The 115,343-nt window shown below is 45.9% G+C and carries 93 protein-coding genes (2 of these 93 running past the window's edge); 48 read left to right on the forward strand and 45 right to left on the reverse strand.

The annotated features are described in order from the left end of the window. From MKY35_RS01075 to MKY35_RS01090, 4 genes are all read left to right on the forward strand, one after another. On the forward strand, nucleotides 1-441 hold the 3' portion of the coding sequence (locus MKY35_RS01075; protein ID WP_342445340.1) for a TFIIB-type zinc ribbon-containing protein. The gene continues 594 nt to the left of window position 1, outside the view; 441 of the gene's 1,035 nt are visible here — the last part of the coding sequence; its start codon lies off the left edge, out of view; it ends in the stop codon at nucleotides 439-441. Beyond that, entirely contained in the window at nucleotides 438-1,232 is a 795-nt protein-coding gene (locus MKY35_RS01080; RefSeq protein WP_342445341.1) for a TPM domain-containing protein, read from the forward strand. The genes MKY35_RS01075 and MKY35_RS01080 overlap by 4 nt, the downstream gene beginning before the upstream one ends. A gap of 44 nt (nucleotides 1,233-1,276) precedes the next feature. Then, nucleotides 1,277-2,269 (forward strand): SPFH domain-containing protein, encoded by a 993-nt coding sequence (locus MKY35_RS01085; protein WP_342445342.1) that lies wholly within the window; start codon nucleotides 1,277-1,279, stop codon nucleotides 2,267-2,269. Nucleotides 2,270-2,492: 223 nt separating this feature from the next. Next, nucleotides 2,493-6,242, forward strand: a complete 3,750-nt coding sequence (locus MKY35_RS01090) for an alpha-L-arabinofuranosidase C-terminal domain-containing protein (protein ID WP_342445343.1) — start codon at nucleotides 2,493-2,495, stop codon at nucleotides 6,240-6,242. Between the two features lie 100 nt (nucleotides 6,243-6,342). On the opposite strand, the gene MKY35_RS01095 is transcribed toward MKY35_RS01090, so the two are convergent. Both MKY35_RS01095 and MKY35_RS01100 read right to left on the reverse strand, forming a co-directional pair. Further along, the gene (locus tag MKY35_RS01095) at nucleotides 6,343-7,740 is read right to left on the reverse strand and encodes a phytase (protein ID WP_342445344.1); all 1,398 of its coding nucleotides are present in this window, start codon (nucleotides 7,738-7,740) and stop codon (nucleotides 6,343-6,345) included. A gap of 110 nt (nucleotides 7,741-7,850) precedes the next feature. Continuing rightward, nucleotides 7,851-8,726: a helix-turn-helix transcriptional regulator gene (locus tag MKY35_RS01100; protein ID WP_209949919.1), complete on the reverse strand. Its 876-nt coding sequence runs from the start codon at nucleotides 8,724-8,726 to the stop codon at nucleotides 7,851-7,853. Between the two features lie 193 nt (nucleotides 8,727-8,919). Between MKY35_RS01100 and MKY35_RS01105 the strand changes: the two genes are divergently transcribed. From MKY35_RS01105 to MKY35_RS01115, 3 genes are all read left to right on the forward strand, one after another. Then, on the forward strand, nucleotides 8,920-10,863 hold the full coding sequence (locus tag MKY35_RS01105; protein WP_342445345.1) for a beta-L-arabinofuranosidase domain-containing protein: 1,944 nt from the start codon (nucleotides 8,920-8,922) through the stop codon (nucleotides 10,861-10,863). A gap of 27 nt (nucleotides 10,864-10,890) precedes the next feature. Continuing rightward, nucleotides 10,891-12,261 carry an MFS transporter gene (locus MKY35_RS01110; protein WP_322252767.1) on the forward strand — a complete coding sequence of 457 codons (1,371 nt, stop codon included), beginning with the start codon at nucleotides 10,891-10,893 and terminating at the stop codon, nucleotides 12,259-12,261. A 275-nt stretch (nucleotides 12,262-12,536) separates the two neighbouring features. Continuing rightward, on the forward strand, nucleotides 12,537-13,928 hold the full coding sequence (locus MKY35_RS01115; protein ID WP_103048395.1) for an MATE family efflux transporter: 1,392 nt from the start codon (nucleotides 12,537-12,539) through the stop codon (nucleotides 13,926-13,928). Between the two features lie 88 nt (nucleotides 13,929-14,016). On the opposite strand, the gene MKY35_RS01120 is transcribed toward MKY35_RS01115, so the two are convergent. Then, nucleotides 14,017-15,006, reverse strand: coding sequence for a zinc-binding dehydrogenase (locus MKY35_RS01120; RefSeq protein ID WP_342445346.1), 990 nt, complete (start codon nucleotides 15,004-15,006; stop codon nucleotides 14,017-14,019). A gap of 135 nt (nucleotides 15,007-15,141) precedes the next feature. Here MKY35_RS01120 and MKY35_RS01125 point away from each other — a divergent pair, with 135 nt between their 5' ends. Both MKY35_RS01125 and MKY35_RS01130 read left to right on the forward strand, forming a co-directional pair. Further along, the gene (locus tag MKY35_RS01125) at nucleotides 15,142-16,008 is read left to right on the forward strand and encodes a LysR family transcriptional regulator (RefSeq protein WP_342445347.1); all 867 of its coding nucleotides are present in this window, start codon (nucleotides 15,142-15,144) and stop codon (nucleotides 16,006-16,008) included. Further along, nucleotides 15,992-17,140 (forward strand): RDD family protein, encoded by a 1,149-nt coding sequence (locus MKY35_RS01130; protein ID WP_342445348.1) that lies wholly within the window; start codon nucleotides 15,992-15,994, stop codon nucleotides 17,138-17,140. Before MKY35_RS01125 ends, MKY35_RS01130 begins: the two co-directional genes overlap by 17 nt. A 141-nt stretch (nucleotides 17,141-17,281) precedes the next feature. On the opposite strand, the gene MKY35_RS01135 is transcribed toward MKY35_RS01130, so the two are convergent. Further along, entirely contained in the window at nucleotides 17,282-19,537 is a 2,256-nt protein-coding gene (locus MKY35_RS01135) for a beta-L-arabinofuranosidase domain-containing protein (RefSeq protein WP_342445349.1), read from the reverse strand. 130 nt (nucleotides 19,538-19,667) lie between these two features. Between MKY35_RS01135 and MKY35_RS01140 the strand changes: the two genes are divergently transcribed. From MKY35_RS01140 to MKY35_RS01150, 3 genes are all read left to right on the forward strand, one after another. Then, the gene (locus MKY35_RS01140) at nucleotides 19,668-20,561 is read left to right on the forward strand and encodes an AraC family transcriptional regulator (RefSeq protein ID WP_342445350.1); all 894 of its coding nucleotides are present in this window, start codon (nucleotides 19,668-19,670) and stop codon (nucleotides 20,559-20,561) included. Between the two features lie 120 nt (nucleotides 20,562-20,681). Continuing rightward, nucleotides 20,682-21,653: a YwqG family protein gene (locus MKY35_RS01145; protein WP_342445351.1), complete on the forward strand. Its 972-nt coding sequence runs from the start codon at nucleotides 20,682-20,684 to the stop codon at nucleotides 21,651-21,653. A gap of 230 nt (nucleotides 21,654-21,883) precedes the next feature. Next, nucleotides 21,884-22,702, forward strand: coding sequence for an alpha/beta hydrolase (locus MKY35_RS01150; RefSeq protein ID WP_254327292.1), 819 nt, complete (start codon nucleotides 21,884-21,886; stop codon nucleotides 22,700-22,702). 181 nt (nucleotides 22,703-22,883) lie between these two features. Here MKY35_RS01150 and MKY35_RS01155 read toward each other — a convergent pair whose 3' ends face one another. From MKY35_RS01155 to MKY35_RS01190, 8 genes are all read right to left on the reverse strand, one after another. Continuing rightward, on the reverse strand, nucleotides 22,884-25,928 hold the full coding sequence (locus MKY35_RS01155) for a glycoside hydrolase family 2 TIM barrel-domain containing protein (protein WP_342445352.1): 3,045 nt from the start codon (nucleotides 25,926-25,928) through the stop codon (nucleotides 22,884-22,886). A gap of 53 nt (nucleotides 25,929-25,981) precedes the next feature. Further along, complete coding sequence (locus MKY35_RS01160) at nucleotides 25,982-26,806, reverse strand: carbohydrate ABC transporter permease (protein ID WP_013308300.1); 825 nt, start codon at nucleotides 26,804-26,806, stop codon at nucleotides 25,982-25,984. Next, nucleotides 26,803-27,699 (reverse strand): sugar ABC transporter permease, encoded by an 897-nt coding sequence (locus MKY35_RS01165; protein WP_013308301.1) that lies wholly within the window; start codon nucleotides 27,697-27,699, stop codon nucleotides 26,803-26,805. Before MKY35_RS01165 ends, MKY35_RS01160 begins: the two co-directional genes overlap by 4 nt. A gap of 101 nt (nucleotides 27,700-27,800) precedes the next feature. Next, entirely contained in the window at nucleotides 27,801-29,090 is a 1,290-nt protein-coding gene (locus MKY35_RS01170; RefSeq protein WP_039274127.1) for an extracellular solute-binding protein, read from the reverse strand. Between the two features lie 350 nt (nucleotides 29,091-29,440). Next, nucleotides 29,441-31,255: a sensor histidine kinase gene (locus tag MKY35_RS01175; RefSeq protein ID WP_342445353.1), complete on the reverse strand. Its 1,815-nt coding sequence runs from the start codon at nucleotides 31,253-31,255 to the stop codon at nucleotides 29,441-29,443. A gap of 38 nt (nucleotides 31,256-31,293) precedes the next feature. Then, a complete protein-coding gene (locus MKY35_RS01180) occupies nucleotides 31,294-32,853 on the reverse strand; it encodes a response regulator transcription factor (RefSeq protein ID WP_342445354.1) in 1,560 nt (519 codons plus the stop codon). 261 nt (nucleotides 32,854-33,114) lie between these two features. After that, entirely contained in the window at nucleotides 33,115-33,750 is a 636-nt protein-coding gene (gene udk / locus MKY35_RS01185) for a uridine kinase (protein WP_013308305.1), read from the reverse strand. 75 nt (nucleotides 33,751-33,825) lie between these two features. Then, the gene (locus MKY35_RS01190) at nucleotides 33,826-34,347 is read right to left on the reverse strand and encodes a ClbS/DfsB family four-helix bundle protein (RefSeq protein WP_029516908.1); all 522 of its coding nucleotides are present in this window, start codon (nucleotides 34,345-34,347) and stop codon (nucleotides 33,826-33,828) included. 375 nt (nucleotides 34,348-34,722) lie between these two features. Here MKY35_RS01190 and MKY35_RS01195 point away from each other — a divergent pair, with 375 nt between their 5' ends. Beyond that, on the forward strand, nucleotides 34,723-36,816 hold the full coding sequence (locus MKY35_RS01195; protein WP_342445355.1) for a family 16 glycoside hydrolase: 2,094 nt from the start codon (nucleotides 34,723-34,725) through the stop codon (nucleotides 36,814-36,816). 90 nt (nucleotides 36,817-36,906) lie between these two features. On the opposite strand, the gene MKY35_RS01200 is transcribed toward MKY35_RS01195, so the two are convergent. The 9 genes from MKY35_RS01200 to MKY35_RS01240 form a co-directional block, all read right to left on the reverse strand. Continuing rightward, nucleotides 36,907-37,251 (reverse strand): hypothetical protein, encoded by a 345-nt coding sequence (locus MKY35_RS01200; RefSeq protein ID WP_016820169.1) that lies wholly within the window; start codon nucleotides 37,249-37,251, stop codon nucleotides 36,907-36,909. Between the two features lie 113 nt (nucleotides 37,252-37,364). Then, nucleotides 37,365-40,328 (reverse strand): DEAD/DEAH box helicase, encoded by a 2,964-nt coding sequence (locus tag MKY35_RS01205; protein WP_342445356.1) that lies wholly within the window; start codon nucleotides 40,326-40,328, stop codon nucleotides 37,365-37,367. Then, nucleotides 40,325-41,980 carry an SWIM zinc finger family protein gene (locus tag MKY35_RS01210; RefSeq protein WP_342445357.1) on the reverse strand — a complete coding sequence of 552 codons (1,656 nt, stop codon included), beginning with the start codon at nucleotides 41,978-41,980 and terminating at the stop codon, nucleotides 40,325-40,327. Before MKY35_RS01210 ends, MKY35_RS01205 begins: the two co-directional genes overlap by 4 nt. Nucleotides 41,981-42,175: 195 nt before the next feature. Next, complete coding sequence (locus tag MKY35_RS01215) at nucleotides 42,176-43,297, reverse strand: GerAB/ArcD/ProY family transporter (RefSeq protein WP_342445358.1); 1,122 nt, start codon at nucleotides 43,295-43,297, stop codon at nucleotides 42,176-42,178. Further along, a complete protein-coding gene (locus tag MKY35_RS01220) occupies nucleotides 43,297-44,454 on the reverse strand; it encodes a Ger(x)C family spore germination protein (protein ID WP_342445359.1) in 1,158 nt (385 codons plus the stop codon). Before MKY35_RS01220 ends, MKY35_RS01215 begins: the two co-directional genes overlap by 1 nt. Nucleotides 44,455-44,458: 4 nt before the next feature. Next, nucleotides 44,459-45,937 (reverse strand): spore germination protein, encoded by a 1,479-nt coding sequence (locus MKY35_RS01225; protein WP_342445360.1) that lies wholly within the window; start codon nucleotides 45,935-45,937, stop codon nucleotides 44,459-44,461. Between the two features lie 240 nt (nucleotides 45,938-46,177). Further along, the gene (gene pgmB / locus MKY35_RS01230; protein WP_342445361.1) at nucleotides 46,178-46,843 is read right to left on the reverse strand and encodes a beta-phosphoglucomutase; all 666 of its coding nucleotides are present in this window, start codon (nucleotides 46,841-46,843) and stop codon (nucleotides 46,178-46,180) included. Nucleotides 46,844-46,868: 25 nt separating this feature from the next. Then, nucleotides 46,869-49,151 (reverse strand): glycoside hydrolase family 65 protein, encoded by a 2,283-nt coding sequence (locus MKY35_RS01235; protein ID WP_342445362.1) that lies wholly within the window; start codon nucleotides 49,149-49,151, stop codon nucleotides 46,869-46,871. Between the two features lie 154 nt (nucleotides 49,152-49,305). Then, nucleotides 49,306-50,313 (reverse strand): LacI family DNA-binding transcriptional regulator, encoded by a 1,008-nt coding sequence (locus tag MKY35_RS01240; protein ID WP_069010150.1) that lies wholly within the window; start codon nucleotides 50,311-50,313, stop codon nucleotides 49,306-49,308. 241 nt (nucleotides 50,314-50,554) lie between these two features. On the opposite strand from MKY35_RS01240, the gene MKY35_RS01245 reads away from it, so the two are divergent. Together MKY35_RS01245 and MKY35_RS01250 are read left to right on the forward strand one after the other, a co-directional pair. Then, nucleotides 50,555-52,219, forward strand: a complete 1,665-nt coding sequence (locus tag MKY35_RS01245) for a PTS transporter subunit IIBC (protein ID WP_029516898.1) — start codon at nucleotides 50,555-50,557, stop codon at nucleotides 52,217-52,219. Nucleotides 52,220-52,224: 5 nt separating this feature from the next. Next, complete coding sequence (locus MKY35_RS01250; protein WP_322252788.1) at nucleotides 52,225-53,046, forward strand: endonuclease/exonuclease/phosphatase family protein; 822 nt, start codon at nucleotides 52,225-52,227, stop codon at nucleotides 53,044-53,046. A 20-nt stretch (nucleotides 53,047-53,066) separates the two neighbouring features. On the opposite strand, the gene MKY35_RS01255 is transcribed toward MKY35_RS01250, so the two are convergent. Together MKY35_RS01255 and MKY35_RS01260 are read right to left on the reverse strand one after the other, a co-directional pair. Continuing rightward, nucleotides 53,067-54,266: an MFS transporter gene (locus MKY35_RS01255; protein ID WP_342445363.1), complete on the reverse strand. Its 1,200-nt coding sequence runs from the start codon at nucleotides 54,264-54,266 to the stop codon at nucleotides 53,067-53,069. 199 nt (nucleotides 54,267-54,465) lie between these two features. Beyond that, on the reverse strand, nucleotides 54,466-54,963 hold the full coding sequence (locus tag MKY35_RS01260) for a DinB family protein (RefSeq protein WP_342445364.1): 498 nt from the start codon (nucleotides 54,961-54,963) through the stop codon (nucleotides 54,466-54,468). A 307-nt stretch (nucleotides 54,964-55,270) separates the two neighbouring features. On the opposite strand from MKY35_RS01260, the gene MKY35_RS01265 reads away from it, so the two are divergent. Together MKY35_RS01265 and MKY35_RS01270 are read left to right on the forward strand one after the other, a co-directional pair. After that, a complete protein-coding gene (locus MKY35_RS01265; protein ID WP_342445365.1) occupies nucleotides 55,271-56,770 on the forward strand; it encodes a monooxygenase in 1,500 nt (499 codons plus the stop codon). Between the two features lie 103 nt (nucleotides 56,771-56,873). Further along, a complete protein-coding gene (locus MKY35_RS01270; protein ID WP_039274092.1) occupies nucleotides 56,874-57,377 on the forward strand; it encodes a MarR family transcriptional regulator in 504 nt (167 codons plus the stop codon). Between the two features lie 80 nt (nucleotides 57,378-57,457). Here MKY35_RS01270 and MKY35_RS01275 read toward each other — a convergent pair whose 3' ends face one another. Further along, entirely contained in the window at nucleotides 57,458-58,387 is a 930-nt protein-coding gene (locus MKY35_RS01275; RefSeq protein ID WP_013308322.1) for a response regulator, read from the reverse strand. Between the two features lie 5 nt (nucleotides 58,388-58,392). Beyond that, on the reverse strand, nucleotides 58,393-59,697 hold the full coding sequence (locus tag MKY35_RS01280; protein WP_342445366.1) for a sensor histidine kinase: 1,305 nt from the start codon (nucleotides 59,695-59,697) through the stop codon (nucleotides 58,393-58,395). Between the two features lie 211 nt (nucleotides 59,698-59,908). Here MKY35_RS01280 and MKY35_RS01285 point away from each other — a divergent pair, with 211 nt between their 5' ends. The 9 genes from MKY35_RS01285 to MKY35_RS01325 all read left to right on the forward strand — a co-directional run bounded on the left by MKY35_RS01285 (nucleotide 59,909) and on the right by MKY35_RS01325 (nucleotide 69,648). Beyond that, on the forward strand, nucleotides 59,909-61,162 hold the full coding sequence (locus MKY35_RS01285; protein ID WP_029516893.1) for a cation:dicarboxylase symporter family transporter: 1,254 nt from the start codon (nucleotides 59,909-59,911) through the stop codon (nucleotides 61,160-61,162). A 258-nt stretch (nucleotides 61,163-61,420) separates the two neighbouring features. After that, on the forward strand, nucleotides 61,421-62,932 hold the full coding sequence (locus MKY35_RS01290; RefSeq protein WP_342445367.1) for a PAS domain-containing protein: 1,512 nt from the start codon (nucleotides 61,421-61,423) through the stop codon (nucleotides 62,930-62,932). A 130-nt stretch (nucleotides 62,933-63,062) separates the two neighbouring features. Next, nucleotides 63,063-63,425, forward strand: a complete 363-nt coding sequence (locus tag MKY35_RS01295; RefSeq protein WP_029516891.1) for a DUF1304 domain-containing protein — start codon at nucleotides 63,063-63,065, stop codon at nucleotides 63,423-63,425. A 157-nt stretch (nucleotides 63,426-63,582) separates the two neighbouring features. Further along, nucleotides 63,583-65,202, forward strand: a complete 1,620-nt coding sequence (locus tag MKY35_RS01300) for an ABC transporter substrate-binding protein (protein WP_342445368.1) — start codon at nucleotides 63,583-63,585, stop codon at nucleotides 65,200-65,202. A 72-nt stretch (nucleotides 65,203-65,274) separates the two neighbouring features. Then, entirely contained in the window at nucleotides 65,275-66,225 is a 951-nt protein-coding gene (locus MKY35_RS01305) for an ABC transporter permease (protein ID WP_342445369.1), read from the forward strand. 4 nt (nucleotides 66,226-66,229) lie between these two features. Further along, nucleotides 66,230-67,075 (forward strand): ABC transporter permease, encoded by an 846-nt coding sequence (locus MKY35_RS01310; protein WP_013308329.1) that lies wholly within the window; start codon nucleotides 66,230-66,232, stop codon nucleotides 67,073-67,075. Nucleotides 67,076-67,150: 75 nt separating this feature from the next. Beyond that, on the forward strand, nucleotides 67,151-68,188 hold the full coding sequence (locus MKY35_RS01315) for an ABC transporter ATP-binding protein (RefSeq protein ID WP_342445370.1): 1,038 nt from the start codon (nucleotides 67,151-67,153) through the stop codon (nucleotides 68,186-68,188). Beyond that, nucleotides 68,175-69,143: an ATP-binding cassette domain-containing protein gene (locus tag MKY35_RS01320; RefSeq protein ID WP_342445371.1), complete on the forward strand. Its 969-nt coding sequence runs from the start codon at nucleotides 68,175-68,177 to the stop codon at nucleotides 69,141-69,143. Before MKY35_RS01315 ends, MKY35_RS01320 begins: the two co-directional genes overlap by 14 nt. Before the next feature lie 49 nt (nucleotides 69,144-69,192). Continuing rightward, on the forward strand, nucleotides 69,193-69,648 hold the full coding sequence (locus MKY35_RS01325) for a hypothetical protein (protein WP_342445372.1): 456 nt from the start codon (nucleotides 69,193-69,195) through the stop codon (nucleotides 69,646-69,648). Nucleotides 69,649-69,714: 66 nt separating this feature from the next. Here the strand turns inward: MKY35_RS01325 and MKY35_RS01330 are convergent, their stop codons facing one another. Together MKY35_RS01330 and MKY35_RS01335 are read right to left on the reverse strand one after the other, a co-directional pair. Continuing rightward, the gene (locus tag MKY35_RS01330) at nucleotides 69,715-70,329 is read right to left on the reverse strand and encodes a hypothetical protein (RefSeq protein ID WP_342445373.1); all 615 of its coding nucleotides are present in this window, start codon (nucleotides 70,327-70,329) and stop codon (nucleotides 69,715-69,717) included. Beyond that, on the reverse strand, nucleotides 70,322-71,197 hold the full coding sequence (locus MKY35_RS01335; RefSeq protein ID WP_029516883.1) for a S16 family serine protease: 876 nt from the start codon (nucleotides 71,195-71,197) through the stop codon (nucleotides 70,322-70,324). The genes MKY35_RS01330 and MKY35_RS01335 overlap by 8 nt, the downstream gene beginning before the upstream one ends. A 164-nt stretch (nucleotides 71,198-71,361) precedes the next feature. Here MKY35_RS01335 and MKY35_RS01340 point away from each other — a divergent pair, with 164 nt between their 5' ends. Both MKY35_RS01340 and MKY35_RS01345 read left to right on the forward strand, forming a co-directional pair. After that, nucleotides 71,362-71,919, forward strand: coding sequence for a GNAT family N-acetyltransferase (locus tag MKY35_RS01340; RefSeq protein WP_342445374.1), 558 nt, complete (start codon nucleotides 71,362-71,364; stop codon nucleotides 71,917-71,919). Between the two features lie 249 nt (nucleotides 71,920-72,168). Beyond that, nucleotides 72,169-73,467 carry a sugar ABC transporter substrate-binding protein gene (locus MKY35_RS01345; RefSeq protein ID WP_342445375.1) on the forward strand — a complete coding sequence of 433 codons (1,299 nt, stop codon included), beginning with the start codon at nucleotides 72,169-72,171 and terminating at the stop codon, nucleotides 73,465-73,467. Nucleotides 73,468-74,029: 562 nt separating this feature from the next. On the opposite strand, the gene MKY35_RS01350 is transcribed toward MKY35_RS01345, so the two are convergent. From MKY35_RS01350 to MKY35_RS01365, 4 genes are all read right to left on the reverse strand, one after another. Then, on the reverse strand, nucleotides 74,030-75,190 hold the full coding sequence (locus MKY35_RS01350) for an alpha/beta hydrolase (RefSeq protein ID WP_342445376.1): 1,161 nt from the start codon (nucleotides 75,188-75,190) through the stop codon (nucleotides 74,030-74,032). A 221-nt stretch (nucleotides 75,191-75,411) separates the two neighbouring features. Then, on the reverse strand, nucleotides 75,412-76,467 hold the full coding sequence (locus MKY35_RS01355) for a HAMP domain-containing sensor histidine kinase (RefSeq protein ID WP_342445377.1): 1,056 nt from the start codon (nucleotides 76,465-76,467) through the stop codon (nucleotides 75,412-75,414). A gap of 2 nt (nucleotides 76,468-76,469) precedes the next feature. Then, nucleotides 76,470-77,165, reverse strand: a complete 696-nt coding sequence (locus MKY35_RS01360; RefSeq protein WP_342445378.1) for a response regulator transcription factor — start codon at nucleotides 77,163-77,165, stop codon at nucleotides 76,470-76,472. A gap of 523 nt (nucleotides 77,166-77,688) precedes the next feature. After that, on the reverse strand, nucleotides 77,689-78,525 hold the full coding sequence (locus MKY35_RS01365; RefSeq protein WP_342445379.1) for an AraC family transcriptional regulator: 837 nt from the start codon (nucleotides 78,523-78,525) through the stop codon (nucleotides 77,689-77,691). A 138-nt stretch (nucleotides 78,526-78,663) separates the two neighbouring features. On the opposite strand from MKY35_RS01365, the gene MKY35_RS01370 reads away from it, so the two are divergent. Beyond that, entirely contained in the window at nucleotides 78,664-79,950 is a 1,287-nt protein-coding gene (locus MKY35_RS01370) for a Gfo/Idh/MocA family oxidoreductase (protein WP_342445380.1), read from the forward strand. 111 nt (nucleotides 79,951-80,061) lie between these two features. Here the strand turns inward: MKY35_RS01370 and MKY35_RS01375 are convergent, their stop codons facing one another. Then, nucleotides 80,062-80,901 (reverse strand): carbonic anhydrase family protein, encoded by an 840-nt coding sequence (locus tag MKY35_RS01375; RefSeq protein WP_342445381.1) that lies wholly within the window; start codon nucleotides 80,899-80,901, stop codon nucleotides 80,062-80,064. A 217-nt stretch (nucleotides 80,902-81,118) separates the two neighbouring features. Between MKY35_RS01375 and adhP the strand changes: the two genes are divergently transcribed. Continuing rightward, nucleotides 81,119-82,135 (forward strand): alcohol dehydrogenase AdhP, encoded by a 1,017-nt coding sequence (gene adhP / locus MKY35_RS01380; protein WP_165149234.1) that lies wholly within the window; start codon nucleotides 81,119-81,121, stop codon nucleotides 82,133-82,135. A gap of 78 nt (nucleotides 82,136-82,213) precedes the next feature. Here adhP and MKY35_RS01385 read toward each other — a convergent pair whose 3' ends face one another. After that, nucleotides 82,214-82,579, reverse strand: coding sequence for a helix-turn-helix domain-containing protein (locus tag MKY35_RS01385; RefSeq protein ID WP_013368959.1), 366 nt, complete (start codon nucleotides 82,577-82,579; stop codon nucleotides 82,214-82,216). 188 nt (nucleotides 82,580-82,767) lie between these two features. Between MKY35_RS01385 and MKY35_RS01390 the strand changes: the two genes are divergently transcribed. The 7 genes from MKY35_RS01390 to MKY35_RS01420 all read left to right on the forward strand — a co-directional run bounded on the left by MKY35_RS01390 (nucleotide 82,768) and on the right by MKY35_RS01420 (nucleotide 90,699). Continuing rightward, nucleotides 82,768-83,964: an MFS transporter gene (locus tag MKY35_RS01390; protein WP_029516873.1), complete on the forward strand. Its 1,197-nt coding sequence runs from the start codon at nucleotides 82,768-82,770 to the stop codon at nucleotides 83,962-83,964. A 31-nt stretch (nucleotides 83,965-83,995) separates the two neighbouring features. Beyond that, nucleotides 83,996-84,838: an aldo/keto reductase gene (locus tag MKY35_RS01395; RefSeq protein ID WP_342445382.1), complete on the forward strand. Its 843-nt coding sequence runs from the start codon at nucleotides 83,996-83,998 to the stop codon at nucleotides 84,836-84,838. A gap of 168 nt (nucleotides 84,839-85,006) precedes the next feature. Next, nucleotides 85,007-86,029 carry a LacI family DNA-binding transcriptional regulator gene (locus MKY35_RS01400; protein ID WP_165149230.1) on the forward strand — a complete coding sequence of 341 codons (1,023 nt, stop codon included), beginning with the start codon at nucleotides 85,007-85,009 and terminating at the stop codon, nucleotides 86,027-86,029. 180 nt (nucleotides 86,030-86,209) lie between these two features. Further along, the gene (locus MKY35_RS01405) at nucleotides 86,210-87,685 is read left to right on the forward strand and encodes a sucrose-6-phosphate hydrolase (RefSeq protein WP_342445383.1); all 1,476 of its coding nucleotides are present in this window, start codon (nucleotides 86,210-86,212) and stop codon (nucleotides 87,683-87,685) included. A 67-nt stretch (nucleotides 87,686-87,752) separates the two neighbouring features. Continuing rightward, nucleotides 87,753-89,171 (forward strand): sucrose-specific PTS transporter subunit IIBC, encoded by a 1,419-nt coding sequence (locus MKY35_RS01410; protein ID WP_023986594.1) that lies wholly within the window; start codon nucleotides 87,753-87,755, stop codon nucleotides 89,169-89,171. A 433-nt stretch (nucleotides 89,172-89,604) separates the two neighbouring features. Continuing rightward, nucleotides 89,605-90,192 (forward strand): hypothetical protein, encoded by a 588-nt coding sequence (locus MKY35_RS01415; RefSeq protein WP_341071524.1) that lies wholly within the window; start codon nucleotides 89,605-89,607, stop codon nucleotides 90,190-90,192. Between the two features lie 102 nt (nucleotides 90,193-90,294). Next, complete coding sequence (locus MKY35_RS01420; protein WP_069010127.1) at nucleotides 90,295-90,699, forward strand: hypothetical protein; 405 nt, start codon at nucleotides 90,295-90,297, stop codon at nucleotides 90,697-90,699. Nucleotides 90,700-90,796: 97 nt separating this feature from the next. On the opposite strand, the gene MKY35_RS01425 is transcribed toward MKY35_RS01420, so the two are convergent. Then, nucleotides 90,797-91,585 carry an AraC family transcriptional regulator gene (locus MKY35_RS01425; RefSeq protein WP_029516864.1) on the reverse strand — a complete coding sequence of 263 codons (789 nt, stop codon included), beginning with the start codon at nucleotides 91,583-91,585 and terminating at the stop codon, nucleotides 90,797-90,799. 179 nt (nucleotides 91,586-91,764) lie between these two features. Here MKY35_RS01425 and pyk point away from each other — a divergent pair, with 179 nt between their 5' ends. Further along, on the forward strand, nucleotides 91,765-93,180 hold the full coding sequence (gene pyk / locus MKY35_RS01430; RefSeq protein WP_029516863.1) for a pyruvate kinase: 1,416 nt from the start codon (nucleotides 91,765-91,767) through the stop codon (nucleotides 93,178-93,180). 128 nt (nucleotides 93,181-93,308) lie between these two features. Here the strand turns inward: pyk and MKY35_RS01435 are convergent, their stop codons facing one another. From MKY35_RS01435 to MKY35_RS01455, 5 genes are all read right to left on the reverse strand, one after another. Continuing rightward, on the reverse strand, nucleotides 93,309-93,707 hold the full coding sequence (locus MKY35_RS01435) for a hypothetical protein (protein ID WP_029516862.1): 399 nt from the start codon (nucleotides 93,705-93,707) through the stop codon (nucleotides 93,309-93,311). A gap of 241 nt (nucleotides 93,708-93,948) precedes the next feature. Beyond that, nucleotides 93,949-95,070 (reverse strand): endospore germination permease, encoded by a 1,122-nt coding sequence (locus MKY35_RS01440; RefSeq protein WP_342445384.1) that lies wholly within the window; start codon nucleotides 95,068-95,070, stop codon nucleotides 93,949-93,951. Nucleotides 95,071-95,373: 303 nt separating this feature from the next. Then, nucleotides 95,374-96,579 (reverse strand): Ger(x)C family spore germination protein, encoded by a 1,206-nt coding sequence (locus MKY35_RS01445; RefSeq protein WP_342445385.1) that lies wholly within the window; start codon nucleotides 96,577-96,579, stop codon nucleotides 95,374-95,376. 36 nt (nucleotides 96,580-96,615) lie between these two features. Beyond that, a complete protein-coding gene (locus tag MKY35_RS01450; RefSeq protein WP_342445386.1) occupies nucleotides 96,616-98,211 on the reverse strand; it encodes a spore germination protein in 1,596 nt (531 codons plus the stop codon). Between the two features lie 151 nt (nucleotides 98,212-98,362). Beyond that, nucleotides 98,363-98,707 (reverse strand): DUF805 domain-containing protein, encoded by a 345-nt coding sequence (locus MKY35_RS01455; protein WP_342445387.1) that lies wholly within the window; start codon nucleotides 98,705-98,707, stop codon nucleotides 98,363-98,365. A 431-nt stretch (nucleotides 98,708-99,138) separates the two neighbouring features. Between MKY35_RS01455 and MKY35_RS01460 the strand changes: the two genes are divergently transcribed. From MKY35_RS01460 to MKY35_RS01470, 3 genes are all read left to right on the forward strand, one after another. Beyond that, a complete protein-coding gene (locus tag MKY35_RS01460) occupies nucleotides 99,139-101,574 on the forward strand; it encodes a LamG-like jellyroll fold domain-containing protein (protein WP_342445388.1) in 2,436 nt (811 codons plus the stop codon). Between the two features lie 384 nt (nucleotides 101,575-101,958). Further along, entirely contained in the window at nucleotides 101,959-102,159 is a 201-nt protein-coding gene (locus MKY35_RS01465) for a cold-shock protein (protein WP_007428290.1), read from the forward strand. 131 nt (nucleotides 102,160-102,290) lie between these two features. Further along, entirely contained in the window at nucleotides 102,291-102,506 is a 216-nt protein-coding gene (locus MKY35_RS01470; protein WP_013308357.1) for a cold-shock protein, read from the forward strand. Between the two features lie 105 nt (nucleotides 102,507-102,611). Here MKY35_RS01470 and MKY35_RS01475 read toward each other — a convergent pair whose 3' ends face one another. After that, a complete protein-coding gene (locus MKY35_RS01475) occupies nucleotides 102,612-103,433 on the reverse strand; it encodes an alpha/beta hydrolase (protein ID WP_342445389.1) in 822 nt (273 codons plus the stop codon). 187 nt (nucleotides 103,434-103,620) lie between these two features. On the opposite strand from MKY35_RS01475, the gene MKY35_RS01480 reads away from it, so the two are divergent. Continuing rightward, nucleotides 103,621-103,953, forward strand: coding sequence for a hypothetical protein (locus tag MKY35_RS01480; RefSeq protein ID WP_029516858.1), 333 nt, complete (start codon nucleotides 103,621-103,623; stop codon nucleotides 103,951-103,953). Between the two features lie 50 nt (nucleotides 103,954-104,003). Here MKY35_RS01480 and MKY35_RS01485 read toward each other — a convergent pair whose 3' ends face one another. Continuing rightward, nucleotides 104,004-104,549 carry a GNAT family N-acetyltransferase gene (locus tag MKY35_RS01485; RefSeq protein ID WP_342445390.1) on the reverse strand — a complete coding sequence of 182 codons (546 nt, stop codon included), beginning with the start codon at nucleotides 104,547-104,549 and terminating at the stop codon, nucleotides 104,004-104,006. A gap of 205 nt (nucleotides 104,550-104,754) precedes the next feature. Then, nucleotides 104,755-105,324, reverse strand: coding sequence for a hypothetical protein (locus tag MKY35_RS01490; RefSeq protein WP_029516856.1), 570 nt, complete (start codon nucleotides 105,322-105,324; stop codon nucleotides 104,755-104,757). A gap of 217 nt (nucleotides 105,325-105,541) precedes the next feature. On the opposite strand from MKY35_RS01490, the gene MKY35_RS01495 reads away from it, so the two are divergent. The 6 genes from MKY35_RS01495 (at nucleotide 105,542) to MKY35_RS01520 (ending at nucleotide 110,281) form a co-directional block, all read left to right on the forward strand. Then, a complete protein-coding gene (locus tag MKY35_RS01495; protein ID WP_029516855.1) occupies nucleotides 105,542-105,955 on the forward strand; it encodes a GntR family transcriptional regulator in 414 nt (137 codons plus the stop codon). Next, a complete protein-coding gene (locus MKY35_RS01500) occupies nucleotides 105,952-106,665 on the forward strand; it encodes an ABC transporter ATP-binding protein (RefSeq protein ID WP_069010117.1) in 714 nt (237 codons plus the stop codon). The genes MKY35_RS01495 and MKY35_RS01500 overlap by 4 nt, the downstream gene beginning before the upstream one ends. Beyond that, nucleotides 106,662-107,429, forward strand: a complete 768-nt coding sequence (locus MKY35_RS01505) for an ABC-2 transporter permease (protein ID WP_342445391.1) — start codon at nucleotides 106,662-106,664, stop codon at nucleotides 107,427-107,429. Before MKY35_RS01500 ends, MKY35_RS01505 begins: the two co-directional genes overlap by 4 nt. Nucleotides 107,430-107,469: 40 nt before the next feature. Beyond that, nucleotides 107,470-107,955, forward strand: coding sequence for a CcdC protein domain-containing protein (locus MKY35_RS01510; protein WP_342425536.1), 486 nt, complete (start codon nucleotides 107,470-107,472; stop codon nucleotides 107,953-107,955). A gap of 334 nt (nucleotides 107,956-108,289) precedes the next feature. After that, nucleotides 108,290-109,510 carry a nuclear transport factor 2 family protein gene (locus MKY35_RS01515; protein ID WP_342445392.1) on the forward strand — a complete coding sequence of 407 codons (1,221 nt, stop codon included), beginning with the start codon at nucleotides 108,290-108,292 and terminating at the stop codon, nucleotides 109,508-109,510. A gap of 93 nt (nucleotides 109,511-109,603) precedes the next feature. After that, nucleotides 109,604-110,281 carry a hypothetical protein gene (locus tag MKY35_RS01520; protein ID WP_342445393.1) on the forward strand — a complete coding sequence of 226 codons (678 nt, stop codon included), beginning with the start codon at nucleotides 109,604-109,606 and terminating at the stop codon, nucleotides 110,279-110,281. Between the two features lie 93 nt (nucleotides 110,282-110,374). Here the strand turns inward: MKY35_RS01520 and MKY35_RS01525 are convergent, their stop codons facing one another. From MKY35_RS01525 to MKY35_RS01535, 3 genes are all read right to left on the reverse strand, one after another. Beyond that, the gene (locus tag MKY35_RS01525; protein WP_342445394.1) at nucleotides 110,375-111,379 is read right to left on the reverse strand and encodes a LacI family DNA-binding transcriptional regulator; all 1,005 of its coding nucleotides are present in this window, start codon (nucleotides 111,377-111,379) and stop codon (nucleotides 110,375-110,377) included. 162 nt (nucleotides 111,380-111,541) lie between these two features. Then, entirely contained in the window at nucleotides 111,542-114,982 is a 3,441-nt protein-coding gene (locus tag MKY35_RS01530; RefSeq protein ID WP_342445395.1) for a cellobiose phosphorylase, read from the reverse strand. A 25-nt stretch (nucleotides 114,983-115,007) separates the two neighbouring features. After that, nucleotides 115,008-115,343, reverse strand: the 3' portion of a protein-coding gene (locus MKY35_RS01535) for a glycoside hydrolase family 3 N-terminal domain-containing protein (RefSeq protein ID WP_342446579.1). It continues 1,827 nt past the right edge of the window; 336 of the gene's 2,163 nt are visible here — the last part of the coding sequence; its start codon lies off the right edge, out of view; it ends in the stop codon at nucleotides 115,008-115,010.

The raw sequence follows: 115,343 nt of genomic DNA on the forward strand, positions 1-115,343 counted from the left end.
GAGCTGATGGATAAATTGGAGCCATTTCCATACGATCAGCTAAAACCCTTTAAAACGCCATATCTAGCAGGTTATATTGCAGAGAAATACAGTTATAACGAAGAAGAGCTTTTCCCGCGAGTTAAAGAAAAAGTGAAGGAATATATTGATGCTTATATTCATTCTACGGTGTCAGAGTATACGGCCGTAAGTTATACGGAAAAGCAAATTGATACTACATTAAAACAAGCGGATTATGTCCTGCTCCCCGTGTGGGTCATACACTATGACTATAATCAATTGGAGCATACGTTTGCTATGAACGGACAGACGGGCAAGGTAGTCGGTAAGCCTCCGATTAGCAAGTTCAAGGTGACGGCTTGGTTTGCAGGCATTTTCGGCATGACTCTCTTTTCATTAAGGTTAATCACTTGGTTGATGATGGGAGGAGAATTCTATTGAAAAGACATAGAGCCATTGTAGCCGTTTTGTTGTTCTTTGCTGTTTTTCTGGCGCTTCCTATGGAAATGAAGGGCGAACCAGCAACGACAGAAATGAAGCCATTAATTTATGATGAAGCGGGTCTGCTCAATCAGGAAGAGTATAATGTGTTGAACACGATGGCTAATCAATACGGAGCGGAAAGAGAAACGGATATTATCATTTATACTACCCTTAATCCCGACAATATGGATGTTATGAAAATGACGCAGGACTTTTATGATGACCATGGCCCTGGGTATGACAGATCTCATGGGAACGCGGTCATTTTAACGATGGATATGAGAAATAGAGAGGTGTACTTGGCTGGATTTTATAAGGCAGAACGGTATCTGGATGATGACAGGCTTACTAAAATACGCCATGAGATTAGCCCGGATCTGACGAACGGCAACTATGGGCTGGCATTTCAAAAGTATATTCTAAGTGCACACAAATATTTGGCCATCCGTCCAGGGGTGAATCCAGACAGTATATTTTTTAAAGGCTGGCTTCATTTGGCGGTTGCACTGGGATTGGCAGCGATGATCGTGGGTAAAATGGTTTCCAATTCTGGCGGTCGGGTTACGGTAAATCGGCAAACCTACGAGGATGCGAACGCTTCAGGAGTTCTGGAGCATCGAGATCAGTATCTTCACACAACGACAACGAGACGGAAGATTGAAAAGAGCAGCAGTAGCAGCAGCTCAGGCGGTGGTGGCGGAACTACCAGCGGCGGTCATTCGCATAGCGGCAGCAGAGGATCATTTTAACTGAGGATTTTGCAAAAATCCTAAACGGAAAGGATGGATACAGTATGGGATTCTTCAGAAATCAATTTGCAAATGTTGTAGAATGGGAAGAATTTAGAGATGATATGATTTTCTGGAAGTGGAGTAATCGTGAAATTAAAAAAGGCAGTAAATTAATCATCCGCTCCGGTCAAGACGCGATTTTTGTAAATAACGGCAAAATAGAGGGCATTTTTGAGAATGAAGGGTCATATAACATGGACTCGGATATTATTCCATTTCTATCTACATTAAAAGGATTTAAATTTGGTTTTAACAGCGGCATGAGGGTAGAGGTCTTATTCGTTAATACGAAGGAGTTTACTGTCAAATGGGGGACGCAGAATCCAGTGCTGATCCCGACCCCCCAGCTGCCAGGCGGTATGCCGATCCGTGCCAATGGCACATTTAATTTTAAAGTGAACGATTATGTTACGCTCATCGATAAGATTGCCGGAGTGAAGGACAGTTATCTCGTTGAGGATGTGAAAATACGCATTACTTCGGTGTTGGATCAGTTATTGATGAAGTGGATCAGCAGAGAAGGAAAGGACATGTTCAATCTGCAGGCGAATGCTTCTGACATTTCAAAAGGTATTCAAGAAGATCTGGATATGCAAGTGATGGACAACGGTATGACGATTACTGGCTTTCATGTGATGAGCTTCAATTATCCTCAAGAAATCCAAGATATGATTACGAAGACAGCCTCTCATGAAATGATCGGTAATCTGCAAAAGTACCAACAAGTGACGATGACGGACGGGATTGCATCGGGTAATGTAAAAGGCGGCGGTGCAGCTTCGGATATGGCGAGTATGATGATGGGGATGAATATAGCAAATGAAATGATGAAAAATTTGAACCCGAACCCAAAGCCTTCGGCTGAGACTCAGCCTACACCTGCTGTTCCCCCTTCATCTGGAGACGGGAATAAGCCCAATTTTTGTCCGAATTGCGGTACAAAAAACGAAGGAGCTAACTTCTGTCCGAATTGTGGACAAAAATTGAACGGATAACATAGCTATGGCCAAGCTTCTTTACAAGTCAAAAGGCAGTTATCGCAGAGTATCTTCTGTGATAGCTGCTTTTTTATGTAGTTCGTTCAAGTATTTTCTTTATAAATCTGATTTATTGGATTGAAAAAGGTACTCAGGATAAGGTACTATAGCTGTATAGTATGTATTTATATTAACTAATTAGTTATTACATTAATAAACTATAGGTATAGGAGCAACGAAGATGACCAAATTCCAAGATCAAATCATTGCGCGTTACAAGTTTGATGATGCAGAGAACGTCGGCAAAGATAGCTCAGGGCAAGGTAACGATGGGGTTGCTTCAGGCACAGTAACACCTACAATTTCCCATGCTACCGGTAGAGCGGCTTTGACGCTTGAGGGAGGCCCCAACGGTACCTCGTATATCCAGCTTCCTTCCGATCTATTCAAAGATGTAAGCGATAACACCGGTGTGACGGTTACTGCTTGGGTCAACTTCGGCAGATTCACAGATATGTGGGAACGTGTTTTTGATTTTGGTAAAGCCCATACAGGGCCATATATGTTCATGACACGGAATCTGCGCGGAACCCTTTTCACCGAGGCAGATTTGTCCGTAGACCCGGGAAGAGGTTTTGTCAGGGATGAGTGGATGCACATAGCCTTGTCCGTAATCGGTACAGAAGGCGGCACATTAAGCAGTGCGGGTCCGGTGGTATATGTCAATGGTGAGGTGGTAGCGGACGGTTCCATTAGTCAAACTTCCAGTGGTAACTATGCCAAGTTGCGTAAATGGTTTGAAACGTTTACAGACTCGTCCAACTACAGCAACAATTTTATCGGTCGCTCCCAGCATGCGGCGGATGTAGACTTTGCCGGCTCCGTTTCAGACTTTCGAATTTATAAAGCAGGCTTGTCGGCAGATGAAGTCATTGAGGTCATGTGCGATTCGTTGACAGATGAAGAGATCGTGAAGCTTGCCAGAGATAAATATTTGTCCTTTCCGACGACGATTGTAACCAAGGACATAACTCTGCCAACCGTTCTGATGGGTGGAAGAGTAGAAGTAACCTGGAAATCCAGCCAGCCTGGTATACTCTCTGACGATGGTCATGTGCAGGCGATTACCTCCGCACAAGGGGTTACCGTCACGGCTCTATTGACGAAGGGCTTAAGTAAGATTGAAGAGAGTTTTGAGGTATCCGTTCTTCCTGAACAGCTACCTCCGTACACGCTGACCATTCATGGAAATAAGGAAGTAGTGGATGTCAGCGAAGTGATGTACGGCTTGTTCTATGAAGATATCAATAACGCGGCAGATGGCGGGATTTATGCAGAACTCGTTCAGAATCGATCCTTCGAATCTTTCGAGTTCGATACGTATTCCCATGCTTCCGGTGAATGCGGCTGCTCTACAGGACGGAACCGCAACCCGTTGTTCGCCTGGTCTGGTGATACGGACAAGATGACTCCACAACATAGCGGTGGATTAAATGAGTTCTTAGGTGCAAAAGACAAAGAAGTGAACTCCTATTATGTGACGGTAGCGGATGGTGCAACGATTCGGAACAAGGGCTTTTCGGATTCTAATCAGAATTGTGCCATGTCCATCCAAGAGGGTGCCAAATATGAGTTTACTATCTGGGCGAAGGCCGATTCAGCGGGCACAATCACATTGCAACTGCAAGACACGAATGAAAAGGCTATTAGTGATTCGGTTACGATACAGGTGGAAGGCGGCAACACGTGGAAGAAGTACGGCATCGATTCCAAGCTTGTGCTGACAGGCTCAGCTACGGTTTTTGGACAGCTGGCGCTTACATTTGAAGGGGACATTTCGGTTGATATGATTTCTTTATTCCCACAAGATGTATGGGGTGCAGGAGAGGAAGAGCAATCTCCATCGGCACACGCCAACTATCAGGGTAATCCTAACTACCGATTGAGAAAAGATCTGGTGAACGCGCTGGTCGGCATGCATCCGAAGTTTTTGCGTTTTCCGGGTGGTTGCATTTCCGAGGGTTCATTTATATGGGAAAACGTATACGATTGGAAGGAATCGATTGGGGATATCGAGCTGCGCAAGGAAAACTTTAATGTATGGGGCTATATGATGACCATGGGCCTTGGTTATATGGAATATTTCCAGTTGGCAGAGGACCTGAATGCAGCTCCGCTTCCGGTTATGGCCTGTGGCGTGCTCTGTCAAGCCCGTTCCGATTACGCTCATCCGGCTGGTGGCGCATTAAGAGAATACTATATTAAGAACTTTACGGATCTGATCGACTTTGCGATTAGTGTGGATTTTGAACATAATGAATGGGCTGCTATGCGTAAAAAAATGGGCCATGAAGCACCGTTCGATCTGCGTTATTTGGGTGTGGGTAACGAGAACTGGGGCACAGAGTTCTTTGCCAACTTTGAAGTGTTCAAGACATCGATTGATGAGTACATGGAGAAAAACTATCCGGGTTATGAGCTGCATATCATCTCTACGGTTGGCGCTCAAGCGGACGACGATGCCTATCAGCAGGGCTGGAAGTTCCTGAGTGGTAATATGAAGGGCTCGGCTAAGGTTGCTTTTGCTGATGGTAACCAGGTGACGGAAGAGACTGTTACCTGGTATGAGAAGCAAAAGGACTATATGGACACCATTGCAGACGAGCACTACTATCGTTCTAACGAGTACCTGCTGAATAACGTGGACCGCTATAACTACTACTACAGAGCTTATAACGCGGACGGTAGTATCAATTGGAAAGCGACATCAAAGGTTTTTGTCGGGGAGTACGCCTCAACCGATAAAAATACATTGGCAGGCGCTGTAGCAGAGGCAGCGGTGATGACGGGCTTCGAAAATAATGCCGATGTCGTTCGGTTGGCTGCCTATGCACCGCTGTTTAACAAGGTGCTGACAGATGGAACCTACAGATGGACGCCAGACTGCATCTGGTTCGATGACGAAACAGTGTGGTTTACGCCGAACTACTATGTACAGCAAATGTATGCTAAATATTTGGGAAATAAAGTATTGCGCACTTCTTTCTCTACTTACAAAAATGGCAAGCCAACGGATCTCATTCCTCAGGGTGGCATTGAAATCGCGACAGGCAACGCCGAAGTTATGATTAAGCGTGTGACCGTTACTTCCAATCAGGATGGCAGTGTGCTGCTGAATCAAGATTTTACCCAGGAATTGAATTCAGCATGGCAAGTCATTCCCGGTTCCGTGGGCTCTACAGTGGAGGAAGGCAAGGGGCTTGTCCTCAAAGCCCAGGATAGCGGTCTGAATGGTCTGTACATCTTGAACGATAGCTGGAGCAATTACAAGGTAGAGGTGGTCGCTTCCCGCATTTCCGGCACGGACGGTTTTTATGTGGGTGCGGGTCTCACGGATATTTCTGCGGAGAAAAGGAACGTCGTCGAATACGCGATCGGCTATGGCGGCAAGGCTACCGGCGTGAAGGTTTACAAGCAAGGCATAGAAGGCTACACATTGGGTGACTACTCTTCGAGTACAGCGGCAGGTAACTTGAGAGCAGCTAGCTATGAAGAGTTGGCTGACAACACGGACTACACCATAACAGTGAACTACGGCGGTGAAACGGGCAGTAATCTGATTTGCTCATACACCGACGGCGAGACAACCAGCAAGGTGCTGGACTACAAGCTGGAGGCTTACAACAGAGACGTGTTCAACTCGGTAACTCAAGATGCTGAGCATGTATACGTGAAGCTGGTGAATGCCGACAACGTGGATAAGGTAATACAGCTGAATCTACAAGATTTGAGTGTTGAGTCCATCGCTAAGCTGGTTACACTAACCGGCGATTCCTCGCTTGTTCATGTACCTAACGTGAACAAGAAGAATGATGAGAAGGTAGTGCCTACCGAACAGCAGATCACGCTTCATACGGATTCTGTTCTCTTAGACTTACCGGCCAACTCGGTAAATGTGCTGGTGCTGGATCTTAAACCTTTTTCTGCTTAAAAACAAAAAGGGGTGTCCCAAGTAGCCGTTTTATGGCTTTTGGAACACCTCTTTTTTTATGAATAGAGTCGGAATGTTGAGTTGATTTCCCCGACAGGCATTACTGCGTGCTTCTGTTTACCAGTTCACGTGGGTTAATGCCATCGTCTATCGTTAGCGGGGTAGGGGCTCCCGTAGCGATTCGCTCCCAAGGTACCATTTTAAAATTCTGATTTAACTTTTTGCCGTTTTGAAGATTTTCGTCATCTTGTGCAACGAAGATACCATGCGGGAAATTCTTGCCTAATCCGTAGCCAAGAACATCAATACCGTCTGTGACAGACGTACCGTCAACGGTTGGGCTTGCGATGATCGTAAAGTTGCTTATATATGCATTGTCGCCTTGTCGTTCATAGATCGCATAGCTACTGTTTCCTTGGCTGGAGGCCATGAGATATCCTTTGCCATCTTTACCGTAATACAATGTAAGTCCTTCTATGTCATCGTGAAGTCTGCGCCCATCTGCAATATCCACACGTCGCAGCGGCTCGGTTGAACCGTCTGGCTCGGCACTATACTTCCAAATAGCGTAATCCTCTTCAGCGATGTAGACCGTGCCATATTCATCATCAGCAACCATGCCCTCGGATTGCGTACTCAGCTTGAACTGGCGGACAAGCTTACCTGCAATTTTGCCGCTTCCGTCATCAGTCAGCTCATATTGTTCAAATTCACCCTCTTTGCCCAACACGAGCGCGTAAAATTTATTTGTCTTGAGGCTATGGTATAGGCTGAATCCGTATACTTCTTTCATAGATGCTTTAATAGGTTTGCCAACCACGTTGGTCAGCTTTCCTGATGCACCGTCAATGGCAAAGATATCGATCGTGTTGTTGGTTCGATTGGTCGCCCCTGCGATATCTATTTTTTTTCCGCCCAAGGTGAAACCGTAACGAAGATCCACGTTATTCATTTTTCCGACCTTCATGTTTTGCAGTTGCTTGCCTTCCAGATCATAGACTAAAATCCCGCCGCCTTTATTGGTTGCTAAAATTCTACTTTTCTCTGGATCGGCCGGGTTGAGCCAGATGGCAGGGTCGTCGGCTGCGTCTTCTCCATCCTCCACAGCTTCTGTTTCAGCAGAAGGGATCACTTTATAGGTGGGGACTGCGTCCTTAGGATCTGCATATTTGCTGTTCTCTGCTTCAAGCGCTGTAAGAAGTTTTGTAGGAAGATATACATTTCCATGCATCATCTTAATTTCCCGGTCCGCTTTTCCGCTTAGTCCGGCTAGACGATATTGCTTCTCACCCACTGTAAAGGTCCCGACAATGCCATTTTTCAGCTTGACCAAAACAGACTGGTCATCACTGTCCCATGTAATAGTCGCCCCCATTTTATCTGCCTGTGTCCGTAGTGATGCATACCCGGATGGCTGAATGTCTGCCGCATGGGTCAGTTCTGGTGATACCAGAACCCCTGTTAGCATGGCTAATAATGCGAGTTTAGTTGACTTCATATGTATGCCCCTTTTCTGAAGTGCAAATGATATAACCGACTCAGTATAAAGCGAGAATATCAAAAGGATACAATGAAAATGTAAAGAGAGTGTAAAGGAGGTGTAAGCATTCAATGGACTGGTTTCCAGTATTGTTGTCTGTAATTCTTTGGAGACATTCCGAACTTTTCTTTAAAGCATTTGGAGAAATAGCTTGCTTGGGAGAATCCCGTTTCCTCCGTAATTTGTTGGACAGACCAGTCAGTTTGCAGCAAAAGACTGCGTCCTTGATCCAGGCGATAATCCATTAAATACTCAAGCGGTGTGCGCTGGAAGGCGACTTTCATACATCTAGCAAGATAATTCTGATGTACGTGAAAATGGGCTTCCAAATCCTTATTGGTGATCGTATTCTTGTAATTCTGTTTTAGGTATATTTCGATCTGTTCCGCCAACTTAGAGGAGCTGTCTTTATTATTCTGATCATACTCCAAACTCTGGAAAACATTCACAAACGTCTGTTGGGCCTCCCATAGTGCCAGTTTTCTAGGTTTTAAAGTAGAGGCTAGTAAATAGTCTAATTTCGAAAATAGCTCATGTGGATTCACCACTTTTTGAATTTTAGGCAAATGAATGGTCGTATGTTCTGAATGAAAATGCAGCTCGGGAATGGGAGTGCTGGGTATAATAGGATTGGACGAGGATTGTGCGCACCACATGCTATTGGTTTGAAAATGGAACCAGTAAAAGGAGGTTTGTTCTGTACATGCCTCAATGGGAAAATGATGTTTATCCGGTTCAAGAATGAGAGCGTAATTTTCAGTTACCTTCCACACTTCGTCCTCTTCGCCAATGTGCAGCAACCCTTCTTTAATGATTATTACGTCAAAATAACCCAGATTATACCTATTTGGATGCCAATCCCCTTTTTGATATGTAGTAAAATTCCCCTCAATGAAATAAGGCAGCGGAGGGACAAGGAATGATAGAAAGTCTGTTTTGCTCATGGAAGCCAGCTCCTTTGTGTGTGAAATCGTATAAGTTTTAGTTAAAGATCGCGATTTTTTTTATAAATTCAGGTTGATAAAATAAGGACTGTAGCAAGGGAAGCTCAGGTTAACTTGTACGATATTATCATTACTTTATCCTTATTTTTTCAAAAATGAAAGCGTTCTATTTTCAGGAAGGGATGTTTATCCAATGAAAACGGCAAAGCCAGTTAAGCATGTCACCGTTGATGATTTATTTTGGAAAAAGTATAAGCAGGTTGTGGCGGAAGAGGTTATTCCCTATCAGTGGAAAGCATTAAATGATGAATTACCAGATACAGAACCCAGTCATGCGATTGAAAACTTTAGGATTGCAGCCGGGGAATCCAGTGGGGAGTATTATGGAACCGTTTTCCAGGACAGTGATCTTGCCAAATGGCTGGAGACGGTTGCCTTTAGCTTAAGGGATCATCCGAATCCCGCGCTTGAAGAGCGGGCTGATGAAGTGATTGAATTGTTGGGCAGATCTCAAGCTGAGGATGGGTATTTGAATACGTACTATCTGCTTAAGGAACCCAATAATCGCTGGACGAACCTAAGAGACAATCATGAGCTGTATTGTGCAGGGCATTTTATAGAAGCGGCTGTTGCTTATTATGAAACGACGGGCAAAACGAAGTTTCTTCACATTATGGAGAAATACGTAGACCTGATTCAGCAGATTTTTGGTACGGAAGAAGGGAAACGGAAAGGCTACCCGGGACATGAAGAAATTGAGTTGGCCTTGATCAAATTATACGACGTAACGGCAAAGGATCAATATCTCAAATTAGCGCAATATTTTATTGAACAGCGGGGACAGCATCCTATTTACTTTGCAGAGGAACAAGAAAAGAGAAAACATATTCAAACAGAGCCCACCTGGAATGATGAGAACAACATTAATTTTGGTTTAGGCTTCGAATACCAGCAAGCACACCAACCTGTGCGGGAACAAAAAGAGGCAGTCGGCCATGCAGTAAGAGCGGTGTACCTGTATATTGCGATGGCGGACTTGGCCGCGAAAACAGGGGATGCTTCCCTGTTACAAACCTGTGAAACGCTGTGGGATGATGTCACGAATCACAAAATGTACATCACCGCCGGCATCGGTTCTACTGTAAACGCGGAAGCGTTCACTTGCCATCACGATCTTCCTAATGACAGCATGTACTGTGAGACTTGCGCCTCTGTAGGGCTGGCCTTTTGGGCCAATCGTATGTTGCGCTTAGCGCCGAACCGGAAATATGCCGATGTTCTGGAGCGTGCGCTATACAACGGGACGATTAGTGGGATGGACCTGGACGGGAAACGATTTTTCTACGTGAATCCGTTGGAGGTTAATCCCTTTCAAAAATCCAGAAAAGATCAAGAGCATGTAAAAACAGAACGGCAAAAATGGTTTTTCTGCGCCTGCTGTCCGCCCAATTTGGCACGAATGATTGCATCAGTTGAGGACAATATGTACACCCAAACGGACGATACGTTGTATACGCATCTGTACATTGCCAGCAAGGTGAACATGACTTTATCTGGTCATGAGGTTGAAATTACACAAACTCATCATTATCCATGGGATGCGGATCTAACCTTTTCGATCCAAGTAACAGAGTCGACTTCCTTCAAATGGGCATTTCGGATTCCGGGTTGGTGCAAGCAGGCAGAGGTAAAGGTGAATGGGGAAGCCATATCATTAGACCATTTGGAAAAAGGCTATATTGAGATTCAGCGTACTTGGAAGGACGGAGATGTGGTAACTCTGCATTTGGCTATGCCAGTTGAGCGCATTCGGAGCAATCCGCTGGTCTCCATGAACCAGCAGCAAATTGCTCTCCAACGCGGACCAGTCGTGTTTTGCCTGGAAGAAGTGGATAATGGAGCGAATTTGGCAGGATTAAGATTGGCGAAGGATAGCCCCATTACGGAAGAGTTCAGCGAAAACCTGCTGGGTGGCATTGTAAAGCTGACCATAGAGGGATACCGGGTAAAAAGTTCGAATGCATTATATAGCTCGGAGCCTCCTGAATTTGTTCCTCAACAAATTACCGCCATTCCTTACTACGCCTGGTGCAATCGGGCTAAAGGGGAAATGCGTGTATGGGTTTATGAATCATAATTCATTCGCATGGGGAGAGGAAAGATCATGAGTACGAGAATTGTGAGTACGGAACCACCAGAAAAGGCAGCAAGTACCGTTCCTTTTCATCGTAAAATCAGCTATTCATTAACGGATACGGCAGGCAATTTACTATACTGTGTCATTTCCAGTTATCTATTATATTTTTATACAGATGTATTCGGTCTTTCTATTGGAATTGCCGGGACATTACTGTTTATCACCCGTTTTATCGATGCCATTGATGCCCCAATTTGGGGCATCCTGATTGACCGGACCAAGTCAAAATACGGCCAGAGCAGACCCTATTTTCTATGGTTAGCGATCCCGTTCGCTGTGTTCATGGTCCTTACGTTTACGACACCCAATTGGAGTGAGTCGGGCAAAATTGTATATGCCGCCATCACGTATATCATAGCCGGCATCCTGTACACAGGGATCAGTACGCCGATTACGTCTATTCTGCCTAACCTGAGCACCAACTCTAATGAACGTGTAGTCTTGAACTCCTTCCGCATGGTCGGGGGGAACGTAGGTTTCTTCATCGCCACGACATTTACGTTACCTTTGGTCGCTTTCTTTGGACAGGGGAATGATCAAAAAGGATTTTCCTTAACGCTCGTTTTATTTGGAATTATGGCGATTATTATGTTTTTCATAGCGTTTGCCGATTTGCGAGAAAATGCAGCAGTGAAAACGAAATCCGTCCCCATTGCTAAAAGCTTTACAGCCATCAAACGAAACTGGCCTTGGATGCTCGTTGTAGCTGCCAACTTGTGTTACTGGATTGGTTTGAATATTCGTTCAGCAACGCTCATCTTTTATCTGCAATACAATCTGGACAGTAAGGACTTAGTACCTTTAATCAATGGACTGACCTCCTTACAGTTAATCTCGATGGTTCTGATTCCGTTTTTCGCCAGAAAATTAAGCAAAAATGCGATTATGATTATCGGATTGATATTAGCTGCGCTGGGTCAAGTCGTGATTTTAATGGGAAGTACAGACTTAACCCTCATTATTATCGGCTGGATTATTGGTGCATTAGGGTCAGGCTTTGCGTGTTCTATGCCGTTTGCAATGTTGTCAGATACAGTCGATTATGGGGAATGGAAAAACGGTATTCGGGCAAGTGGCTTCCTGACCTCTATTGGAAGCGCATTCTGTATTAAAGCGGGTAGCGGAATAGGCGGATTATTGCCAGCATGGATCATGGGCAGCACCGGTTACATCGCTGGGCAAGTTCAAACCCCTACGGCGTTGTCTGGCATTCAGTTCAGCTTTATCTGGCTGCCGTTTATCATCTTCTTGATCGGGATCATTCCTATGTTTTTTTATAAAAAATTCGAAAAGAATGAAGCTTCTATTCAACAAGATTTGATTGCGAGAAGATCATAGACATTCTTTTAACAAGGTTTTAATGACATATTAAGGCATTATAATACTGCTCCAAAACCTGTTCACTGAGCTGAGCAGGTTTTTCTGTTATTTTCTATTCAAATGTGAGCAAGACCATTGACAGGATTTTCTTTTGGAGCAATACTTCTATGTAGAGAAAAGTGTACAGAATCAAGAACTAGACACATCTAGCCTTGCAACTTTATACATTTTTTCGCCATGAAGGCTCTTCTGTTGAAGGGTTTTTTTCAATTTGAGAAAAAGAATGTGATGATATGAGTCAACTGAGTGTAAGGATGAGAACACATGGCTTTCTGAATAAGCATTTTTCAGGAGAGTCTATTGATTATCGACAGATTATTGCGCTGTTTATCCCGCTTCTGATTGATCAGGCTTTTATTGTGGGTCTTAATTTGGTGAACACGGCAATGATTAGCTCGTCAGGGATGGCGGCAGTCAGTGCTGTAAATATGATCGATTCTTTGAATATTTTTCTGATTAATGTGTTTGTCGCAGTGTCTACCGGGGGAACGGTTGTCGTGGCACAGTATAAGGGGAGCGGTAACGACCTTATGGTTTCTAAAGCCGCATCCGGCACCATTTCCTCTGTTTCCTTGCTGGCTTTATGTATCAGTTTGTTTATGATCGTGTTGTACAATCCGATTTTAAGTGTTCTGTTTGGTTCCGCCTCGCCTGATGTATTAGCTAACGGTAAGGTATATCTACTGGGAAGTTGTATGTCTTTTGTGGGGATTGCAATCGTTGAGGCAGTGTGTGGAGCGCTGAGGGGGATCGGGAAGACGAGGGCATCGCTGGCTCTTTCGCTCATCATGAACCTCTCGTACGTGCTCCTCAATGTGGTATTCATTAATGTATTGGATATGGGTGTGCTGGGCATGACGATTGCCGTCAATGTGTCCAGATATGCAGGAGCAGTGTGCGCGCTGATCTATTTGGTCAGGGTAGATGATGACTTGCGTGTTCAGCTTAGAGATATGCTTTATTTTAATTTGGCTATGCTTAAAAAGATTCTGTTTATCGGGCTTCCCTTTGCAGCGGAACAGATGTTTTTCAATGGGGGCAAAATTTTAACCCAAATTTTCATTGTGAGCCTGGGGACCAATGCGTTGGCGACGAATGCCATTTGCTCATCCCTAGCTAACGTGTTCCAAATCCCTGCGAATGCTTTGGCTCTTACGATTGTAACCGTGGTCGGTCAATGCATGGGACGTCGAAATGTCGAGGATGCCCGCAAGTTTACCAAATCGTTTATTTGGCTGTCGTCTTGTTCGTTTATTGTCATGGGTCTCATTCTGATGCCTTTGTTTGAGCCGATGGTGGGGCTGTTCCATCCGCCTGCCGAAATTGTAGATGACATTTTTGTTGTCATACTGATTAATACGTTGGCCCAGATTCCGCTCTGGTCCATTGCCTTTATTACACCCTCTGCGCTAAGGGCAGCAGGTGATTCCAAATTTACGTCCCTCACCTCAATGCTGTCTATGTGGTTGTGCCGGGTGGTGCTTGGGTACATTTTGGGCATTGTGTTCAACCTGGGGATTGTTGGTGTCTGGTTGGCTATGGATATTGAATGGGGCGTGCGGGGACTCGTTTTCCTTTGGCGCTTCCGCGGCAACAAATGGGTCCAGCATCGTTTGATCGACTGAATAGGTCCACTACTATAAAATTGACTTCTGGATGAAGGCATTTTACGGTAGTGGATTTTTTTCCATTCCTATACTTCGTTCAGACTCCTTACTCTATCCTGATTCCTATATTGCCTAACTGCGCTCCCTGCTGCATACGGTGGAAGGCTTTTGCTGTGTCTTGTAGAGGAAATATGCTATCTATAATCGGATGGAGTGCATGGCGCTCCATGAACTGAAGCATAGCTGCGAATTCCTCGCCACTGCCCATAGAGGTGCCGATGATGCTGATTTGAGGAAAAAATATAGACCGCAGTGGAATCTCTACTTGATCTCCTGAGCTTGCGCCAAATGTAACAATCCGACCGTTTGGCTTGAGGACATCCAAATATTTATCGAACGTAGCAGGACCGATACTGTCAAGGACCAGATCCACGGTGTCTCCGTTCATATTTTCTTTCCATCCGCTATGGCTGTCGAATGCATGATTAGCGCCATGGGCGAGGGCAGCCTGCCTCTTTGCTTCGCTGCGTGATGTGACGCTGACCCGTGCACCTGCCGCTAAAGCCATAAGCATGGCATACGTGGCTACACCACCACCAATACCGGGAATGAGGACGTGCTCACCCTCCTGCAATTGGCCTCTTGTGAAGAGCGCGCGGTAAGCGGTCAAAGCAGACAAAGGCAGTACCCCTGCTTCTTCCCATGAAAGGTATGCTGGCTTGCTGACGGCATTTTGGACGGGGATGATAACCGATTCAGCGAATGTCCCGTCCGAAGGTCCGCCCAGAATGGCTGGAACTAAGGGAACATGATGCGTATTCTCCCATCCGATACATGGATTGATCATTACATCGGTGCCTACCAGCGAGGTTGGGACGCCAGCACCCACAGCCTCGATCACACCTGCTCCATCGGATCCGAGAATGAGTGGAGCATCGTTGGCAGCTCGATCTGCCATGAGGAATAAGTCCCGATGGTTCAAGCCTGCGGCTTTGAGTTTTACCCTCACCTCATCGTTCCCTGGCTGTCTGTCCGTAACGTCTGTATACATCAGACCCTCAGGGCCGTTTTTGCTGGCATGTATCACGGCTTTCATTTTAAAACCTCCCGTGGTGCGAATTTAGATGCAATTGCATATATATTGAATTGTACAGAGCGGCAAGCATCCGGTAAAATGAACAAAATCGAACGTGAGTATCACAAATGATCATACCAAGCAGGTGACGTATACATGGAAAGCAGTGATTTGAAAATTTTTCGGGCCGTCGCTCGCGAGGGCAGTATCACGAAGGCTGCGCAAGTTTTGAATTATGTACAGTCCAATGTGACCTCGCGGATTCAGCAGCTTGAGGCACAATTGAACGTACCGCTATTTCGCCGATCTAACCGGGGAATGACGTTAACGCCAGCAGGAGAGAATCTGCTGAAATATGCGGATACCATACTGACCTTGCTGGACGAGGCTGTAAAGTCCACTCAATATTCAGACCAGCCCGCGGGACCTTTGCGACTGGGCTCGATTGAGACGGCGGCGGTTACGCATCTGACCTCTTTATTGATGGAATATTACGCTCAATATCCTGATGTCCATCTATCGCTTATGACAGGCAGCACCCATGATCTCGTACAAAAGGTATTAAATTACCAATTAGATGGAGCGTTCGTCTATGGCCCCGTTGATGATCCGCATATAGAGCATATCGCGGCTTTTGAGGAGGAACTGGTACTCATCTCGGAACCGGGAGAAAGTGATATGAGCAAGTTGCTTGCCAAGCCTATGCTGTTCTTCGACGTAGGCTGCACGCATCGTACAAGAGCAGAAAGCTTTCTGAGCGAAGCAGGTGTGGATGCCTTTCAGGTTATGGAGTTCGGAACCTTGGAAGTCATTTTGGGTGGAGTAGCCTCTGGTTTGGGAGTGTCCATGTTGCCACAATCGTCGATTGCAAAGGCAGAGGAGGCGGGAAGTATTGCTTCTCATCGTTTACCTGAGGAATATCGTAAATTAGAGGTGTGGTTTGTTCATCGGCGGGATTCGGTTTACTCCAGTGCACTGTCAGGCTTGCTCCATTGGATGAAAAAGGATGCTATACTTAACTAGGATTAAATTGACATCAGGGGTGTATCATTTGGAAGAACCTAATTTATTGAAAAATCCATCTACAGTAGCTCCGGGAGAATTTGTGAGGAATGGCGGTTATCAGCGACGAGAACCGGATAAGATGGCAGTATTATCAGAAACATACGGTGCCTCTATTTTTTTCAGAAGATGGGCGGCTTGGATGATTGACTTCATTCTTATCGTCTTTGGGTATGGAGGGCTGGTATATTTTACAGCGGAAAAAGTAGCTGAAGCGGAAACCCCAAATATGGGTATGGTAGTGATGCTCTTCCTGATCGGCTCCTTCTGCTATTATCTGTTACTGGAAGGACTTACAGGCTATACGCTGGGCAAGTTTGTACTTCGTATTCAGGTTGTGAATGGAGAAGGAAGGCCGCCAGGCATGGTTAAATCCTTGATCCGCACTCTCATACATCTGGTGGATACGAATCCGCTGCTTTTCATGGGACTGCCCGCCTGTATATGTGTGCTGGTGACACCTCGGAAACAACGGATTGGAGATATGGCTGCGAATACATATGTGGTAAAGGTAAGGGATTTGGGAAAGGTGGGCAGAAAGAAAACCGGGATTATTGCAGGAGCAATCATCCTGACGACGATCATTTCAATGGTTTTTGCTGTATCTTTAATTTCTATGCTCATTACGCAAATCATGAAGCCTGAGGTATTTACCAGTAAGGATAGCCAGTTTGCGGTTACGGCTCCCTGGAATTGGTCACGAGATAATAGGATTAATGAGGATGCGGACATCGCCATTAAAAATGAATTTACCGAAAGATATCTGATTGTATTGTCTGAACCGAAAAGCGATTTTGACAGCAGTATGACTCTTCAAGAATATAAAGGAATCATTGAGGATCATTTGGTGTCAGGAATTACGGACCCTGAATTGGGGACCGCTTCAGATATGGTGGTGAACGGATATCCTGCCATTGAGTTTACCCTAAAAGGAGAAATAGATGGGAATCTGGCCATGTATAACGTGACCACGATTGAAACACCTTCGCATTATCATCAAGTGCTTGCTTGGACCTACGCTTCCCGCTATGGTCGAGCACAGCAAGAGCTGCGCAAGATTAGAGACAGTTTCCGCGAAATGAACATGCTGTGAAGTGAACATGAAGCAATGACGATGAATCGAAGTTATAAGGAAGTAAGTGGAACAAGCAGACAGCTTATAGGAGCGTCTGCTTGTTGTTTTATAAACTTCCTTTAAAAAAACGAACATCAAAACGGAGTAGGCGGAATGGTGCTATAGGTAACTTTTAATGATCCGCAATCCGGCCACTTTCGCCACTTTGCCTTGTGGATGGGCCTTGAATTGAATCGTAACTTCATTCTTGTGGTTCGTCACAGATAGAGGAAGCTCATAGACGAACGTTTCGAATTTATTCATTTCCTCAGACTCCAGCTTGCCTTCCCCTAAAATTTGACCATCCGCAGTGATGTCAAAGTCACTATGAGGACGGCTCAAGTCCTTCAAATAAGTAACCGCCAATTGGACAGGCTCATCCGGAAGCACCTTCATGACAAAAGAGAACCAGCCCCCAGGCCAGGTGTCGCGATATTTGCGGTTATAGATGGACCCCAAACCTACATGCTCTCCAGTAAAGGCATGATCTCGTTCCGGCTGCATTTCGGCAGGCTGCACAACGTCCACTGTAAGTCGTTCCAGCTCTAACTGATACGCTAACGCGGTACGATATTCTGCCTCGGTTGCTGCCCATTCCTCCTTGGAAAAGAGATCCCAATAGACGGTATATGAACGATCATACATCTGATAAAACGGACGAAGCTGCAAGTCTCCGATATAGCCTAAGTCGGTCATATGGAATGTATTAGGCTCGTTCCCGTCAGCAATCAGCTTCGTTGTCAGGGAATCGGCCGATCCGATCAGAACAGACGCAAGCAGACGCTCTTCGTTGGACTCCTGCACGACAGGGCCAAGATCCCCAGCCAGCACAAGTGGACCGTACATAAAAGCAATCCGGCGCGGATTATCTGGCATTTCCTCGACTCTCACGGTCATAGGAATGTCGTACTCGACCGTATCCCCATCGTTCCATTCCCGTTCAATGACAACGTAGCTGGTAGGACAAGTCTCTGCGGTATACTCTTCCCCGTTAATTGTAATCATCATCCCTTGCTCCGCCCAGTGCGGGCATCTTAGCTTGATTGCGAAGGATTTGGGCTGCTTGCTGATAACGCGCAGCGTTCCCCGTCCATTTTGCGGAAAGAGAGTGTCTTGTTTGAGCTGTACGCCCATCTCGTCCCATGTCACGGTAGAAGGGACATATTGATTGACATAGATCGCTTCTGGCGTGTGAAAATAAATTGCAGTGCCGTACATGGAGTGACTTTCCATACCGGACCCGACACAGCATGTGAAATCCTCATATTGAGAATTAAAGGACTTGTGTCCTCCCATTTCCAGCGATACAAAATAGCACACACGTCCATCTACAGGCTGCTGTGAAGCTAGAATATGATTGAACATCGCTCGTTCATAGTAGTCGGCATAGGCTGCATAGGCGTCCCACTCGAACATATGTCTTGTTAATTTCAGCATATTGTAGGTGTTACAAGTTTCACAGGTACCTTCGCCCAAACGGTCATTCAGCTTCCCAGGTTCACCAAAATGTTCATTATAACTATTGCCGCCGATCACGTAGGAATGCTTGTGAACCACCCGATCCCAGAAAAAGCGAGATAGGTCCGCATATTGCGGTTTCCCCGTCATTTCAAATTGCCGTGCAGCGCCAATGATTTTGGGGATTTGCGTATTGGCATGTCGCCCTGCCAACGTATCTTGGCTATCTGCGAGATCATTTAACACCTCTCCGTGATAAAAGCGTTCCGCCAGACTCAAAAAGCGTTCTTCTCCCGAATGTTCCGCCAGATCCGTCAGTACCTCGTTCATACCGCCAAACTCGCAGTGCAGCACCTGCTGCACCTGATCATCGTCCAGTCCTTGAAGTACATCCTCCAGCCAGTTGCCGAGTTTGATTTCTATAGACAGGGCCTTGGGATGATGCGCCAGCAGATGTGCATCACGCAAGCCCGCAAAAAGTTTGTGCATGGTATATAGCGGCACCCAGCCGCCGTTCAGATCAAAACCCTGGGAGCGGATATCTCCGGCTTTTACTTCCTCAAAAATCTCTTTCCCACGTGGAATGCCGGAAATGTATCCGTTTCCATGACTGTTTTGGCATATTTCCAGTTCGTCGACTACATAGTTCACGCGTTCCAACAGTCTTTCGTCGCCTGTGGAGGCAAACATCAGTGCACAGCCGGACAGGTAGTGACCGAGTGTATGTCCGCTGATGCCACGCGCTTCCCAGCCTTCATAGTGAGCCGCTTTGGGCTCCAGTCCCGCATATTCACGAAAGCGCGATAATAAACGGTCGGGTTCCAAACTCAGCAGGTAGGTCGTATTCAGTTCCATCGCATGTAAAAGAGGGCCGGAATCAATTCTTACTTTATGCAAGTCAAAAGCTTTAGCTTTCAAAATCATCGCTCCTTAGCTAAGATGAAAGTGTATATTTCTCCACTACATTAGCATTGGAATCGCGGTATGTCAGTAGCTTAACCATACAATGGGTGGACAAATCCGAACATGAATCTAAAGAGGCGATAACATGACCTATCTAAAAGTAAATGTAGATGCTCCGATCCAACTGATCTCGGCAGGCGAGTTTGTTTCCGAGGTGCCTTGGAAGCATATGAGTCGTTCCATTGAAAATTTTGAGCTGATCCTGGGTGTCCAAGAGACGGTATATATACGAGAGGAACGGGATGATTTTGAAGTAGGCGAGGGAGATATTCTATTGCTTTACCCCGGTCGTACGCATAAAGGATACCGGGAATCGTTGCCGGGCGTGAAATTTTATTGGTTTCATTTCGATGTTCCCACGACCCCGAATGTACTATCTAATGAGGAAATGAAGCAGGAAACAAGTGCTTTGGATGGGCTTTTGCAGCGTCACGGTGTGATGCGTGATATCTATTTACCGCAAAGTGTACAGGCAGACAACGGAGATCGGATTCATATTATCGTCAATCAGATTTTGCATGTAGCCAACTCACATTATCTTACGTATCACAGTGTAAATTATTTGTTCACCTCGCTGCTGATCGAGATATCTGAACTGGCGCTCAGCCGCTTACTTTCCAATCCTGTCCATTCACAGGGGAATGTGAGTTTTAACAAAATTATTGAGTGGACCCGTATTCATGCCGAAGAATCATTGACCGTGACGGATTTAGCTCGAAAATTCAATTACAACAAGGATTATATCTCTCGTTTATTCAAGCAAAATACAGGCATGCGTCCCCTGGAGTTCATTCACAGTATTCGTATCAACAAAGCCAAGGAGTTGATTTCCCGTACAGATATGAGCATTAAGCAGGTTGCCGAAGAGGCAGGCTATACCGATGAGAAGTATTTTATGCGTTTGTTCAAAAAGAGAGCCCACATGACTCCTTCCCAATACCGGAATGCCTATCACAAAACATTTATGAACAATGTCTAGTGCATTTCTACTAAAAGTTGGGTGCCACCGTCCATAGGGGGCAACTGGTGCAGTATTTGGTCAATTGACGGAGTCACTTAATATGGTAATCTGAGGGAAGGGTTTAAATGGTTGCAGGCTATGTTATTACTTGATGAAAAAGGGGCGAGTGAGATGCTACAACTACCATTAAAAGATGAACTGACTCGAATACTGGAAGGGTATTCACTGGATGAAGATTTAAAAGAAGAGATTCATCAGGAAGCTCAAGCTGCTATACAATTTCATGTGGAGCATGAGGAAAACTACGAACACATTGGAAATAGTCGGATCGCCGGCTATCCAGATCTGCCACCCACGATAGAGTGGCCTTGTAATTCAGACGGGGAATATTATACGTTTATTGCTCAAATTAATTTGAGTGAGCTGCCTTTTTCACCATTTGAGGGATTGCCTCGTCAGGGCATACTTTACTTTTTTCTTGGGCTGGATGAGCCCGCCTATGATATTGACCATAAAATCTTTTACTATAACGGTGACAGCAGCGCTTTGCAGAAAACATTACCGCCCGCTGGGTGCGTAGAGGTTTCGGCAGAGCAACGAGATTTCACCGCCTATGCGATTTCCTTTCAGCCGATTATTACCCTTCGGTCGGAGGGTGAGCTAGGAGATATTCTTGTAGATCAGTATGAAGAGCTGTATGAGCTTGTTTGTGAACAAAGTGACACGTTGTGGGGTCAGCATCAATCTTTTGCAGGGAACACCCGGCGGGATGCTTATCTACGCCGAAATGGGCTGGAGGGTCTTCTGTTTAACTGGCATAAGAGTGAGAGTCAGATTCATAAGGAAATCGAGCAAGCTATGCATAGGGGAAGTACGGATTATGCGGAGCATTTACGATCCGAAGTGCTGCCTCAGCTACAAGAATATCAAACGAATCGGGAAAGACACGATCAGGCTTCGGAAAATTGGCATGTTCTGCTCTCGGTCTCTTCTTTAGAAGAGGTTGGTATGTGCTGGTGGGACGCGGGGTATTTGGAATTTTTTATAGATCAAAGGGACTTGAAGAACCTTGATTTCACGCGAACGTATGTCAATCTGGCTACGAGCTAGCTAAAGTTCTAGACTGGGAAAATAAAGTATTAAACGGACGTTGCTTCATTAAGCTCACGGGCAGGTTAGTTTAACTCTAGAAATAAGAAAAGAGAACAAGTGTTCTTTACATGTGTTATATATGAGTATATAATCAAAACGAACCGGAGATCTGTTTTTTTTTGATAAAACAATGTAGATTCTTCTTTGGTGTAAGAATTTTATAAATAACTCAATTTTGGAGGGTCTGTATGCCATATTGTAAAGTCAAGAATGCCAATATATATTACGAGGAAATTGGTAAAGGCAAACCGATTATAATGATTCATGGTTTTACACCAGACCATCGGTTAATGAGTGGGTGCATGGAACCGATATTTGAAGGTAATTCCGATTGGCGTCGTATCTATCTTGACCTGCCTGGAATGGGACAAACAAAGGATTACGATCAAATATGTAATTCAGATGATATGCTAGAAGCAGTTATAAATTTTATTGAAACTCTTGTCCCAAACGAGGATTATCTCATAGCAGGCGAATCGTACGGTGGATATATTACAAGGGGAATAATTAATAGACATAAAGATCGTATTGGTGGAGCTGCTCTGATTTGTCCATTAATTATTCCTGAACACAAAAGAAGAATACTGCCCGAGCATTTTGTTGTTCATTGTGATCGCGAGTTTATGGGCACCTTAAGTGAAGAGCAAATAAGTGATTTTAGCGCAAATCAAGTCGTTCTCAATGAATATAATTGGAAAAGGTATTCTGAAGAGATAGTGGCAGGTTGTAAGATCGCTGACTACGATTTTCTTAGCAAGATTCAAAGAAACTATGGGTTTTCCACCAATATAGATAAATTAGTTTTTGATAAACCAACAGTATTTACTCTTGGGCGACAAGATGCAGTCGTTGGTTACATAGATGCTTTTAGAATTTTAGATAATTATCCTAGAGCAACCTTCGCCGTTTTAGATCGAGCAGGGCATAATCTTCAGATTGAACAGGCTCTATTATTTGAGTCACTTATGCGTGAGTGGCTTGAAAGAGTAACAGAGTTTGGATTTTAGTTGTATATTAATCCATGAACTAACGGGAAACGTTGATTCAATGAAACAACGACAACCCAGGACTTTATTTTCTGCTGACAGTATGATTGGAATGATAAAATGCAAAGGCCCTTCTGGCTTTCCATCAGGGAAGCAGCGGAAGGGCTTTTGTTATATATACTTGCCTATACGGGGAGTTTATTTATATCCGCTGCACGGTAAATTCGAATTCCAGCTTTTGATCGGCTGTAATTTGGTATTCTTCATGTACCGGGGCTCCCCAGCTATCGTCGCCGCCTACGCCCATTTGCTTGCCAGCTACGGTGACAACGGTGTAATACACGTTGGGCAGCTCATATAGATGGTAGGCACTTTCCAGCTCAAACGCTGTATACGGCGAAATATTGCATTCCACCGATGCGGTAGCAGGTGCAGTAATGCGAATGCCTCGCTGGGAATCGTCGGTAATATCGACACGGCGCACGCCTGTACGATTGCCGGATTCCTGCGGCACGACATACCCGGATACGTTATCCGCAGCTTCGTTGCGGAATACGCCTAGTCTCGCGCCAAAGGCACGGTCGATGTAATTCTCTTCCGGTCCCATCGCGTACCAGTCCAGATGGCGGTAGTCTGCCGGAACCTTGAACGAAAGGGCAAAGATCGGCAGGTTAGGCAGTCCTGAAACGCCTTCATAAGTCGATTTTACGTTCAAACTGCCATCCGCCAAGACGGTGTAGGCTACCGTTACCTGTACGTCCGCATGAATGCTCAGCGTGTAGCGGAACGTAACAGTTACACGGTCTGTCTGCTCTTCCGTGACCTCGATGCCTACGCATTTACGTGTCAGACTTGCAGCGAACCAGCCACCGGCTTCAAAGCCCAGTGCGGTTCCCCGATCATTGTCTGTGGTCGCCCGCCAGAACAATGGAGCAGGAGGTGTAGCGATCATCTCACGTCCGGCGTAGCGAAGTGAAGTCAGGCTACCTGCTCCTTTGGAGAACATGATACTGAAATCTGCACCGTGAACGCCAATGTTAACATCGCCATGCACCACTCGTAAGGCACCGCCCGTAGGGAGCTGCCGCGGATTTCGATCTTCCACGATGAAAATATGCTGTCCGAAGGCTACTTCGTGTCCAGCCTCAGCCCAGAGCGTGGCTTCTTTCAAAACCAGGGCGGTGTGAATGACATACTCACCGGGCTTTTCGTTCGTATTAGGGAACGTCAGAGGAATATACGCCTCGGTCTGAGCTGCCACATCTACATGAATGGCATTACGTTCGATTTCTTGGCCTTCATGCAGCAGGCTATATACTAACTCATAGTCGCCCGTCCCCTCGAACAGGTTTTCATTGCGCAGGGTTACACCGCTGCGATCCGGGGTGAGCTTCAAATTTTGATACAGAAATTTGACCTCCTGCATCTTCGGTGAAACCTTCCGATCCGCATAGACAATTCCGTCCGTACAGAAGCCATAGTCTGTGGCACGGTCGTCAAAGTCGCCGCCGATCGCGAGGTACTCGCGTCCATAGCGATCTTTTTTCATAACAGCCTGATCAATATAATCCCAAATAAAACCGCCCTGATACAGCTCGTATTTGCTCTCCAGCTCTGTATACTTGTGCATGCCGCCTACGGAATTGCCCATTGCATGCATATATTCGCAACTGATATACGGCTTTTGTGGATTATCGTTTAAGTATTGCTCGATATCTGCAGGCTTGGCGTACATCCGGCTCTCCATATCGCTAGTATCATCGTACGTACGGTTATGAAACACGCCTTCGTAATGCACTAGACGGCTCGGATCGGTGGTTCGGAAATAGTTAGCTACATTGCGCAGCACTTCACCTGCATACGACTCATTGCCGCAGGACCAGATCAGAATGGAGGCGTGGTTTTTGTCCCGTTCCAGCATGGAAATGGCGCGATCCATGACGATATCTTGCCACTCAGGCAGATTGGCAGGGATATTCCACGATGGCTCGACGGCGCCGAGTTTTTGCCAGGAACCGTGTGTTTCCAAGTTCATTTCATCAATTACATAGACTCCGTACTCATCGCATAGCTCATACCACAGAGTCTGGTTTGGATAATGAGAGGTGCGGACAGCGTTCATATTATTCTGCTTGAGCGTCCGAATATCCCACAGCATATCTTCACGGGAAATCGCACGTCCGGTGCGAGCGTTGAATTCATGGCGGTTCACACCTTTAAAGACGATACGTTTGCCGTTCAAATGCATGACCTTGTTGATCAGCTCAAATTTACGGAAGCCGATTTTTTGTGGAATGACTTCCACGAGCGATCCACTGGCATCATAAATTTGAATAAACAACGTGTACAAATAGGGTTTTTCCGCGCTCCACCGCTGCACTTGCTCCAAGGTTGCTGACAGTGAAGCCGTGCCATCCGTAAAGTCAGCTTTCAAAGAAGCTACAACATGACCGGTAGCATCTTTCACATCGACAGTTGCATAGGCCGTTGCCGGCTTTTCCAAGGTCAATTTCAGTTCCAGAAGGCCCTGCGTGTAGGAAGCATCCAGATCTGCCTTGGCATGCAGGTCACGTACGTGAAGCGTAGGGATGGTATAGAGGTACACATCTCTGAAAATACCGGAAAAACGCCAAAAGTCCTGATCCTCCAGCCACGCCCCCGTACTTCTTTGATAAACCTCTACCGCCAGCTTGTTTTCGCCTGCTTGCAGGAACGGTGTCAGTTCAAAATCAGATGGTGTAAAGCTGTCCTCGCTATAACCGACAAATTGTCCGTTCAACCATACATAGAAAGCCGACTCGACGCCTTGGAAAGAAATGAACACAGGCTGCGCGTCGGAAGCCATATTTTCCGGCAAAACAAAGCTTTTGATATAGCTCCCGACTGGGTTGTGATCCTCCGGAATATGGGGTGGGCGAACGTCCGAATGTCCGTCCCACGGATACATCGTATTCACGTACTGCATTTGGCCAAAGCCTTGCGTCTGAATGTGACCCGGCACCTGAATATCGCTCCAGCCGCCGTACTCAAAGCCAGGGGTATAGAACTCTACCGGACGGCTGGCTGGATTCGTTGCATAGTTAAACTTCCAGCTCCCATTCAGGCTATGACGCCAAGCCATATCAGCTTGCTGCTCCGCTTCCTGAAGCGTAGCGTAATATTTGTGATCGGAATAGGCGGGCAGCCGATGTACAGCAAATTTGGTTACGTCGGTCAGCCAGTCCAGACTAGGGGGTTGGATGGTCAAGGCGAACACTCCTTATTTTTAAAATTGAAATGAAGAACGTACACAGAAATCTGTTATTTTACCGAACCCACCATGCCCGCTACAAAGTGTTTCTGCATCAGGAAAAATACCAGTGCGGTCGGAAGTGTGGACAGGACAATGGCGATCATGATGACACCGTAATCCGGTGCATAGCTGGAGCCGAGGTTCGAGATCAACAGCGGAATTGTTTGATTTTCCGGCGTTTGCAGCACAATCAGAGGCCAGAGGTAGTTGTTCCAACTGGACATGAATGTGATGATCGCGGCAGCGGCATAGGTTGTTTTCATTGTAGGCATGTATACCCGGAAGAACAGACCCAGCTCGGACAATCCATCCATACGGCCTGCCTCCAGTAGATCTTTGGGAAACATCTTGGTGCTTTGACGGAAAAAGAAGATCAGGAACGCCGTAGTTACGGTCGGAATGACGACAGAAGAGAGCGTATCAATACCGATCCACGGTATGACATTAGAAATGCTGCCGAACATCCGGTAGAGCGGGATCATGATCGCCGCAAACGGAATCATCATAGACATCAGCAGGATATTGAAGACAACGTCTTTCGCTTTACTTCTGTAAATTTCAAAGCCATAACCAGCCAATGACGCGATTAGCATAGCCAGCAGCGTAGTTGAGATGGAGACTTTTGCAGAGTTACTGAGTGCGGTAACGATGTCCACTTTTTCAAGCAAATTGTGCATGTTATCCATCAGATGGGAGCCAGGCAGAAGCTTGCCTTTGGTCACATCAACTGACAGGTTCGTGGCGCTGGATAGCATCCACAGGAACGGGAAAATCGAAACGAACGACACAAGGATCAGAAAGGCGTACGTAAATGCTCTTTTTGTTTTCATCATTTTTTCTCACCTGCCACTTTGAACTGGATAATCGACAAGATAATGATCATAATGACGATGGAATAAGATACGGTCGCCGCATAACCAAAGTCGGATGAATACTTGAAGGATAGATTGTAAATATATTGCGAAATTGAAGATGTCGCGTTCCCCGGTCCACCCTTGGTAATATTCATAATTTCATCGAAGAGCTGGAGTGTACCAATCGTTGATGTAATCGAAGTGAACAGGATAATCGGCTTAAGCAGTGGAACCGTAATGCTGAAAAACTGTCGGATCGGGGAAGCTCCGTCAATACGGGCCGCTTCGTAGATGGAACTGTCAATGTTCTGAAGACCGGACAGGTAAAAGATCATATTATAACCAGTCCAGCGCCATGTGATCGCGATAATAATCGTAACCTTGGCCCAGAAAGGATCTGTAATCCATTGGATGGGCGTGCCAATCACGTGCAGATTCAGCAATAAGGAGTTCACCAGACCGTCGGACGAGAACAGGTACTTGAAGACAACCGAATAGGCTACAAGGGATGTGATACACGGCAAGAAGATAGCTGTGCGGAAAAAACCCTTGAATTTCAGGTTTTTATCATTCAACAATACCGAAATGAACAGAGCCAGAATGACCATCAAAGGTACCTGGAAAATTAAATAGATAAACGTATTCTTCACGGCGGTTATAAACATTTTATCGGTGAACAGTCGCTTGTAGTTATCAATGCCGTTAAAGCTCAGATTAGACCCTGTACCTGTCTTAAAGGACAAGATAAGCGCCTGAATCATTGGATAGAAATAAAAAGCGGCAATCATGATCACTGCGATGGATATGAACAACCATCCTGTCATACCTGCTTTGAGACGTGTTGTAGTTATTTTGGGCGCGGCTGTCTTCATACCATGTCAACTCCCTGTGCAGCAATAAAACCTTGAACTCGCAAGCCCAAGGTTTTAAGTGCTTATCGTTTTATTGTTTAGCCTTGGCTAGATGGACTATCTTATTTAAGCTGTGCTTCCGCCTGTCCTTGAGCATCTTTCAGAACGGCGTCTACATCTTTTCCGTTCAGATAGTTTTGAATTTCAACGGTCATGATATCCTCAATGGCATACGTGTGCAGGCCATAATTGACTTTTGGAACTTGTTTAGTCCATTCTGCAAATTTCTTGTATACTTTGTCGCCTCCGAAGTACGGATCTTCCACGTCATATGCTTTACCGCTGGAAGCTGCGTTCAATGAACCGACAATTCCAATTTTGCTCAGCATATCTTGATACAGTTCTGGATCTGTTCCGAATGTCTCTTTCAGGAAATCAGCAGCGGTATCTTGACCGTCCGAGTTAAGGACATACCAGGAGCTGCCGCCGAGGCTGGAAGCATTCACGGATTCAGGTATATTTTTCAGCTTAGGGAAAGGAACAACAGCCCATTTACCGGATTGCGAAGCTTCTGCTTTGATCGAAGGTGTAATCCAGTTACCTGTAGGTACGGAAGCAACTGCACCGCTGTTGAATGCGGCCAGGAACTGACTCCAGTCGGCATTCATTTTAACAATGTTAGCGTCGAACAAGGATTTGTACGTCAAGAGCGCTTCTTTCAGAGCTGGATTACCTGCCAGGTTTGGTGTCTTACCGTCTTCTTTCAGGTACCATGAACCTGCAGTTTGGATCATACCACGGATCAGACCGAGGTCATTCGGATCTTGAGTCAGCATTTCTTTGCCTGTTTTTTGTTTTACGGCTTTACCAATTTCAATAAATTTGTCCCAATCAATATTGGTCAGGTCCGCTACTTTGTAGCCGGCTTGTTCCAGATAGTCCGTTCTCACATACAGTCCCATAACACCGGAGTCGAAAGGAACACCGTATTGCTTGCCGTTGTAGCTAGTCGGTCCGATTTTATAATCAGCGAAGTCGGATGCTTTGATCGTGCTGCTCATATCATGGAAAGAATCGGGATAGGCTTGCAGGAAGTTCTGTGCCCGATAATCCTCGATCAGAACCACGTTCGGCAATCCTTTGGTAGATCCGGAGTTAAGGCCGGCATTCATTTTTTGTACGATATCGTTTTGAGCATATTCAACAATGTTTACGGTTACATCTGGATGTTTGGCAACATAGCGATCTTTTGCCAGCTTCAGGGCTGCGATATTAAAGTTCGGGTCCCAAGCCCAGACGGTGATTTCTTTTTTGCCTGAATCTGTGGTTGTAGCTGCTTTCTCGGAATTGCTGGAGCATGCGGATAGCAAGATCAAGCTTGCAATCAGCAGAAGGAAAGTCATTTTTTTCATTTTGTTCAACCCCTACTCTTTTTTTTATATGTTGCTTGCTAGTTCTAAACTTCTTGAATGAAAGCGGTTACCTTATTTATAAATCTAGTGTACCATCCATACTTTGTCGGTGTTAGGAATATCTTTATACGGATTGGTCTTATTATTATGATTTACCAGAAAAGGTACCGCTTACATTTGTATTTTATTTTGGTTTAGGTACTTTTTTTAGGTTGAACTAAAGTTGTTCACGAAGCGCCGCTGCGCGGCCGGATGGTGCTTCCCATCGCTGTTGCTTGTACAGCACCATTCCGCCCATTCCGTCCACTCCGTTCTTGTTCCACCTTCTTTGTTTAGTTCAGCCTATTTTTTTATGGGGTAGGAGGGGTGGGTTTTACGATCAGTGGGAGGGTCATTCTAACTTTGGTGCCCTCGCCTTTTTTACTGGAGATGGTCACGCCATATTCTTCTCCATATAAAAGGGTAATGCGATTGTGCACATTCTGGATGCCGATGCCTGTGAACAGTTGGCGCTTGCTCTTGGGATTCGGCAGTCCGTCTTGCGCCGTATGCCCGTCCAAATCCATACCGTCCCCATCATCGACCACCTCACAGATCAATGTATCCTCCGTTTTGGACACCAATATATAGATGTGGCCTACATTTTTTTCATTAAACGCATGGAAAAAAGAGTTTTCGATAAAAGGCTGAATGATGAGCTTGGGCACATGGTACTCCAGACAATCGGGTGATACAAAATAATTCACTTGTACCCGTTGCCCGTAGCGAACATGGTTAATGAACACATAATTTTGCATGTTGGCCATTTCCTGCTCAATGGTGATTGTTTCGCTCACATTACTGATTGTATTTTGCAGTAAAGAAATGAGTGCATTGATCGTATCGGCGGCTGTTTCCTTGTTTCCTTTGAGCACGAGCATTTTGATCGAAGCCAATGTATTGTACAGAAAATGTGGATTGATCTGCCGTTGTAGTGCAGCAAGCTCTGCGTTCCGTTGACCCTTTTGCGTCTCTAAAAGCTTACGGATATAGTCATTTAGTTCATCCAGCATGTAGTTGTAAGCATGACTTAATTGTCTAACCTCATAGCTGCCCGTTACCGGGATATAATTATCAAAATTTTTCTCACGTATGGTCGACATTTGCTTCACCAGTCGAGTCAGCGAACGAATCAGTCGACGGGATATCAGAAAAACGATCACCAAAGCAATCAGTACGATGGCAATGCAGATCCAGACAACGGATTTAACGTCAATAATTTGCCCAATCGCGGCTTGTCTGTCAATCATGTTCACCAGATAAAAATCAAATGAAGGGATATAGTTGGAAAGGAGGATACTCTCCTTATTCATCACATCCGCATTAATGTAGTTAAGTCCCTGTTCATTGATTTTTGTGGCATAGCCTAGCAGCTCACTGGAGCGTTGTCCGATCAGGTCCTGGCGGTTGCTCGATACAATCAGTCCCGACTTGTCCAAAATAAGCACATCATTGCCGTTGCTCGTGAAATTGTTGTAGAAACGGCGAAATTCAGGCTCTCGGATAGCGATGTAGATCATGCCGTACAGGGTGCCGCTGGTCCGCTCCATAAATGGTTTGGAGGCGATGATATAGGGTGTTGGCTTTTGCGCGGTGGTATTCATTTGTTGTTGAAATAATTCAGTATCTAATTGATACATAAGCTGTGCTGGTCGTGCTACACTTCGGGCTGTAATCGCACTGCTTTTAAGCTCTTCCGCAGTTACAGACCAATAAGACGAGTCGGAGTAAAAGCTCCGGCCGTTCAGACCTGTTACAGCGACACCGACATCATAGGCATCGACGTTCGATTTAATTTGCTTCATTTGCTGTGCCATTCCGAAGTAAATCCTCGCCGAGTTAATCGAGTCAGATTGACCTCCAGTCAGATAGTTCTTGACCGTTCCATTTTCCGAAGCGTGGGTTACGGCATTCACGATAGAATCATTGAAGGATTCAAAGCTGGATTGAATCTGGCTGAGTACCTTGGCATTTGTAATACTGAATGTCTCAGCAAAAAGTCGTTCAGACATCCGAATCGTCACCAAAGAGGTCAGCAAGGACACCGCAGTGATGCTGACCACCATAACAATAAAGATTTTGAAGAACAGACCTTGATATTTGATCTTATGGATATATCTTTTCATATTCAATCTCTTTTCTGCTGGCAGATGTGGCTTACTCTCTAATAGAGATGCTCCCGGCGGTACTGACTGGGCGAGTAACCCTTCACTTTTTTGAACACTTTGGTAAAATAGCTGGGGTCCGAATAGCCTACCGTGCTGCTAATATCCGAAATGGACATCATCCCCGACCGTAGTAACTCTGCGGCTTTTTCAACCCGAATTTTGTTCAGATACTCGCTAAAACCTTCTGTATGGTGTGCCGTAAAATAACTGGACAAGTAGGAAGGGTTAAAGTGAAAATATTGCCCAAGTGTCGTCAAATTGAGCGTTTCAGCATGATGCTCTTCAATATACTCCAGCAGTTTTTTCATGCTTGCGCTACTTCCTTGCTGTGTTTTAGCCATGATCTGTCTGTTCGCTTCCTCCAAAAAAGTCTCCAGAAGGCGGACGGCTTCATGTACATGAGGGGCATCATTAATTGTTTTGAAATAGGAATATTTCGCCGCATCCAACTCCTTCATATCATACCCCTGATTCCCGAGCAAAATCGTAATGTTGAACACGATATTTCCGAGAAGCGATTTGAATTCAAAAGCGGTAGAGGTATAGTTACCGGACATGGCGGCTACATAGGATCTCAAATCCTGAAAAGCTGTATCAAAATGCTCACGCTTCATCTCTTCTGTAAATTGTTTCAAGTTAAACGAGCTGTTCACTTGTACAGGCTGAGGGAGTTCGTCTTCTATTAACAGCGCTGTTCCTGGGAAATAAAAGCGGTAACTCAGCAGTTTTGGCAGTTCATCCTGATAGACGTCACTAATCTGATTGAACTCATCAAATAAATGGCTAACTGCCCAGCCTGTCTGTGGATCGACTCGCTTTGTCTCCTGAGCAACTTCCCTAACCGCAGCCATCCAGGCGTCTACTTCCCGTGAATCAAGATTGGCTAAAAACACAGCCGCATAGACATCAGACGGCAGTTGTCGCAATACGATGTGCTCACAGGCAGAGGATACTCGATCTGTAAGCTTGGAAAATAGGTCCGAGGCAGAGATGGAGCGCCCTTTATCCTGCTGTACCGACTGTTCTATACCTATGAGCACAAAACGGGCATAAGGGAATGCTTGCTTCAGCAGCTCGGCGTCATAGTCCATGCTATACCCGGAGATCAGCTTTTCGATCACATGATCTATCGTAATTTGATTATTCCCGGCATCTGCTTGATATTGAATGGATGGAATTTTGCGAGCAGTTCTCTGGAGGACTTGGAGTAGCTCATCCGTGTCCAGCTTGGGCTTTAAAATATAGTCAGCAACTCCTTGTTGAAAGGTGGATCGCACGTAATTAAATTCACCGTAACTGCTAAGCACGATGACTTCGATATCTGGATAGTTCTGTCTGACTATGCGCGTCAGCTCCTCGCCATCCATGATCGGCATCACGATATCTGTAATGACTATATGAGGGCGCAAGGTTTCAATCAGCTCCAATGCTTCTTTCCCGTTAGAAGCCTCACCTACAATTCGAAACCCATACTGTTCCCACGATAAATGGTGTTTAATTCCTTGCCGTACCAATATCTCATCATCCACAATCAAAATGTTGCATAGCTCATTCATGGCAGCACTCTCCGTAATTATACCTATTCGAGGATTTTGCAAAAATCCTGATTCAAAAAAGACCTCCATCACGTGGACGTCATATCATCTGAGGCACATATTTGATAACGCTTGCAACTTAGCTTGAATCTAAAGCATTTAACCTTTACATGCTAACATAAACCACACGGGGATTCCAAAAAAAATTAGTCCAAATGGCATATAAAACAACAAAAAAGGCAGCCGAGAAAACCTCGACAGCCTTAAACAACCGGGATTACCTTATACAGTACCCCAAGTCCGATCTCCTGCCAAATATTTTTCAGTCAAAATAGACAGCAGTTGAATGCCAACCTCATTGTGTCCTCCCTCAGGAAGGATCAGGTCAGCGTATTTCTTGGAAGGCTCAATAAATGCCTCATGCATCGGCTTAACCGTAGTCAGATAGTGATCGTGGATCGAATGGATGGTGCGGCCGCGTTCCTCAATATCGCGAAGAACCCGACGGAGAATACGCACATCAGGGTCCGTATCCACAAATACTTTGATGTCAAGCAGGCTGCGGAGCTTTTCGTCTGACAGTACGTGCAGACCCTCCAACATAACGATATGATTTGGCAGAAGCTCTACCGTCTCGTCCGTGGAGCGGGCATGAACCGTAAAGTCATACACGGGCGCTTGTGTCGCTTGTCCTTTTTTCAGACATTGGAGATGCTCAATAAGCAATTCGTTGTCAAAGGCAAACGGATGATCATAATTGACCAAAGCACGTTCATCATAGCTCAGATGTGAATGGTCTTTATAATAGTTATCCTGAGATATGAAAGTCACTTTATTAGATCCCAGACGCTCAACGACGGCGCGTGCTACCGTCGATTTACCGGAACCTGTACCGCCGGCAATACCAATAATAAGCATGGCGTTTCACTTACCCTTCCCTAAATGTATCCCGATACAACTCAAGTATTGTAGCACAATGCACACTTTTTTTCATCACTGTTGAACTTTGTATTTCTTCCATTTCCGTATCTTGGCTCTGAATGTTTTAAACGGTGCCACCGAGTTGATGTGAATCCATCTTGCCATGGGCCAGTTTGGATTCGTACCCGTCCAGTTGTGAACGCCTTGAGTGAAGAGCTCTTCGTGGCTAAGTGTGTCGATCCAATCCAGCCACTTTTGCTCAGTCAACTTGAACATATCGCGTAATTCGCGTAAAGATTGGTGGGAGTAAGTCTTGTAAAATGATTGATATAGTTCGCCTAGTCTGTTCCATTTATAATTGGGGGCGGGCATGATGACGGTTTTTCCTTCCCGTTCGTCTCTGTCCCATGTCATGACAAGATGAAGCCATCCGAGCTGGTAGGCAATCATTTCTGCGGGTGTTTTATCTACTTCGGGGATACGAATATCCTTTTGGCTCTCGTCGATCTCCTGGAACTCACCGTCAAATCGTAAGTAGGAGGCATGAATGGCTTCCTTTAACTCCGATTTGGAAGCGTAGTCGTAGCTGGACATCTCATCGCTCCTTTAAATGATATGGATGATACTCACTCCTTTATATGTACCATTCCCAATATGACAACTGTATGTCTTATTCAAAAATAAAAAAATATCGTTTTTTGTGATTTTATGAAACAGCATTTGGTGTGAACACGAAACAGGATGCAAAATTAATTGAAAAATTAAGACAAAAGATAAGTAATTAGACATATTTTAATATATATTTAAATGCCTATAATTATTGGAGTATAGCGCTTGAGGGCCCTCATTGGTGTTGGGATATTATTCTCTTCATCAGTACGTTATATACCGTTGGGGCAGGTCATGTCCGATGAACGGTGCAACCTTTGCTTTAGTATTCATGAATCTAACCAAGAAGGGGATTGTTATATGAAATCGAGTTTGCTAAGAAAATGTGCAAGTGTAATGTTAAGTAGTACGTTGGTACTGTCTTTATCATTACCGTTGCTAGGTCATGCACATGCGGATGGGAATTTACAGATAAGTGATGATTTCGAACAAGGAGAAGCTCAAGGCTGGACCGCGGATTCGGGGAACTGGTCTGTGGTCAAGGATGGGAATGGCTCTACATACCAGCAATCCAGTCGAAGCGAAAGCCATTCCGTTAAAGGTAATGCCTCATGGACGAACTATAGCGTGCAAGCAGATGTATATGTAAATGATTTTAATGGCTCCAATCGAGTCTACGTTGCAGGTAGATACACAGATTCCAACAACTTCTACGCAGCATCGTTGTACAACAAGAAAGACGGAGCGCTTGAGATTCGAAAAAAAGTCAAAGGCTCTATGAAGACACTGGCTACCAATAAAAAATACAAACTGGACACGAATACATGGTACAGAGTCAAGCTGGAACTATCCGGTTCGGAAATCAAAATGTATGTCAATGATCAACTGGAGCTGTCCGCAACAGACACCAGCCTCACTGCTGGAGCCATTGGTTTGGTGACCTCCAAAGTAGCTGCCGAATTCGATAATGTGATTGTATCCGGTGCTTCTTCTGAGGTAGATCCAGGAACATTGCCTGTGAAACCAACACCAGGTACAGAAAAACCGACTTCTGGAGTGGACCCGGATGTAACCTCTAAAAGTAACTATAATTTGACTGGCTTTTCGTATGGTAATACAGGTGGTGGCAACATTGCGGATACAGATGCCAACTACAAAAAAGTTTACAACGCTGTAGATCTCAACGAAGCACTGAAGAAAGGCAGCAAAGTCAAAGTGATTGAGATTATGAACGATCTTGATCTCGGTTGGAATGAAATTCCTAGTGCTGCCAAAGTAATGCCTTTTAGTGCCAACAATCCTGTACAGACGCATCCTGTTCTGAAAAAGACGGGTGTGAGCAAAGTCTATATCGAAAATATGAATGGGGTTACGATTTTCTCGGCCAATGGTGCGAAAATCAAACATGCCGGCTTTGTTATCAAAAGAAGCTCCAATTTGATTTTCCGTAACCTCGAATTTGATGAACTTTGGGAGTGGGATGAAGCAACCAAAGGGAACTATGACAAGAATGACTGGGACTATATTACTGTCGAAGGTGCAAGCTCCAAGGTATGGATCGACCATTGCACATTTAACAAAGCCTATGATGGTCTGGTAGATGTGAAAAAAGGTAGTAACGGAGTTACGATTTCCTGGTCTTTGTTCAAAGGAGATGATCGCAGCTCCAACAGCTGGGTAACCCAACAAGTCAACGCGATGGAAGCAGACAAGTCTTCCTATCCTATGTACGCTTATCTGAGAAGCAGTGCAGTAGGCATGAGTAAAGAAGATATCATTGATATTGCAGCAGGACAAAAGAAGGCGCATCTGATCGGTGCTACGGAAATGGCAGGCGACAATGCGGATTTGGAAGTGACGCTGCATCATAATTACTATCTGGATATTCAGGACCGTATGCCACGTTTGCGTGGTGGTAATGCTCATGCATATAACATCGTTATGGACGATGCCGGATTGGCTAGAGCCAAAAAAAGAATTACTTCTGACATGGCAAAAGCAATTGCCGCAAAAGGATACCATTTTGATGTCGTGGGTAATGGTGCAATTTCAACAGAAAACGGCGCGGTGTTGCTAGAAAAGTCTTATTTAATTGATGTATTTTCTCCAGTGCGTAATAATCAAAAAGATCCTAACAAAGCAGATTATACAGGTAAAATCAAAGCCGAAGACGTTATCTTTTCCGACAACGGTACCGTATTCAGAGGAGGCAGTGAAGCTGCGAATAGCCCGTTAGCCCCTTATCCTGCGAAGGCCAAGGGCTTCTCTTGGAATGGGTTCACAACGTTGCCATACAGCTATACTGCCGAAGACCCTGCTAACCTGGTTGCTCAATTGCAGGCCAAGGATGGAGCGGGTGCAGGCAAGCTGAACTGGTCGAGTGAAAACTGGCTCAAAACGGTGTACAATACAGCCGCTACGAAAGATGCAATAGTGGAAGAAGATTCCGAATAGGTAGGCATATAAAAAAGCAGCCAGGACAGATATGCTCTGTTTCTGGTTGCTTTTTTGGTTACCCACGTTTAGGCTGCGTTCGGTATGAGCTTAACCAATAACGACAAATGAGGATACGCCAGCAGGTACGGATCTAACGCGGAATAATACTCCATCATCTCTAAAAGTACGCAGAATATAAGGCTGGTTCGTAGGTGTGCGGACTCTGTTGAATCGGGCAGTACCAAAGCGGTCGAAGCCTGCAGCTTGGACAAAGGTTCCATCTAAACGCCGGAGTGTTGCAAAAAATCCAGACGTGTTAAAAGGTACACCATCATTGTTAGCCCAGATAACTGTAAATCTACGAAGGGTTTGTGTTGGACTCACATTGCGATATCTCGTAACAGGAACCTTTCTGCCCGTAGATTTCAGCGTTTGTGGAGGACGAATGGCCACTTCAAATCAACTCCTTTGTTGTGATGAGATAGTAAATGCACACAAAGGAGTTTTGGACTGTGTTATAAACTACTGCTTCTTAAAAATAGGTATATATTGAACTTGGGACATCATTATGCCCATTCGCGCCGTAGCGTAAAGAGGTCTTTTAACGCGTCTGTAGACAGCTCAGTAATCCAGCCTTCGGTACTGGTTATGATTTGGTCGCTAAGCTGCTGCTTGCTCTCCAGCATTTCATCAATGCGTTCCTCGAGCGTGCCCAGCGAGATAAATTTGTGCACCTGTACATCCTTCGTTTGTCCCATCCGATAGGCTCGGTCTGTGGCCTGATTTTCAACAGCCGGATTCCACCAGCGATCAAAGTGAAAGACGTGGTTGGCTGCCGTCAGATTCAGACCCACCCCCCCGGCTTTGAGCGACAAAATAAACACGGATGGCTGCTCGGCAGGGGGGAGCGTGTGAGATTGGAATTGATCAATCATTCGGTCACGCGCCGTTTTGGATGTGCTACCGTTCAGATAGAGCACAGGCTCTTGCAGCTCCTGAGCGAGTACCCGCTGGAGCATCTGCCCCATACCAATATACTGTGTAAAAATAAGGCAGCGCTCGCCCTCCTCCCGCAGTTCCTTGACCATAGCCAGAATGCGCTCTAGCTTGGATGAACGGCTAATGACCGTCTCAAGATCGGACGGACTATAACCGGAAGCCGCTGCATCCGGGAGAGCCTCCTTGGTTAAGAGGGCTGGGTGGTCGCAAAGCTGCTTCAACTGGGTAAGGGCGGATAAAATGGCTCCTTTCCGTTCAATCCCTTCCAGCTTCTGCATCCGTTCCATCAACTCTTTGACAATCTGGTCATAGAGCGCGCCCTGCTCAGAGGTCAGATGAATGTAGGTTTTCATCTCATTCTTGTCAGGCAAATCAAGCTGTATAGCAGGGTCCTTCTTCTTGCGCCGCAGCATGAAAGGCTGAACCAGCTTTTGCAAATCTAATGTGCGCTGCTCGTTATGTTCCTTCTCAATAGCATTCATAAAACGATTGCTAAAGGCGCGTGAGCTGCCCAGATAACCTGGATTGATAAAATCATAAATGGACCATAGCTCGGACAAGCGATTTTCAATAGGTGTCCCGGTCAACGCAATCCGATGACGTGCAGGAAAGCTGCGCACGGCTGTGGATTGCTTGGTTTGCGCATTTTTAATGTTTTGCGCTTCATCCAGACAGACCGAATCCCAGGTCATGCTTTGTAGTAGCTCTTGATCCAGGGTTGCCGTAGCGAAGGAGGTCAGGATGACATCGGCCTGCTCGACTTTTTCGCGGAACAAGTCTCCCTGCTCCCGCTTGCTTCCATAGTGCAGCATGACCCTTAATGAAGGAGCGAAGCGGCTGAGCTCCTTCTGCCAGTTGCCCAGCACTGACGTCGGGCAAATCAGCAGCGAACTGGAGCGGACACCCGTCTCAGCGGCAATTTCCTGTAAGTGCAGTAAATAAGTAATAAATTGCACCGTTTTACCAAGTCCCATGTCATCGGCCAGACAGGCCCCCAGTCCAAAACGCCGTAAAAAGGCAAGCCATGCGTACCCGTCCCTCTGATACGTCCGCAGCTCGGCTTGCAGCCCGTCTGGCACGTCCAATGCAGGCCATTCTGACTGCCGTCCGAGCTGGCTGATCAGCTTCAGCAGATGGGCATTCAGCTCGACTTCCAGCCGGAAGCGTGCCGCATCCTCCGGCTGCTCACCCGAGGCGTCGCCTTCAGGCTCGTCGGCGTTGCCGAGCAGGTGCAGCTGCAGGATGTCCTGAAAGGACAATCCCTGAGCGCTGTCGATCCCGGCCATGGCCCGGCGGATCTGCGCCAGCAGTGCAGGGTCGAGCGCGATCCATTGCCCGCGGAAGCGCACCAAGCGCTCGTTGCGAGCGACCAGCTCGGCGAATTCCGACTCGCTCAGATCGGCATCGCCAATGGCAACGCGCCAATCGAACTGGACAATCGAGTCCAGTCCGAACAGCGAGCTGCCCTTCGTGCGCTCTCCCGCCCCTTCGCCCGGGCGTACCTTGGCCCGCAGCTTCGGCTTCTTGCGGGTAGCTGCCTCCCACCAAGCCGGGAGCAGCACTTGCCAACCGCTTTCCAGCAGACGCTGGCTGTCGGTCGTCAGGAATTGCCACGCCGCTTCGTCGGAGAGCGGGCGATTCAGCACGTCATCGCGGCTTCCGGCACGCTGCCCGGCAGGCAAAATCGAGGTCAAGCCTTCTAGCCACCCGGCTGAGCGCTCACGGACATGTGCTGTCCAGGCATCGGGCCATGAGCCGGATGCGTACCCATCATCGGCGAGCTGTACAGGCACCAGCAACGCCGGGTCTTGCTTGTCCTGCAACACAAGCTTGAGCTGCCAGGACGGTTCGTCGTCCTCCAGCTCTGGCTCCAGCAGTTGCAGAAGCGGCCGAAAGGGCGCGGTATCGGCTTTCCAGCCGATGGCGATGAGCCAGGCCCGCGCGTCTAGACCCGCCGCGGCTGGGCGGTTGGAGGCGAAGAGAATCGGATATTCTCTTCGCAAATCGGCGGCTTCCGCTTCGGTGCCGTACCAGCGTTGAAATACGGCAGCCGAGAACGCCGCTATCAGCCCATCCTGCTCGTCCTTCTCCAAGTTGCCTAGCAAAGCAAGCTCTGCCGGCTGGATGTTTTCCAGTGCTTCCGCATCCCATTTCCATTGCAGCTTCCCCGCCTGGAACGCCGTGAAGCTGGGTACATAGGCTTTCGCTTCAATACAGTGAGCAAGAGAAGGGATCAGCTGAAGCCATGGGGCATGAGCCTCGTCCCAGATCCATTCGATATGCTTTAGAAGCTCGCGCTCTGCCAGAAAAGGAATCACCTGCTCCGAAGGCAGCAGGATAATATCCGTGTCTTGAACATGTTGAATCTCCAGCTCGGTGCCATAAAACGAAGCCTCATGCCAAGCAAACAAACGCTGCTTCAGAATTTGGCCGGAAATGCTATAGTTCATGGAGGAATCGCCATAGATCAGCGCGTCTCCATAGGTAGTTAATTGGATATGCACGGTAATCGTTTCGGTATATTGACTCATGATAACAATTTCCCTTTCCGCAATTCCTCCTGTAGCGCCCGCAGGCGGCTATGACGGCTGGTGAAGGTCGTAAAGAACAGCTCCCAGCGTGATTCTTGCTTCATTTTCTTGTACAGCTTGAACAGCCGCTTTAACAGCTTGACTGCTGCTTTATAGCTGGATCTGTTTTTTTCTAGCACATAGCGTTCTACCGCCTGATGGTAAAAGGGGAGTAGTAACTCAGGCGCGTTCTTTTCAATGGGCTGTAACACGCTCACTCGAAAACTCAAAGGTTCACTGCGTATGCTTAGCTGATAGTCGATCCATGACCGCCATTTCTCGTGAGCAAGCAGTGCCTCTTCATACATTCCTCCGGCAAATGGAAGCATACCCACCAGCGTGTCCCACATGTCCTGCTCCGCTTCTGGAAGGTGCTGCAAAACCACATCCCAATTATGCATATAATCCTGTAAATGGTCATCCCGATGACTGTGAAGCAGGGGACCGATATGTCGCAGTCCGTCCTTGAGACGTGCCCAATTCTCAGCTTTACGCAACGTCTGTAAGAACAAAAGCAATTGACTGGAAGAGATTTTTAGTGGGAAAACTCGTTCCGCCTCCTCAAGCAATGCCCAAGCCTCATTATCGTGCGATTGGAAAATATGCATCCAGCTGCGAGCCAACATCCACGGAAGCCGTGCCAAAGTGGTGCCGAGATCCTCCTCAGCCGCCTGCAAATGCTGTAATTCCTCCGTATATATGCTGGAGTCCTGTCTTGCGGGATGCACCCAGTACAGCCAAAACTGATAATACGCGTCTGAAAAATAAGTACCGTTACGCGATTCTGTCAGCATTTTTCGGCGTAAATAGGCTAAGGTTTCTGCCATACGGGCTTCTTGCATCGGTTCATCGGTCAGCTCCAGTGGACTCTCAAAATCACGATCGATCGCTTCTTTAAGCTCATCGGCAGCAATTTGCGTGTAATACCCCATATAGGTATGGGAGGGATAGCCTGGCATGGAAGACTGAGGTACCAGCTTTTCCAGCACACGCAGATGAGCATGCAGTCCGTATAGCTGTTGCATGCCAGGTGAAAGCGGTGGCTTCACAGCATAGATCGAGGCTAAAGCGCTTTGGACAAATTGGGAGTTTTGTGTGTTCACACGATTAAGGGCGATACACTGATCGAACAGATCATGCCACTCTGAAATGGGCATGTCCGGTATTTTACTTGCAGTTTGACTGAGGGCGTTTCTTGTTGTTTCCTTGTGATCCGGTGAAAGATTCGACCGGGAAGGAGGTGTGTTACGCGTGTCAGCTTTTGTCGCCAATCGAGTGAATCCCGCCGAATGAGCGTTCACTAAAGCATGTACAGAACGTTCCTGTTCATTCGCGTAATTCAGTAGTACGGCGATCATATGCTTGCAGTTGGCGTGGACAGGGCATGTACATCTGCTGGCAGCAAAAGCGCTCAAGTGGAGATCCACCTCATATAGCTCGCTTCCATCCACGACAGCTGCAATATGGTCGGCATCAGGCATTGCGAATTCTTTTACCTTTCCTTGCTTAAAATACTGGAAACCTCGTTTGATCGTCACGTCATTAAAATGGTCAGCCACGTTTTGAATAAGCTGTTGCCACTGTATATCATCCATAAGATAGGTTGGTTTCATATGCATTAGTCTCCTAAGAGAGAATAGTTAATCCGATGACTGCTTAACTCTTCCATTATATCAGTTCACGGATATAAATTGAGTGGAGGGAGCAGTTGGAAAATTCCGAAGAATAACCATCGGGTAAAAAGTGAAAATCCCCTTACGCTATAGCATAAGGGGTTTGATTCATTGGCAAGAGCGGGGAGGCATCCTCTACTGTTTCCCATCCGGATTATTCTCTGTTCGATGGAAGACCATAGAGATAACAAGAAGCACCAAGGGTACTACCGCGCATACAGCAATTCCAAAATAACCTATTATTTTATCGAAGTTGCCTATCTCAACAAAATTTTGGGGATACATGCTCAGGCAAAATAATATAATTAACGGGAGATAACAGATATACCCGTTCCACTTTTGGGTGAGCTGGCTGATCCCCGTTACAATATAGAAATAATAGTTTGAGGCGGTCATGAAAATTTTGATCGTCCACAAAATGATAAATAATATTTCAAATCGTTCCAGGAACGCGCCGGGGAATTCAATTTGCTGTGCAAAAGAAACGACGGGCCATTGCAGTCGGGAAACTTCCTCAACTGACATACAGCCGACGACCATCGTTACCATTAAAATATACAAACCCATTGCAATCGAGTAGCCAATCGACCCAGCCTTCCATGCTTTTTGTGGGTGGGTCATCACATTAGTTAATATAAGGATGGATTCAAAACCCATTGTAGAGAAAGGTATAACTTTAAGTGATTCAAAGATCGGTCGCCATCCTTTATGGAAAACAGGGCGCAAATTATCAAGATTAAAATGGTTGACATTAAGAACGACCAACAATAAAAAAACAATAAGGGTTAAAGGAAAAAAAAGCTCGATCAATCGAACCATTGCATGGAGACCGCCCCAGGTCAAATACCCAATAAGCAGAAGAAACGGTAAGAGAATCATACTTATTGGGGTTCTCTCCAGTGCAAGACCTTTGAGGAATTCCGCCATCATTCTACATACAAAAGAGCAGATCATCGTGCAATGTACAATAAATGCAATATTGATGAGCAGGCCGATGAATTTACCCGCGATCACAGGATTGAGCTCATAGAACGTCTTCCCTGGAAATCTCCGGCACAGTTTAACATGGATAAAAACGATGCCTACCCCAAGCAGACTTGCCAGCAAAAGTCCCTGCCACACGTCGGGCGTTTGCGTCTTTTCCGCGATGGTTCTTGGCAAACTGACAATTCCCACAGCGTACACGGTCGAGGTGACTGTAAGTAAGGCTTGAATCGTGGAGATTTTTTCCTGTTTGATAGAAGGTATGTTGGACATTACTCTCCCTCTCCTTTTGTATAAGCACCTGTTCGTTCAATCTGTACTTCAGCCTGAACGTCGATTGGTATTTGGCTGAATGTATCTTGCCAATTTTCCTTGACCCGATCCCAGTAAGCGGGATAGTTCACTTTTACTTTTGTGCCAAAACCGACTACATCTGCTCTCATTTCTTTCTGAAGTGTGTTTAGCGATTGGGATATGGTCTGTTTGATTTCATCTTGCGCCGCTTCTTTGGCGGTTCGGATGAATGATTCCTTCAGGAAGTCTACAGAAATAACCGAGTTTTCGTTTAGCTTGATATCTGTTTTGATACGAACTGTGAATGAGAGATCCTGTCCATTAAGGTGGGGAATAAGTTTACTATGGGCATCCTCAACTTCAAAGACCATGTGTTGTTTCGTCTTTGGGTCCTCAACTTTAATAATGGAACCCTTCGTTTTTCCCAGCATCCAGTTGATTCCGATAACATCCTCTTCGTCCAGCCAATAAGCAAATTTCTTCGTTTTGCCGCTGACCAGAGCTGCTCCTGAGAAGTGATTGCCGTCATTGCTTTCTAGGCATTGAATGAGGAAGTCAGCTCCTTGTGAGATATGTGTAGACATTTCCCCTAATGTTATTCTATAAGGTATTTTTGAGTTGAAATCACTATTTTTGGCCAATGCTTCAAGGTCAATGGAAGGTATCTCTTTATGTTTGCCAATCTTATTGAGCGCTTCTTTCGCATTGCCTTTTACGATCATAACAAGTGATTTTCGACTCGGTTTATAGGAGCGAGTAAACGTATCTAACAATTGGTCGATTCTTGTTTTTTGTATAGCTTGGTCACTAATCAAAATCAAGCGAATAAAACTATATAAAGGAGCACGGGATACCTGCTTGGCTTGTTCCCTGGAAGCAGACTGGATTGAATCTTTGTTAAAGGTTGTTACGTTGCTATACATATTTTTTCTGGATTTCTGCGCTATTAAGTGCTGGTAGGTAAGTTCTAGCATATCCTGCTGATCCGTATCAATGGCGACGCCTTGAATAATACTCAAGTTATCGATCTCTCTGCTATCCCAACAACCGGTGAGGAGAGCAGCACATGCGATCCATGCAGCAAAGCATTTTTGCGCCCATAGGGTTCGACGAAACAGAAAGATGTAAGAGAGCATAGGTTTACTTCCTTTTTCTGTTAGATTGTATTTCGTCCTGTGTCTTTAGCATCATAGGGCGCTTTTTGAGGTATTTAAAAGGAGCCCGAACCAAAGTATCTTGTTGATCTCTTAGCCGAATTGGGGCTAGGGGTGACATGTAAGGAACTCCAAAGCTTTTGATCTGGACCATGTGTACGCCTAAACAAATAAAGGCTAAAATTACTCCATACAGCCCATAAATTCCTGCCATCATCATAATGGGGAAACGAAGAAGCCGGATTCCAATACTGCCGCTGTACTGCGGGCTTGCAAAGGACGCAATGGCAGTAAGACCAACGACAATAATCAGAAAAGCACTTACGATCGCCGCCTCGACGGCGGCTTGTCCAATCACAAGACCGCCTACAATCCCGATGACTTGTCCTATGCCTTTAGGTAGCCGCAGACTTGCCTCGCGCAGTATTTCCAATGCTAACTCCATAATTAGAGCTTCCACAAAAACGGGAAAAGGAATTCCTTCCCTTGAGGCAACGATAGACATCACCAGCTCAGGCGGGATTAATCCAGGATGGAAAGAAATAAGTGCAACGTACAGCGAAGGCAGGAATGTTGCAATGAACAGAGCCATTAAACGAAGCATGCGGAAAAATGTTCCTAAAGGAAAACGCTCGTAATAATCCTCTGGGGATTGAGCCAGCATCCAGAAGGTCATGGGAGCAATCAGGACAAAAGGAGTGCCATCAAGCATAATGACAACTCTTCCGGACATTAAAGCATTTATAGCTTTATCCGAGCGTTCAGAGGCTTGAATCTGTGGGAACGGAGACCATGAATGTTCCTCAATCCATTGCTCAATAATCCCGGTATCGGAAGCATCGTCCACATCAATCGTTTCGACTCTTCGTTTAACTTCCTGAACTAGCTCCGGATTTGCGATATCTGATATGTACAAGATCGCTAACTTCCGTGAAGATCTCCTTCCTATGGTCATTTTATCTATTTTGAAACTTAGATCTTTGATATGCCGCCTTACCATTGCCAGGTTGCTTTCCAAATCTTCAATAAAACCTTCTCTCGGTCCTCTAACCAAAGTTTCGGTGCTTGGTTCATCGACACTTCGCGACGGAAACTGGCCCGTAGACGCAAAAAAGACTTCATCGGTTCCTTCGATCAGCAGACAGGTATTTCCCGATAACACTTCGTGTACACACGTCTCAAGGTCTGTCTCTTCTTCCATATCGATCGTAAATGCTGTCTGCTGTATCAGCTCCTCCTTTATTTTCTCGGGATTAACTTGGGAGTGACTTTCACGAATTCCAGTTAAAATGAGCGGCTTGACGATTTGTTCGTTAATGATGCTCGTATCCGCAATACCAGAGAGATAGATCATAATTACATGAATCCCCGTTTGACCCACATTCATTTTCTTGAAGACGACATCAGGAAGATGACCCAGGGTCTTTTGTAGATGGTCCAATTTCGCCTCAAGTGATCTTGCCATGACTCCTCCTCCTTCAAAAGTTATGCATGTAATATGTGTAAAATGGTAATAAATATTCATGGAATAGTAATCTAATGTGTTCAACGATAGAGGAGCTGAAGACGCGAGAGACAGAGGGAGTTTTTTTGAGTATATGTAATAAACAAAAACGAACACCAGTGGTGTCCGTTTTTAGTCATACTTATGAGGCGAGGGTACTCTCTCCTAGAGATAACGCCATATAAATCCCTCCGATTGGAGTCACTTTTTGAACTCGTAAAAATGGGCCTCCAACATGCTCAGAGAAAGCTCGGCAGTCGTGGCTACCACGATATCTGCCCCTTGCATTTGTGAAGGTGTTCCTACACCGACCGCAAACATCCCGGCGCCCTTGATCGCCTGTATGCCAGCCTGTGCGTCCTCTATACCGATACAATCGGCAGGCTGAACGCCCAGATTTGCAGCTCCAGTGAGGAAAATTTCCGGGTCAGGCTTGCCATGCCGAATGGCGGTAACATCCACCACACTGTCAAAATAGTACGCTAGCTCCAGTCGCTCCAGGATAAACGCTGCATTTTTACTTGCAGAGGCCAGCGCGATGCCGATTCGGGCTTCACGAAGTTCTGTCAGAAGCGCTTTAATGCCTGGAAGAATGTCCGAGGGAGTTACAGCTGAGATGAGCCGCTGATACTCCGTATTTTTCCGTATGGCTAGTTCTTGCTTGCCTTCTTCTGAAAACGTATCGGACAGGTTACCGCGCGCCAGTATTTTGTCGAGCGATTCCGTACGGCTGATTCCTTTTAACTGTTCATTAAATTCCCGATCAAAAGGGATGCTGAGCGCTGCCGCCAAGCTGCCCCATGCCTGAAAATGATATTCTGCGGTATCTGTAATGACTCCGTCCAAGTCGAAAATGACTGCCTTCATTTGCTTTCCCCCCTGTCTGCCCGATTTATGAAATGCTGTTTGTCATTAACGTCTGCCCACTGGTAATGTGCGTTGGCTGTCCATACAGCTCCAGCGTCAGCGGTTCTCCGTCCAACAGGGTTATGTTCACTTCATTTTCCTGTACGAGAATACTTAACAAGCGACCGCGATAGTTGATTTTAAACGTATACTTGTTCCAGTCTTGAGGCAGGAAGGGGGAGAAGCTTAATGTTTCATTATAGGTTCTCATCCCGGCAAATCCCTGTACAATCGCCAGCCAGCTTCCTGTCATGGAAGTGATATGAAGGCCGTCTTCGGTATCGTTATTATAGTTATCCAGATCCAGACGGGCCGTCCGCTTATACATCTCGACTGCCTTTTCCTCCATTTTGAGTTCGGCAGCCAGCACGGCGTGTATAGAAGGAGACAGACTGGATTCATGAACAGTCATGGGCTCGTAAAATGCAAAATTGCGCGCTTTTTCCTCCAGTGTGAACTGGTCTCCAAAGAAATACAGCCCTTGCAGCACATCTGCCTGCTTAATGAAGCATGAACGCAGGATTTTATCCCATGACCATTTCTGGTTTAGTGGAAGGTTGCTGGGATCAAGGGCGGATACAGGCTGCAAATCCTTATCCATAAAGGTATCGTGTTGTACGAAGACTTCCCGCTCCTCATCATAGGGATAATACATGTGAGTGACGATATCCTGCCAATGTGCAAGCTCATCAGCCGTAACTGCCAGGCGCTGCGCTTTCTCAGTCGAAATTTGAGGCAAGACCGATAATGTATATTTCAAAACCCATGCAGCCAGCGTGTTGGTATACCAGTTGTTATTGACGTTATTTTCGTATTCGTTTGGCCCGGTAACCCCGTGGATCATATACTGCTGCTGACTTTTGGAAAAATGAACCCGATCGGCCCAGAAGCGGCTAATTTCGACCAGCACATCTACGCCGTAGTCATGCAGATAGGTCAAGTCACCCGTATAGTTGGTGTAATTGTAAATGGCATAGGCAATGGCACCGTTACGATGAATTTCCTCGAAGGTAATTTCCCATTCGTTATGGCATTCCACACCCGTAAAAGTGACCATAGGGTACAGTGCACCCCGAAGTCCTTGCTGGGTCGCGTTATGCTTGGCACCCTCAAGTTGTTGGTAGCGGTACAGCAGCAGATTTCGGGTTACATCCGGGTCTGCGAGCGCCAGGTACATAGGTACGGCATATGCTTCTGTGTCCCAATAGGTGGCACCGCCATATTTTTCACCTGTAAAACCCTTGGGACCAATGTTCAGACGGGCATCTTCACCGTAGTACGTAGAGAACAGCTGAAAAATGTTAAAGCGTATTCCCTGTTGGGCCTCCGTATCGCCCTCTATTTCTACATCTGCTTTGTCCCAACGTCGGGCCCAAGCTGCGACATGCTCCTGTTTAAGAGAAGTGTAGCCTTTGTTCACAGCTTCTACGGCGATGCGTTCAGCTTGTGGAATCAGTGCGTCCTTTTCCATATCCCGTGAAGTGGTAACAGCCACAAATTTTTGCAGCTGGATACTGTCGCCCGGAGCGACGCTGTATTGATAGTGGCGAGCAGCATACAAAAAGCCCTCTTCCGTCGTCTGCTGATCCTGTCCCTCGGTCACAATACCCATGGTAGCGTTTACGGTAAAGCGCGGAATACCGAAGGGATTATCTATAGTTGTTGTGGACAGGCTGATGAATTGTTCCTGAACCTCTCGGGCCTCCTCCAGCCAAAAAACCTCATCATAGTTCGTGTCTTCATTCTTCGTATTGCCGTCCAAATAGGGGACAAGCTCTATAGTTAGAGGTTGCTCACTTATATTCGTTGCTTGGTAATCAATCAGGCATAGCTCACGAGTGGTGATGCTCAGAAAACGCTCCGTAGTGATACGAACCTGATCGTTCACGGTGCAGGTGCGTCGCAGGATCCCCTGTTTCATGTCCAACTCCTGCACAAAATCGCTGATGTGTGCCGTAAATAAGTCTACTTCCTCTTGGTCTACGATCAGATTGATGCCGATGAAGTTCATGGCATTGATGACCTTACCAAAATACTCAGGATAGCCGTTTTTCCACCAGCCGACCTTTGTTTTGTCGGGGAACCATACACCGGAGATATAAGTTCCCTGATGATGATCCCCTGAATACGTTTCTTCGAAATTGCCGCGCATGCCCATATAACCGTTGCCTATGGACGTTAAGCTTTCCTGTAATCGCATGTGTGTGCTATGTAGAGCGTGTGTTGTCAGCTTCCAACTATCTACGTCAAATAATCGGTTGTAAACCATGAGTGCGTACCCCTCTCGGAAAATGAGATCGTTGTTTTAACGAGACCAATATATGAGCGAGTTCAGTATATAGTGCAACCGTTTGCCCTGTCAACGCAAAAAAACTGATTTTATGGATATCCACAAAATCAGTTCTTGTTCATTTCTTAGAGATTCATAGTACCTGGCTGGATTTGCGCTCCACGATTCGGTGGGGCACAATGATGTGTTTGGTCAGTTCCTTGGGGTCCTCAATTTTTTCAATCAGGCTTTTGGCAGCCTGATAACCCAGAGTAAAGATATCAATATCCACGGATGTAAGAGGAGGATTCATCAGCTCAGCCAGCATTAGATTATTGAAGCTCACCATGGATAACTGCTCTGGCATGGACACGCCTAACTGGGCAAGCATTTTCTGTACGGCCATGGCTACAAGGTCGTCGCTAACGATCATCGCAGTAGGCGGCGGGGTAGCCTGCAATAACGCGCGCATGTCCTCCAGATTAAAGGGCTCTCTGACCACGTATTCCTTCGGTAAAGGCAAGCCAACCTCTCGTAGCGCATCTTGGTAGCCTCGGAGTCTTTCAAGATTCACGATGTGTTCCTGATCACCGCCAACATAAGCAATGCGCTGATGATTCAGCCCAGTCAAATAAGTGACCACATCCTTGGCAGCCTGGTAGTTGTCGTTGTCTACATGGGTGGTTTCGCTGACAAACTGTTGAGGCTTGCCGATTACGGTATAGGGAATTTTTTCTTTGTGAAGATACTCCACGATGCTATCCTTTTGCTTAGAGTACAGGACAATGTAGCCGTCAACGCGTCCGGTCCGGGTCATCAGCTTTACGCGGGATAGCAATTCATCATTCGTTTTGCCTGTGACAATCGACAGTGTATAGTTGTGCTCGTTCACCCATTCGCTGATCCCGCGAAGACTTTCCGGAAAGAAAGGATTTTGAAAGATCGCCACATCCGATTCAGGCATAATAATGCCTATCGACTGTGTGACTCGGTTAGCCAGACTCTGAGCTGAATAGTTGGGTTCATAGCCAAGCGCCTTCATTTCTTTACGGACACGTACCTTGGTAGCTTCGCTGATTTTGGGGCTGTCTTGAATGACGCGGGATACGGTGGAGGTAGCAACATTAGCACGTTTTGCGACATCTTTGATGGTTACTGCCATCGTCTTCGTCTCCTTTTGCTATCTCAAGCAGGAAATATTATGTTCTATCATACGATATTGCTCGAAAATCAACAAATTCGCGGTTTTTTCGAGTGTTTCTATCATTATTAACCAAGATATTTACAATTAGGGTATTGCTAATAGAAAGCGATATCATTATAATAATTGTGCAACCGATTGCATAATATTTTTTGAGTACTACCCATGCTATACATACTATAAGGGATGGAGACTGACGAGCATGAAAAAACTTCTATCATTTGATTTTTGGCAAAAGCTTGGGAAGGCACTGCTTGTGGTTGTTGCTGTTATGCCGGCGGCCGGGATTATGATTTCGCTTGGTAAAGTAGTGGCGATGTTGGCTGGCGATATTCATTTCTGGTTGACCGTCGGCGGGGTCATGGAGAATTTGGGTTGGGGTATTATCAATAACTTACACATCCTATTTGCGGTAGCGATAGGTGGTTCCTGGGCTAAGGAACGGGCGGGCGGGGCTTTTGCGGCTTTAATTGCCTTTGTTCTCATCAATATTTCAACAGGGACGATTTTGGGCGTATCATCGAAGATGTTAACCCAGGAGGGAGCAACCACCCATACACTCTTCGGTGCATCGATTCCGGTCAGTGGTTATTTCACCTCTGTCTTAGGAGCACCTGCACTCAACATGGGCGTGTTTGTCGGTATCATCTCCGGATTCGTCGGGGCGGTGGTATTTAACAAGTACTATAATTACCGCAAGCTGCCGGACGCTTTAGCCTTTTTTAACGGTAAACGTTTTGTTCCTTTTGTCGTGATTTTATGGTCTGTCATCGTAAGTTTGATCATGTCTGCCATCTGGCCATTTGTCCAGGGGGGGATTAATCAGTTCGGCATTTGGTTGGCGACTTCGGGAGAATCGGCTCCTTTTGTAGCACCATTTGTCTATGGTACACTGGAAAGACTGCTGATTCCTTTTGGACTTCATCATATGCTGACCGTCCCTATTAACTATACTCAACTTGGAGGCGTTTACACAACGCTTACAGGTTCCGGGGCAGGAAGTGTCGTTGCCGGGCAAGACCCGCTGTGGCTGGCTTGGGCAAGTGACCTGAGTGCGCTTCGTGGTACCGATCCGACAGCCTACAATAGCTTGTTGGAAGGCGTGACGCCTGCCCGCTTCAAGGTAGGACAAATGATTGGTGGGGCAGGTATCCTTATGGGACTAGCGGTGGCTATGTATCGCCGTGTAGACAAAGACAAACGCGGCAAGTACAAGTCGATGATCTTTTCGGCAGCCGCAGCTGTCTTTTTAACAGGGGTAACGGAGCCACTGGAATTCATGTTTATGTTCGTGGCGCCTGTGCTGTATGTGGTTTATGCTATTCTTACCGGTATTGCGTTCGGAATGGCCGACATCATACATTTGCGTTTACATTCATTTGGTATGATTGAACTGCTGACCCGAATGCCGTTGTCTATAAATGCGGGGTTGGTGCAGGATATTATTAACTTTGTGCTGACTTGCGTGGTGTTTGCGGTAGCAACCTACTTTATCGCTTATTTTATGATCGGTAAATTCCAAATGGCTACGCCGGGAAGACTGGGGAACTATACGGATGAGGAGCCTCAAGGGACTTCCGAGGCAGGGAGTACGAAGACAGAGGGTGTGGCAGCTACTTCCACTCAAAATCAACTGGCTACGGATATCATCAAGACACTTGGGGGTGAGCAGAACATTGTCGAGGTGGACGCTTGCATGACCCGTCTGCGTGTGACGGTGAAGGATACAGATGCCGTTGGGGACGAAAAGACGTGGAAAGCGCTGGGTGCCTTGGGCTTGATAAAAGTAGATAATGGGGTGCAGGCGGTTTACGGACCGAAGGCTGATGTGCTTAAATCAGATATACAAGACATACTCAACAGGTGATTACTTTGAAGTTGTTAACCTTAAATGCACATGCTTGGATGGAAGAAAACCAGCACGATAAGCTAAAGCAACTGGCTGCTTTTATTGATGAACAGCAGTTTGATGTCATTGCTTTACAGGAAGTGAACCAGTCTATGGAAGAGGCTCCTTTGTCAGCGGACGATTTGGGCACTTACCATAGCGCAGATCCTGAAGTTGTCATTAAGCGTGATAACTATGCTTATGTGCTGAACGGACTATTGTCTGATAGCTATCATTGGACGTGGGCTCCCGCGCATGTTGGTTTTGCCAAATACGACGAGGGGTTGGCGATTCTGTCGAAAACACCGATTACAGCTACGGTGAACGAATATATTTCCTCGCTACAGGATTATGACAACTACCGTTCACGTAAAATTGTCGGTATTCAAACTGAGGTGGACGGAGTGCAGGCTTGGTTTGTAAGTGGACATTTTAACTGGTGGAATGATGAAGAATCCTTCCGTGGACTATGGGATCGTACAACCAAAGTGCTAAATTCTTTTGCCCCGACGCCTGTGTTTATGATGGGTGATTTCAACAACGCGGCTGAAGTGCGCGGAGAAGGGTATGACTATGTACTGCAATCCGGCTGGTCGGACACCTATCCGAATGCAGCAGTACGTGATGATGGCCACACGGTGATTAAAGCTATTGCTGGCTGGGAAAGTAATGCGGAGCCGCTCCGCATTGACTTTATCTTCTCCAATAAGGCTGCACAGGTACAATCCTCAACCGTTGTACTGAACGGAAAAACAGGACCAGTTGTATCGGATCATTTTGGGGTTGCAGTTGAGTTGGAGCTGTGATGAAAAAGGAGGCCATTTGCTTATGCAATTGGCCTTTTTCTTATAGATTTTGACTTGAAACGAATAACATATTGGATAACCATAGCAATCAACACCAAAATCAAATTGTAGTAAAAGGGAGTGTTGATGCTAAATCGTTCCATGAGTGCCCCTGCGATGATCGGAGATACAATAGCCCCCAATTCGGACAAAGATACGACATTGCCAATAAATGAGCTTCTATTCTCCTCAGGAATAACGTCCCCTAGTTGTGAGTAAAAGGAATCCAGATAGCTGGCTCCTCCTACACCTCCGATGAACATCCCTAAGTATACGATCCACGGTTCTGTGAACCGAAGAAATAAGATGATTTCCACCATGATTAACAATAGACCGAGGATACAAAGCATTAGGCGATCCTTAAGTAGATCAGATATTTTGCCAATAAAGGGCGCTGAGATGAAGGTCGATATGCCGATAATTGTAAAAGCTAAGCTAATTTCTGCGGGGCTCCAATGGAGCTTGTAGGTTGCATATATGGAGAAGTACGTTAAAAATATAGCGAAAGCACTCATTTCAAGAAAATGAACGGTAGAATAGATAAGTAACTGTTTCGTTAACATGGTTTTTCCTTTGGGTTCTAGATGGGGCGAATGCTGTTCTTGTGGCTTTAAGGGGGAACGGAGGAAAGTCATTCTTGAAACGGCAACGAAGGATATACATGAGAAAATAGCAACGAAATAAAACGGAATGGATAAAGAAAAATAAGAAACAATAGCTCCACTCATAAGAGGCCCCAAAATCATACCGGCGCCTTCACTGCTGCTGATATATCCATTGAGCGTACCTCGATTCTCTAGGGTGCTCATATGGTTGATCGTGACTCTTACAAAGACGGTTAGCCCTATAGCTACCAAGCCCTGAAGGAGTCTTAGTATGGATAAAATGATGAAACTTGTTGCAATTGGAAACAGGAGCATACAAGCGATTTCAGCAATAAGCAAGCTCAACCCCAAGCATTTTGCGCCAATCTTTTCATAAATTCGTCCTGCCAAGCCTCCACCAAGAAATCTCCCCACATAAAACAGAGAAAATAAAATGCTCATGCCGAGTACGGATATCCCGAATTGCTCTACATAAATAGCAAAGAGTGGAAGGATCATACTTCCACTCATGTTAGCAATAAGGCTGATCACGATCATACAGGCGATATTACGATTTAAATATAAGTGTCTCACCATAACCTCGAAACCTCTCTTTGATCTTGCATCATGGGAACCGTTATTCGGGTTGCACTTGATTACGGATGAACGGCTTCAAGTCGAGTTAGCGGGCTCCCATATAGGGTACGCGAGCGAGTTCCTCGCGGTGCCTAAATCTCAATGCAATGATGGAGGTATGAAGCGGATGGGGGAATTCTTGATTTGAGCGGTGTTGCCTTTAAGCTGGAAAGCCGCCTCCAGGTGGTGGCCAAGCTCCATAAATCCGGCGTAGCAGTACGATTTCACCCAAATGATATGAATTGTGGGAAGCGATATTCCGCAGCAGTCCTGCTTTCGTTTCACCTGGGAAATGAGCTAGTGAATCATCCAGTTGCGCGGTTTCGGCAATCTGTACAGCCTGATCTACGCCCTGTAAAAATTCGTTAATGACAGCCTGCCATGCCTCTTCGCTTTGCGGTCTAGTCTCTTCGGGCCAGCTTTCCATGACATTGCCCGGAAGCTGGGGCTTCCGTCCTTCCAAATGCTCCAGCATAAATTGCTGCCAGTAAATCATATGCTTCAGTAGTTGATAAATGCTGTAAGGCATTTCTGCATGTTTCTTCCCTGCCAGCTCGACGTCAATGTCTGGTAAAGCCCGAGCTACTCGAATATGTCCACGTTCCCCGACCAGTGATTTAACCAGTGCTTGACCGAATAATTGATTGGCATCCGACATGTATGATCATCCCTTCTATGGAGAGTTAGTTCTAGCTTAGTCTCATTTAACGATTATACAATTATATTTTATAAAATGGAAATGAATGCATGGTTTAAATTAAAGGGTAGAAATCTTTTTAATAAAGTGGTTGATAATTGTTATCAATTAAATTACAATAATATTGTTTCGATAGAAACAATAAACAATGGCTGTATATGTTGTTTGATATATGCGGAAATGTTAAGGGGAGCTTTCTGTGTGTATATATTGTTTCGTTTGAAACAATTAGGTGGTGGAAATAAAGATTTTAGATAGGGGTGTGAACATGGATTACGAAGTGATTGTAGTAGGCGGCGGACCTGTTGGAATGTGGTTAGCTGCTGAGTTGGCATTAGCAAACGTAAGCGTATGTGTAATTGAACGTTTAGAGGAGCCCAGTGGCCAGTCGCGTGCGCTTACGCTACATCCACGGACCCTTGAGATGTTTGATATGCGCGGATTGAAGGAGCGGTTTATGAAGCGCGGCAGACCTATACGTACGGGTCACTTTACAATGCTGAATACCCGCTTGGATTTTTCTGTGCTTGATAGTTCTTCTAATTATACGTTGTTTATTCCACAGGTGATTACAGAGCAAGTGATCGAGGAGCATGCGCTCAAGCTGGGAGTTGTCGTCCATCGTGGCATGGAAGTGGTATCTGTGCGAGAGCACGAGCAGGGCGTAGAGGTGGTGAGTGTATGCGCATCTGGACCACAAGCCAATGTATCGGTAATGAATGCTGCTTATGTCGTAGGAGCGGATGGGGCTGGGAGTATCGTGCGTAAACAAGCCGGGATTGCTTTTCCGGGCACGGATACGACTCTGACCGCTGTATTGGCGGATGTAGAGTTAGTCAATCCGCCTGAAAGTGGCGTACATTCCGAATATAGTGAACGAGGTGGGGTGATGATTGCCCCCGTGTATCCAGATATTTATCGGGTTATTTTGACTACACCGCGAATGATGGAGATTCCGAAGGACGAACCTGTGACGCTGGAAGAAGTGCAGACAGGACTGTATGATCTGCTCGGTACAGATCTTGGCGTATCCAATCCTCGCTGGTTATCTCGATTCGGAAATGCAACGCGGCAGGCGCAGACCTATCGTAAAGGGAGAATCCTGCTAGCAGGTGATGCTGCGCATATCCACTTCCCGGCAGGTGGACAGGGAATGAATGTTGGCTTGCAAGAGGCGGTAAATCTGGGATGGAAGCTGGCCGGAGTGATTCGTGGCTGGGCTCCGGACACGCTGCTGAGTAGCTATCATGACGAACGTTATCCGGTTAATACGCAGTTCTTACGGAATACCGAGGTTCAGACCCGCTTATTGGACTTTACGCCTGCTGTATTGGCACATCGCCAATTACATGAGGAATGGTTCCGCCATCCGGAAATTAATCAATCTATGGCAGAGCAGATTAGTGCACTGGATGTATGTTATCCAGCGGCTAGCAATATACCGCAGCATCCACTGAACGGGAAACGGTTTGCTGATTTTAAATTGCATTTGCCTGACGGAATGACAACGTATGCTTACGATCTTCTTCATGAAGGCCGCTTTGTACTTCTCCATCTGGCACAGGATAATGAGGTATCGAATGAGTTTCACCATAGCTCACTTTCACATATTTCATATGTGGAGGCCGTAGCCGAGGAATTGCCCGTGGGATGGAGAGATGTGCATACGGTTCTCATCCGTCCGGATGGGTATATCGCTTGGGCCATTTCTATGAAACAAACGGATATATTGAGTGTAATTAAGGAAGGCATTGCCACATTGGTATAAAGGGGAAAGGGTATGTTCATAACATGACCATATTGTTTCTTGTGAAACAAATGTGGGCTATAATGAAAGGAGGAGTATGCCAAAGGAGTGACTACTTGTTCGTATGGAAAAGGCGACATCGGTTCAGCATGTCTATGATTTGCTTATTAAGATGAATCATCAGTGGGAGCAGCATCAGCAAAGAGAGAGCATGACCTTTCTCGAAGAAATCCGCGAGCACTTTGATGGAATGACTTCGCTCAATATGACGGATGTACACGTTATGGATTGTATCGGGCGGCATGAGCCGATCAATGTTACAACCTTAGCGCAACGAATGGAGCTGAGCAAAGGTACCGTTTCGAAAGTGAGCACCAAGCTGCTCAAGGAAGGCTGGATTCGCAGAACCCAGCTGAACGACAACAAAAAAGAAATTTATTTTCGGTTAACCCCGTTGGGAAAAAAACTCTTTCTTGTACATGAGCGGCTGCATGCTGAGGTACAGCAACAGTTATTTCAATTTTTAAATCGTTACAGCTCGGAAGAACTGAATGTCTTGAAACGTCTGCTGTCCGATGGTGTAGATCTCTTGGAAGCTATGGAGTGGCAGGGAAAGAGTCTGGACTAAAGGGATATCTAATCATCAACGATGGGCACCTGTTTATCTCCGAGTAATAGATACATGGGGAGATACAGGTGCTTTTTCTCTTAATGCAATAGTCGTTTTGCTTCCATATAGAGCACCTGTACGAACTTTTTCGTATTAATGCGGGCTTGGGACAGTGAAGGCTCCACATTGTTTTGTAGCTCTAGCATTTTTTTGCGGATTTCTGTAAAGTCAAAAAATTTGGATGCATAATTTTCAAATTTAGGATGGGTATAGTCAGTCAATCCGAGCGATACTATATGGCTTAGCGTCTGGAAAATAGCGCGGCGGACACGCTGCTCCGATGCTTTAATTTCCTTACTCAGCTCTACTGCTGAGGCTGAAGCCCCTAACCGTTTGGATGCTACATTAGCAAATATATCCTTCAACGGCGGGAACAGATAGGGAGACAGATTGCCTGTTTCCTCCTCATACTGGTCCAGAAATTCCAGCATGTCCAGCAAATCCATACTCCCGGCTTCGCCGATCATTCCCATTTCGGAGAGCAGAAACTGCCCGGAAGTTACGATGTTTCGGGTCGGTTCAATCGTTGCCGTTGGGTTATTCGATGTGAACATTGACAACCCTTGAAGCGTCCGCTGGATATCCGTAATCGACTGCTGCATGCGCAGACGCTCAGCCACCTTATGAATAACTGCAATAATCTCCAGTCGATTCAAAGGCTTGGCCACATAATATTCAATACCGAGCGAGTACGCCTCGCCGATCATGTTTTTGGATTCGATGCGAGAAATCATAATGATTTTGCCGCTGAATTGATCGCCGAGTGCACGCACGGTCTGAATGCCGTCACGAAGCGGCATCAGCAAGTCAATTAGCAATACATCAATCCGGTTCAGCTCCAGCAGGCCGCTATTCACATAGGAACCATCCTCCGCTTCCCCGATGACTTCCCCTAGACCTTCGTCTTCAATAATGTCTGCCAGCATAGAACGAATCCCTTGATCGTCATCCACAATATAAAAACGCATCCGGGCTATCTTCCTTTCTCCGTCAGTTTCCGTAAAGGCAATGTAATTCTAAAAGTGGTCTGTAATCTTTCTGTATTCTCTTCCTCAATCTGTTGCAGTTCAATCGTTCCTTCAAGGCTCTCCGCGACCTCACGTACATAAAATAATCCCATACCGGTCGACGGCTGTCCTTCCTCATCATACTTGGTCGTATACCCTGGTGTGAAGACCATTTCCCGTTTCCGCTGAGGAATACCCGGACCGTTGTCGGTAACACTAAATGAAGCTATATCCTCTTTTCCCGGAAGACAGCGAATAGAAACGTCAATCCTTCCGTCGTCCCTCATGGCTTCCACCGCATTGGCTGTCAGGTTATTAATAAGTGTCAGAACGGTATAAACATGTAGCTTGGGCAACAAAGGATCGACATCTAGGGTAAAACGAATAGACTTGTCCAGTGATTGGGCGTACTTGCTGTTCGTTCGGATGATGAGCTCCCCAAGCTCTTGAGAAGCCATGTAATGCACTCCGCTTTCGGCATCAATCAGCTTGGACAAACCAGCAAAAATCCGCTGGCTGTCTTTTTTAATCTCGTGAACCTGTCCGGAAATACGAAGTGCCTGTCTGGCGTAATGTTCTCTATCCTTTAGAGATTCATCCTGTTGCAGTTCACGGTACAGCTCGTAGCTTTCACGAGTGATTTGTTCTGCATGTGACAGCGTTTTGCCTAACTGGACCGACTCCTCATACAAGTCTGATACAAGAAGTAAAATTCGCTCCGTCTGCTGTCTTTGTGCCTCTTCATGCTGGACCGATTGATTTAACCGAATCATATTATAAAACCCAAGCACGAAGAAGCTGCGGATCATAGCCATAAAAGCTACTTTACTGATCTTAATGATGTCCCAGAAATCGCCGTCAATACTCCACCGGACGCTAAGTTCCGACACACTTGCGGCAACCTCAATCCCTACAGAGAGGATACCCACACGAAGTGCGCGGTAAGGCTCAGCATTAATGTTAAGGAGTTGGAAGAGCAGACCGTAGACCATGTAATAGAAAAAGGTAGGGCCATGCAAGATCAGCAACTCTTCGAAGAGAAGACCGGGCAGAGTGTAATGATTGAGTAAGATGCGAAAGGCGACTACCGCTATCCCTGCAAGCACTCCCGATAATGCAGGTGGAATATGACGAATAGATAACAGAAAGAAAAAAAATACAGGCGTACCAAAGCTGAGACGGAATGTATTAGCGAATGGGTGAATATTCAGCTCACCTGCGAGCGGTACAAATACAAGCATGAGCAGGAAAAGGAGCGTGTTCAACTTCATCCATATTCACCTCCTGGGTATTCAATCAGAAAGGCAATGTGAGCTAAATTCACAGGCTCGTCGTTAAAGTTTGTGAATTTATAGAAAAAAATAAATGCAGCTGTAGATAATTGTCGGTTTTTATAGATCAGATTGTAGTATAAATAACATCATTTGAATATTAAGAACAGCATACTGCAAAAATATACAAATCAGCCAGGGGGGACACGAAGTGAAAAAGATTAATTTGACGATGCAAATCTTTATCGGTCTGGCTTTAGGTATTATTATTGGTGCCTTATTTTACGGCAATTCAGGGGTGGAAGTCTACTTAAAGCCAATCGGCGATATTTTCATCCGCTTGATCAAGATGATTGTCGTGCCTATTGTGATCTCAACGCTCATTATCGGCGTTGCTGGCGTGGGCGATATGAAAAAACTAGGTAAACTTGGCGGAAAGTCTATTCTGTACTTTGAGATTGTAACGACAATCGCCATCCTGTTCGGACTGCTTGTTGCCAATCTGGTTCGACCTGGTGACGGCGTGGACATGTCCCACCTGGCGAAGAGTGATATCCATTCCTATGTGGAGACTGCAGAGAAGTCAGGCCATAGCTTTATAGATACGATTGTGCATATTGTTCCTACCAATGTTATTCAAGCTCTGGGCGAGGGAGATATGCTCGCTATTATATTCTTCTCCGTACTGTTTGGACTAGGGGTAGCGGCGATTGGTGACAAGGGCAAGCCTGTGCTGAATTTCTTTGAAGGCGTAGCCGACGCCATGTTCTGGGTAACCAATCAGGTCATGCGCCTGGCTCCGTTCGGAGTATTTGCACTGATTGGAACGACAGTGGCCAAGTTTGGGTTGGCTTCATTATGGCCGTTATTGAAGCTTGTTTTGTCGGTGTACGGCTCCATGGCGCTGTTCATTGTGATTGTTTTCGGAATTATCGCCAAGCTGTGCGGTACCCGTCTCTGGACCATGATTAAAATTTTAAAGAGTGAGCTGCTGCTTGCATATTCGACGGCCAGTTCGGAAAGTGTTTTGCCTAAGATCATGGAGAAGATGGAGAAGTTCGGATGTCCTAAAGGAATTACGTCCTTTGTCATTCCGATTGGGTATTCTTTTAATCTGGACGGTTCCACCCTGTATCAGGCACTGGCTGCGATTTTCATTGCCCAAATGTATGGTATTGATCTGCCAATCACGACACAGATCACGCTGGTACTAGTATTAATTATTTCTTCCAAAGGTATTGCAGGTGTGCCGGGTGCTTCCTTTGTCGTTTTGCTCGCTACGCTTGGAGCAGTGAACCTCCCGCTGGAGGGTTTGGCTTTTATCGCTGGTATTGATCGCATTCTGGATATGGCGCGTACGGTAGTTAATGTATTAGGTAACTCACTTGCTGCCGTGGTCATGTCCAAATGGGAAGGCCAATATGATAAAGAAAAAGGCGAGGAATACGTTGCTTCAATTAAATAAGATATAACGAACTGAATAGTTGACAGAAAGAGCACTTTTGCGCAGTAATGCAAAGGTGCTCTTTCTGTTTCCAGACTTGTTAGAACCCTTCCTTTTTCGACATTTTTCGATGTTTTCTGTATGGAATTATAGGTATATGGACATGAAAAATAAGTCTTAATGCCTATGTAATTAAAGATTTAATTATAATGATTCTTAATAAAATTCCGATATTAAATTATACCGTTTTATATATTGGCTTAGAAGGGAAGATCATGTATGTTTCTCAAGAAAAATGAGTCTCAATCACTTGCTCCTTTAGTAGAAGAAAGCCGCAAACTTTCACAAAGAATACAGCAAAAAGATTATTCTGCTGCAATACAGGTTTCCTCAGCTTCTCCTGAGGTTCAAGAAATCGCAAACAATGTCAACCAAGCGCTTGAGTCCATGAAAAATGATGCTCAACATGTTGACATTCGTCTGAAGCTTGTTACCAAAGCTATAGAGATTGGCTTATGGGACATGGAGGTGGTTGCGGGTGATCCCGTCAATCCAAGTAATACGTTCACATGGTCAGAAGAATTTCGTGCTATGCTGGGGTATCAGAGCGAAAAGGACTTCCCCAATGTATTAAACAGCTGGGGATCCCGGCTGCACCCCGAAGATCATGACAGGTCATTGGCGGCTTTGTCAGATCATTTGCTGGATTTTACGGGAAAGACGCCTTATGACGTACAGTATCGTTTGAAGCTGAAGCATGGAGAATACCGCTGGTTCCGGGCTACCGGAACGACGATCCGCGATCAGCAGGGAGTGCCGCTTCGAATTGCGGGCGCTCTGTTGGATGTGCACGATCAGAAGATTAAGTCCGAGGAGCTTCAGGCTCTAGTTACAAGATTTGATCTCATCAATCGTGTTTTAGTGGAGGCTCCATATGATGTCATTCTGGCTGATGGAGACATTGAGAACCCGGATAATATATTTTGGTGGTCCCAGCAATTCCGCCACATCTTGGGCTTTAAGGATGAGCAGGACTTCCCGAGTGTACTAAGCAGTTGGAGCTCGCGTATACATCCTGACGATGCCGAGCATGCGTTTAAGGCTGTAGTTGATCATTTAAATGACTATTCAGATCGTACGCCATATGACATGGTGTGTCGCTTGCAAAGTAAAAATGGCGAATATCGCTGGTATCAAAACAGTGGAAGAAGCTTACGCGATAGCAAGGGAGTGCCTATTCGTATTGCTGGGACCATTCGCGATATCACAGTGGAAAAAGAAAAGCAGGCTGTGGCGGATGAGCTTACGCTCAAAATCCAGCATCTCTCCGATTCCATTACGGAAATGGTGAATGGTGTTAATTCGGTTAGTAACCAGGCGCAGGAGCTGGCTACGGCTCAGGAGCAATCGACAGACGCAGCGAATCAAGCCAAAGTCAGTGCAGAAGAGACACAAAACATTTCCAACTTCATTAAAGAGATTGCAAATCAAACGAATCTGCTGGGTCTGAATGCTGCCATTGAGGCATCGCGTGCGGGCGAGCAGGGGCGGGGTTTTGCGGTAGTCGCAGATGAAGTGAGAAAACTCGCTATTCACAGTGCTGATGCGACCGGAAATATCGAAACGAGTCTGGACGAAATGAAGACACTCATCGAGCGGATTCTGCACAATATCGGTAATATGTCTACGCTGACACAGACACAAGCCGCGCTAACGCAGCAAGTGAATGCATCTACGGACGAGATCAACAGCATGTCCAAAGCTTTGTTGGATTTCGCGAGAACGATGTAAGGCTTCATGTAGAAAGGAGGCCGGGCCTTAGGCGCGGTCTCTTTACTGTTTTTGGAAGATGAACTATACTCTTCGAGGATAGATCTAAACATCACCTCATAGTAACTTTATGTGGAAAAGAGGAATATACTTGAGCTTACTTAGTTCAATATTGGTCGGAATTGTAGCTCTGGAACATGTGTACATTCTAATATTGGAAATGTTTCTGTGGACGACTCCGCGGGCGATGCGTACGTTCGGCACCTCGAAGGAGCTGGCGGAAGCAAGCAAATCCCTGGCAGCAAATCAGGGGCTGTATAACGGATTTCTGGCAGCCGGATTGGTGTGGGGCTTGTTCTATCCGGAACCTGTAATCGGGCGGCAAATCCAATTATTCTTTGTCATTTGTGTGGTAGTGGCTGCGGTATATGGTGCATTAACTGCCAACAAGTCTATTTTATTAAAGCAAGGTCTGCCTGCCATCCTGGCACTAATCAGTTTGTGGATATTCTGAAGACACTCTTAACGGGTGTCTTTTTTCTAGATTCGATCACATAATGTCTGGAATGCTAATGACAAGGGGAATAAACAGTTTTTGATCGATTGTAAATCCGACTATTCCGATTTATAATAAATTTATTGCATACTAAGAGGACACGGGGGCTAGAGCGATGCGTCGTAATTTGACTGGTGTATTGGTATTCATTGTATTGATGTTGGTTGTAAGTGCATGCTCCGGCGGGAATTCTGGATCTACGTCTGAGACGAATGGGAATACACCCGGTACAGCTACCACAACAGCTGATAACGGACAGCCAAAAGACGGCGGCAGCCTGATCATTGGCGTACAAGCTGATCCGGTGGTGCTGAATCCGAACTATGCGGGTGATCGGGTAAGTCTGACGATAGACCAGGCGATATTCGCACCATTATTTCAAGTGAACAATGGCAAAAAGACATTTTATTTGGCAGACAGTCTGACTCCTTCAGCAGACAAGCTGACTTATACACTAAAACTGAAAAAAAATCTGACTTGGCATGATGACGAGAAGCTGACAGCTGACGATGTTGTTTTCACCATTAACAAAATTCTGGATGAGAAGCAGCACAGCTTTTTGAGAAGTAATTTTATGGTTAATGGCAAACCGGTTCAGGCGAGCAAGGTTGATGATACAACGGTGGATTTCAAGCTTCCTCAGCCAGCTCCTGCTTTTGAAGCAGCATTGGTACAGGTATCCCCGATTCCGAAGCACATTTTCGAGAATGAAGCGGATATTGAGAAAAGCACGAAAAACAACTCCCCGATTGGATCAGGTCCTTTCAAATTTAAAGAGTACAAAACCGGTGAGTACGTTACACTCGAACGGTTCGATAACTATGTTGGCGGCAAGCCGCATCTGGATTCAGTAACATACCGGATTGTTAAAGATTCAAATGCTGCGAATTTGGCTCTTCAAAATGGTGAGATCAATGTAAACTATCTCGATCCGCAAAATGTGGAGACCATTAAAGCAACAGATAAGTTTGACATTTTCCCTTACAGCGAAGGTCGCTTGGCTTATCTGATGTTTAATGAAAACAGTGATACGAAGCAGCTGAACAAAAAAGAAGTGCGTCAGGCGCTTTCTTATGCATTAAATCAGGATGAGTTGATTCAGGTTTCCTATGGCTCCAAGGATTATGCAGACACTGCAAAATCTGCTCTGACACAGGACGTACTGTATCACACGAACGACGTTGCATTTTTTAATAATGATGTGAACAAGGCAAAAGAGCTGCTGAAATCGGCTGGAGCTGAAGGACTGAAGCTGCGCATTATCATTCCGGGCGGTAACAAGGTACAGGAAGCACAAGCACTCTATATCCAGCAGAAGTTAAAGGACATAGGCGTTCAGCTGGACGTGAACAGCATGGATTCATCGGCATGGTCGCAAAAGTTCGTCGATACGAATGCCAAGGACTTTGATCTGGCGATCAGCGGCTACATCATGGGGTATGACCCTGACGCGTATCGTATTTTGTATAGCACCGGATCGTCCTCCAACTATTCGCATTATTCAAATAAAGAAGTGGATAAACTGCTGGAAGAGGGCGCGGGTGAGTCGGATACGAATAAACGTGGAGAAATTTATAAAAAGGTACAAGAGCTGCTGGCTGAGGATGCTGTCATCTATCCGATTGCTTACACCAAGACTATTGTAGCCTTCGACAAGCAGTATGGCGGTATTGATCAGGCTGTACTGAAGCCGGTCGTGATTTTCGAGGATTTGTCCAAAATTTATCACAAATAAGACAGGGTTTTCAAAAATAAGCTGGGCTAACCAGCTTATTTTTTTCGAAAACAGCAAGGGGAAGGGAAACGTATGAGACAACTCATCGCCAGAAGGTTGCTGCAAGTTATACCGATGCTATTTTTTGTGTCCATCGTCTGCTTCGGCTTGATCAAGCTGGCTCCAGGTGATCCGGTTCTCTCTTTTGTTACACCGAATATGCATCTGGAAGACATTGAACGAATGAGGCATAGCTTGGGGCTGGACCAGCCCGCTTATGTGCAGTACATATTATGGCTTAAAAAGAGTCTAACGGGTGATCTCGGCTACTCGCTAATTAATCACCAGCCCGTGCTGGATCAGATTCTCGACCGTCTCCCGGCAACAGCCGGGTTAATGGGCGCATCCATCGTACTCGCTGTGCTGATTGCCATCCCACTTGGTTTGATTGCTGCGGCTAACCGGAATCGCTGGATCGACAAGCTCATTAATCTGATGTCGTACATCGGGATTTCTGTTCCGCTGTTTTGGCTCGGTATTTTACTTATTTATTTGTTTGCGATTTATCTGCATTGGCTTCCGAGTACTGGGATGCGTACCATCGGTACGGACTCGGTGCTGGATGTGATCAAGCATGGGATTTTACCATGTTTTGTACTGGCCTTCGGTTTTCTGTCTGTGTATGTGAGGTACATCCGTTCCAGCACAATTACGCAGCTCAAGGAAGAGTACGTGCAGATTCAATACGCGTTCGGGTCTGGAAAAAGACTAGTTTTGTTTCGACATGTGCTCAAGCATGTGCTGCTGCCCATCATTACGCTGCTCGGAATGTCGGTTGCGGACTTGGTGGCTGGAGCCATTGTGACGGAGACGGTATTTTCCTGGCCGGGCATTGGCTCGCTGGGCATGACGGCGGTAAAAGGGATGGATTATCCTGTCATCATGGGGATTACTTTATTTTCCGCTCTGCTGCTGATCCTGGGTAATCTGCTTGCGGATATCTTGTACAGCATTGCGGACCCGAGAATTAAATCAACGAGGTGAATTCATGAATCGGAGCAAATGGCGCAACATCGGGATCGAGCTGATGACGAGCAAAATGGGCGCCGTCGCCCTCATATTATTGATTGTATTTTCGCTGGGGGCGATTTTCGCATTTTTATCGCCGCAGGACCCGAATAAGTTGAACGTGCTGGAGCGTCTCCAACCACCGGGAGCGGCACACTGGTTTGGAACGGATGATTATGGGCGGGACTATTTTACAAGAGCACTGTACGGCGGACGTGTATCATTGCTGGTAGGCTTCGCGTCCATGATTATTGCGACCAGTATCGGTGCAGTGGTAGGTATTGTGAGCGGGTATTTTGGAGGATGGATCGACAATCTGCTTATGCGGGTTTTGGAGCTGATCATGTCGATTCCGTCTTTCTTGGTTATTTTGCTGCTGAGTGTGTTTTTGAAGCCGGGCGTCGGCAATATCATTGTCATTATCGCCTTGCTCATGTGGATGAACATTGCCCGGGTGGTCCGTGCAGAGACAATGACGTTGCGTGAACGGGAGTATGTACTATACGCCAAAGCTTCGGGACAAAGTACGTTTGGTATCATTATGAAGCACATTGTACCTAATCTGATTCCGGTAATTATCGTAGGGGCGACGAACAATATCGCTTCAGCAATTATGATGGAATCGTCACTGAGCTTCCTCGGCTTTGGTGTTCAACTGCCGAATGCTACGTGGGGCAGTATGCTGAATAATGCCCAAGGATATATTGCACAGGCCCCATATATGGCATTGTTTCCGGGATTGCTTATTTTACTGACTGTGTTGAGCTTTAATGTTTTGGGGGATGTGCTGCGTGTAGGCTTTGAACCGAAATTAGTAAAACGATGATTCATAGTTTCATAGATTCATAGTACAGGCCCATTACAAATGGCTCCAGGAGCGATAGGAAGGAGCGAAAACACAATGACAGAACATCTACTGTCCGTCGAACAGCTGGAGGTCTCGTTTTTCACTCGTGAGGGGGAGAATCAGGCAGTTCGAGGGGTTAGTTTTCATATTGATGCTGGAGAAACGGTAGGAATCGTAGGAGAATCCGGCAGCGGCAAAAGTGTGACAGCGAAAGCGATCATGTCGATGATTGCCCCGCCGGGCAAGCGGCTGAACGGCGATATCCGTTATCGGGGACAAAGTCTGACCGCTCTGACGGAAAAGCAATGGCGCAAAATACGTGGAAACCAGATTGCGATGGTCTTTCAGGACCCGATGACCTCGCTGAATCCGGTCAAAAAGGTGGGCTATCACCTGGTCGAGGTGATTCGCAGACATCGAGGACTGAGCAAGGAAGCGGCTACGCAAGCAGCTGTAGAACTGTTGCGACAAGTAGGCATTACCGAGTCGGAGCGCCGAATGAACCAATACCCGCATCAATTCAGCGGCGGGATGCGCCAGCGGGTGATGATTGCTATGGCGCTCTCGTGCAGCCCGGAGCTGCTGATTGCAGATGAGCCGACTACAGCGCTGGACGTGACGATTCAGGCGCAAATCTTGGAGCTGCTCAAGTCTTTAAAGCAGCAATCCGACATGTCGATTGCTCTAATCACCCATGATCTGGGCGTCGTCGCCCAGGTGTGCAGCCGTGTCATCGTGATGTACGGCGGCATGGTGATGGAGGAGGGACGCGTGGACGATATCTTTTATCGTCCGGGCCACCCATATACGCAGGGCCTGCTGCGCTCTGTGCCCCAGCGTACGAACGGCTTCCGTGAGCGGCTGGTGCCGATTGAGGGCACGCCGCCGGACCTGCTGAACCCGCCATCAGGCTGTCCGTTCATGGAACGGTGCCCGCATGCGTTTGCCCGCTGTGTGGAGCGGCCGCCGATGGTGGAGCTGCGCCCGGATCAGCGAGCAGCCTGCTGGTTGAACGAGCCAGACGCCGTGCCTGCTGGAGTCTACGAGACGCCCGAAGCGGGCCGTGCAGAGGAGGGGAATGACGGTGAGTGAAGCACATAATGTATTGGGCGAGCATCAGCCCTTGGTAGAGGTACACCAGCTTAAGAAGCATTTTGTGACCGCAAAGGATTTGTTAGGGCGTAGCTCTGAGGTGCTCAAGGCGGTGGATGGCGTAAGCTTTCAAATCAAGCGTGGCGAGACGTTCGGACTGGTCGGTGAGTCAGGTAGTGGGAAATCAACGGTTGGACGCTGTCTGACACGGTTATACGATTATACAGAAGGTACGGTACGTTTTGACGGTCAGGATATTTCTAAGCTGAACGACAAACAGCTCAAGCCGCTGCGTCGCCGCATTCAGAGCATTTTTCAGGACCCGTATTCCTCGCTTAATCCGGGTATGAACGTGCTTGACCTGATCGGTGAGCCGATGGATATTCACAGATTGCATCAGGGGAGTGAGCGTAAGGATGCTGTAGTGGCTTTGCTTGAAAAGGTAGGGCTGAAGCGAGAGCATCTGTACCGCTATTCGCATGAATTTAGCGGCGGACAACGCCAGCGGATTTCCATCGCTCGTGCCCTGTCTGTGAACCCCGAGTTCATCGTCTGTGACGAGCCGATTTCGGCACTCGATGTGTCCATCCAGGCGCAGGTCATTAACACGCTGGAGGATCTCCAGCAGGAGTTCGGGCTGACGTACCTGTTCATCGCCCATGACTTGTCGATGGTGCGGCATATTTCAGACCGAATCGGTGTGATGTACCATGGCCGACTGGTAGAAGTAGCCGATGCAGATGAATTGTATGAGCAGCCCGCTCACCCTTATACGCAGGCGCTGCTGTCCTCCATCCCTGTGCCTGATCCGAGAGCAGTCGGAGAGCGGGAGGGACTGGTGGGAAGCTTGGCCCAACCAGACGGTTCATTAGTATGGGACAAGGATAACAACAGTGCAACCGAGCTGAGAGAAATCAGTCCCGGCCATTATGTAGCATACCCGGTTAACCGTTAGGGTTAAGATCGGTTGTACGATGTGCATGACCCAAAGGAGGCAAAAAACGATGACTGAATCGACGAAAAGAGTACGTATTTCCCAATGGGACGCGCTCTTGCTGGAATCATTACGCTCTTTAGGCTGGTCCCAAGAGGAATTAATCCGTCGGGTGCAGCAAAATGAGCTGCCAACGGACGGACCATCCGATTTTGATTATACAGAGCTTGTCACCGGGCTGGTGTCCCAAGAGCCGGAGGTGTTTGTCAGCGCGGTGACGGATGGATATCAGATCAAGTACAATACGATCCGGGGCATTCGTTCGTGGATTGCCGTTGCGTTCAAGCGGGAGCCTGAGCTGTCACTGGAGGAAGGAAGCGAAGCCGTTACATCCGAACTGACGAAGGCTGAGTATGATCGGCTTGGGCGGGTACTGTCATTAGGCTGGGTCATCCAGGAAGTACGTCCCGCGGAGGGCGAGACTTCAGGATTATACCGAATTGTACCTGCTTCACAGACGAATTAAATCCTGGGGATGAAGTAATATACTTTACCAGTTGAAACGAGCTGACGTGGAGGCCAGCTCGTTTTTTTATTGCAATCCTTCTTCATCTTTTTTATTCAGCATAACCAGACTATTGTGAATGATTCGTGTCATGCAGTAAAAGAAGGCCATTCTGGTGGTTTGCATAATAGCTCCCAACAACATGGACATCGATTCCATTTGGGAGAAATGTAAGATAAGAATCCGGTTAATAATTCCTTCACCAAACCAGACAAAATATAGCGGAACAATCATCTTTTGAATATAACGAGCTTTACGCTCCAATTCGGGGTGGAGCGCAAAGTACCTATAAATATGGGTGAATGTATTGGAGAATCCCCACAAGTTAATAAAAGGAATCATGCGAGCAATGGCTCCCACGGTACGAATCGGATAATCGGAATGTTTTTGCCGGATGGCTTTATGTACTTGAACTAGCCAGATCAGATAGGTTACAAAACACATGTAGTACAGAACAAAGCTAAAGACTGTAAATTTTTGCTCCAACTCGTATAGATGATCATAATAAAAATCATTTGCGTAAATATACACTAACGTAAAAATAAGGATAATAAATTCACCTATAGTGCCCACCGCTAGCAAGGCTTGGTGTACGCTGCCAGCTGTCTTGGATGGAAATGCTTTGGAATCTGATTCATTCAAGATGTACTTCCTCCCAGTCTAGTTGCTTCAAATACACGATAGCATCCTCCAGTGTTTCTACGGGGATAATGCGCAGCTTGAGTCCATGCTCCTTTTGGACTCGGGCAGCCTCTGCTTCGTTGCCTTCCTCCCCATACCATTCATAATCTGCCGGTACGAAAAATAGATCAACCTTTGCCGCCTCGGCTCCCAGCAGTTTTTGCTCCAGCCCACCGACCGATCCGACATCTCCGTATTCTTCCATCGTGCCAGTGCCTGCAATTTTGTGACGTCCGCCATCTGAAAAGTCGATGTTATTGGCTTCCTCATACAGTCCGATGCCTGTCATCAGACCCAAGGAATTCCCCGCAAGATCCTGCAAATGAGTCAATAGCTCCGCATAGCGAGCATCTTCCAATTTGCTAAGATTCGAGAAAGTTGTTGAATCACCACCTGTTTCGCTGTCTACACTTAATTCCGTCGCTGCATGTACAGCTTGCATAGCAGAATATTTTAGCGTGTCCGTCTCTGAAAGGTCCTTCAAATAAGAGTCCACTTCATCAGGGGCAATGGGTTCAAACTTAATCGCACCCCCGGATACATTTTCACTGGAATATACATTCCAACGCTCCAGGAGATTGTTAGCAATACCCGTTTGAACAGACGCAAAAAACACGCTTCCCTGAACGCCAAGATCTTTGACCGGATGCATTTCTCCTTGCAAAATATACTGTGCAGGCATAGGCCGTGTTCCAATAAAGGCGGCGATAGCCGGGATCAGCAGCAGCGCGAAAATGAGTATACGTTCTTTGTTAATGCCAAATATCTTTTTGAGGAGATATGGATTACGGCTTGGCACCTCATTCACAACCTTTCCAACTGTTCTCATACGGATATCATCGGTTGAAATGATTAGAAAGGTTACATTTTTCACCATAAATGACCGATAAGAGTATAGTAGTATACATATTTTTAACGCTCTGCCAGATCACCGACGCTCTTTTTTTATGCTATATTTTATACATAAGGAAAATTAGAGAGCTGAGGTGCAGCATGACATCAATGACTATTGTCGAATCATCCGTCAAACCAGGATTAATGGCTTTTCAGGCAAGCACTGAAGATCAGGAGCAGGTTCAGGAGTTAATTTTAAAGACGGCCAGGTGGCTGCACAGCAAAGGCTCTACGCAATGGGGACGCTTACTAAAAGGAAAAGATGATCACAACCTAGGCGGCGCTATTGCACGTGGAGAAGTGATTATTTTCCGAGCATCAGAGGATCATGGCTTGGCAGGCGCAGTGATCTTGCAGCAGCAGCCCAGTGCATGGGACCGTAAGTTGTGGGGATTAGACGAAACGGATTCTGAGGGAGGAACCTCAGTATATCTGCATCGTTTGGTTGTGAATCGCGATAACACCGGGAAGGGTCTAGGCCTTGAGCTGATGCAATGGATTGAACAAGGTATCCACTTTACAGGCAAGGATCGAATCCGTTTAGACTGTATTGCGGGCAATGACAAGCTTAGCGAGTTTTACAGACAATGCGGTTATACGTATATAGGCGAAACGAACGGCTATAATACTTTTGAAAAGATGCTAATAAAGATTTAGAAAACTGAATTATAGCTCAAGGAATACGAAAGAAGGAAGCAGGTGATCTGCATTCTTCTTTTTTTGTTGTGCAGCCTTTACTTTCCCTTGATCGCTGTCATATCAGAGTCCTCCAAAAGAAAAAATTTATATGAAAATGAAAATGGGGATATCGTGTCTCACCCTTTTACATATGATGATAGGGAAGTTTTGTAAGCGTTTCAAAATAGGAAGGCATACAACCAAGTGAAGCTACAGGAGGCGGTTAAAGTGGACGATTACATGAGCTGGATAAAGATTGGATTTTTCCTCATCGTTCTGTTTTTACTTGCAGCGGCATGCAGTACCTCTCCCAAAATAGAGAACACAGACGGGCAAAAAGTGCGGCTTACGATGCAGGTTTGGGGTAATCCTGCGGAGGTAAAGGTGTATCAGCGGGCACTGGATGCATTTGAAAAGGAAAACCCGAATATCGAGGTTAAGCTGGTGCCTGTACCGGGAGACCAATATGAGCAAAAGCTGTTGACACAGCTTCAGGGAAGTCGCGGACTGGATGTGTTTTATTCGTATGAACCGACGATTGCGCGTTTGATCGGGGCGAAGCAGGTACAGCCTTTGGGTGAGTTTTTAAAAAGTGATGCGAGTGATGTGAAGGCTGAGGATTTTTCAGAAGGATTGTGGGGACCGGCAAAGCGTGATGGGGAAATCTATGGGGTCACTCCCGACTCAAACCCGATGGTCATGTATTACAACAAAAAGGTATTCAAGGAAGCAGGCGTGAAGACGCCGCAAGAATACTATGACGAAGGCAAGTGGAACTGGGATGCCTTTGAGGAGGTTACATCTAAGCTGAAGGTAGCTGGAAAGCAGGGTTATATTGCGGAAAACTGGTGGGCTCACTGGTATTCATGGGTGTGGTCGAATGGCGGTCAGATTTTTGATGAACAAGGAAAATATGTGCTGGACCACAATGAAAAGGGCAAGGAAGCCTTCAGTTTTATGTACGATATGGTGAAAAAGGGAAATGCGGTATATCTCGGATCACTTCCCAAAGGGCAAGGGGCTGACGCGATGTTCATGTCCAATCAAGTCGGTATGCTGGCGGCGGGAAGATGGCTGGAGCCCTTGTTTAGTCAAAATAAAAGCCTCGACTTTGATTATATCTACTGGCCATCCAATACCGGAAAGAATGAGCCCGTTGCCATTCCGGTTGCCTATGTAGCTGTAAATAAAAATAGTCCGCATGTGCAAGAGGCCATGAAGCTGGCAGCATTCTACGTCTCTGTGAAGGGGCAGGAGGCGCGGCTGGTTGAAGGTGGGAATGCCATGGGTACGCTTGCTGCCGCAGATGAGAGCATTATGAAAAAGGCGACCATTGAGCATTCAAGCTATTTGACCGAGGGACGTAACATAGGGCATGCTCATGGATCTGCATTGGCCTTTGATGCTCAGGTGCCGGGGTTGAACTCGGATATCACGGAGACCATCGAGCTGATGTTCTTGGGCAAGCAGGATGCTACGGTAACCATTGAAAAGTTGAATCAGATCATATCCAAGGCGGTCAAGTAGGCACGGGATGACCCGTTCACCGGGGAGGAAGGTGACCAGATGCAGAAAAAGCATCAAGCGCTGTGGGGCTGCCTTTTCATTGGCCCCCAGCTTCTTGGTCTGTTATGATTTTGCAAAAATTGTCTTCTAGGTTCTGATTAGTTACCCCTTAAAAGGTCAGAATTTCGCCTTAAAAACAAGCAAGGAACGTCGATATTTTGGTCATGGATAACCAATCTTCCCGTGAGCAGAAATTATATAATAACCTGCTTGAGGTATACTCAGATGATGTATTGCCGTGAATATTATGAATCATCAGAGAGGCATGCCCAAATGAATGGAGGGTGCCGCGAAACAGCTAATTTACAGCTGATTTGCGACACCCTCTTTAGTTGTTCGGACGGAAATGTACTCGTATTTCATGCTGTTTACGTCATCAACATACTATCTTCGCCAGTCCATTGAAATTTCTTCTGTACTATTTGATAATCTAGACACAACAGAAGAAACGATTGACTCATATTCAAAACTACGAAAGGAGAATGCGAGTGAAATAGACTTTTACGTTATGACGTCTTGGCAATCATTCAGGGCGAGGTGCGGCTGGCCCAAGCCCAATTGAGCAGAGCCAATTCAGCGCTACCTCATGCAGCACGTTGATGTTGTCTACCTGACAGTGTTCTAATCCGCCAAGTCGTCTATCCTCTATCGGGAAGAACGTCTTGTTTTTCGAACCCGCTTGCTCATAATTTTTCAAGGCTTGTGTCAGCGGATTTGGCTGAACCAATATCTCCTCCGCTCCGTGCATTACAAGAAGCGGACATTCTATCTGGTGGAGCACGCCCTCAAGATCATAGGCAAAACGCGGATTACCCGCAAAGTCCTCCAAGCTTTTTGCCCCCAGAATTCTCATGCCATGTGCGGCCAGACTCGGTGGCATCCATTTAAGCATTGCATCCCAATCAAAGGCGTGCGTACCGCCGTCGGAGATGACGGCAGCAATCCTGTGATCGAACGAAGCGAATCGCAAAGAGTCGTAAGCCGCAAAACTCTCACCGTGCACGATAATCTTATCGGGATCGACTTCCGGCCGAGTTAGAAGAAAGTCGATTGCTCGGGAATGGAAAGCCTCACTATCAGCTCGTCTTCCTTTTCCCTTTTCGTACAGCGAGAGGCCGGTGCCAGGCTGGTCATAGACCAGAAAGTTATATCCACACGAAATAAAAGCGGGACCTAGCCAGAAATAGTTTTCAATTGACCACTCGTCGCCACCGTTGAGAGCAAAAAGGGTCGGCTTCGGACCTTTTATCCAGGAAGGGGAGAAGAAGTAACCATCCAGCTTGACATCTTCGTAATCGACTTGGATCTTCTCCGGTTGGACATCGAAGTACTTTCCGGCAGCTTCGAAGAGTTCATTTACTTTCTTAAATACACGGATTTTCTCGGTGTCATCATCCATCACCGCATATTCCGCAATTCTGTAGTAATTGCAGGCACGAATGTAGCAGTTTCGTGCTGTATACCAGTTTCCAGCCGTTTCGGCCTCCTTGCCGTGTTTTTCCAATGCCTGAGCCGTTATGAGCCATTCCCTGTGCCACGTATCTTTGTCATCGGGGTCGATTTTTTTGCAGGCCTCGTAGATCTCGGTGACATCCGTAGCACCGAGGCTTGCCATACCTAAAGCTTTGGTGACTTGGTATGACATCATGTAGTGATTGGGCCAACGGCTGAACTCAATTGACATTGTAACATCCTCCTTTTCCAGTTCTAGTTATTGTAGTTTTTTTACTACAAGTAATTTTTACAACACAAAGATAAAGCTTTTTTAAAAGAAAAATAAATGTTTGTAAAGAGAATATAAAAAATTATAAAACACTGAAAAAATAAAAAAGGCTGCTGCCTGGGTGTTCACAGCTGGCAGCAGCCTTTATCTCCTGTAGTAAGAGAAAATGTGCAAAAATAAAATCAGTGTTGTGCGGCCAAGGGAAGGCTGAATCTTATCCCCAAACCGCCATATTCGGAAGGGTAGGCGCAAATTTCGCCCCTATGATGTTCAATAATGGATTTACAGCTTGCAAGCCCCAGCCCCAGTCCGCCCTTTTGGATTTGCCGCGATTTATTCACAGTGAAAAATTTGAGGAACAGAGAAGATATATCCTTTTCCGGCACTCCAATTCCATTATCCTCGATTTGAAAAAAGGCATACTGTCCTAGCGGGTATCCGGTCATATACACTTTCAGCTTATTTTTCCCTCCATATCTTACAGCATTGCTAAAGAGGTTGCCGAAAACCCGACGTATCATCGGTTCATTGACCATCAGCAATATATTTTCCGTAAATGAATGGCGGCAAGTAAGCTCGTTGTCAAGTCCTTCCAACTCATACTCATATTCAAGGGCAATGTTTTCAAATAATTTTGATGCTTTTACAGGTGTAGCTACCATAGATTCCAACTCCAGTTTTTCTTTGGTGAAGCTGGAAAAATCATTGATGAGTTCAACCATATATCCTGACTTCTTTTGAATCAAATCATAATATTCCTGCTTTTCAGTTTCTGGTAAATCCTTGTGCGTAGCCAGCAGTTCAGTAAAACCATTAATAGATGTCAAGGGTGTTTTCAAGTCGTGGGCAATTGCCGCGATCATATCGATCTGCTCTTTGTGGGCGAGTTGAAGCCGGTGCTCCATCTTATTGAAGTGTTTATAAAGTTCTCCGATCTCGTCATTACTTCTCAGAGCTAGCGGAGGCAGTGGATGTACAATATTTACTTCTTCAAGCCTGGTATTCAGAAGCTGAATGGGTTTCTCTATGCAAAAATGAATATAGATAATCAGAATAATAAATATGAAACAGGCAATTGCAAATATGGGCAGGAGCAATGCTATATATCGCGAGTCCAGCAATGAACTGCGTATAGGGGAATATACTGCAAAGACAAGCTTCAGGTACATTCCAATCGAAAACATGAATATTATAAACATCAGCAGGAACAAAAGAGGAAGCTTTATTTTCAGTTTCATAACTATTGCTCTCTTTCCGTGTATTTATATCCTATGCCCCATATTGTTTTAATAAAGTCATATTCAGAACCAAGTTTCTTACGGATATTTTTTATATGAACCGTTACGGTATTTATTTCTCCGTATTCATCTCCCCAGACGTTTTCATATATCTGCTCACGAGTCAATACATTATTGGGGTGGCGCATGAGGATAGACAGAATCTGAAATTCCTTCGTTGATAAGTCGAGCTTCCTGCTATTCAGGAATGCTTCAAACGTCTTATCGTTCAAAATGAGCGGAGAATCCGCCTTTTCGTTACTGGGACTAAGTTCATCCCACTCTTTAAAAAGCCTGTCCACTTTTCTGAAGTGAGCCTTTATCCTGGAGACAAGCTCCTGAATACTGAAAGGTTTGGTCATGTAATCGTCTGCTCCTATTTCGAGCCCGACGATTTTATCAATGTCCTTATCACGCGCACTTAAAAACAAAATTGGAACATTATAAGAATTTCGGATACTTCTGCAGACATCAAGTCCATCCATATCAGGCATTACTATATCAAGAACGATGAAATCAATGTGATTTTCTTCCAATGCAGATAAGGCTTCTTTCCCAGAATATGCCGAAATTATTGCAAATTGCTCGTATCTTAAACTCTTTGTGATGAGTTTTACGATTTCTTCATCGTCGTCTACAACTAATATCGTTTTTAGCATATTTATACCTCCCAGCCGCTTTAAGTGGACTGAATTTATAAAACAAGAGCCGCATGATCCTCTCGCATTGAAAAAAGTAGCGCTCAAAGCGTCTCTGCGGTCGAGCTATGCACATATTCCAGCTTGAAGGCCTGCACATAGCTTTTGACGTAATGTCCGGGAGTGTGTCTAATCAAAAGACAGTGTGAAAAGGCTGAAAACCATCACAAGTTTTGGTTTTCAGCCTTTTCCGATAAAGTCCATCCGAGCTACGCACTCCACATGACTTTGATAGGACTCAAATGGGAAGATCATGAAACATGGTATACCTCAAATGGGAAGATCATGAAACATGGTATACCTCAAATGGGTATTCCGCTCCAAATCCCTTACTGATTGAAATCAGTAAGGGATCATGGCTCTATAGTAACAGCTATTATCGTAATGTAAAGGGAGATGTAACGCACATTTTGGATTACACCGACCCTTCGGGTCTTAAAACTCTGAGAACCTTTGGAACAGGGGATGCCGATTTTTCGTATGGCTACTCCTTTTTGTATTTTTTTCGGTACTGTAGCGGGGTGTGCCCGGTAAGATGCTTGAATACACGACCAAAGTGAGCGATGCTGTCAAAACCCGTTTTTTCAGCAATGGAAGTCACTTTCCAGTTTGTTTCTCTCAAATACGCACGAGCCTGCTGGACCCGCACATCTTGAAGATATTCTACTAAGGTAAAACCTGTTGTCTGCTTGAAAATACGGCACAAATACGTGCTGCTAATATAAAACTGCTCAGCCAGCTGATCTAGTGACAGGCTCTCGGCATAATGAGCATGCAGGTATGCGATGACTGAGTACACGCGTTGCTGCTTTTCGCTACGTTCCGGTGCAATGGTATCGGCAGTGGCCGATTGTATGCGCCGGATGCGGATAAGGAGCTGGAGTAGCAAGCTTTGGAGATATAGTTGGCGGTAGGCATGTTCTTGGTAGTATTCATCCAGCATTTGCTGGAATAGATGCTCCAGCTCGCATTGTTCTTCCGCGGAGGGGCGAAGCAGAAAGCTTTTTTCTGGCAGAAGAGGCTGGTTCTGATCGCTGGAGGGAGAGACAGTCATTGGCGAGGCTGCAAATTCTTCATCAAAGTTAATCAAAATCCGTTCATGGCTACCGCTACCCTTGTTACTTGTACGGTGAAAATCATGTTTGCTAATCCAAATCAGATCGCCCTTCTGAAGCGCGTATACCCGCTGATTAATGTAATAGTAGCGCTCTCCTGCCAGCAAATAATAGATTTCGTGCGCTTGGTGGACATGGTCGGCGGACATGCTGAATGGCACCGTCCGCAGCGCTTGCTCAATGGCAAAGCGGGGTGTAGCGATCATATCGATAGTCTCCTTTAATGAAAGAATACATAAGGATAATATATGTATATTTTTTGGGAAAAATCATAATAAAAGCGAAGATTTCGCTCTTTCTTATACTATAAAATAAAAGCAATTCATGTAAAGGGTGTGAACCAATTGGCTAAAATCAAATATGCACTTGTGGGTACCGGAGGAAGAGCCGAATTTTTTTACGGTGAAGTTGTTACCGTTTTCAAAGATACTTCGGAGCTGATCGCGTTCTGTGACGTCAATCAGACGAGAATGGATTATGCCAATCAGCTGTTACAGGAGAAATACGAGCATGAGCCGATTGCGACCTATAAAGCACACGAGTTTGATCGGATGATCGCGGAAACGAAGCCGGATATCGTCATTGTCACGACCATTGACCGGGTGCATCACCGGTATATTATCCGGGCGATGGAGCTGGGCTGTGATGTCATTTCCGAGAAGCCGATGACGGTGGATGAGGACAAATGCCAAGACATTCTGGATGCCATAGAACGCACGGGACGAAAGCTGCGCGTCACCTTTAACTACCGCTATGCGCCGCATAATACGAAAATCCGCGAGATTATTATGGACGGAACGCTCGGAGAGGTGCTGTCAGTCAATTTCGAATGGCTGCTGAATACACAGCATGGCGCGGATTATTTCCGTCGGTGGCACCGGGACAAGCGTAATAGCGGCGGTCTGCTAGTGCACAAATCGACGCATCATTTTGATCTGATGAACTTCTGGCTCGGCTCGAAACCGGAGACGGTGTATGCGATGGGGGATCTGAAATTTTATGGGCGGGAAAATGCGGAGCAGCGTGGCGCGACGGAGTTTTATCAACGGGCTTACGGCAGCAAGGCAGCGGAAAATGACCCTTTCGCGCTACACCTGGACCGTAACGAGCATCTAAAAAGCATGTATCTAGACGCTGAGCATGAGGATGGCTATGTGCGGGATCAAAGCGTATTTGGCGACAATATCAGCATTGAAGATACGCTGAGTGTCATGGTGAAGTATCAGAACAAGGCGGTGATGAACTATTCACTGAATGCTTATATGCCTTGGGAGGGCTTTATCATCGTATTTAATGGCACGAAGGGACGTATGGAGGTTCGGGTATCCGAGCAATCCTATGTTAATTCCGGTGGCAGCAAGGCAGATGAGGGTGCGATAAAAGAGAAGACCATCACCATCTATCCCCACTTTGCAGCACCTTATGAGGTCGAGGTAGAAGAAGGCGTAGGTGGTCATGGCGGAGGAGATCCAGTTATGCTGCGGGATATTTTTGATAAGCCGGCAGAGGATCGGTTTCATCGTGCGGCCTCACATATCGATGGTGCATGGTCCATTCTAACAGGCATCGCCGCCAACCGCTCTATGCGTACAGGTCAGCCAGTGAAGGTGGAGGAACTGGTGCGTTTGTAATGAGTAGTAAATTCAATACCGAAAAGCCCCCTCTAACTAGATTGAACAGAGGGGGCTTATTTTGGTATTCAAATATAGAATGCACCTTACATCTTACGGCACTTTATTTTATTATTTATCGGCAGTCAGTTCCCGGGTCCCCAGTTGTTGTACAGGACGATGATTGTCGGGGAAAATGGCAGCAAACTGGTTGATTTGGTCTGCGGACATTTCAATAGGCTGCTCCAGCACTGTCCAATTTACATGTTCTGTGCATGGCGGGGTAGTCAGCGATCCGTTGTAGCGAACGGAGTGCAGGTCTTTTGGCAGCAGCGCAGCGAGATTTATTTCTTCATCTAGAGCCACCGCTTCTTGGGAATTATCCTTCGGTAGTTTGGACCAGATGCGGTTGAAAGCCTTGTTTTCTTTGCCACTTTGGATAAGGACCCCTAAGACAGCTGTGCTTCCGTTGTCGCTTTGATGGACAAAATGAAGCTCCATTTCAGCATTTTTACCATCTATTTGGTGTTCGCTCGGGTGATGAAAATGAAACTGCTTTAAAGTGAATTTAGTACCGTCCAGCATGATACTATTGCTGGCATCGGCAACATTGATTTGCACAGTGTGCCCATTATTCAAAATGGATGCTTTCGTATTAGTGTAATGAACTTGCAGCGGTTGCTGTGTTTGCGATGCTTCCAGATGGGTATGCTCTATATTGACAGGAGATTGTTCGTGGCCGTTACCACAAGCAACAAAATCTTTTTCCAGCTCTCCCCAATGTTCCGGTCCCTGATCTCCTTCATAGGACCAGTGTGGGCCTTTCTGAACAACTGCATGAGCGTTGTTAACTGATGAGGATGAAGTGCTAGTGGTACTAGAAATGGCGGGCTGTGAATTGCATCCTGTTACCGATACAACCAAGATAATGGAAAATATGCTGAACAGGCAACCTTTCCAGTTTTTTTTCATGTTTCTTTATCCTTCTTCCAAAATAGAATATGTGAAACTTTTTACATTGTAAATTATTGTACAAAGTTCCTACAAGGGTCCAAGGACTTAGAAAGAAGCGTTTTTGGATTAAATAGTTTTAAGTTAGATTTATATTTGTCCTTTTTGGGCAAAAATTACTATAATAATGAGTGTACATTACAAAATAATTCCATATCTATTTAAAGGAGAGATCTACATGAAAGCAGCAATTGTTACAAAAGACAAGAAAGTCAGTATAGAAGAGAGACCTTTGCGTTCCTTGAAGCATGGAGAAGCGTTAGTCCAAGTTGAATACTGCGGAGTTTGCCACACAGATTTACATGTGAAAAATGCAGATTTCGGTGATGTCACAGGCAGAGTACTGGGACATGAAGGTATTGGAAAAGTCATTGAATTAGGTGAAGGAGTAACCAGTCTTAAAATTGGTGATCGCGTAAGTATTGCCTGGATGTTCGAAAGCTGCGGTCATTGTGAATATTGCCTAACTGGGCGGGAAACGCTGTGTCGTGAAGTTAAAAATGCCGGATATACGGTAGACGGTGCAATGGCAGAGCAATGTATTGTCACAGCTGACTACGCGGTCAAGGTACCAGATAGTCTTGATCCTGCCGCTGCAAGTAGTGTAACTTGTGCAGGGGTTACAACATATAAAGCAGTTAAAGTAAGTGAAATCAAACCAGGCCAATGGATCGGTATCTTCGGCATTGGCGGCTTGGGTAACCTGGCGGTGCAATATGCCAAAAATGTATTCAATGCTAAAGTTGTAGCCTTTGACATCAGTGATGAAAAACTAGAACTGGCCAAACAAATTGGTGCTGACTATACCGTTAACAGTATGAAAGAAGATCCGGTCGCCCGAGCCAAGGAGTTAACAAACGGTGCTGGTCTGGATGCAACCGTGGTTACTGCTGTTGCCAAAACACCTTTCAACCAGGCCATCGACGTTGTAAAAGCTGGCGCGCGTGTTGTTGCTGTAGGTCTTCCAACCGATAAGATGGATCTGGACATTCCTCGTCTGGTTCTGGACGGCATTCAAGTTATTGGCTCCTTGGTCGGCACTCGTGAAGACCTTAAAGAAGCGTTCCAGTTCGCTGCAGAAGGTAAAGTCGTCCCTCTTGTACAAAAACGTCCGCTCGAAGACATTAATGAGATCTTCGAGGAGATGGAGCATGGCAAAATCCAAGGGCGCATGGTCATTGATTTCACAAAATAAAACGGAATCTAATTGGTAACCCTTGGAATTCAGAGAGAGGAAGCGCCTGCTGATGTATTGCAGGCGCTCTTTTTGGCTTTACAGCTTATTCAGAATGTTATCTTCCAAAACCGCAGATTTATCCCCATATTCTTTAATGATATGTCTTTCTCCCCAGGCACAAAGAGAATCTAAAATGCTTTTCAGACTACATCCATATTCACTAAGCTCGTATTCCACTTTGGGTGGAACCTGATTATAGCTAATCCGATTGACAATGCCGTCTTCCTCTAATTCACGAAGCTGCTGAGTCAGCATTTTTTGAGTTATGGAAGGCATCATCCGTTTTAATTCGCTTGTCCGCATCTTTCCATGTGTCAAATGACACAAAATCACGCATTTCCATTTCCCCCCGATTACCTCTAACGTCGCCTCAACAGAGATATTGTATTTTTTCTTCCCCAATGCCGATCCCTCCATGTGTATCGCTTTCTGTTATACATACCTTAACAGCCTGTTTTAATCAAAAAGAACTTTATTTAGGGTACTTTTTGGTACCTATATCACTAAAAAGTACGTACTGTTCATAATTGCTTGAATAACTCATAATAACATCTGTTGGTTGAAGATTTCTATAGATAGGAGGGAAAAACATGTCGCCAGAATCAAAAGGAAGTATATGGCCATTACTGGCTCTAGCCGTAAGCGCCTTTGCGATTGGGACAACTGAGTTCATCAGCGTGGGACTGCTTCCCCTGATTGCTGAAGACTTGCACATATCTGTAACGATGTCCGCACTAACTGTAACGCTGTATGCATTAGGGGTTACCATTGGGGCACCTGTCTTGACCTCATTAACATCAAGTGTTCCCCGTAAAACGTTGCTGCTGTGGATCATGATTATATTTATTGCAGGTAACAGCCTTGCTGCGGTCTCTAGTGGAATTGCCTTGCTGCTGATTGCACGTGTGATCTCGGCGTTTGCCCATGGGGTGTTCATGTCCATCGGTTCCACCATCGCGGCCGATCTTGTGCCGGATGATCGTCGAGCGAGTGCGATTTCCATTATGTTCTCCGGGTTGACCGTAGCCACAGTCACAGGTGTACCTTTGGGTACCTATATTGGGCAGCAATGGGGTTGGCGGGCTGCATTTATGGCGATTGTGGTCGTCGGTGTAGTGGCACTCATCGCCAATCTGATTCTGCTGCCATCTACGCTGCGCAAAGGGAACAAGACTCCTTTCCGCGAGCAGGTCAAACTGGTTACCAATGGTCGCTTGCTACTTGCATTTATCATTACAGCTTTGGGGTATGGAGGCACATTTGTGGTGTTTACTTATTTATCTCCATTACTTCATGACATAACCGGATTTCAGCAAAGTACGGTAACGTTTATTCTTTTGCTGTATGGAATTGCGATTGCCATCGGGAATGTCATTGGCGGAAAAGCAGCAAACCGTAAGCCGCTTTCAGCTTTGTTTTACATGTTTCTGATTCAAGCAGTGATCCTTTTTCTCCTGTTGTTCACGGCACCTTTTAAAACGGCAGGACTGATTACGATCTTCTTTATGGGATTGCTTGCGTTTATGAACGTGCCCGGGTTACAGGTATATGTAGTCATGTTAGCCGAACGGTTTGCACCCAAAGCTGTCGATGTTGCCTCTGCTGTTAATATTGCTGCTTTCAACGCAGGGATAGCCATCGGAGCTTATGTAGGCGGGATTGTAACGGATTCACTCGGTCTCATTCATACAGCCTGGATCGGGAGCATTATGGTTTTCGTTGCGGTTCTGCTCACAGGCTGGAGTCGTATGCTCGAAAAAAGGGATACAACCACCATTACAGGTTAAAGCTTTTAAAAAATAGAGAGGAAGATACAAAATGACACAAAACTTACAAAGCACAACATTGTTAAACAACGGAGTTCGTATGCCTTGGTTTGGCATCGGGGTATTTAAAGTGGAGGAAGGTTCGGAGCTGGTCGATGCTATAAAGGCTGCTGTAAAGCATGGCTACCGCAGTATAGATACAGCTGCAATCTATGCGAATGAAAGCAGTGTAGGGCAGGCTATTCAGGAAGCCCTTCAGGAAAATAATCTGTCCAGAGAAGAACTGTTCGTCACGTCCAAAGTGTGGAATGCAGATTTAGGCTATGAAGAGACACGAGCAGCTTATGAAGCCAGTCTGGATAAGCTGGGTCTGGAATACCTGGATCTATATCTGATTCATTGGCCAGTTCAGGGAAAGTATAAAGAAGCTTGGAGAGCGTTGGAATCCTTGTATAAAGAAGGACGGATTAAGGCAATTGGAGTCAGCAACTTCCAGATTCATCATTTGGAAGATCTCATGAAAGATGCTGAAATCAAGCCAATGATCAATCAGGTGGAGTTCCATCCACAATTAACCCAAACCGAGCTGTTGCAATTCTGTCAAACGAACGACATTCAAATGGAAGCCTGGTCCCCGTTAATGCAAGGCCAATTGCTGGATCATCTGGTACTGCAAGACATAGCGACCAAGTACGGTAAATCGGTGGCGCAAGTGATTTTACGCTGGGATGTGCAGCAGGGAGTTGTCACCATTCCCAAGTCTACCAAGGCGCATCGGATCGTCGAAAATGCCGATATTTTTGACTTCGAACTGACGCGCGAGGATATGGATCGAATTCAGGCGTTAAATGCCGATCTTCGGGTAGGTCCAGATCCGGATAACTTTGATTTTTAAAATTACGTTCATCATGAGACGCCGTTTCCTTCTTCACTGAAGGGACGGCGTTTTGTGCATGATGGGTCTGGAGCCACAGCAATCCAATCCCGCCATATGGTATTATAGGGTTATGTGAAAAGAGACGTTTTGGAAGCTTGTGAATACGAAAAATCTCCGGGGGACTTCATGAATAAGACGATTGCAGATATAGCCCAAATGGCTGGTGTATCCAAGAGCACGGTATCCCGTTTTTTGAACGGCGGGTCTGTCAGCGTGGATACGAAACGAAAAATTGAAAAAGTGGTTAAAGCCACGGGCTATGTGCCCAATGCCTTTGCCCAGAGTCTTAAGGCGAAGCGGACCAACATCATCGGCACCGTTGTGCCGCGTCTGGATTCTTTTGCGACATCTCATACGCTGATGGGGATTGATGAGGAACTGCGTTCTCAGCATTATCAGATGCTGATCTCCAATACGAGCCAGGATGTACAGCGTGAAATCGAAGCCATTTATGAGCTGGGCCGACAAAAGATTTCGGGTATCATTTTGCTGGCTGCTCAAATTACAGACGACCATCTGACCGCGATTCGTGACATCGGTATTCCAGTGTTGCTGGTGGGCCAGCAGCACGAGCAGCTTCATAGCCTTATCCATGATGACTATCGTGCAGGATATGATATTGGCACGTACGTTTTGTCTCAGGGACACCGCGAAATTGCCTACGTTGGTGTTACTGAAAAGGATGTTGCCGTCGGTGTGCAGCGCAAGGAGGGCTTTAGGCAGGCTGTACGCGATGCATTGCCTACTGAGTCTCGTACGGACGATGCGATGCAAGCAGCAGGGTATGATATCAGATACTATGAGACCGGATTTAAAATGTCCGATGCACGAATTGCTGCATCCGCTATTTTGGACAATTTCAAGCCAACGTTAATGGTGTGTGCTACGGATAATATTGCGCTGGGCGTAATCAATGCGGCTTATTCCAGAGGGATTGTCATTCCGTCGGATTTGTCGGTAACTGGCTTTGGGGGATACGATATTACGGAGGTCATTCACCCTGCGCTGACAACCGTTCAATATCCGTATATGGATGCTGGACGTGTAGCAGCGCAAAATATTATGCGGCTGGTAGAACATAAATCGGTAGAAAAAGTGACGGTCATGAATTATTCCCTTATCGAAAGAGAAAGCGTTGACAAACGCTGAACAAGTGGATTATAATTTCTTCGAAACCGGTTCCATAGTATACGGACATAAATGGAATCGGTTGCAAATCCATGGATGAGCATTTTTTTAATCGTATGGGAACCGGTTCCGAAAGAATATTTTTTCACTAATTTGGAACCGGTTCCTGAGGCGAAGTTTTAATAAAAATGAGGTACAACTATGAAAATGACAAGAGAACAAAAGTATCGAATGATCGAGCAGGCAGAGCCCGGTGAAATAGCCAGCTTGGAGGAGAAAGTGGAGCAATGTCACTGGCGGCAGGGGTTTCATATCCAGCCACCGACAGGTTTGCTCAATGACCCCAATGGCTTTTCGTATTACCAAGGTGAATACCACTTATTTTATCAGTGGTTTCCACTCGGAACGGATCATGGGATGAAATACTGGTATCATTTGAAATCCAGAGATTTGGCCACATGGAATAGTGCGGGCATTGGCATTGCACCTGGGGATTATTTTGATTCACATGGGGCTTACTCAGGCAGCGCACTGGAGCATGAGGGCAAATTATATATGCTGTATACGGGAAATGCACGAGATGAAGATTGGATCAGACATCCTTATCAATGCATGGCTGTTATGGACGAGAACGGTCGCATTACTAAATGGGAGCACCCCGTTATTTCCAATGTGCCAGAAGGGTATACAGACCATTTTCGTGATCCCAAGCTATGGAAAGACGGCGATAGCTTTTACTGTGTGATTGGTGCTCAAAGAACGAATTTAACAGGCTGCGCCGTCCTCTACCGATCAACCGACCTTCATTCATGGGAGTTTGAGGGAGAATTGTGCACAGGGCTGGAGTCGTTTGGCTACATGTGGGAATGTCCGGATTATTTTGAACTGAACGAAGCAGGTGTCTTGATCTTTTCTCCTCAGGGCTTGGAGCCTTCCGGGGATGAAAATCACAATATTTATCAATCGGGCTACGTAATCGGCAAGCCGCTGGATACCGGGACAAGAACACTGAAGCACGGCGCATTCCACGAGCTCGATAGAGGCTTTGACTTCTATGCGCCACAGACGATGATTGACCCGCAGGGGCGGCGTATTATGGTGGCATGGATGGGTCTGCCGGATATCGACTATCCCACAGATCCGAACGGATGGGCTCATTGTCTGACATTACCAAGGGAGCTTACGCTTCATGAGGGCAAACTCTTGCAGCGGCCAATTCCTGAGCTGACTACGCTACGCAGAAATCGTGAGGATCGGGTAGCTGACACGTTATTCTCAGAGAGCAAAACCTATGAAGGATTTACAGGTACGGCCTATGAGCTGATCTGTGAGGTAGATCTTTTAAGCGCTAAGATGTTTGGTATTGAATTCCGTGCGAGTGAGACTGAGAAAACGGTAATTAAATATGATGCCATCAGTCGCAAACTTGTATTGGATCGTTCGCAATCAGGTGAGCCTGTAGCCACTTCGTATGGTGAGGTACGGCAGTGTTCATGGGATAAAGATCATATCAAACTTCATTTGTTTGTAGATACGTCTTCGGTTGAGATTTTCGTCAATGATGGGGAAGAGGTGTTCACCAGTCGTATTTTTCCGCATCCAGAGAGTGACGAAATACGCTTTTTTGCCGACAAGGGAGAGGCTCTCTTCCAGGCGGTGAAATGGGATTTTACATGAGTAGGCTAAAACATCAAGTGGATCGTTAATCATCAAACATAACGGAATCAACGAGAGGATGAACATCATGGCGGAGAACAGAGAAATAGCTAAAGAAGTGATCCAGGCAATCGGTGGGCAAGAAAATATTGCATCTTTTGCTCATTGCGCGACACGCTTGCGGATTATGGTGCATGACAAGGAGAAAATTGATCAGAAAAAAGTTGAGGAGATCGACAAGGTCAAGGGTGCTTTTTTCAATTCCGGACAATATCAGATTATTTTTGGTACAGGTACGGTAAATCGAATTTTTGAAGAGGTCGAAAAGCTTGGCGTGACTGGTTCATCTAAAGAAGAGGTGAAGAGTCAGGCGAAAAAGGAAGGAAACGTCTTCCAGCGCTCCATCCGTACCTTTGGTGATGTGTTTGTACCGATTATTCCTGTGCTGGTCGCTACAGGGCTGTTCATGGGGCTACGTGGCTTGCTCACTCAGCCACAAATTCTCGCTCTACTTGGCATGACGCCACAGGATATTTCACCCAATTTCCTATTATACACACAAGTGTTAACGGATACGGCCTTTGCTTTTCTGCCAGCGTTAGTCGCATGGTCAGCCTTTAGAGTATTCGGTGGTAGTCCAGTGCTGGGTATCGTTCTCGGTCTGATGCTGGTAAACCCAGCCTTGCCCAACGCTTATAGTGTTGCGGACGGCTCAGCACACCCGTTGACGATGTTCGGATTCATTCCTGTGGTGGGCTATCAAGGCTCGGTATTGCCAGCTTTCTTCGTGGGCTTGATCGGAGCCAAGCTGGAGCGGGCGCTGCGCAAACGGGTGCCTGAAGCGCTAGATCTGATTCTTACACCGTTTTTAACACTGTTGATCATGATTACCCTAGGGTTGTTTGCCATCGGTCCGATTTTCCATTCACTTGAGGAATGGGTGCTGCACGGAACAACGTTTGTGCTGGATTTGCCTTTCGGTATTGCAGGGATTGTCATCGGTTTCTTACATCAGATTATCGTCGTTACAGGTGTGCATCATATCTTTAATTTTTTGGAGATTCAACTGCTTGAAAAGAACGGCGCAAACGCCTTTAACGCCATCATTACCTGCGCTATGGCTGCTCAAGGTGCTGCCTGTCTGGCGGTTGGACTGAAAACGAAGAATAGCAAGCTGAAAGCGTTAGCACTTCCTTCCTCGTTGTCTGCTTTTCTGGGGATTACGGAACCGGCTATTTTCGGGGTCAACCTGAGATACATGAAGCCTTTTGTCATGGGGCTTATCGGTGGTGCGGTTGGTGGTTTTATCGCTTCTGTCTTCCATTTGGCGGCTACAGGTATGGCAGTTACAGTCATTCCAGGCACGTTGCTCTACATGAACCATCAGCTTCCGCTTTACATTTTGGCGAACTTGGCTGCTATGGTTGTAGCGTTTGTCCTGACCTGGATGTTTGGCTATAACGATAAAATGTTGGAAGAGGTCAAAACAGCGGGTTCTTCAACTTAATATGATTTCGGAATAAGCACAGATTCGCATATAAATGAACTATAACGGTCGCCCTACTTTGGAGCGCTCTTGGCCCTTGTTGAAAAGGGATGCTAGAGAAGCTTCCAGGTAGGGAGACCGTTTTTTATAGACTTTATCATTACGTAACCGGATACGTAATTTGGCTTTGGCCAACAGTCGGCTCATAACGCAATGGGTTTCAGAGCATCTCAATGAAATGGACTTTGGACGTTAGTCCGTTTTTAAACGCCCAATAGACTGAAAATGCTCCCTTCATGCTGAATGATTGTCCATTTTTATCTGTCAGACTTCCGGAAGGAGACGAAATATTGTGTCAATGAGGTAAAAATTACAAATAATATGTACACTATGGGTATTTTGTGTGTTATTATATAAATGTTGTTAAAATTTAGTATTTGGGAGGCAATTATTCGTGAAAAAATTTCTTGTAACTATGCTAGTTGTCATGCTGGTAGCCATCGGATTGAGCCCTACAAGCTCCTACGCAGATTCCTCTTCATCGGCTAAAGAATCTTCTTCATCGTCTCTATTCCCACCATATTCTTCAATTGCTAATTCGAATTCACTATTGAGCGGTTTGACGCCTGAAGAATATAATGAAGTTATCAAAAATGCGAAACCCATAGAATCAATTGCTGTTGAAAAAGAAAAGACTCAACTCGATCAAAAGATTTCTCCTATGTCATTGGGAGCATGGTCATTTAGTCACCATTCTCGAGACGATGGGGCTGTTTACTCTAATAAGTTTTCGGTTAATAACGCAGCTATCCTGAATTTCCATGTAGTACAATGGGCAGATGGTAGTTCTTGGTCCAGCCCTGAAGTAGGTTACCTGCTTGTGAACAAAAATTATTTGGGAGAGGTTTTTGCCGTTTATGGAAGATATACAGATGAAAATAGGGATTTTCAAATTAAAGCTCCAGGTTTTGGAGAATACCAGGTAATGGTACTTAACCTCAATGATTATACGATTTCAGGAAATGGATACGTTACGTTTTAATACTATTTTATTTAACGATTATTATGTTTTTTATGAACTCGTTATAATACTAATATTTTCTAAAATACGTAATACATCTTTTGAGAAGGGAGGTGTGTGCGTGTGAACAAGCGATTAAGAACAAGTGTTGTTGTCTTAGGTCTAACTGTTCTTATCGGAGGGGTTATAACCGTCATTCAAAGCCAAACTTTTGCTAATGAAATTAAAACTGAGGTTAAGGTAACCGGCGATTCTAAAACCAGTGTAACCAAAACTGAGACTAAGGCAACCGATGATTCTAACCAGCTCTCACCAGAGAGAAAGAAAGAACTAACTCATCTAGCTGAATCTAAACAACCCCATGTCCTGCTAACTGAGCACGGAGATTTTTATCCCGTTAAGGTTCCAAACAAGTACCAAAGCGATCAGGTTGCAAATTTGGATAATAAGGGAGAAGAAATAACTTCTAAAACAAAACAGGTCATTTTAAGAAATTTCACCTACGAAAAAAAAGAGGAAGAAAACTGATTTTCCCAGGAACGCTCAAAAAAATGAGCGTTCTTTTTTCTAGCTTCAAATTCAAAATTGCTTCGTATCATCTTCCCATAATCCTATTTCTGTAGTTCTAAACGATGGAGGAACGTTCATCCAGAAATTCGGACGGTGAGCAGCCTGTTAACCGTTTGAAGATTCGATGGAAATAGGACACATCACTATATCCCACATACTCCGAAATTTCACGAATCGTTAGCCGGGACTCGGTCAGCATGTAGATGGCGGTTTTAATACGTTGCGTATGTACATGCTCGCTGATCGTTTGGCGTGTTACCTCACGCAGCAGCGTCGCGGCATAATTGGGGGTTTTACGGATGGCGTCGCCAAGCTCCTCCTTGGTTACCTTTTCCCGGTAATGGTTCTGGATATACTGTTTCATATGTTCCACATGTCGCTCTCGATCGCAAGAAATGGCGCCTTTGTCCCATTCCTGATTCATATATATCATGGCCTCGGTCAGCAGACAGTCAGCCATCATGGTGTAGTAGCTTGGGTGTTCAGTCCATTGATAGTACATCGATTTGATCCGTTCATGCAGCATGTCGTAGCATCCGGGCTTGATCAACAACGGCTTGTCAGTATTCAGGATGGGAAGTGTGCTGTTCGTACATGTTTTGCGGCAATGTATCACATACTTGGTATGAAAAAGCGTAGGAATGCTCTTGCCATAGTAATCCAGATGACTGGGTAAAAGCAGTGTTTCACCTTTACCGAGAATGAATTTGCAATCGTTCACCCAATATACACATTTGCCAAAGGTGACCAAAATGAACAGTAAGTCATCGTTGTCGCTATTTGCACTAGCCTTTTCATACCAGTCCACTCCGTTGTCCTGCCGTATATCCACCAATGTAATCACGAAACTCACTCCCCGATGTCTTCAACATTCATTATACTGTAGTACATTCATCATACTATAGTTCATAGTCTTGGTGCACGGGTACAGGTAGAATAGAGCCATATAAGTTTAATGTAGATAGAGAAGCAAAGTGGAATAGAAAACCATACAGTAAAGACATTCAGGAGGATGACATTACTATGCTTAAAACGAAAATTATTTGTACTATGGGACCTGCCTGTGACTCCATTCATTTGTTAAAAGAAATGATCCAGGCTGGTATGACTGTAGCCCGCTTGAATATGGCTCACGGTGAGCTGGAAGATCACGTTAAGCGTATCGAAAATGTGCGTCAGGCTGCGAAGGAAATGAATACCTTTATCCCTGTCATGATGGATATTAAAGGACCGGAAATACGGATTGGCAAGCTGAGAGAGGCATCTTGTCTGCTGAAGCCAGGTAGCCAGCTCATTCTGACCACAGAAGAGATTCTAGGGGACGAGCATCGTATTTCAGTGAATTACCCAGATATGCCGAAGGACATCAAACCAGGCGACCGCATTCTCATTGACGACGGTTTGGTTGATCTGACTGTAACCTCCATCGAAGGTACGGAAATGATTTGTAATATTGTAAGCGGCGGTATTTTGAAGCCGAGAAAAGGTGTAAACCTGCCAGGGATTCATACAACCCTTCCAGGCGTGACGGAGCGAGATGTGAGGCACATCCAATTTGGGGTGGAGCAGCGCGTTGAGCTTATTGCGGCTTCTTTTGTGCGTAAAGGCGACGATATCCGTGAAATCCGTGAGATTTTGAAGGGACATCATGCTGAGCATGTACAAATTTATTCCAAAATTGAAAATGCTGAAGGCATGGAAAACCTGGATGATATTATCGAGGCTTCCGATGGCATTATGGTAGCCCGTGGCGATCTGGGCGTCGAGGTGCCGATTCAAGATGTGCCTGTGATGCAAAAAGAAATGATCGACAAGTGTAATCTGGTTGGCAAGCCCGTTATCGTAGCTACCCACATGCTGGAATCCATGCAGGTAAACCCGCGTCCGACGAGAGCTGAAGTTAGTGACGTGTTTAATGCCGTTATGCAAGGAGCCGATGTTGTTATGCTGTCGGGCGAATCTGCAGCAGGTAAATATCCTGTCGAGTCTGTACGGACCATGGCTGCGGTAGCTGCCAGTGCAGAATCACAATTGGATTATCAGGAGCAGTTCGATAAGCGCAGAGCACGTCAGAGCACCAACATTACCGAAGTGATTAGTCAGGGTGCGGTAAGTTCGTCTCTGGAGCTGGATGCCAAAGCGATTATTACCTCGACTGCCAGTGGATTCACGGCACGTATGGTATCCAAATATCGTCCGAAGGCGCCTATTATTGCGGTTACTCCGAATAATACGGTATTCGCTAAAATTTGCCTGTTATCCGGTGTGTTCCCGATCAAAGGGGATAAAGTAGCTACAACGGATGAAATGTTCGAATCCTCCATCCGTAACGCTCTGAATGCAGGATATATCCATAAAGGTGACACTGTAGTCCTGTCGGCGGGTGTTCCAGTCGCTGAGGCGGGCACCACTAACTTGATCCGAGTATACCAAGTGTAATTTACAACAAAATATAGACAGCAAAAAGGCGCCATCCCGTCGGGGGAGCGCCTTTTTGACATGAATTAAGAAGCACCTCTGAGGGTGTCATGAACTACGGCGTATAGCTGGCCACGTACGTCACTGACTTACAGCCCGAACACACTTTTAGCAACGACTTGTGTCAATTCTGCTTTATGGGCTTGATATTGCTCAGGCGTAATGCTCTTATTAGCCAGTCGTTGATCCAACTGCTCCGTTAACTGAGCTACTTGTAAATCAACGACAGCCTGTGCATCCTGATTATTGGTGTGTGCAATATCTGCCAAGGTTTGACCGTTATACAACGCTTCATATAATTGCTCATCCGAGGATGCGCCCAATGTTTTCAACAGTTCATCATCCTTGGAAGCTTCATTATCCTGTACCTGAGGGGCTCTCTCTGGAGCCAGTGTAGCAGCATTAGCCCGACTTCCCCAAGTAGAAGATTGCCCAATAGACAACGCCAGCAACAGTGTACAGATGACCAACATTCGTTTTCGATTCATAAGTGTAAAATCTCCTTTGTGTTTCATTCAATTTCTGACAGAGTGGAGCCTTATATGGATATCCAACGGGAGTAATGTTTATGCCTTTAGCCGATCCGGCTTATGTAGTTACCAGATTCTAATATACATCATACACACCCAATCTTAGTGCCAGCTTAATACTCGTTTAAAATAAACTAAAAGAGGAGAATGTAAACAGGTAAAGCTAAAAAAATTCACGGATGTGAATAATGGATGTGATCTACCCTTTGGATTCTGCCCTTTTCTTTGACCACATTGTTCGTATCCCATGAATACAGAGCAACAGTAAGGGGAACAACAACCCGATGGATAGTGTATAAGGAACCCACGTCTTTGTATCATAGGTTTGTTGGTAAGGGACATTGGGATACACAATGATGGACAGGATGACTAAAATCATCCCGAGAGGAAGCACCAATTGCCGGTCTTTTTTCAAACGGAAGATTTGGGCTATTGCTGTCACCGTGGTGTGCATATACAGCGTAATTCTAAAAAAGAGCGAAATAAACCACATAGTAGCCATGATTGCTTCGATGCGCTGTAGAAAATTGCCGATGCTAATTTTTTTGGCTAACGCATAGCTAGGATATAGATTTCTTGCCGTTAAGTCAGGACCTAATACCAAAATTGCCAATGCAACCACTACGACCAACATCAATCCGCCAATCACGCTGCCTATGAAAAAAGCCTTACGGGTTTGATCGGAACGATTTATAGAAGCCGGGAAGATCATGAGCAAAATAATATGAGGTATAAACACAGTGCTACAAAAGGACAGGGCAGCAGGCCAAATAGGTCCAACTCCCGCCTCCAATACAGGTTGAACATTTTCCAGCTTAATATCGGACACCACTAAACCTACAAAAGAAATATAAAGCAGAGTAAATAACGGAAATAGCAGTTCAGCCGAACGGACCAGCACTTCGAGACCTAGTCGAGCAGCCAAAACTACAATAAGCGCAAAGAGAATATTTACCGCTAGAATCGGTGTTTCTGGTATCATTTGAGTAGTCATAAAATTCCCTATATAAAATAAAACGGGTGCAGGGGCATTGATGAATAGTGTGATGAAAAACAGAAGACCGGCGGCTTTGCCTAACCATTTTCCGAGCAGGGTTTCCATAATCCCAATCAGGGTCATATCTGGATACAGAGCTGCAATCTTGCTGTACATATACAAGATAAGGAGCCCGGCCCCGACTCCAACGAGCGCGGCAATCCACGCATCTTGTTTGGCTACCGATGCCATACCGGAAGGGACGATGAGGATTGCACTCCCGATCGTAAATAAAGTTGTTAATATCATAATTTGGCGTGCTGAAATTTTAATCTGTCCGGGCACCAATGTTCACCTCGTCTTATCTGATTAGACCCATATAGGTCAGGAAATCGCTAAATGGCCTATATACGGCTGTTATCCAATCAAGAGGAGTTGGAATTAGCCAATTTAATGCCTTGACACAGCCAATGCCGACGGCAAAAAAGAGAAGGAAGAAAAATACCCAAAGCTCTTTTTTTAACCTCTTTTTCCACATGTAGGGGACCTCGACCAAGCTGATTGCAGCAGCGATCAGTATTATGCCCAAAACGTTCACCATATGAGACAGCATCTTGGAAAACACCTTCTTTTGTAGGGTAAGGGATTTTACTCCTTAATATCATTTAAAAATGAGCTGCCAATCGTACCCAAACGCCGAATCTTGAAATCCACCTTGATATGTACAGGTAATTCTGTAAAGTATTCATAATCCCAATTTTTTTTAATGGATTTCCAGGTTCTCGGGTCAGCACGGTGAATGGCTTCACCGAATCCGAAAATATCAGCTTTGTATGATTTTTGAGCTTTTCTGACAGCCAAGTTCATAATCTCTTCTATCTTTTCTTCTTCTTTGTTCTCAAGGTCATAAATCGTCCCCACCTGGGTCAAATCCAGGCCAGTACATTCAACTTCCCCCACGTTGGCCTCAACCTGCATTTTTATATTGATCTGGGGCTCCCCCCTATAAACGCTCCCTTTTATAGCGGTTTGGGTTCGAATGATTTCCGAGACGACTTTGCCGCCTCCGGGGCAAGCTACAAAGCCGACAGAGCTTTGCACATTGCCAAGGATGAAGTTGTAGCCTCTACTTTCAGTTTCATTTAGCCAACCGATTAATCGGTCTTTTCTAAATACAGCAAGTCCGGAATACTGTAATCGGGCGGATGGGGCGATCTCTTGCACATTGCCGCTGGTTTCTCCCATTTCTCTATTGCCAATGACCCGAAGGCCTGTCAGCACAGGCTGTTTTCCTTCACTGGTAATAGCTGCAATCATTTCATCCAAAGTTACTGTTGTACTGGGTGACCAGTTTTTCTGTGATGTTTCCAGAGAGGAGAAAAGGTCATTTGCGGGAATCGGATCTAAAGGCGTCATAATTTTCAACGTATCCTCCGCACTAGTGCCCTTGGACACTACAATATAAAAATCGGTTCGGAACTGATGATATCTGGAGAGTAAATCTAAAGCTTTCGCCATTCCTTCGGTGGCCATCGACTCACCAATTACACATATACGTAGGTGAGAAAAATACATTCTCCGGGGGCTAATCGTTGTTATTTTTCGGATTGCTTCAAATATGGTATCCGCTTCTTCTGTATACAAGGTGGCTGGAGCACCGCCGCCTGCTCCTTTTTTGGCCGATGCTTTTCCAGGGTCCACCACTTGTAGAGAGACCCGGAACTGATCTCCTTGTTTATCAATCCCCATACCCACGACGATGGCAAGCTCATTCAACTCCCTGCGATTCCAACAGCCCGTCAGAAGTAAAACGAGTGCAAGAATCAGGAACAGAATCACTTTCTTCCGCTTCATGATTATCCACTCCTTTCCGACGGTTTCTCTTTTCTTCTATTCCCGTGATTTTCGGGGCGGAGTGCTGTTTCGACGTTTGACATTCTTCTGATCGACTAACCGGGGACGTGAAATCATCATCCAGTGAGGAAGCCGGAATATGGTATCTTTGGTGTCCGTCGGTATTAGAGGTGCAAAAGGAGTCATATAGGGAACGCCAAACGAACGAAGACTGCACATATGCAGGATGAGGGCAATGCCCCCAACGATAATCCCGAACAGCCCAAAGGAAGCAGCGAGTCCCATCAAGGGGAACCGCAGCATACGAAAAGCAATGGACATATTATAGGCAGGAAGCACAAAGCTGGAAATCGCGGTAATCGATACGACAATAACCATTGCCGCAGATATGATGCCCGCCTCGACAGCAGCTTGTCCAATGACGAGTGTGCCTACGATAGAGACGGCTGCCCCGATGTACTTGGGCATACGAACGCCAGCTTCTCGCAATATTTCGAATGTCAGTTCCATCATGAGCGCTTCGATAAAGGCGGGGAAAGGAACAGCCTCCCGCTGTGCCGCTAGACCGATCAGCAGTGAGGTCGGCAGCATTTCCTGATGAAATGTAGTGATAGCAACATATAAGGACGGACCGAGCAGGGAGATAAAAACTCCGGTGTAACGTAGAACCCGGATAAAGCTGCTAATGTCTGCACGCTGATAATAATCCTCTGCCGCATGCAGGAAGGAAACAAACAGCGCAGGCACGACAAGCACAAACGGGGTTCCATCCACCAGGATCGCGATTTTTCCTTCCAACAGCTCCGCGGCGATCACGTCTGGGCGTTCAGAGTTGTATACTGTCGGAAAAGGGGTAAAAGTTTCGTCCTGGATTAACTCCTCGATATACCCGCTTTCGAGAATGCCGTCTACATCAATGCGATTCAGTCGCTCATGAACTTCCTCAACCAATTTAGGGTTTGCAATCCCCTTGATATACATGACAGCGACATCAGTTTGGGTCACACGACCGATTTGTTGGGTCTCCAGCCACAAATTCGGATCTTTAATCTTACGCCGAATTAAGGCCGTATTCGTGCGCAGTGTCTCAGAAAATCCTTCCCGTGGCCCACGGACGACATTTTCCGAGGCAGGCTCCGTGACCCCACGATCCTTCCATCCACGTGTGCTAGCGATTATTCCCTGCGTTTCACCATCAATCAAAATGACAGCATCCCCGGACAACAGCGCGTTATATAAGGTTTCAAAGTCGATAATCTCCCGAATGCTTCCGATGGTTAGGGCATAGTCTTTCAATATATGCATGACACTAGAGGAATTCTGGAGCCTACACTCTACGTCCCTGGACAAGCTACTATCCAGCATCATCGATTCCATAATGAAGTCGGAGACTATATTTTTGTCCGCCAAACCGTCCGTATAGAGGATTGCAATGAGCTGATCACCATTCTTGCCAATACGAACTTCTCTTATGATGATGTCGGTGCTGTTACCGAGTGCTTGTCTGATTCGCTGAAGATTGCTTTCGATATTCGCACTGAGCTGCTCTTCTGAATGCTCAGACTTACTTTCGCTGTGCTGGACTGGCGGTTTTTTAACTTTGTTCGGGGGGGTTCTTTTCCGAAAACGCATAAACGTTCTCCTTCTCCTTGAGGATACTTTTTATTCCAGTATGGACGCAGGGGTCTCCAGATAAACTTATTGCTGGAATTTCGATGGGAGATGCGGATATGAAAAAAACCTCCTTCACAAAAGTGAAAGAGGTTTTAGACATCTACAACCATTACAATTTAGGGTTTTTTCCATACTTATTGTCGCTAGGCTGACTGTCTTGGCATGTGAATACGATCAAAATAATTGACCCTACCAGAGGAATCAGAGCGATTAGAATCCACCATCCGCTTCTGCCTGTATCATGCAGTCTACGGGCCAGGACGGCCAAGGATGGCAGCAGGACAGCCAAAGAATAAATGTAAGTCAATATCGGAGTTAAGCCGAAGAGACTATCGATCAGACTGATTACAAAGCTGACGATTACACTAAATAAGATAAACATCCAATACTCTGTACGTCTTGCTCTACCTTGAAATCCTACATAGTTCTTTAAAGCATTTAAATACCATTGCATATATTTTCACCTCCTCATAAAATTTAAAGGTTTGTTTTACAGTAATCGTAAAATCATTCTTTTTAGGTATATCGGCAGATAACACATAAAATTTAACTTGTAAAATTATAACTTTAAACTAGAAATTTACGCAATACTTTTATTAATGTTAATAATTAAATAAATAATTTATAAAAACATAAAATTTCATATTGAATTTTCCATATCTATTGAATAATATAGAGGTACGGTTAACCGTCAGGTTTGAATCGGCCTTCTTAACAGAAGGTGATTTTATATTTTTCAAATCAATTGAAAGCGCTTTAGTTATGAATGGGAGGGGTAAACAACTTTAAATTCGAGGCTGAAGAAGTTAATACAAACATAATCCTGACCGCTTTCTCAATAGTTTTATGTTATCAGGGATGTTCAAAACGAGAGGAGATTGATTTATGAGGCAAACATTTGTTCGTAAAGTAACGGCAGCTTCACTCGCAGGTGCACTGTTGTTGCCTGCTTCTTTGGTAGGAGCCGAGCCGACACTCAATTCAGATACAGATGGAATTCAAAATGTGGGGCAAACTTCCCTTCAAGCTCAAGACCTAGAAAACTTTTCAATTCAAAGTAAAAAGGCTGTCTCTTTCAAGGAGACTTCCGTACATGATCCATCCATTCTGAAAGTGAAAGACACCTTTTACATTTTTGGCTCACATCTGGCGGCTGCCAAGTCCAAAGACCTCATGAATTGGGATACGATTGCTACAGGAGTGGCGAATGGTAATGCATTGATTCCCAACGTCAAAGAAGAATTAAAGGAAGCGCTGGATTGGGCACAGACGGACACGCTGTGGGCAGCTGATGTCATTCAACTGGCAGATGGCAAGTTCTATATGTACTATAACGCTTGCAAGGGTGACTCACCGCGTTCAGCAATGGGTCTAGCCGTTGCTGATAAAATTGAAGGGCCGTATAAGAATAAAGGAATTTTTCTAAAATCCGGTATGTGGGACCAACCGAGTGAGGATGGGACGATCTATGACGCAACCAAGCATCCGAATGCCGTGGACCCGGACACCTTTTACGATAAGAACGGCAAGCTGTGGATGGTATATGGCTCCTACTCAGGAGGCATCTTCATTATGCAGATGGATGAAAAAACAGGGAAGCAGCTCCCAGGTCAAGGCTACGGGAAAAAGCTGACAGGCGGCAACCATGCTCGTATGGAAGGTCCGTACATACAATACAGTCCGCAAACGGACTACTATTACTTGTTCCTATCGTATGGTGGATTGTCAGCGGATGGCGGATACAACCTGCGGGTGGCTCGGTCCAAAACACCGGATGGTCCTTTCTACGATGCTGAAGGCAACGATATGATCAAGGTCAAGGCGAATCCGGACAAACCACTTTTTGATGACGCTTCCATTGAACCATACGGTGTCAAACTGATAGGTAATTACCTGATTCCAAGAGAAATTGGTGATCCGGGTACAGGACTGGGTGCAGGCTATGTGTCGCCCGGACACAACTCGGCTTATTATGATCCCAAGACGAAAAAGCATTTTGTCATTTTTCACTCACGTTTCCCAGGGAGAGGCGAACAGTTTGAAGTGCGGGTACATGAAATGTTTATGAACGCTGACGGTTGGCCTGTGGTTGCTCCTTATCGTTATTCGGGAGATGAGGATTCACTGAAAAAGCTGTCAGAAAAGGATGTCCTCGGTCAATACTCGTATGTAAATCATGGGAAGGAAATTTCGGCAAATATTAAGCAAGCTGTTATCGTCAATCTGGATCGCGGTGGCAAACTGTCTGGTGGAGTGAACGGTACATGGAAGTTGGGAACAGACAATCAGTTGGAAATTACAGCAGAGGGCACGAAGTACAAAGGTGTATTCCTGCGGCACCGTGATCCAGACACAGGTGCCAAGACGCTTGCTTTTACCGCATTGTCCTCCAAGGGTGTTGCGGTATGGGGTTCGCTAAAGCCTGACCTGAAGGCCAGCAAGATTGTAACTGCTGTGCAGAAGGACCTTAGTCTGGGCGATACGAGCAATGTTCTTTATAATCTGACGCTACCTACTCAAGCAGCACAAGATACCACTATTTCATGGGAGTCCACCCACCCGGAGAATATTTCTGTGACAGGTGATGTATACCGTCCAGAAGCCGGTTCTCAGCCTGTAACAGTTACATTGACGGCGACCATTAAAAAGGACAAAGCCACCGCTAAGAAAAGCTTTACAGCCATTGTTCCCGGGCAGGCCCAAGGTCCTCAGCTCGCACGCTATTCGTGGAGTGAAGATCAAGGAACTACGGTTGTCGACAGCACATACAATCAATTTGATGGTAAGACCTATGGTGGTGCTGCATGGGATAAAGACGGGAAGCTTGGTGGTGCGCTTGTCCTAAACGGTAAGGATGGTTACGTGCAACTACCAAATACAGTAACAGATGCGAAGGATTTTACCTTTTCCGCTTGGGTGAACTGGAAGGGCGGTGCAGCTTGGCAACGGATTTTTGACTTCGGCAACGGCCAAGCCCGGCATATGTTTCTTACCCCTTCCCAAGGTAGCGGTGTACTCCAGTTTACAATCCATGAAGGTACGGATCAAAGCTTGCTTTCCAAATCATCATTACCGCTAAACCAGTGGACGCATGTAGCGGTTACACTGGAAGGGAATACAGGGAAATTGTATGTAAATGGTGAGGAAGTAGCTGTTAATGACGGTATTACCTTTAATCCCAATGAGTTGCTGACGAGCGAGGCTTATCTCGGCAAAAGCCGCTTTGCCGCCGATGCTTACTTCAATGGCAGCCTGGATGAAGTTCAATTGTATAACAAAGCGCTGACAGCAGAGGAAATTAAAGCACTGGCAGATTTGTAGTTCAAAATAAGCAAATAAACGCAGGAGATGGACTTTTATTAAGAAGTTCGTCTCCTGCGCAATGTTTTGTATATTTATTTCTTGATTGCTGGTATAATAGGTAGCAACTGCGGATATAATGTTTTAAGTAGGCGTTAATGACTCGCTCCCGCCGAATGAACACAGCTTTGACAGCAATAGAGAACATAAGCACTCTGCATAAATTAAATTCACCAGTGCTTGCGTTTTCAATACACTTATGGTAATATGAGTATATTGAGATTGTGACCTGAGATTCGCATATTGTAGAGGGCTATTGTTTTAGGTTGAAATAACCTTGTGCAATATGTGAATTTTTATTTGTAAAAAATAAAGGTCATATAAATACATTTTGGAGGTAATTCCATGCAAACAGGTACAGTTAAATGGTTTAACGCAGAAAAAGGTTTCGGTTTCATCGAGGTTGAAGGTGGAAGCGACGTATTCGTACATTTCTCCGCAATCCAAGGCGAAGGTTTCAAATCTTTGGACGAAGGCCAACGCGTAGAATTCAACGTAGTTGAAGGAAACCGTGGACCACAAGCTGAGAACGTTGTAAAACTGTAATTTTAAATTACAGCCTACTTCAGATGCCCCGAACATAGCGTTTGGGGCATTTGTTTTTATCTGTTCATAAGACCGTTTTTGAACTGATTACATCTTATCGCTTTATAAATCATGAAGAAAGAGGGATGTTTATGTACAATTCACGGAAAAAGCCAATGGATGAGATTCCTGAGGAAATTACAACTGTCTGGAATTGCGCCAGCGATACATGTAACGGCTGGATGCGAGATAACTTCGCTTTTTCTGTCGAGCCGACATGCCCCATTTGCGGTTCTGCCATGGTGAAGGGCGAGAAAAAGCTGGCTGTTTTAAATAATACGAGCTTCAACCATACCAAACAATCCTAAGCGGATAAATGTTTGTAGTGAAAGATGCCCCATAGCCATTAACGGCGCTGAGGCGTCTTTTTTGTTTTTTATAAATATAAATTATACATAAGGATGAACAGGTTTTCAATTATGTGTAGAGGATGGGGCTAGTATGCTCAGTAAGATAGAGTTAAATTCGGGTAGCGCTTCGTAAAACACACCGTGGCCGCTTCGTTCGAAAGGAATAAGTCTTGATCCGGCAATTCCTTTTTGAGTTTGGACAGCCAGGGGGAAAGGACAGACCCGATCCAGCTTGCCGTGTAGAATCCAGGTGGGCACGTGTATACATGGCAAATCAGGGCGCAAATCAGAGTCACGTAGTGAGTACAAAGTACAAGCCATGCTATGAACTGTTGCCGCAAAGCCCTGGTCACGTAACCAGTCGCGTAAGCTCTGGCTGACGGGATTAGCAAACAACATTTCGCCAAAAGAAGTTACCAGTTGTGGACGATCTGTATAGGCTTGTTTGATGAGTTTATCTACCTCTGTGACAGGAGTACCATAAGGAAAGTCGCTGGTTGGGGTGAATCGAGGCGTAGCTGCTCCGATCAGGATCAACTGACTGACGCCAAATCCCCGGTGTCTGCTCATGTAGCGTGTAACCACAGCTCCCCCCATGGAAAACCCGATCAGCCGTACCTGGTTTAACTGAAGTGCCTGCATCACAGCCAGCAGATCGTCTGCCAATCGATCATAATTGTATCCATGCCATGGTCGATCAGACTTGCCGAACCCCCTAAGGTCGACCTGAATACAGCGATACCCGTAAGCAGGCAACAAGGCGGCCTGGTATTCGTACATTCGGTGATCCAGCGGCCAGCCGTGCACCATCAGAACAGGGATGCCTTCTCCAATATCCTCGACATACAGCTTCACGCCGCGTTCCACCTCAATATAATATCCCATCGTGTTCACCCCTTTAGAAATCACGGAATTTCGTTCTCTCTCACATATATGTAGCCAGGGCTTAGCTCATTCGAGAAAGGGATGGGACTGTCACGATATAAGCATATAGTATGTTAAAAAATGTATGTCATCCTGTATAGGGATAGGATATAATTATGGAATGAAACAGCATCGGGAGAGTGGAACAATGACACCATCAAAAACATTAAAATGGATTACAGGTGGATTGGAGCTATTTTTAGCTATTCCCGTTTTGGGCGGGCTACTCGTCGTAAATTCCGCGTATACTATATTGTTCTTTATGCTGATTTTCCACATTGTTACGTTGGTACTATCGGTGACGAATAGAGAGTCTTATTATGGATCTATTTTAGGGATCGTGACCTCGGTTATTGGATGGATTCCGATTGTGGGCTGGTTGATGCATTTGCTCTCAGGCATATTTTTGATGATTACCGCAGCTCAGCAGCCGCGTGATCAGTATCGTAATCGCAATCCTTATGATGATTATCGCTACTAGGGTAAGTGATTGATACGAAGATGAAAGATCCTGTTGAACAGGGTCTTTTTTTATTTATGAAATCTCCCCATGATAATGGTGTTGTAGTATTTGCCATCTGAAAGAACCTTATCGTTTTTTAATAACCCTTCGATTTCAAAACCATGTTTTTTATAAAGCTCAATGGCTTTATCATTCGTTTCCAAAACTTGTAGAGTCATTTTCTTGATGCCATTGGATTCAGCCCAGGAAATAGATTTTTTTAAAAGATTCGTCCCGATCCCGTAACTCCAAAAATCCTTTAATACACATACGCCGAATTCAACTTTATGAGAGAATCTGGTCAGAACATGGCCCTCACATCTTGAAAATCCGACGATTTTATCATGAACTACTGCAACTAAAAATAGGTTTCTGTTATTCTCTGTATCCGTTTCGATGAGCTGTTCAAAACCGGATGTACTTATAAATGCTTCTCCCTTCTCTCTGTCTAAATTTTCAGTCTCTCCATCAATCAGCAAGCGGATTTCAGACAAATTCTTCGCATCTTGAATCATGGCAGATCTGACCGTATAGCGCATTCCTTGCACATCAAATTCCTGTTGATTTATTTTCATTACATTCTCCTTTTTATGGATTAGAGTGAAAAATGAATTCTGGATCATGTTAGTCTACCATATTATCTTATTTACATGATAAATAAGCCTGTCTCCTTCTGTTGTATCGCAGCAGGGGACAGGCTTATTGTCGTCTCTATCCGTACAGGGAAGCCGGACGGAGATTTATTATACATGAGTGGATGTGCCCAAACGGGAGCTGTAGCTATTTCTGCTTAGTAGAGGCTTTAGCTGCATTGGTTTTAGCAGGAGCCTTGGCATCTCCTTGAGCAGGAGTTTTACCTGCATCCGCTTTACCGCCATCTACTGGTGGCTTGGATGGTTTCACGCCATTCACCATGTCTGTCATCATTTGTTTTAGATTAGAGACGCGTTGGTTATATTCGGTTGCTGTAATTTTGCCGTTTTGTTTTTCCGTAGCCAGTTTCGCTTTCATATCCGAAACCATCACATCAATAACAGAATTTACACTTACGCCTTGTGCTTTGGCGATTGTAGCAAGGGATTTACCTGCTTTCAGCTGTGTATCCAATTGACTGGAGGATAATTTTAATAATTTTAGGAGAGCTTTGTTCTCAGCATAGTTTCCTCCTGCGATTTTAGGGCCGTTAGCATCGCCTGGGTTACCCTTAGGTGCCTGTGCTTTGTCTGCAAGGGGAGCCTTCTCAGGTGTAGTGGAAGCAGCATGAGCTGCGCTTGTGGAGTACAGTGCTCCGCCTCCTAAAAATGCTAACGCCATCGTTCCAGCTAAAATTGCTTTTTTGGTGCTCTTCATCTTCATTTTCCACCTTTCAGTAATGGGGTGTTTGGTACGTGGTACATCATAAGGGATCAACTTGAATGCTATCTGAGTGCAAGCTGAGCATTTACTGAATGAATTTGGAGAGCGTGACTAACTGACATTTTGGCTAATAGAGTACTTGTATTATGTGTATTAAGTGATATAATACACTACAGGCACGAAAGATTCAGCCGATTAGGGGGAAACACCCATGGAAGAACAACGGGTTGGCTCGTTCCGATTTTTAATTGACTTTAGCCAGCCATTATATGAACAAATATTAAATCAAGTACGAAGCTCCATTGCTAAAGGGGAGATCGAAATGGGAAGCAAAATGCCGTCTGTTCGTGATCTGGCGCAGGAATTACGCATGAATCCGAATACCGTGATGCGAGCGTATCAGGAGCTGGAGCGGGACGGATTGACTGAGAAACGGCGTGGTCTAGGCACTTATGTTACGTCATCCAGTGAGCGGATTGCCAGCTTTCGGGAACAACTGGCTATGACGTATATAGATCAGTTTCTCGGACAGATGAGCAGCCTGGGACTATCCTGGGGAGATGTTCAGCAGTATATACGAAGCAAACAGGACGGAAATGAGAAGGAAGGAGGCGATAAGGCATGACGGAGTCTGTTGTGGTTGCGAATCATCTGGTGAAGCAATATGGCAGTAAAAAAGCGTTGGATCAATTGGATGTTGTCATTCCGGCAGGACGCATAGTAGGCGTGCTTGGACCCAATGGCTGTGGGAAGTCCAGCTTCTTTCGAGCGATCACTGGATTGATTCAGCCAGATGGGGGCGAGCTTCAGGTGTTGGGCCGACAGCCTGGTTGGGAAACCAACCGGGATATATCCTATCTTCCTGACCGGGCACGCTGGTACCCTAATCATACAGTTCAGCAGACGCTGGAATGGGGGAAGTCCTTTTTGCCTGGCTTCAATATAAAAGATGCCTATAAACTTGCTGATCATATGGACGTGGAGTTGGAGTTGAAAATGGCTGGGTTGAGTCGCGGACAGGAGGCGCGTGTGCTACTGATTTTATGTTTGGCACGTGAGGTTCCACTCATGATTCTGGATGAACCGTTCGCAGGTATTGATGTCCTCTCCAGAGAGGCGATTGTGGCCGGGATTATTGATTATTTGGAGGGTCGGCAGCAATCTATACTCATTAGCACGCATGATATTCAGGAAGTGGAAGGCTTGTTTGACTACACGGTCATGATGGGCCGCGGACGGATCCTATGGTCTGGTGATTCGGATGATCTGCGTGCAGAGCATGGCTCGCTGAATCAGGTGTTCCGCAATTTGTACAAAAAGGAGTGGAAGGCGTGAATTCATCAGGGCTGTTCAAAGATTTAATACGCCATGAATTTCGAAATAAAGGAAGCTGGAGAAAACAGAGCCGCAATCGACTACCGAGATCGTGGAGACTTGTGTATTTCTCACTATTTCTCATTGCGGCGTTCGCTATTTCCTTGTACTTCGCGCTTCACAACCAACTGGAATTGACAAGGCTGTGGTATGTGACCCTGGGCTTGCCGTACATGATCATTTTCATGGGTGTGGGAAGTTTGAGACGAGAATGGGAAAATGACACCTACGGATGGTGGCTGACCCTTCCCTATCCGCGCATATGGCTGATTAGCGCCAAATGGATTGCGGCTATTTTACAAACCATTGTCGTGATATTGTTCCTGTTTGTGGTGGGTTCTCTGTACGCATTGTTCATCTCATCAACGATACAGCCTTATACGCTCGCGGATGCAGCGTCCTTTATTGTAGCTGGATTGAACTGGTTTGTGATGATTATCGCTTTCACACCTTTTGTTATTGCGCTGGGCCTTCTGACTGCCAGTACCAAATACAGTACCTTGCGGCCGCTTAGCCCGATACTGTGGATTCTTTTGATGGGTGGCGGGAGTGTCTTTTATTGGTCGGGCGATCATGGGCTTTATGAGCAGTTTGATCATGCTCAGACAGGACAGTGGTTTTCTTTTACCTGGCATTTCCCGGTTGCGGTGTTGATCAGTTGGATTGCTGCGTATATATTAATCCGCTTGAGCGCTTATCTACTGGAGAAGAAACTGTCGATTTAGGCTAGCGTATCTATAGGATCTATGAGGAAGGAGTTTCACCATGACGACGATATTTATATATGCATTGGTGGCTGTTCTGGTGGGGCTGATGATCTGGTTAAGAACCAAGAGACGAAGGGGACCGGTAAAAGGAAACGGAATCCGGATTCTGCTCCCCTTGTTTATCGCATTCCCGCTTATGATGATGTCTGTGTACCAATTAATGCATATTCCCGGTCAAACGTACGCGCCCCCCGCCTTTTGGGAACTGCTGGCTGCCGGGCTATTAGGGGCTCTGTTTGGCTATGTTATTTTGCTGCATACAGCGTATGAAAGACGGTCTGACGGTCTGATTTATCCCAAGCCGAACCAATATTTTAAATATATTATTATCGCTATTATCCTGATTCGCGTTGTTTTGACCCAGTACCTTAGTAGTTTGGGTACGTCCGAAATTAGCATGCTGGCAATTACGATGGCGTTGGTGTATATCTCAATCTGGCGAATCGGGAGCTTTATCAAGTTTCGGAGAACGTTATCCGTATAACAATAGCAGTGGGGTTAACAGCGGCTTACTATTCAAAAAGCGTCCATTCGCTTGGCGATAGGAGCCGCTTTTTTTTGAGTTTCGGCATTAGCAAGTTATCACACATTGTTATTGCTCCCCATATCCTTTATTCTAAGGCTTGTGGCTTGCATTGTAGCAGTACAAATATAAATTTTGAAAGGGGGGTTATTGAGGTTTCAAAAGATTTAAATGGGGTTTAAAGTTAGGTATGCGGGGAAAAATTGCTTTTTCGTGATTAGGTGTAACTTTATTAGTTACATAAAAAGGAATTGTATTCATATTCTATTTTACAGGTTGAGAGGGGCTTACATTCATGAAAAAACATACGGTTACTGCTGCACTCGCTGGTTTGCTTGTTCTGTCTTCTGCTGTACCGGTTTTAGCGGCCGAGGTAAAACCTGCTACGGGTATTCAGGTTTGGGTAGATGGCAAGAAGGAGGCTTACAAAATTGCACCTATCGTGAGAAATAAGCAGGTCTTAATTCCCCTGAGACAATTGGCCTCCAGTTTGGGAATTCCGTTGGATGCCAAGCATATTACATTCAATACGGCGCGACAAAGCACGACCATCCGATATGATCAGGCGACGGTTGTACTGGTGTCTGGCAGTCCGGAAGCGCAAATCAACGGGATTAAAGTGCCACTGTCCACCTCGACCATCTTGACCAAGCAAGGGGTAACCTATGTACCGGTTGATGTCGTCAAAGAAGCGTGGGGCAAGCAAGTGATTTGGGACCCGGCCAGCCAGACCTTGCAAATCGGGGTGAGCAATAAGGATAAGGTTGTAGAGATTCTGAAGAGCTTTGAAACGGGCGATACGAAAGCAGCTGAAGCTTGGATCAGCAAGGATCAGTACATTCAGCATAATCCGAGCTTTGCTAGCGGGAGAGATGCCTTTTTGCAAGGGATTAGCCAATCAAAGGGAACCAATGTGCTTGTTGAAATCCAGCGGGTTATTCAGGATGGCAATGATGTAGCAGTACATTATAAAAAGTCCATCGCAGGGAAAACAAGCATTGCTTTTGATATTTTCCGCTTCGATAGCAATGGTAAAATTGTTGAGCATTGGGACAACGTGCAGGACTCGGCTCCAGCCAATCCAAGCGGACACACCATGATTGATGGAGCAATACAAATCGCGGATCTCAACCAAACTGAGACCAACAAAGCGTTAATCCGCAAGTTTGTGGATGATGTCCTGGTTGGCAAAAATCGTGCTGCATTGGAAAGTTATTATAATGGTGATCAGTACATTCAGCATAACCCTCTTTTTGGTGACGGTGTATCCAATTTGAAGCAAGCATTTTCCGCAGCGGGAAGCCAAGGAGCTTCCTTTGGATATGATCAGGTTCACATGGTCATTGGAGAAGGCAACTTCGTGCTGGTTGTGAGTGAGTTGACCTCGCCTAAGGGAACTTCAGCCGCTGTCTATGATCTGTTCCGGGTAGAGAACGGCAAGGTAGCGGAACATTGGGACGTAGTTCAGGAGGTTCCAGCTAAAACAGAGTGGAAAAATACAAACGGCAAGTTTTAAAAAAGTGCGTTTGGAGTAAGGCCTGATTGGCATGCTTTCCTAATCGTCCTCTTCCTGTTAAAATGATGCAAACTTATAACAGGAGGTTGGACGATGGAAGGCTTGAAGCAACGTGTGGGCTGCCTGCATGCACATCACTCGAACATAGCCTATGTGGAACGAGCTTTGGCTTCTTATGAGGTGGAGCTGATACATTTTGTGGACCCTGGGCTTATGCGCCGGATCTCGTCAGACCCGCATTTTTCTGCGGACGATGCCAGTCGCAAGGTAGAAGAGCAACTGAGATGGATTGCTCAAAGCGACATAGACGTTATTTTGATAACGTGCACGAATTATATTGTTTTGGCAGAAAAGGCTCAATTGCCCCTGTCTACACCAGTAATTGCGCTGGATGAGCCCTTTTTTCATGAGATATGCGATGATTTGCTGCCACGGACCTTGGTATTCACGAATCCGGCTACTGTAGAGGGAACGATGAAGCGTCTTTATCATACGGCTGCTCTGTTAGGCAAACCGGATATCTCTCCTTTGATAGAGGTCAAGGTGGTGGAGGACGCTTTTGAATTGATTATGCAGGGACGTGAAGACGAGTATAAGGAACTGCTGGTTCGTTCGCTGTATGAGCTAAGGGAGGCTGATCCAAGCAGAGGGCTGGCTGTAGCACAGTTGTCTATGGTTGATGCTGCGTTACAAGTGGAGCTGGAGACGGGGCAAACGGTTGGTAATCCCTTACGGTCGTTGTCGAATTCAATTGAGGATTTGTTAGGTTAAAAAGTATAACCAAAAGAACTTCCAACCCGTGTACTGGGACTGTGGAAGTTCTTTTTTTGGAGGTCGGCGAGCAGGTTACTTCTGCGTTGCTCATCACAGATTCTGTTGATCTTGGGTGATGAATGCTGCGCCTGCTGATTCTCTTTGGACAAGCGTAACGTATAAACGTTCATGCTCCACGTCTTCCCCGGCAATGATTTTGAGAACTTGTTCGGCAGCTACAGCGCCCCATTTACGTTTGGAGTAGTCAATCGTTGTCAGACGGGGCTGAATATATTGCGCCAGCTCGATATTATCAAAGCCGACGATATGAATATCCTTGCCAATCGTCAGCTCTGACTGAGCCATTCGATTGTAAAAGCCCACTGCCATTTCATCATTGAGGCAAAATACGGCTACAGGTTCCAAACCCGGGCCAACTTGTTGCTGCAAAATGATTTCAGCCGCCTGTTCGCCGCCCGATTTCTCAAAATCGCCGTAAATTTCAATCATTTCAGCGACGCCGCTACGCTCAATGGTCTGCTTGACCGCCTGCATTCGTTGCCATGAATCGTAAGAACCTTCTGGTCCGGTAACCACATATAGCCTACGGTGCCCCAATTCCAATAGATGTTCTATGGCGAGAGCGGCGCCTGCTTTGTTATCCAGCAGCACCTGGTTAATGTTAGGATGATTCAGTTCACGGTCCAACACGACAACTTTATGTCCTCGCTCGGCGTAGTTCAGTAGCTCCTGACTTTCAAACGTCTGATCCAGCACAATGGCGCCGTCAATCATGCGTTCCGGCAGCATTCGGTGAGACTGCTTACCGCTACATACGATGAGATCATAACCCTTGCGGTTCAAAATTTCCTTGATGCCGTACAGTAAATCTCCATAAACGTCTCCACGAAAATCAGTTAGGAAAACGCCAATAATTTTGGTCTGCCTTTTCTTGAGATTACGTGCGGCGGCATTGGGCACATAGTTAAGCTCTTTGGCAATGGCTAAAATACGTGCGCAAGTTTCTTCTGTTACCTTATCGCTACCATTCAAGGCATATGAAACGGTAGATATGGAAACGCCCGCCTGCTTGGCGATATCTTTAATGCTGACCACATCGTCACCTCCTTGTCGTCCGTCTTATCATTGCTATTGTATATTCATTATTAACCACATATCTATTCCAAATGTCGTAGTCCTACACATAAGCAGCAAAGGGCGATCCCGCAAGATCGCCATCCCTTTGTTGCCTATACCAGATTTAGCATTAAAAATGCTTTATAAAATAATTTCCAGACGGTGTACACCGTCATGTTCTGCTAAGGCTTGCTCGAAAATCTCGCGTTTGATGCGCAAGGCACCGGAGCGGTAGCGATTATCATCGGCTGGCACGCTTTCCAGTGGTGTTCCGTTCAATACTGTACGGCCTTGCTCACCGCCAGTATGCTCTTGCAGCATGCGGTAGACGAAGGTGATCGGTTTCCCTGCAAAGGAAAACTTAAATTCCAATCCGTCGAGATGATCCGGCAGCACAGGGTCCAGGATCAGGTCTTCGCCTGACTGACGAACACCAAGGACATTCGATATCAGCTGATTCATATAGATTCCCGGACCGCTGGAATAGATTCTCCAACCGCCTTTGACGGGTACGGCTCCTTCACGCAGTTCACCAAACCGTTCCTGTGCTTCATAGCGGGTATTAAATTTACCGTCCGAGCTACTGAAATAGGCGTTGCTTTGGCGCCATTCGGCATTCGGTACGGACGCACGGATGCCGACCGGATTGATGAGCTTCAAGCTATGCCAAGCGTCATCCTTGCGTCCCAACTTGGCCATCGCTTCCGCAAAGCGGATATGGGCATGCACATATTGCAGTCCGACCTCACGTCCAAAGTTGGCCGCTTGCTCTGCGCGCTTGAAGTGCGAGCTCACACCGCCATCATACTGTGCAGGACGGTTCATCAGACGCACACCATCCGGGCAGAGGAACTGCTCACGGATGAGTTGCTCATGAGCCAATGCTTGCTCAGGCGTGAGCAGCTGGCTGATCATGCTGCGTGTCATCGGCAGCAAGCGGTAATGGATTCCCGTCTCAGTGTCAGACGGATGGAGCATCAGCTTAGGTTGACCGGGCTCTTCCATATACACGAAGCCCGGAATAATTCCGCTCTCCAGCATGTAGCGGTTAAAGTCTTTACGGATGCCATTGGCCATCTGATGTAGATCTTGTGCAATCTTGTCGGCTTCGCTTACTACACCCGCGGGGGCCTGCTCCAAAGCTGCAGCAAAGTTACTAATAACTTGGTAGGTGAGTGCAACCGTCCAGCTGCTCGCCATGTATTGCTTCAGCTGTGCATTGGCTGGCTGGAGGGTATCGTCCCAATCGCCGTCGCCATAGGCCGACAAATACGTATCATGCAGGAAATTATCTCGAATGTATTCGATTTCCTTCAGGGCATGTTCCATGAGAGTCGCGGTCTGCTTGGTATAATCGAAAGTATGTCGATGGGTGTAAGGTACATTTTCTTCCAGAATACTGTAATCACGGGTAGCGGTCAAATAATCGCCCAGTACCTTGAGCGGCCAGACGATAATATCCCCATGGCTTTCTTCTTGCTGCACGTGAGTATAGTTGTCAAACATAAACCATTGCGGCCAGTTTCCGCTGTCCTCGTACTGATGGCTGAAAACAGTCAGCAGAATGGAACGAACCTCATCGAACTTTTGCACAGCTGAGAAATATTCCACAGGCCCCTGACACACATCGCGTGTTCCCCAGGCTGCACCGCCGTATTGCTCCAGACCGTGAGGTACAGAATAGTGAACGAGCATATTATGGGTGTACCACCAAGCCACTGCGTTCACACGGAACAGCTCGCTTGTTTCATGTTGACCCAGCGATAGATGGAAACCGTTCATAAGCTCGGCAAAATATGCCCGATAGTGCTCGCGTACATCTTCAAAGGAAGCGTGACGCTCTTTGTGCGCTGATTCTTGCCCGGCTGTAAGTCCATTCAGCCAACCCTGCACGGTGCAGGTCCATTCGCTGCTGTCACCCAGCTCTAGCACAACCAGAGATGCATCAGGGGAAGCATTACCCTGTAGCAGTGCGTGAGCGTCGCTCACATGCTGTAATGGAGCGTCTTCTATGTGCATTCGGTACAGCAGGTCGGGATAGGCTTCGGCACTCAGGGAAGCAGAGTCTGCCCGGAAGAGTAGGGCGTCGCCTTCACGTTCCATATGAAACGGAAGCTCATATTCGTTCACATGCATAGACATTTGCTGAGTGATGAGGAACGGATAGGTTTTGCCACTTGCCGCACGCATGTGAAGCCGTACTTCTGGGCTATCGGCATTCGTATAGTTTGTAATAATGAATGTATCGTCAGCCGTTTTGTAGTACCAGCGCACATAATTAAAGCCAATCTCGAACAGGGAAGGCATCGTGAGCAGGCGGTATTTCCCTTGGATTCCGACATAAATGCGCTGACCGGATGTCTTGGGAATATTGAGCGCATTACGCGCGTTGGTAATCATTTTGTTGAAATTCGTATTGCCGATTACGAGCTGGGAATTGAACACCCCGTACATATAGGAGGTGGTTGTAATGGTTTCTTCCTTACCTCCTGAGTAATGCCCGCCCATTAAAATGTGCCCGTGGGGACGCTCTACACGAAGCTCTTTGGATTTGAGTACAACATGCTCATAGCTGTCCGTGAAAAAGGAAAGGAGTTTATTGCCATCCCGTTCTTCTTCCTGCCGTTTGGGGAAAAGTTGATTCACTTCGGCATCGGTGAAGTCCAGCGTACGCAGCGGCTCACCGATGGTTTGAGCTGGAGCCACACGCCCTGCCTGAAGATCACTTGCCGCGTGTGTCGGTATGCTGGTCTCAGAGGTGTCTGCTAGAACGGAAGTTACTTCGTCGCGTGCCTTTGTCACCAGTTCCTGATACTCCAGCTTTGTCACTGCGGCTGGATGATTGGGCTGGAACAGACCGTAAAAAGTAAAGCGAGCTTCCCCGGCAAGTTCCACTCGCTCGGACTGCAATGCGGTATAGGCGAATTCGTATTGGTATACTTCATTGGCGAGCGAGTCGCGACGGAGTGCTTCCGGCTCATTCGTTTCCTTGTACGATAGTCCAAAGAACTGAAAACCGTCAGTCGAGTAACCAACAGTGCGGGTTAACGAGCCTTGTTGAATGTATGGGAATGTCTGACTTTGAGGCTGGTTTTGACGTGAGCAAACGGTATAGCCTCTTTGTTCATTATGGTAGACGGTGTGGTCAATATATTGAGACAAATAAGCTTCATTACTGCGTACAGCAGCGGTATCGGCAATGCCGATATCCTGACCGTACACGACATCTGCTTCCACGTCATCGCCCTGTAGGGTTACATCCCAGAACCATACTCCCAGGCGGCTTAGCGTGAAGGTCACCTGATAGCCTACACCAGCGGTGAAACCTTCCCAAATAATCTGCTGATCTGTTTGTCGAATTACTCCCGGTGAGCGAACTCCAAGCAGGGGAGTGATAATTACACCGGATGGACGGTACAATCTCAAGTACAGATTGTTCAGGGAACCATCGACTGAATTGGTCAAAAGCTGGTTGATCATCGTTGAGCCATGGGCGATCTTATACACATCACCGCTGCTCAAGAAGGTAAAAGACAGGTCGCCGGCCCGCAGCAAAATATTTTGATCCAGACTTGTATTCATCAAAGGGAACGCCTCACTTTCTTGTTTATTTCACTAACCGAAAACGGCTTTCGCTGGTATCTCGGCTGTTAGGTCCTGTAAAGACGGCAAATTCACCGCTGTCACTGCTGAAGCTCAAATCTGCATGATGATAGCGCAGCTGAGGCTCGGTCAATGCAAATTCCACTTCCCGGCTTTCGCCTGGGGCAAGAAGGACTTTGCAGAAATCTTTCAGTTCTTTCATTGGACGAACTGTATCACCGCTGATATCACGAACATAGAACTGGACGGTTTCTTCGACTGGACGTGTTCCTGTGTTCGTTACCTGCACTTTCACGGTCAGTTCCTGACCAGGTATAAGGGTATCGCCGGAAAGCTGTAC

It is taken from the genome of Paenibacillus sp. FSL L8-0638 (assembly GCF_038593075.1).
Taxonomy (GTDB): Bacteria; Bacillota; Bacilli; order Paenibacillales; family Paenibacillaceae; genus Paenibacillus; species Paenibacillus polymyxa_D.

Coding starts and splice junctions, on each gene's coding strand:
- MKY35_RS01085 (WP_342445342.1), top strand. CDS start 1,277: ATGGGATTCTTCAGAAATCAATTTGCAAATGTTGTAGAATGGGAAGAA.
- MKY35_RS01090 (WP_342445343.1), top strand. CDS start 2,493: ATGACCAAATTCCAAGATCAAATCATTGCGCGTTACAAGTTTGATGAT.
- MKY35_RS01095 (WP_342445344.1), bottom strand. CDS start 7,740: ATGAAGTCAACTAAACTCGCATTATTAGCCATGCTAACAGGGGTTCTG.
- MKY35_RS01100 (WP_209949919.1), bottom strand. CDS start 8,726: ATGAGCAAAACAGACTTTCTATCATTCCTTGTCCCTCCGCTGCCTTAT.
- MKY35_RS01105 (WP_342445345.1), top strand. CDS start 8,920: ATGAAAACGGCAAAGCCAGTTAAGCATGTCACCGTTGATGATTTATTT.
- MKY35_RS01110 (WP_322252767.1), top strand. CDS start 10,891: ATGAGTACGAGAATTGTGAGTACGGAACCACCAGAAAAGGCAGCAAGT.
- MKY35_RS01115 (WP_103048395.1), top strand. CDS start 12,537: ATGAGTCAACTGAGTGTAAGGATGAGAACACATGGCTTTCTGAATAAG.
- MKY35_RS01120 (WP_342445346.1), bottom strand. CDS start 15,006: ATGAAAGCCGTGATACATGCCAGCAAAAACGGCCCTGAGGGTCTGATG.
- MKY35_RS01125 (WP_342445347.1), top strand. CDS start 15,142: ATGGAAAGCAGTGATTTGAAAATTTTTCGGGCCGTCGCTCGCGAGGGC.
- MKY35_RS01130 (WP_342445348.1), top strand. CDS start 15,992: ATGCTATACTTAACTAGGATTAAATTGACATCAGGGGTGTATCATTTG.
- MKY35_RS01140 (WP_342445350.1), top strand. CDS start 19,668: ATGACCTATCTAAAAGTAAATGTAGATGCTCCGATCCAACTGATCTCG.
- MKY35_RS01145 (WP_342445351.1), top strand. CDS start 20,682: ATGTTATTACTTGATGAAAAAGGGGCGAGTGAGATGCTACAACTACCA.
- MKY35_RS01150 (WP_254327292.1), top strand. CDS start 21,884: ATGCCATATTGTAAAGTCAAGAATGCCAATATATATTACGAGGAAATT.
- MKY35_RS01160 (WP_013308300.1), bottom strand. CDS start 26,806: ATGATGAAAACAAAAAGAGCATTTACGTACGCCTTTCTGATCCTTGTG.
- MKY35_RS01165 (WP_013308301.1), bottom strand. CDS start 27,699: ATGAAGACAGCCGCGCCCAAAATAACTACAACACGTCTCAAAGCAGGT.
- MKY35_RS01170 (WP_039274127.1), bottom strand. CDS start 29,090: ATGAAAAAAATGACTTTCCTTCTGCTGATTGCAAGCTTGATCTTGCTA.
- MKY35_RS01175 (WP_342445353.1), bottom strand. CDS start 31,255: ATGAAAAGATATATCCATAAGATCAAATATCAAGGTCTGTTCTTCAAA.
- MKY35_RS01180 (WP_342445354.1), bottom strand. CDS start 32,853: ATGAATGAGCTATGCAACATTTTGATTGTGGATGATGAGATATTGGTA.
- udk (WP_013308305.1), bottom strand. CDS start 33,750: ATGCTTATTATTGGTATTGCCGGCGGTACAGGTTCCGGTAAATCGACG.
- MKY35_RS01190 (WP_029516908.1), bottom strand. CDS start 34,347: ATGTCCAGCTACGACTACGCTTCCAAATCGGAGTTAAAGGAAGCCATT.
- MKY35_RS01195 (WP_342445355.1), top strand. CDS start 34,723: ATGAAATCGAGTTTGCTAAGAAAATGTGCAAGTGTAATGTTAAGTAGT.
- MKY35_RS01205 (WP_342445356.1), bottom strand. CDS start 40,328: ATGAGTCAATATACCGAAACGATTACCGTGCATATCCAATTAACTACC.
- MKY35_RS01210 (WP_342445357.1), bottom strand. CDS start 41,980: ATGAAACCAACCTATCTTATGGATGATATACAGTGGCAACAGCTTATT.
- MKY35_RS01215 (WP_342445358.1), bottom strand. CDS start 43,297: ATGTCCAACATACCTTCTATCAAACAGGAAAAAATCTCCACGATTCAA.
- MKY35_RS01220 (WP_342445359.1), bottom strand. CDS start 44,454: ATGCTCTCTTACATCTTTCTGTTTCGTCGAACCCTATGGGCGCAAAAA.
- MKY35_RS01225 (WP_342445360.1), bottom strand. CDS start 45,937: ATGGCAAGATCACTTGAGGCGAAATTGGACCATCTACAAAAGACCCTG.
- pgmB (WP_342445361.1), bottom strand. CDS start 46,843: ATGAAGGCAGTCATTTTCGACTTGGACGGAGTCATTACAGATACCGCA.
- MKY35_RS01235 (WP_342445362.1), bottom strand. CDS start 49,151: ATGGTTTACAACCGATTATTTGACGTAGATAGTTGGAAGCTGACAACA.
- MKY35_RS01240 (WP_069010150.1), bottom strand. CDS start 50,313: ATGGCAGTAACCATCAAAGATGTCGCAAAACGTGCTAATGTTGCTACC.
- MKY35_RS01245 (WP_029516898.1), top strand. CDS start 50,555: ATGAAAAAACTTCTATCATTTGATTTTTGGCAAAAGCTTGGGAAGGCA.
- MKY35_RS01255 (WP_342445363.1), bottom strand. CDS start 54,266: ATGGTGAGACACTTATATTTAAATCGTAATATCGCCTGTATGATCGTG.
- MKY35_RS01260 (WP_342445364.1), bottom strand. CDS start 54,963: ATGTCGGATGCCAATCAATTATTCGGTCAAGCACTGGTTAAATCACTG.
- MKY35_RS01265 (WP_342445365.1), top strand. CDS start 55,271: ATGGATTACGAAGTGATTGTAGTAGGCGGCGGACCTGTTGGAATGTGG.
- MKY35_RS01270 (WP_039274092.1), top strand. CDS start 56,874: ATGGAAAAGGCGACATCGGTTCAGCATGTCTATGATTTGCTTATTAAG.
- MKY35_RS01275 (WP_013308322.1), bottom strand. CDS start 58,387: ATGCGTTTTTATATTGTGGATGACGATCAAGGGATTCGTTCTATGCTG.
- MKY35_RS01280 (WP_342445366.1), bottom strand. CDS start 59,697: ATGAAGTTGAACACGCTCCTTTTCCTGCTCATGCTTGTATTTGTACCG.
- MKY35_RS01290 (WP_342445367.1), top strand. CDS start 61,421: ATGTTTCTCAAGAAAAATGAGTCTCAATCACTTGCTCCTTTAGTAGAA.
- MKY35_RS01300 (WP_342445368.1), top strand. CDS start 63,583: ATGCGTCGTAATTTGACTGGTGTATTGGTATTCATTGTATTGATGTTG.
- MKY35_RS01305 (WP_342445369.1), top strand. CDS start 65,275: ATGAGACAACTCATCGCCAGAAGGTTGCTGCAAGTTATACCGATGCTA.
- MKY35_RS01310 (WP_013308329.1), top strand. CDS start 66,230: ATGAATCGGAGCAAATGGCGCAACATCGGGATCGAGCTGATGACGAGC.
- MKY35_RS01315 (WP_342445370.1), top strand. CDS start 67,151: ATGACAGAACATCTACTGTCCGTCGAACAGCTGGAGGTCTCGTTTTTC.
- MKY35_RS01320 (WP_342445371.1), top strand. CDS start 68,175: ATGACGGTGAGTGAAGCACATAATGTATTGGGCGAGCATCAGCCCTTG.
- MKY35_RS01325 (WP_342445372.1), top strand. CDS start 69,193: ATGACTGAATCGACGAAAAGAGTACGTATTTCCCAATGGGACGCGCTC.
- MKY35_RS01335 (WP_029516883.1), bottom strand. CDS start 71,197: ATGAGAACAGTTGGAAAGGTTGTGAATGAGGTGCCAAGCCGTAATCCA.
- MKY35_RS01340 (WP_342445374.1), top strand. CDS start 71,362: ATGACATCAATGACTATTGTCGAATCATCCGTCAAACCAGGATTAATG.
- MKY35_RS01350 (WP_342445376.1), bottom strand. CDS start 75,190: ATGTCAATTGAGTTCAGCCGTTGGCCCAATCACTACATGATGTCATAC.
- MKY35_RS01355 (WP_342445377.1), bottom strand. CDS start 76,467: ATGAAACTGAAAATAAAGCTTCCTCTTTTGTTCCTGCTGATGTTTATA.
- MKY35_RS01360 (WP_342445378.1), bottom strand. CDS start 77,165: ATGCTAAAAACGATATTAGTTGTAGACGACGATGAAGAAATCGTAAAA.
- MKY35_RS01365 (WP_342445379.1), bottom strand. CDS start 78,525: ATGATCGCTACACCCCGCTTTGCCATTGAGCAAGCGCTGCGGACGGTG.
- MKY35_RS01375 (WP_342445381.1), bottom strand. CDS start 80,901: ATGAAAAAAAACTGGAAAGGTTGCCTGTTCAGCATATTTTCCATTATC.
- adhP (WP_165149234.1), top strand. CDS start 81,119: ATGAAAGCAGCAATTGTTACAAAAGACAAGAAAGTCAGTATAGAAGAG.
- MKY35_RS01390 (WP_029516873.1), top strand. CDS start 82,768: ATGTCGCCAGAATCAAAAGGAAGTATATGGCCATTACTGGCTCTAGCC.
- MKY35_RS01395 (WP_342445382.1), top strand. CDS start 83,996: ATGACACAAAACTTACAAAGCACAACATTGTTAAACAACGGAGTTCGT.
- MKY35_RS01400 (WP_165149230.1), top strand. CDS start 85,007: ATGAATAAGACGATTGCAGATATAGCCCAAATGGCTGGTGTATCCAAG.
- MKY35_RS01405 (WP_342445383.1), top strand. CDS start 86,210: ATGAAAATGACAAGAGAACAAAAGTATCGAATGATCGAGCAGGCAGAG.
- MKY35_RS01410 (WP_023986594.1), top strand. CDS start 87,753: ATGGCGGAGAACAGAGAAATAGCTAAAGAAGTGATCCAGGCAATCGGT.
- pyk (WP_029516863.1), top strand. CDS start 91,765: ATGCTTAAAACGAAAATTATTTGTACTATGGGACCTGCCTGTGACTCC.
- MKY35_RS01435 (WP_029516862.1), bottom strand. CDS start 93,707: ATGAATCGAAAACGAATGTTGGTCATCTGTACACTGTTGCTGGCGTTG.
- MKY35_RS01445 (WP_342445385.1), bottom strand. CDS start 96,579: ATGAAGCGGAAGAAAGTGATTCTGTTCCTGATTCTTGCACTCGTTTTA.
- MKY35_RS01450 (WP_342445386.1), bottom strand. CDS start 98,211: ATGCGTTTTCGGAAAAGAACCCCCCCGAACAAAGTTAAAAAACCGCCA.
- MKY35_RS01455 (WP_342445387.1), bottom strand. CDS start 98,707: ATGCAATGGTATTTAAATGCTTTAAAGAACTATGTAGGATTTCAAGGT.
- MKY35_RS01460 (WP_342445388.1), top strand. CDS start 99,139: ATGAGGCAAACATTTGTTCGTAAAGTAACGGCAGCTTCACTCGCAGGT.
- MKY35_RS01465 (WP_007428290.1), top strand. CDS start 101,959: ATGCAAACAGGTACAGTTAAATGGTTTAACGCAGAAAAAGGTTTCGGT.
- MKY35_RS01470 (WP_013308357.1), top strand. CDS start 102,291: ATGTACAATTCACGGAAAAAGCCAATGGATGAGATTCCTGAGGAAATT.
- MKY35_RS01475 (WP_342445389.1), bottom strand. CDS start 103,433: ATGGGATATTATATTGAGGTGGAACGCGGCGTGAAGCTGTATGTCGAG.
- MKY35_RS01480 (WP_029516858.1), top strand. CDS start 103,621: ATGACACCATCAAAAACATTAAAATGGATTACAGGTGGATTGGAGCTA.
- MKY35_RS01485 (WP_342445390.1), bottom strand. CDS start 104,549: ATGAAAATAAATCAACAGGAATTTGATGTGCAAGGAATGCGCTATACG.
- MKY35_RS01490 (WP_029516856.1), bottom strand. CDS start 105,324: ATGAAGAGCACCAAAAAAGCAATTTTAGCTGGAACGATGGCGTTAGCA.
- MKY35_RS01495 (WP_029516855.1), top strand. CDS start 105,542: ATGGAAGAACAACGGGTTGGCTCGTTCCGATTTTTAATTGACTTTAGC.
- MKY35_RS01500 (WP_069010117.1), top strand. CDS start 105,952: ATGACGGAGTCTGTTGTGGTTGCGAATCATCTGGTGAAGCAATATGGC.
- MKY35_RS01510 (WP_342425536.1), top strand. CDS start 107,470: ATGACGACGATATTTATATATGCATTGGTGGCTGTTCTGGTGGGGCTG.
- MKY35_RS01515 (WP_342445392.1), top strand. CDS start 108,290: ATGAAAAAACATACGGTTACTGCTGCACTCGCTGGTTTGCTTGTTCTG.
- MKY35_RS01520 (WP_342445393.1), top strand. CDS start 109,604: ATGGAAGGCTTGAAGCAACGTGTGGGCTGCCTGCATGCACATCACTCG.
- MKY35_RS01530 (WP_342445395.1), bottom strand. CDS start 114,982: ATGAATACAAGTCTGGATCAAAATATTTTGCTGCGGGCCGGCGACCTG.